Below are 115,343 nucleotides of genomic sequence, written 5' to 3'. Positions count from 1 at the left end.
ACCCGCACATCGTTAAGCGGTGCGATATTGTGGTCGAGGCGCAGATAGACCGTCTCACTGTCGAGATAGGAGAAGTCGGTCTTGGGATTGGTGGCGTCGAGCTGCGAGATCGACGGCGACAGATCGGCTTCGCCGGCCTGCACCATGGCGGCGCGAACGGCGGGATCGGCGCGGAACAGATAGGTCGCCTCCGTTACCTCGGGCTTGGCGCCCCAGTAATCGTCACGGCTGGTCAGCACGATCTGCTGGCCGGGCGTCCAGTTGGTCAGCTTGAAGGGGCCGGTGCCGACGGGCTCGCGGATGAATTCGAGGGGCGTCTCTTCCGGCACGATGGTCACGAGCGTCATCAGCAGCGGCAGGATCGGCTGTACCGGATCGGCCTTGAAGTCGATCGTGTAGTCGTCGACGATTTCAGGCGTCACGGTCATGCCGCCGAAATAGCGGCGGGATTCGCAGGCGTTCTTGTCGCTCATGATGCGGTCGAAGCTGTGCTTCACATCCTTGGCGTCGAAACCCGTGCCGTCGGAGAATGTCACGCCCTGGCGCAGGTGGAAGCGCCAGCTGCCATCGGCATTCTGCTCCCACTTTTCCGCCAGACGCGGCATGACGCCCTTGTCGGAGCGCACATCGAGTTCGGTCAGGGTCTCGCTGACATTCTCCATGATGATGCGGCCGATATTGGACCGGGTCGCCATGCAGGGCTCGAGCAGATCGGCCTCTTCGGCCAGCACGACCTTGATCGGGCCGGAACCCGCATGGGCCGGCATCACCGCCGACGTCAGGATCGTGCCGAGGGCAAGGGCACAGGAAAGGGCAGTCCGTCTCATCTTCGTTCTCCTCCCAGATGAAGTCCATACAGGACAGGCCTGAGCCTGCCAGGGCAGCCGCCGCCGCCAGATGCTGGATAAGGCCAAGGCGATACGGAACCTTTCCCGCGGAGCCTGCCCTCATCGACACGCCCTGAACATCCACTCACACCCTCATTTTGTCAATTGATTTCCGTGTGTAAAAATCAATCTCGAAAAATCATCAAATAAAATCGTTTATTATCAGTATTATAGAAAACGTAATCGAGAAAATTCCTAATCGCAAGAACATAAACAAACTTGACAACTTTGTGGAAATGGCAGATTTCCGGGGACGAGAGGAGTTGCCCATGACCCCAGACGAGATCGCCGGGCGGATGACCGGCGCGCTGACCGAGGCCGGTCGCGGCCGTATCGAGGCCTTTCTGCCGTCCCCCATGATCCAGAACCACGCTGCCTTCCTGCATCGTCAGGACAATGGCACGCTGATCTGTGCCTGGTTCGGCGGTTCGCTGGAGGGCAAGTCCGACATTTCCATCTATGCCGCCGTTCTTGCAGACGGCGCGGCCGGCTGGGGAGCCCCGCAGCCGCTGAGCTTCGATCCCGATCATTCCGAGCAGAATCCCGTGCTGTTTCAGGCGCCGGATGACCGGTTGCTCCTGTTTCACACCTCGCAGCCCTCGGGCAATCAGGATGAGTGCCGCATTCGCATGGCCGAAATTGCGATCGATCCCGCCGATCCGACCCGGCTCTCTGCCGCAGAAGGCGTCTATCTCGACCTGCCGCGCGGCTGTTTCGTCAGGGCACCACTGACGGTGCGCGAGGACGGCGCCTGGCTGCTTCCCATTTTCCGCTGCGTGCAGCGCCCCGGCCAGAAGTGGAACGGCAGCCACGACACCGCCGCCCTCGGCATCAGCGAAGACGGCGGCAAAAGCTGGCGTCTGGAAGAACTGGCGGCGTCGACCGGCTGCGTGCACATGTCGCCGGTCGCGATCGGCAAGGGCCGCTCCGCCGCCTTCTTCCGCCGTCGCCAGGCCGATTTCGTCTATCGCACCGAAAGTGCCGACGAGGGCCGAAGCTGGAGCGTGCCGGCGCCGACCGACCTGCCCAACAACAACTCGTCCATCGCCGCCATCACGCTGGCCGACGGGCGCGTGGCGGTGATCTGCAATCCCGTCAACCAGGATGTGTCGAGCGATCGCCGCGCCTCGCTGTATGACGAACTCGGCGAAGATGACGGCCGGCCGGACGCAGACCCCACCGGCGGCATCGTGCCCGTCTGGGGCGTGCCGCGCGCGCCGGTCAGCGTCTGCCTGTCGAGCGACGGCGGCAAGACGTTCCCGCAGCGCATCCTGATCGAGGATGGCCCGGGCACCTGCCTGTCGAACGACTCGACCGACGGGCGCAACCGCGAAATGTCCTATCCCTGGCTGCTGGCCGACCCGGATGGGAGCCTGCACATCGCCTACACCTATCACCGACGCGCGATCAAATATGTGCGCCTGCCCGCAGGCTGGGATCGCACCGACACTGGAGACTGACATGAGCGGCATCATCGGCATCACCATGGGCGACCCCTGCGGCGTCGGCCCCGAGATTTCCGTACGCGCCCTGGCGGACATGTCGGCCGAGGACCGTGCGGCAACCCGCATCTACGGCAATCTCGCCACGCTGGAAGCGGCCCGCGACGCGCTCGGCCTGACGATCGATCTCGCTCCCCATGTGGTGGACCTCGAGATCGAGGGCGCACCGTTGCCATTCGGTCAGCTGAGTTCCGTGGCCGGTGACGCCGCCTTCCGCTTCATCGAAAAGGCCGTGCGCGATGCCGAAAAGGGCGTGATCGGCTGCATCGTCACCGCTCCCATCAACAAGGAAGCGCTGAACGCCGCCGGCCACCACTATGACGGCCATACCGGCATGCTGCGCAGCCTGACCGGCTCCAAGGCCGCCTATATGTTGCTCGCTTCCGAGCGGCTGAAGGTCATCCACGTCTCGACCCACGTCTCGCTGCAGGAGGCCATCCGCCGTGCGACGACGGAGCGCGTGCTCGCCACCATCCGCGCCGGCAATGATCACCTGAAGCGCATCGGCTATGAAAGCCCGCGCATCGCGGTCGCCGGCATCAATCCCCATTGCGGCGAAAACGGCCTGTTCGGCACGGAAGACGATGACCAGATCGCGCCGGCCGTCGCCGCGGCGCGGGCCGAGGGCATCGACGTGCAGGGGCCGATCTCCGCCGACACGGTCTTTTACCGCGCCTATGCCGGCGCTTTCGATCTGGTGGTCGCGCAATATCACGATCAGGGCCACATCCCCATCAAGCTGGTCGCCTTCGACACCGCCGTCAATGTCTCGGTCGAACTGCCGATCGACCGCACCTCCGTGGACCACGGCACCGCCTTCGACATCGCCGGCAAGGGCATCGCCAACCACGGCAACATGAACGCCGCCATCGCCTATGCCCGCAAGCTGGTCGCCGGCAAGGCAAAGCGAGGATGACACCGATGACCGCATCCATCACCCTTCACCAGCCCCGCCGCCTGATCGTCGGGGCGGGCACGATCGCGCAGGTCGGCAGCCTCGTCGGCGAAGCCGTATCCGCACTGGTGATCGCAACGCCGATCACCGCCGGGTTTGTCGATCGGCTGCAGCTTCCGGGCAAGGTCGAAATCTTCGACGCCATTCCCGGCGAGCCCGATGTGGCGACGCTCGAAGCCGCCCTTGCCGCCGCCCGGCGGGCGAAGCCTCAAGTCGTGGTAGGCCTTGGCGGCGGCTCGGTGCTCGACGTCGCCAAGCTCGTCGCGGCGCTCTGGGACAGCGAGCAGACGCTTGCGGACGTCGCAGGCCCCAACCGGGTGGCCGGCCGCCGCACGCGGCTGATCCAGGTTGCGACGACGGCGGGAACCGGTTCGGAGGCGGGCATCCGCTCTCTGATCACCGATCCCGTCAAGGGCGCGAAGATTGCGGTCGAGAGCCCGCATATGATCGCCGACGTGGCCGTGCTCGATCCGCAGCTGACCTTTACCGTTCCCCCCGCCGTCACGGCGGCGACGGGCGTCGATGCCATGGCGCACTGCGTCGAGGCTTTCACGAACAAGCGCGCCCATCCGATGATCGACGGCTTTGCCCGCATGGGTTTCCGGCTCGTCGGCCAGTACCTCGCCCGCGCCGTCAGGGACGGATCCGACACGGAAGCGCGCGAAGGCATGATGCTCGCCTCCTATTATGGCGGCATCTGCCTTGGGCCGGTCAATACGGCCGCCGGCCACGCCATCGCCTATCCGCTCGGCACCCGTCTCGGCCTGCCGCATGGACTGGCCAATGCGATCGTCTTTCCGCATGTGCTCGCCTTCAACCAGCCGGTCGTGCGCGACAAGACGGCGGAGGTGGCGGAAGCCCTCGGCTTTGGAGCCAGCGCGCCGGAAGCGCTTCTGGAAAAAGCCTGCCGCTTCTGCACCGATCTCGACATCGAGATGCAGCTCTCCCGTCATGGCGCGACGGAGGAGGCGCTTGCGCATTATGCGGCGGAGGCCCATGCCAACCGCCGCCTGATGGACAACAATCCCGCTGATATGGCAGTCGAGGATGTGCTGGCGATCTATCGCGCCGCCTACTGAGCCTTCGTCGCAGCGACAGCGAAAAGGGGCCGCTCGGCCCCTTTTTCGTATCGGACAGGCGCAAGGCGCGGCCTGACCTTACACTTCCGGTACAGCCGAAAGCGAGGCACTTGCCTGGAAAAGACGGCTGCGCGAGCCGTTCAGATGCGTGTGCATGAGCTCCCTCGCCCGCGCGCCTTCGCCCGCCGCGATGGCCGTGGCTATTGCCTCATGCTCGGCAAAAACGCGCGACAGCCCGGTCGTATCGCGCTTGACCGAGACGCCGTGGAACCGCATGCCAACCGCAATGTGATCCTTGAGCGCCTCCATGGCGGTCGAGAAATAGGTGTTGTTGGCGGCCCTGGCGATGGCCAGATGAAACTCGAAATCGGCATCCTCCCGGTGCGCCTGCCGGTTGGTCGCATCCCGCATCAGTTCGAGGGCCCTGCGGATCGCAGCAAGCGTGTCGGGCGTGTGGCGCATGGCGGCGGCCTCCGCGGCAGCCGGCTCCAGCGTCAGGCGAAATTCGTAGCAGTTGAGGAGATCGGCGACGTTTTCGAGCTGGCCGAAACCGAGCGGCTGCTTCATCCCGACGGAGCGCACGAAGCTGCCGGCCCCGCGGCGGGAATAGATCAGCCCCTGCTCGCGCAGGCGGCGCAGCGCCTCCCGGATGATCGGCCGCGAAACCTCGAACTCGATGGCAAGGTCATGCTCGGTCGGCAGCCTTTCATCCGGCTGGTAGGATCCGGACTTGATGGCCCTGTGCATGCGCTCGAAGACGAGATCCGCCAGGCTCTTGCGCGCCGTTCCGCTTTGCAGTCCCATTCTCAGCCCCTGCCCCCGTGCAGCTTGCCAGCCAGCGTCGCCAATGTTTCCGGCCCCCCGAATCCGCCCGATTTCGCGATGATACATTGACCGTCGGCATAGGCCAGCCCAAGGCCCGGCAGGCACTCCCCTTCCAGGCGAAAGCACGTGATCCCCATCTTCGCAAGGACGGCCTCGGCCGTCGCGCCGCCACACAGCAAAAGGGTGCGCGCCTCGGCCGTCAAGCGTGGATGGACACTATCGGCCAGGTTTGCCGAGACCGCCTCGGACGACAGGGTCGACGCACCCTCCGTCGCCTGCACCAGACGCACGGCGGCTGGCGGCATCGGCCCTTCAGCCATTACGCCATTCGGGGCGGGACGATAGGCGACCGTGCCGGATTGCCTGAGTTGCTCGACCTGAGCGAGGGTGATCCCGTCGCGCGAGCCGATGACAAAAAGCCCCGGGCCTGCCGGTGGAGCGACAAGCCCGCCAACGGTCTTTCCCGTCATCTTGCGCGCCAGAACCTCGGCAAGACCCCGCGCGCCGACGAGCAGGTCTGCGCCGTCTCGTTCGGCCCGTTCCAGGGCGGCGTGGATCTCGTCCTCGGTCGCGGTATCGGGAATGATCGACCGGTCCGCATGATGTTTCAGCACGCCTGCGATGGAGAGCGGCTCTGCCACCCCGAAACCGTCGACATGCGCGTTGCGGACCACCCGGCCGAAAGCCGGAATCGCAGGAGCCACCAGGGCGCGTCCATAGGAAACAGCATCAAGCTCCGATGCGATGTGACCTTTGAGCCGCGAATCGACCTTCTTGAACATCCGAACCTGCGGAGGAAGACGCCCGACAAGCGTCCGCATCGCCTCAAAGGCGGCCTCCGGCGACCCCTCCCGTGACGCCAGATTGATCGACAGAACATCCGGTGACAGGGAAACAGCCTGGGCGACAGCATCCGCTTTGAGGACGACCTCGGTGTGAAGGCCCCGTGCCGCGAAAGGGGCCGCCGTATCCAGTGCGCCGGTAAGATCATCGGCAACGATGACGAGCACGCGTCTGATCCCTTGTTGTTATCTTTGTGTCCTGAATATGGTTTTATTTTCAGGTCAATGCAATCGAAAGATAACAACATCTTTCTTGAAGGATGCCCCGCCGCGCATCGCACCCCGGCCAGCGCGCGTGCCATCTCCTCGTCCCATTCAAGACCCCGGCCGCTTGCCCGGAAGACCGCGTCTCGATCCAGCCGCTCGTCATGCCACGCTCCGGCGACGGCTTCGCCGACCGCGGCGCCGGTTTTGCCGGCACCCCACCCGGATGCGGCGTCATCGCACGCGGCGAAGCGATTGAAAAAGAGGGAACTAGGCCGTCCAGTCTTCGACGCGCAGGCCGGGCACGCGGTCAAATTCGCGGCGATTGTTGGTGACCAGAATCAGTCCCCGCGAGCGCGCGTGTCCCGCAATCAATTGATCGTATGGACCGATCGGCGTTCCGTTCCGCGCCAGTTCGGCCCGCAATTGACCGGTATGGTTCGCGGCCAGCTCGTCGTAGGGCAAGACTTCGAGGCGCGCCGCGAAGCCCTCCACGACGGACAGGTTCTTCCCGGGGCTGGCCGACTTTTCTGCGCCGTAGATCAATTCCATCAGGGAAACGGAGCTGATGCACAACTGGTCATGGGCGCGATTGAACGCCTCCCGCACCGTCTGCGGTCGGTTCTTGATCGTGAAGATGCAGATATTGGTGTCCAGCATGTATTTCAGCATCACAATGCTTCGCGCTCCTGCGCGGCAGCCTGATCACGCTCAGCCATGAAGTCGGATGTCGCGTCCGCGCCTTCAAACCAGCTGTCCCAGATCTCTCCGGCGGGCGCAATGATGCGCGTGCGCCCCACCGCGACGATGTCGACACGCTTGACATCATCCGGCAAGGCCACCGCCTTTGGCAAACGAATGGCCTGGCTGCGATTGCTCTGGAAAACGGCGCCCTGCTCCATCTGCATCCCTCCGAATTGCGGTGAGGACACCTTGGCGTTCCGGCAGGGATATGTCAATGGGATATACATGCAGGATGGACCGAGGAAATGTGATCGGCGGCGCAAGCCCTCACCTTTGCCGTCACCAGAACAGGCGGCCTGACGGCCGCGAGCAGGCAAAAGCCGCTTTCACCGCTTGTCTTGACCCTAGTGTCCTGCGAGCGGCAAGCGGATCTCGAAACGAGCGCCGCGGACGGAAGGCACGCATCGCGCCGCCCCGCCATGGGCTTCGGCAATATCGGCGACGATGGCAAGCCCCAGGCCGCACCCGTCGTCAAAGTCGAGGCCGGCCCGGAAAAACCGGTCGAACACCCTTTCCCTGAGATCCGGATCAATGCCGGGCCCGTTGTCTTCCACAATGACAAGAACCACGTCCTCGGAGAAAGCCAGCCTGACGACAAGCTCTCCACCGCCCCGCAAACCGTAGCGCAAGGCGTTATCCAGCAGATTGGCCATCAGCTCGTCGATCATGACCGGATCGCAGAAGACGGACTTCGGCACGCCATCGACTTCGAAGCCGACCGAGATATTGTTCATCAGCTGGACTTCGGCGAAGGCGCGAATTTTCGCCGAGACGAGGTCCACGAGATCCGTGTCTTTGAACAAGGCACGCAGACTGCGCCCGCGCACGCGCTCAAGAGACAGCAGTTGATTGGTCAGCCGCCCGGTCGCGCGGGCGGACTGCGCTATCGATGCGACACGCTGGCGAAGGGTGCTTTCGTCAGGCGAAGACACCGCCGCCTCCGCCTGCGTCACGATCGAGGCGATCGGGTTCCGCAGCTGATGTGCGGCATCCGAGATGAATGCCGACCGAATTTCGAACGCCTTCGACAGGCGTTCGAACAGCGAGTTGGTCGTCTCGACGAGCGGACGAAGCTCCACCGGGATCCATCGGCGGATCGGTTTGAGGTCATCGGGCGTTCTGAGGCTGATCGCATTCTGGAGATCGAGCAGGGGCTTCAGTCCGAGCTTGATCCCAAACCAGAGGATGACCGCAGCCGACAAGATGACGGTCGTCAGGAGCGCTACGCTCTGCAATAGAAGCTCGCGGCTCAAGGCGGCGCGCTGCGAGACCGTCTGCCAGACCTCGACGGTCATCCATCCCTGCAGTCGCGGCTGGTTGAGAAACTCCCGCAGGACGACGGACCGAACCTGCCGTCCGAGATAGGTGCTGTCGAAGAAAAACGGCTTGCCGCTCTGGATGTCGGAACCGTCCGGCACGTCGGGCGGATCGGAATAGCCTGTGACGAAACCACCGCCCGGCCCGGTGATGCGATAGTAGACCGGATCGCCCAAAGCGGTCGTCAACTCCTCCAGAAGCTGTTCGGTCAGAACATCTCCCTCGGAGATCGCCACATCGCGTGAGATCGTCAGCGCCACGGCAAGAAGCGTGTTGTCGTAAAGGCTCCGGGATAGCCGTTCGGCTGCTTCGTAGCGCGCATAGGAAGCAATGCCCGCAATCACGACGAGAGGCAGGATCAGCAGCAGAAACAGTCTGGAGCGAAGCGAAAGCCGTCTCATGCCGATCCTGAATTCAACATGTACCCAAGACCGCGCGCCGTCTTGATTTCCACGTTCGTTCCATCGAGTTTGCGCCGGAGCCTCGAGACCAGAAGTTCGATCGCGTTGGCTTCCACTTCGGCTCCCGCTCCATAAAGCGACGAGAAAATCCTTTCCCGATCCAGGAGCTTGCCCTTGTGGTCGAGCAGCAGTTCAAAAAGCGCAAGTTCACGCCGGGGCAGATCGATCCGCTTGTCCTTGTGCATAATCACACGCTGCTGGCGGTCGTAAACGAGATCGCCGATCAGTTCCTGCTCCGGCATCAGCTGTGGTCTTCGACGCGTCAGGGCCCTCAGGCGGGCCATCAGTTCGGCCATTTCGAAGGGCTTGACCAGATAATCGTCGGCGCCGGCGTCAAGCCCAACGACCCGATCGGACGTCTTGCCCATGGCCGTCAGCATCAGCACCGGCGTTGTGTCACCACGACCGCGCATGCGCTTGGTCAGCTCAATGCCGGTCAGGCCGGGCAGATTGATGTCGATGATCGCGACATCGGCCGTCTCCGTTCGCAGGAAAGTGTCTGCGGCAAGACCGTCATCGAGATGATCCACCGCATGGCCTTGATCGCGCAAGGCATCTTCGATGCCCTTTGCCAGGCTCCTGTTGTCTTCGACCAGAATGATCCGCACGGTCGTCGAATTCCTTTACGGACAGCTTATCGACAGCAAAACGCACTATGAGAGCTAGAAGCAGATTTGGCGAGGAGAAATCAAGTCTGCGCAAGCCTGGAGGAAACCGGCGCAACTGACGGCCGGATTGGGAGGATTACAGTATGCTGAAGAACGCGTTGAGCCGCCGCACCACGTTGGGCCTGATGGCGGGACTATTGGCCGCCGGCCTGGCAGGTCCTGCTGCTGCGGAGGTCGATTTCGCAGGCAAGACGATCGAGTTCATCATTCCCTTTTCGGCCGGCGGCGGATCCGACACCTGGGGCCGCTTCAATGCGCAACTGCTCGGCAAATACCTGCCTGGCAACCCGGTTGTGGTGGTCGTCAACGAGCCGGGCGGCGGTTCGACCAAGGGAAGCAACCTGTTTGCCGCGCGCGCAAAGCCGGATGGCCTGATGATCCTCGGGACATCGGCGTCGACGCAGTTTCCCTATCTGCTCGGGGATCCGCGCGTCCGTTACGATTACAAGGACTGGAAGATCGCAATGGCAGGCCCGACAGGCGGGGTGGTCTACACAACGCCGACGCTCGGCCTGAAAAGCGTCGACGACATTGCCATGCTCAAGGGCAAGGATCTCGTCTATGCAAGCCAGGGCGCAACCTCGCTCGATCTGGTTCCGCTGCTGGGTTTCAAGGCGATGGACCTCAAGGTCCAGCACGTCTTCGGCTTCAAGGGTCGCGGCGATGGCCGCCTTGCTTTTGAGCGCGGCGAGGTCAACATCGACTTCCAGACGTCGTCCGCCTACATCAAGAACGTCCAGCCCCTGGTCGAGGCAGGCCAGGCTGTGCCCTTGTTCAGCCTTGGCGTGCTCGATGAAGCGGGCAATGTGGTGCGGGACCCGACCTTCCCCGACCTGCCGACCTATCCCGAAGCCTATGAAAAGCTGACGGGTGCGAAGCCCGCCGGCCCGGCTTACGATGCCTATATGGCCTTTTACGTTGCCGGCTTCCCGGCTCAGAAGATGGTGTTCCTGCCGAAGGACACACCGGACGAGATCGTCGCCGCCTACCAGAAGGCCTTCGAGGACATGAAGGCGGACCCCGCCTACAAGGACAGTGCAGAGGCCGTTCTCGGCACCTATGAACAGGTAACGGGCGGCCTTGCCCAGGCTCTCTTCGAAAAGGCCACCGACCTCTCGCCTGAACTGCGCAAGCAGGTCGCGACGATGCTGGCTTCGGACTACGGCGTAAAGCTCGGTCAGGATTGACCTGAGACCCGGCGGGTTTCCTGACGAAACCCGCCACCCCTTCCCCATCATCACATTTTTTCACTGCCGTCCTTCAAGCGGCAAACGCGGAGTCACGGCCGTGATCGATACCCTATTCACTGCACTTGGCGAATTGTTGAGCCTTCAGCACCTCGCCTACATGATCCTCGGCATCTTTGTCGGTCTCGTCATCGGCGTGCTCCCGGCACTTGGCGGTATCGCAGGCCTCTCGCTCCTCATCCCGTTCATCTACGGCATGGACCAGGTCTCCGCCCTCGCCATGCTGATCGGCCTCGTCGCGATCATGCCGACCGGCGATACGTTCTCATCCATCCTGCTCGGCATTCCCGGCGGCTCCTCGAGCCAGGCGACCGTCCTCGATGGCTTTCCGCTGGCGAAGAAGGGGGAAGCTGCGCGAGCCCTTTCGACCGCGTTCTTCTCATCCATGTTCGGTGGCGTCTTCGGTGCCCTCGTGCTGACGGGCTTCGTCTTCATTGCCCGCCCGGTCATTCTCGCCTTCGGTTCGGCCGAACTCTTCATGCTGGCGGTCCTCGGCCTGTCGATGGTCGCGGTCCTGTCCGGCCGCAGCCTGGTCAAGGGGCTGGCCTCCTGTTCGCTCGGGCTGGTCATCGGCACGATCGGTGCCGCACCGGCCACCGGCGAGTTCCGCCTCGTTTTCGATGTGACCTACCTCTATGACGGCCTGCCGCTGGTCGTTGTCGGGATGGGCATCTTCGCCATTCCGGAAATCATCGACCTGATGCGCTCCAACTCGGCCATTGCCGGCAACATGCCGCTCGGCAAGGGCTGGACACAAGGCATCCGTGACTGGGCGGCGAACTGGTTCCTGTCGCTGCGGTGTGCCGCAGTCGGCTGCATCGTCGGCGTCATTCCCGGCCTTGGCGGCTCGGTGGTCGACTGGATCGCCTATGGCCACGCCGTGCAGACCACGAAGGACAACTCCAATTTCGGCAAGGGCGAGATCCGCGGCGTCATTGCGCCCGAAAGCGCAAACAATGCGATGACCGGTGGCGCCATGCTGCCGACCGTCCTGTTCGGCATTCCCGGGTCGGGCGCGATGGCGGTCTTCCTGGGCTGCATGGTGCTGATCGGTATCGAGCCCGGTCCGTCGATGGTCACCACCGATCTCCACCTGACCTACACGATGATCTGGTCGCTGGCGCTCGCCAACATCATCGGCGCCGGGGCCTGCGTCATCCTTGCAAAACCGATCGCTGGCCTCACCAAGGTGCCGTTCCAGTACATGGCCCCCTTCATGATGGTCATGATCAGCTTTGCCGCGTTCCAATCCACACGGTCCGTGCAGGATCTCGTGGCTCTGCTGGCCCTGGGCGTCGTCGGCGTCCTGATGAAGCGGTTCGGCTGGTCGCGTCCTGCCCTGCTGATCGGCTTCGTTCTCGCCCCACAGGCAGAAACCTTCTTTTACCAGACCCTGCAGTTCAACGGTTGGTCGTTCCTGGAGCGGCCCGGCGTCATCATCATCGGGCTTCTCACGCTCGCCTCGGTCTTCTTCGGGCTCCGCAATCGCGTGGACGAGCACGGCGAGATCGTCGACGCCTCCGAGAAGGTTGCGGATGTGCCGCAGTTTCGCGCCCATCTTCCGCAGACTGCCTTCGCCGCGCTGATCCTTGCCATCATGGTCATGGCGATGATGGACTCCCTGCAGAGGGACTTCCTCGGCCAGGTGTTTCCGCTTTCCGTCTCCATCATCGGTCTTCTGATGCTCGGAATTCTGATCTGGCAACTCGGCTTTGCAGGAACGGGGCATCACTCGCATTTCGACTCCGAACTGACCGGCGCGCATGGCAGCAATGTCGCCGTCCACGGCGTGTGGGCCGGGCTTGCCTGGATCGCAGCGCTGGTCGGACTGGTTGCGCTCGTCGGCTTCGTTCTCGGCGTCGTGATCTTCTTCCTCGCCTTCATGCGCATGCGGGTCGGTGCCTCCTGGCCAAGAAGCCTGCATCTGACGGCCTGGGCCGTGGGTGGCTGCATTCTTGCGGCCTGGGCGCTGTCCCTCAACTTCCCCAGCGGCGTGCTTCAGGACTTCGCAGACCTGCCCTGGCCGCTGCGGTGACGCCATGACCGGCCGGCTCCGGAAGACCCGGGCCGGCCGGTTTTTCACGCATCCGATTCCTTGATGGAGACTTGCATGGCGCAGACTGCCATTCCCTTCCTGTTCATGCGCGGCGGCACATCCCGTGGCCCGTATTTCCGTCGCGAAGACTTGCCGAGCGAGCGTGACAGCCTTGAGCGTGTGCTGGTCGCGGCGCTTGGCTCCGGACATCCCCTCAACATCGACGGCATTGGCGGTGGCACGGCGGTGACGACCAAGGTGGCCATGCTCTCGCCTTCGAAGGAACCGGGCTGTGATGTCGACTATTTCTTCGCTCAGGTGAGCGTCGCGGACCGGAAGGTCGATTTCAAGCCGACCTGCGGCAACATCCTTTCGGGCGTCGGGCCGGCAGCCATTGAACTGGGCATCCTCCCGGCCACCGGGGATGTGACGCGGGTCCGGATCCATTCCGTCAATACCGCAGCGAAGGTGGAAGCCATCGTCCAGACCCCTGGTGGCACGGTAAGTTATGAAGGCGACGCGGCAATCGACGGCGTGCCTGGAACGGCGGCGCCTGTCTACCTGAACTTCATGGACGTGGTGGGATCGACAACGGGCGCCCTGCTGCCGACCGGGAACCTGACCGACGACATCGACGGCATCACCGTGACCTGCATGGACGTCGCCATGCCGATCGTCATCGCACGGGCCGAGGCATTCGGACTTTCGGGCTACGAGACGGTCGAGGAACTGGACTCGAACCGCGCATTCTATGCCCGGATGGAGCCGATCCGCCGCAAGGCCGGGCTGCTGATGGGCATGGGCGATGTGTCCAGCTCCGTCGTGCCAAAATTCGCGCTCCTGGCGCCGCCGCGCGCTGGCGGAACAATCGCCGCGCGCTACTTCATGCCGCTGAACTGCCATCCCACCATGGCCGTCACGGGCGCCCAATGCCTGGCGTCGTGTGTGCTGACACCCGGAACGGTGGCCGATCAGCTCGCCACGCTTCCCGAGGGCATTCCAGCACTCGTGAAGATCGAACATCCGGGCGGCATGATCGATGTGACCGTCGACTATGAGACCAGTGCGAAGGGTTTTACACTCAAATCTGCCGGACTTTTGAGGACTGCAAGACTGTTGGCCAGGGGCGAGGTGCTGGTTCCATCCATCGGACTGTGAAGCTAGGGCACGTCCAGCAAAAGTGCGTTAGCGGTTTTGCGTCCAGACTGCGTAAAAACAGATAGATAGAGCATTTCAGGTGCTCCCGTTTTCACCGGAAATGCTCTTGGACGTCCCGGTCTTGAGATGTGTTGTCCGGTCCGTGCCGCAACGGGCGGCCGGTCACGTCTCGCCGGAAGGCCGCAGGCCATAGCGCTTTATCTTCTCGTTCAACGTGCGCACGGGAATTCCAAGATCCCCCGCAGCCTGGGCGGTGTTCCCGTCGTTCCTCTCGAGAGCCGCGAGAATGATCCGCGACTCATACTGGGAGACCTGCTCCGGCAGGGCAGCCGCCTCCGTCCCGGACATGATGTCCTGCGGGTCTTTGTCCAGCGCCAAGGCAAAGCGCTCCGCTCGCGCTTTAAGCTCCCTGACATTGCCGCGCCACGCCTGCTGAACCAGCCAATGGACGAGCGGCGGGGGCACGTTTGGTTCCGGCTGCCCGTATCGCCGTGCCGCGAGGGATGCAAAATGCCGGAAAAGCTGCTCGATGTCCCCCGCTCGGTCCCGTAGCGGTGGAATGCGGATATCGGCGGAGGCCAGGCGATAGAACAGATCTTCACGGAACCGGCCGGATGCAATTTCGGCAGAGAGGTCAGTCTTGGCAGCGGCGACGATGCGGACATCCACCGGTCGAAGACGATTTTCCCCCAGTCTCTCGATGACCCGCTCCTGAAGAACCCGGAGGATCTTCGCCTGCATGCTCAAGGGCATCGCCTCGATCTCGTCCAGGAACAACGTGCCCCCGGTGGCATATTCAAACTTTCCTTGCCGGTCGGACAAGGCGCCCGTGAACGCGCCTTTGACATGCCCGAAGATTTCGCTCTCAAAGATGCTTTCCGGGATGGCGCCGCAGTTGATGGCCACAAAAGGTGCTTCCGCCCGGTGGCTCTGGCGATGCAGTGCTTGAGCGACCAGTTCCTTGCCGGTGCCCGTTTCGCCGATGATCAGAACATCGATCTCGACCTGCGCCAGCGCGGCAATCCGTTGCCTGAGCGCGCGCATGGCCGCGCTGTCACCCACAATCGCGCTGGCCTCGTTGTCCTTTTCGACGACCAGTTTCTGCAGGCGGCCAATCTCCTGGCTCATCCGCGACTTCTCGATCGCCTTGACGAGAATGGTCACGAGCCGCTCGGCATTGTAGGGCTTTTCGATGAAGTTCTCGGCGCCGCGCTTCAGCGCCTCTACCGCAAGAGAGACGTCGCCATGCGCCGTCAGAAGGATGACCGGCAGCCCGGGTTTCTTGCGCGCAATCGAACTCAACAACGTCATCCCGTCGATCCCCGGCATCCTCAGATCGGTGAGGACAAGGTCGACGGGGCCATCGGCGATGGCCTTGTAGGCCTCCTCGGCACGCTCGAAAGCAAGAACCTCGAAACCGTTCACCGTCAGCCAATCGGTGGCGGCGCGCAGGTGATCGCGGTCATCATCGACCAGGATGATCCGCCCGTTGCTCACTGCGCCGCCTCCAATACCATTTCGGCCCCGTCAGCAACCGGCAGTGAGATCGTCGCGCGCGTACCGCCTGCCTCCCCCTCTGCAAAGGTGATGGAACCGCCGCATTCCTTGATGATGGCGGTTGCGATGGACAGGCCCAGCCCAAGCCCTTCCCCGGTCAGTTTGGTCGTGAAGAAGGGTTCCAGCACCCGCTCACGCAGATCAGGCGCGATACCGCAGCCATTGTCGATGATTGCAATCTCGACCTTGGCCTGATCGTGCCGGTGCTCGATCCGGACCTCCGGATCCGAACGATCGGCGACCGCATCGACCGCATTCAACAGCAGGTTCAGCATGGCCTGCTCCAGCTTGACGGGAACTGCCACGACAACGGGCGCGGGCGTGTCGCCGGAAATCTGAACATGGATCCCCATGGATTTCAGGCGGGGATCGGCAAGTTCCACCACGTTGTCGATCACCGTCTCCACACAGACGCGCTCCATGTCCGATGCGTCCTTGCGCGAAAAGGTCTTCAGGTGCTTGACCGTCCTTTGCATGCGGCAAACAAGGCCACGGGCCTTCTCCAGCCGCGGGCCGACTTCCTCCTGATCATGTCGCGCAGCCAAGAGCCCCGCCGTGGCGAGGGTCGCATCCAGCGCCGCCAGCGGCTGGCTTACTTCGTGGACGATCGCCGCCGACATGCGCCCGAGCGCTGCCATCTTTTCGGAATGCACAAGCCCTTCGTGGGCGCGACGCAGCTCCTCTTCCGTATGCTTTCGGATACGCACCTCGGAGGCGAGATCGCTCGTTCGCTCCGCCACCATCTGTTCGAGGATTTCACCTTGTCTCAGGCGCATCGCAATCAGCTGGCGGCGCTGGCCGAGGACATAGAATCCGGTGCTGATCATCAGTCCGCAGGCAAGCGTCGCAAGAGCCCAGAGCGAGGCGCTGGCAGACGCCTGGCTTGCATCCGTCGCGGCAATGATCTTCCAGCCATCCGGCTCGATGGTCGAGAACCGGGTGACAAGCTTCTGATCATCATCCGACAGCATGAGCCCGTCGCCGCTTTCGTCGGGAAGAAGGCCTTCCGGCAAGGTGAAGATCGGCTGCGCGCTTGCAATGTCGACGCCGTCATAGGTCCGTTCCTGCTCAAGCTTGTTCAGGACCGCCGCGTCAAGCGCATAAAGCGGGCGGTATCTCCATTTCGGATCGCCCGCCAGGAACACCAGCCCGGCCTCGTCGGCGATGGCGGTTTTGACACCCGCGGCTTTCCACGCAGCCTCCAGCGGAGACAGATCGGCTTTCACGACCACGATGATCGGCGGCCGCTCTGGAACATCGATGCGGGAGGAAAGGAAATAGCCCGGCGTTCTCGTGGTCACGCCAATGGCGTAATAGCGTCCCTCCCCTTTCGAAAGCGCATCTCGGTAATAGGGCCTGAAGCTGTAGTCATGACCGACAAAGCTCTGCGGCATCGCATGGTTGCTGGCCGCAAGCGTCTTGCCGGTCTGATCGAGCACATAAAGATCGGACGGACCGACCTCTTTGACGATGGTTTCGAGATACTGATTGGCGCGCGCTATATTTTCGGCACGCGTGTCTTGCGAGAGGGCCCTGATGCGGGCGTCCTCGCCCAGGATGCGCGGCAAGGCACGGAAACGATCGACCTCGGTCAGGATCGCGCGGCTGGTCAGCGACAGGTTCTGCTGGAGTTGCGCCTGCTGGGCGTGCAGCAGCACATGGTTCGCGATGTGGTAGACGGCAACCGGCGCAACAAAGGCGAGGAGCAGGATCAGCGGCGTCAGGCGGTTGAAAACGGCACTCATCGTCAATCCGCGTCCTTCAGGCTTGCGGGCAGGCGGCAGGCTCAAGGTCAAAGGTGAACCATTCCCTGCACTTTATCCGATTTCGAGAGATATGCACGCGTCCCATGACGCGCTGCAATGGCACCGGACGATGCCGGCGGCCAGCCGCCGCCGATCCCCTGATGTCATGCCACGCGCGCGATGGCGCATGGCATGACGAGGTTTCCTTAAACGTTGGAAATCGGGGCAGCCGACGGATCATCATTGGCCGTCGGGCGGATGTCCGCATGGGGCTGCCCTTGCCGCGATTTGCGCCAGACGAGAAAGGCGAAGATCGCGGCGAGGCCGAAGCCGATTTCGTCCGTCAACGGAAGGGCGGCAAAGAGCGTGAACGCGGCCGCGGCCGCAATCATCCGTTGGACGACCGACAGCGGAATGGCAACGAAGCCGATGACGGCGGCTCCCCAGAGGCCGATTGCGAGGGTGGTTTTCAGGATGATGTAGACGACGGCAGGAACGTAGCCGTAGTCGAGAGCAAACTGGCCACCGTCCTGCAGCATCAGGGCTGGCGAATAGACAGCCATGAACGGGATCACAAACCCGGCCGCCGCCACCTTCACCGCCTGAAGGGAGATCTTCAACCCGCTTTCGCGGGCGATCGGCGCTGCTGCAAAGCAGGCCAGAGCCACCGGCGGTGTTAGATCGGCGAGGATGCCGAAATAGAAGACGAACATATGGCTGACGATCAGCGGCACACCCAGTTCCAGAAGGGCAGGACCCGCGATCGACGAGGTGATGATGTAGTTGGGGATCGTGGGAATGCCCATGCCGAGGACAAGGCAGGTGACCATGGTCAAAAGCAGGGAGAGGAAGAGACTCGTGCCCCCCACCGACACGATGAACTGGCCGAACGTGTTGGCTGCGCCGGTCAGCGTCATCGTGCCGATGATGACACCGACAAGCGCACAGGCGATGGCAACCGGCAGTGCCGTCTTGGCACCTTCAGCCAAGGCATCGCGGCAGTCGACAAGCGTCTTGCGCCCGCCAGCCAGAACCGCGTTCGCCAGCACCAGCAGAACGAGTGAGCCCAGAACGATCGTCATGCCGAACTGAAAGAAGGCCGCTGCAACCAGGCCGAGGCCGATCCAGAAGATCATCCGCACAACCGTCGACGGCATATGCATGGCAAGCGATGCGCCGAGAATGAGAAGCAGAATGAAGGCGAGACCGACCGTCCCGGCAAAAAGCGGCGTGTAGCCCGAGAAAAGCAGCCAGACGAGAGCGCCCAGCGGCAGGACGAGATGCCAGCCCTTCTTCAAGGCGGCGGTCGCCGACGGGAGTTCCGCGCGCGAAAGACCCAGCAGCCCCCGTTTGCCCGCTTCCAGATGCACCATCCAGAACGCGGAGGCAAAGTAGAGGATGGCAGGGATCAAGGCCGCCTTGACGATCTCGTGATATTCGACGCCCAGTGTTTCGGCCATGATGAAGGCGACGGCGCCCATGACCGGCGGCATGATCTGGCCACCCATCGAAGCCGTGGCTTCGACGCCGCCGGCAAATGCCGGACGATAACCGAACCGCTTCATCAGCGGGATGGTGAACTGGCCCGTGGTGACGACATTTGCGACGCCGGAACCGGAGATCGTGCCCATCAAGCCGGAGGAGATGATCGCCACCTTGGCTGCGCCGCCGCGGCGCCCGCCGACCAGGCTCAACGACACGTCGTTGAAAAGCTGGATCATGCCGGCCTTCTCCAGGAAGGCACCAAACAGGATGAAGAGGAAGATGTAGGAAGAGGAGACGAGGGTCGGGATGCCGTAGATCCCTTCCGTTCCATAGGCCATGTGATCGATGACCTGCGCGAAGGAATAACCGCGATGATTGAGCGGCGCAGGAAGGTATTCACCAAACAGGCAATAGAGAAGAAATACCCCGGAAATGATTGGCAAGGCTGGGCCCATCAGCACCCAGGAAGCCGCAAAGACGATCGACAGGGCGATGATGCCAAAGACGATGTCGCGCTCCAGCGGATCTCCAGCGCGCACGATCAGATCGGTATACTCATAGCACTGGTAGAAGGCGACCGAGGCAGCAATCGCAGAGCAGGTCCAGGCCGCGACTTTCGTGAGGCGGCCCTTGTTGAGCAGCGCCGCCAGCAACGGAAAGATCAACGCCGTGACGAAGCCGACATGGATCGCCCGCACCAATTGGCTCGGTGGATCGATCAGGTGGGCGGCGGTCGCCAGCTGAAAAGCAGAAAATGCCAGCGCGATGGTGAAGATGAGCCGGCCTTCCGTTGTCTTCGGGAAGGCGGCGGAAAGAGCGTCATGCGCGCTGAGTTCGGCAGCATGACCGTCTTTGGGTGGCAAAAGGGATGTCATGAGGTCCTCCAGACGAAAGCGAGAGGCGGTGATCCTCCATCACCGCCCAGCGTTTTAAACGACTTACAAAAGACCCTTTTCCTTGAAGTAGCGCTCGGCGCCGGGGTGCAGCGGTACGGGCATGCCGGTCAGGGCATTTTCCAGCTTGATGTCAGCAGCCGCCTTGTGGGCCGCCATCAGGGCCGGCAGGTTCTCGAAAAGCTGCTTGGTCATCTGGTAGGCGACCTCGTCCGAAACATCGGCATGCGTCATCAGGAAGTTGCCCACAGCGACCGTCGCGACGTCTGCCGTTTGCCCTTCATACGTTCCTGCGGGCACCGTCGCGGCGAGGTAAGGCGCGCCGAGTTTGCCGGCGATCTCGGCGGGGATGGAGACAAGCTGCACCGGCAGCGATGCCGCCAGATCGCGGAACGAGGAGACACCAAGCCCAGCCGATTGCAGGGTCGCGTCCAGTTGGCGGTTCTTCATCAGTTCGACCGATTCCGCAAAGGGCAGATATTCGGTTTTTCCGAGCTGCTCGTACGTCAGGCCGGCAGCCCCCAGAATGGCGCGTGCATTGAGTTCGGTACCGGACTTCGGCGCGCCGACGGAAAGGCTCTTGCCTTCGAGGTCAGCGAGCGTCGTGATCCCGGATTCGCGCGAGGCCATGATCTGGATATAGTTGGGATAGATCGCCGCGATACCCCGAAGTTTGTCGAGCGGCGCCTTGAAGCCCGCTTCCGCGTTTCCCTCCCAGGCGAGTTTGACCGCGTCGCCGAGCGCGAAGGCAATCTCTCCCCGGCCCTGCTGCAGGAGATTGAGGTTCTCGACCGAGCCCTTGGTGGCCTGGACCTGTGTGCGGGCTCCCTCGATCTTCTCCCCATAGATCTTCGACATGGCAACGCCAAGCGGATAATAGACACCCGCGGTACCGCCCGTCAGAACGTTGATGAACTGATCGGCCTTCGCCGGTACTGCGGTTGCGATCGCACCGAGCAGACCGAAGGCGATGACGGCTGATGTTCCGATATTGAGCTTCATTGGTTTCCCTCCCAAGGATAACAGCGGCTGTGTGTCCGCAGTTCTTAGGGAGCAAGGTCCGGGCCAAGAGCCAGAAAATTGATTTAAAAGAATTTTTCCGTGAGGCTGGAACACCCTCCGGCAAATTTCCGCCGCCCGCCCGGATGGGCCTGGCGGATTGTTGCCTGAACATCTCGACCGCGCGCCGGCGGCAGACACCACGACGTGTTGCTCGACCACTTGACCAACTGCGATGCCACACCCACGCAGCAGCAGCAGCAGCAGCAGCCGAGACGATGAGCGAGGAGACGTCCCCATGACTGTCACGGTCACGGTCGCCGAGGCCAAGACGCATCTGTCTGAACTGCTCGCTCGCGTCGAAGCCGGCGAGGACGTCATTATCGCCCGCGGCAATGATCCCGTTGCACGGCTCGTCGCCGTGGACGAGCGACGGCAGCGTCTGGCCGCTATCGAGGCCGTGCGGGCATTGCGGGCGCAGGCTCAGCCCGTCACCTCTGAGGAAATCGAGGAGTGGAGGCAGGAAGGCTGGCGCTGATGGCCTTCGTTGTCGATGCCTCGATCGCCGGCGCGTGGCTGTTGCCGGACGAAGAAAACATGGCCTCAGCGCTTATGACTCCGCCTACCTCGCCATCGCGCTGCTGGAACAACTCCCTCTGGCCACGCTCGATCGCCGACTGGCAGATGCGGCGCGTGCGGAAGGTGTCCCGGTGGTTGGCGACGCCGACGCCCGGCTGCCATGAGCCGGGCTGATCTGGCGTGCCGGGACTACACGCCGGACGGATGCTCCGGGGCGCTGTGCAGGAGCTGGAATTCCGGCGATTGAACGAGGTGCAGATAGCGCTCGAATTGGGCGAGCACATCACTGATCACCTGATCGCGGGACATGCCCATGACGTCATAACCCCGGTTCCCGCTCGAAAAATACGTGCGCGCCTCATAGCGGAATTCCGCCTCGCCGGCACGAATCGGCGTGAAACTGGCGATCCGGTGACGCACGAGGCTGACGCCATAGACAAAGTCGCGAACGCCTTCCGCCGGCGAGCGCAGGGCGATGGCGCCCTCCCCGTCTTCCTCGACCACGTCGGTATGGCGCCCACGCGACCGCAGCTCGGCAGCAACCTGCTCGAGAGCCGGCCGAACCTGCGTCTCGATAAAGCGGCGGACGTCCTTTTCCGTTGCCGTGTTGAGCATCAGCCCGAGCCGGCGCTGCCAGGTCTGCCCGGAGGCGGGCTGGGCGGCCGGGAGCGGGTTCTGTCCGTGGTGCGCCTCCCGCTGCGCGAGGTCCTCCCGCATGCCGAGATAAAGGGACAGGACCAGCGCCAGCATGACGACGGTGAATGGGAGGGCACTGATGACCGTTGCCGATTGAAGGGCGCTGAGGCCCCCCGCCATCAGCAGGGCGGCGGCGACGACGCCTTCAATGGAACACCAGAACACACGCTGGCCGGTGGTGGTCTGCGTTTCGCCGCCGGCCGCGATGGAATCGACAACCAGCGCGCCGGAATCGGCCGAGGTGATGAAGAAGATCGTCACCAGGAGCACGGCGAGCGTCGATGTCAGTCCCGACAGCGGCAGATATTCAAAGAAGCGGAACAGGCCGACCGAAACATCATTGGCAATGGCGGTCCCGAGCGCGCCGTTTGCGACGGTGGTGTCGATGAACATCGCCGTGTTGCCAAACACCGTCATCCAGAAAAAGGTGAAGCCGGCGGGGATGAAGAGCACGGCCATGACGAATTCGCGAACCGTGCGCCCGCGCGAAATGCGCGCGATGAACATGCCGACGAAGGGTGACCAGGATATCCACCAGGCCCAGTAGAACAGGGTCCAGCTATCGATCCAGGGCGTCGGCTGATAGGCGTAGATGTTGAAGGTTCTGAGCACCAGCGTGTCGAGGTAAAGGCCGAGATTCTGAACGAAATCGCGGAACAGCTGACTGGTCGGCCCAACGACGAGAACGAAGATCATCAGCAGGACGGCAACGACGAGGTTGGTCTCCGACAGGATGCGCACGCCCTTGTCGAGGCCGGTGACAACGGAGACCGTAGCCATGGCGGTGACGGCCACGATGAGGGTCAGCTGCACCTCGAGGCCGATGGGAACGCCGATCAGGTAATGGAGCCCGGCATTGATCTGCGACACGCCGACGCCGAGCGAGGTGGCAATGCCGAACATGGTGCCGACGATCGCGAAGATGTCGACCGCATGTCCAATGGGACCGTCGACGCGGTTTTTCAGCAGCGGATAAAGCCCGGAACGGATGGTCAGCGGCAGATTGTACCGGTAGCCGAAATAGGCCAGCGACAGGCCGACCACGGCGTAGATCGCCCAGGCGTGGATACCCCAGTGAAAGAAGGTGACGGTCATGGCTTCGCGCATCGCTTCGATCGAGCGCGGTTCGGCGGTTGGCGGCACCATGTAGTGGGTCATCGGCTCGCCAACGGCATAGAACATCAGCCCGATGCCCATGCCGGCGGCAAACAGCATCGCGATCCATGAGACGAAGCGGAAATCCGGGACGGAATCATCCGGCCCGAGCTTCAATTGTCCAAAGCGCCCGAAGCACAGCGCCAGCACCGCCAGCAGGAAGATGCCCACCGACAACAGGTAGAACCAGCCGAAGGCCCCGAGGATGAAGGTCTGGATCACTCCGAACAGCGCCCCGGCCTCACCGGGAACAATCACGCCGACCGCGAGGAAAAGCCCGATGAGGATGACCGCGCCATAAAAGACCGGCGGGTTGATGATGAAGGATTTCATGGGCGAAAACCGCTTTCTTCACTGGATGTAGCGCTCCCCGAAACGGGGGGGAGAGGTCTGGCCATGCCTCAAGGACGGCCGGCTGAAGGTTGTCTGGCGCGAGCGCTCCGATCGGGCGGGCACCGCGCCTGTCACGGCTGCAGAATAAGCTTCTCCTCGCCTTCCGGCCGTGGCGTTTCCGGCTTTGCGCGCTCCAGGCGGAGCGGCGGCGCCTTGCCGGCCTTGTCTTCGCCCATGTAGAGCGTGACGTGCGGGAACGGGATCTCGATGCCGCGTCGATCGAAGACCTGCTTGATGAATTCGTTATAGGCGCGCCCGGCCCCCCAATGTCCGCCGGCGACGGTCTTGATGCGCGCGCGCACCGTAATGGCGCTGTCGCCGAACGCCGTGATGCCCTGCATGTCGAGCGTGTCGATGATCTTTTCGCGCCACTCCGTCTCCATCAGCAGGTCGAAGGCTTCCTGCATGGCCGCCTTGACCTCGTCGATATCCTCGCGATAGGCGACGCCGATCTCGGCGACATGGTAGCCGAAGCCCTTGACCATGTTGGAGACCGTATCGACGGAGGAGAACGGGATCAGATGCAGCGTTCCATCCAGCGAGCGGATCGACACGGAGCGGATCGTCAGCTTTTCGACGACGCCGCTGACACTGCCGAGGCTGACGACGTCGCCTTCGTTCATGACATTCTCGAGCTGTATGAACACCCCGGTGATGATGTCCTGCACCAGCTTCTGGGCGCCGAAACCGATGGCCAGACCGAGCACGCCGGCACCCGCCAGAAGCGGCGCGATATTGACGCCGATCTGGGCCAGCGCCAGCATCGAGACGAGAACGATGAGCGCGATCGTGAAGGCGTTGCGGAAGAGCGAGAGCAGCGTCTTTTCACGGCTCGTCGGGATGGTCCCGAATTCCGGGTTGAGCCGGTATTCGACCCAGGACGAGACCGCCAGATAGGCAAGGAAGCCCATCGCGAGGACGATCAAGGCCGCAATGGCCGAACCGCTGATGCGCTGGCCGGCCTCCGATGACAGCCATCCGAGGAAGTCGATCAGGCCCCAGGACTGGGCAATGGCAATGACGACACCAATCGTCACCACCGTGCGGATGATCTGCATGACCCGCGGAACGAAGGCGCGCAACCGCCCCTCCAGCGCGGGCAGGCGGGCGCGAACGTCGGCCGGCAGGATGAGGTTTGCATTGGCAAAGCGCCCGATGAAGGCGATGACCAGACCACCGACGATAACGGCAACGACGGATTTGACCGTTGCAGTGATCATGAACGGGAGCGCGGCCTGCGGATTGACGAGCCAGACGACGAAGATCGCGATCAGATAGGCGATTGCGACGAGATGCCAGACCCCGGCGAGAAACGCGCCGCTGCGACTGATGAAGTCCGTGCGGCCGCCGGCTGCGCGTGACGACAGCACGTCTCGCACCCGGTCGCGGTTTTGCAGGATGACGACGATGGCGATGACCAGGGCGGTCAGCATCACGAGAACCCGCACGGCCTGCGCCGCCGATTCAGAGACGTTCGCGGCAAGGATCGGTGCGACGAACATGAAGGCGTAGCCGACAAGCGAGACGGCGCGCGCCAGCCAGAAATACCAGTAGGCGGCCGCGGTGTCGGAGACCGGCACGAGCCTGAGCGCCGGAAAGCGCGGCTGCAGGACGAACCGCATCGCAGCCTTCACCATTTCCACCATCAGGAAGGCGTTGAGAAGCAGGGTCTGGTTGATATCCATGCGGCCGGTGGCGCCGCCGATGACCTGCAGGGCCATCACGTAGCCGACGCCCCAGGCAAGGGCGACGCTGATAATGTCCGCGAGCGTGGCGATGGTCGTAAAGATCGCCCGGATCGACCAGTGACGCGACGCTGCGCGGCGGTCCAGGGTGCGTTGAACGATATGCGCCAGGATCCGCAGCACAAAAAATGCGGCAAACAGGCTTGCACCGACGAGGATGACGTTGAGGGCAAGCGTCTGGATCGCCCTGTAATCGAGCGTGCCCGCGCCGGTGACCATGCCGGCCAGCGCCGTCACCCCGCTCCAGACCGCCTCTCCCCCGGCCATCACCTGTTCAGCCGCCGCTCTCGTCTGTTCGGCGATCTGCCGGGCGATCGTCGGTTCCTGTTCGACGGGTTCCTGTCCCTGCTGTGCGGCCGCCTCGTTTTTCAATCGGGTGAGAAGTGCATTTCGCGCATCCTCATTCTCCAGAATTCGCACGAGATCGTCGACGCTGCTGGCCGGCGGCGGTGTCGACTGGGCGCTGTCTTGCGCATGGGAAGGCGTTAGCGGAACCAGAAGAACCAACAAAAACAGGAGACTGGCAGCGAAGCGGCGGAAGGGCATGGCATCCTTTCGAGGTTCGTAATGCAGGCGAAAGGATGGCGCCCGTCTGCGCATCGTCAACCCTTGACGGTCATAAATAGTTTTCGGGCACCGCAGAGGTTGCAGCGGGCACGCCGTCTTCAACGGCGCGCAAAGGGCGGATCGGACGCCGAAAATCAGACACAAAGCCCATCCGCGGGGCCGTGTCGGCGTGCCTCAGAGAGACGCCAGATAGGCGCGCCAGCCACCGAAGGCCGTGATGTCCTGCGAGCCCGCAAGGCCTGCGGTTTCGCAGAGGAACCCCTTGACGGTGGTGCCGTCCGCGAGCTTCACCGTGCCGATGGCGAGCGGCGCGGGAACGCCCTTCATGAAGGCGCCGAATTGGCCGTTCGGGATGGCCCAGAGTTCGAGCGCGATCGGATGGCCGTCCTCGACGCGCACCAGCCCCGGCCGGCGGGGCGGCCCTCCGGCCAGCGCATGCAGCCGGTACTCGGGCGCCGTGACGGCTTCGGCGAGGAAGCGGCCGCCAAGGCGGGTCACCTCGCCGTTGAGCGGCAGGCCGCGCATATGGGCGCCGACCAGCGCGATGGCGATTTCACCCGGACCGGCCGCGGGCGCCGGTGCCTCGGTCGGCTCGTATGCCCGGCCCGTCGCGCCAAGCGGAACGGCCGCATCGGCCTGCAGGCGGGCGGCGATGCCGGCGATGCGACCATCCTGCCCGGCCGGACCCAGCAGCGTGACACTGCCCGGCCTGTCGTCCGCACGCGCCGTGACCGGCACGGCAATGCCGCAGAGATCAAGGAGGTTGACGAAATTGGTGTAGGTGCCGAGCTTCGAATTCGGGCCGACCGGATCCTGTTCGAGATCCTCCACGCTGAAGAAGCAGGGAATGGTGGGGACGCAGAAGAGATCGGCGGCGGCGATCAGCGGCTCTGCGGCGCGCTTCAAGGCCGCCAGCCGATAGATGTCGCGGAAGGCATCGGCCGCGGTCAGGGTTTCGGCGCGTTCGATGATCTTGCGCGTGACCGGAAAAATCACCTCCGGCGTGGTACGGATCACCGTTTCGATGGCCGCATAGCGCTCCGCTACCCAGGCGCCCTCGTAGAGCAGGGCAGCGATCCGGTAGAGCGGTGAGAAATCGAGCGGAACGATGCGGTGCCCGAGACCTTCGAGCGTCGCCAGCGTCGCCTCGAACGAGGCCTCCTGGAAGACGTCACCGAAGAACAGGCGCGAGGCGGCATCGGGAATGCCGATGGCGAAGCCGGCTGCCGGCGTTTCGAGGACCGGGGCCGTGAGATCGCGGGAATAGGCGTCGCTGGCGTCATAACCGGCAGCGACGGAATAGGCGGCGAAGGCGTCTTCCACCGTCAGGGCAAAGATCGAGATCGTGTCGAGCGTGCGGCAGGCGGGCACCATGCCGCTGGCCGAGAGCGAGCCGAGCGTCGGCTTCAGCCCGACGATATTGTTGAGCGCCGCCGGCACGCGGCCGGAGCCGGCCGTATCCGTTCCGAGCGCGAAGGGCACGATGCCGCGCGCCACGGCCACGGCCGAGCCGCTGCTGGAGCCGCCGGGCACGATCGCCGGATCGATGGCGTTTTTCGGGATCGGATAGGGCGAGCGCACGCCGACGAGGCCTGTCGCGAACTGGTCGAGATTGGTCTTGCCGATCGGCAGGGCACCGGCCGCCTTCAGCTTCGCCACGACGAAGGCATCGGCCGTCGCGCCAAGTTCGAAGGCCGGGCAGGCGCAGGTGGTCGGCATATCCGAGACATCGATATTGTCCTTCACCGCGAAAGGAATGCCATAGAGCGGCTTTGCGGGATCGTAGGGGCCGAGCGCCTCGGCGGCGGCCAGCACGGTCTCGATCGGCGCGAGATGGATGAAGATGCCAGGATCGGCAGCCTCCGCGATGCGCCGGTAGACCTCTTCGATCACGGCTTTGGGGCTGAGGCCGGCGGCATAGGCGGCGCGAAACTGCGCCAGCGTAACGGGCATGGGGGTCATGACGGCACTTTCGGATATCAGAGAATTTCGACCGGTTTCGTCCACTGGATCAGCACGACGCAGCCCTCCTCGGACGAGACCGAATGCACCGTTCCCTCCGGATTGGCGACGAGCGAGCCGGCGCCGTAGTGGCCGTTCTCGTCGCTCTGCGAGCCTTCCAGCACGAGAATGGTTTCGAGCCCCGTATGCCGGTGCTGCGGCACGCTGGCGCCCGGCGCGTAGCGCAGCAACGCCACCTCGGGCTCGCCCGTGACGAGGCGGCAGATTTCGACGCCGTCGCGAAAATGTTCGAAGGGGGCTTCCTTCCAGCGGTTTGCCAGGAATTGCGCCATATGCAGGGTCTCACGCATCAAGGGCCTCCACGATCTCGTCCACGGTGGCCGCCCAGCCGACGATCGCGCCCTGCGCGGTTATCATGTCGATCGCGGCCTTCTTGAAGTCGGGGAAATAGCTTTCGGTGGCATCGGTCGCGAGCAGGCACTCGTAGCCCCGGTCGTTCGCCTCGCGCATGGTGGTCTGCACGCAGACCTCCGTCGTCACGCCGGCAAAGACGAGTTGCGCGATTCCCTTAGCCTTGAGGATGTCGCCAAGCGGGGTCGCATAGAAGGCGCCCTTCCCCGGCTTGTCGATCACCGTCTCGCCGGGCAGCGGATAAAGCGCCGCGACGATGTCGGCTCCCGCCTCGCCTGCGATCAGGATGCGTCCCATCGGGCCGGGATCGCCGATGCGCAGCGACGGCTTGCCGCGCGTGAGCTTGGCGGGCGGGCAGTCCGAAAGGTCGGGCGCATGGCATTCGCGCGTGTGAATGACGGGAAGACCGGCGCGGCGGAAGCCGTCGATGAGCCGCGCCGTCGCCGGAATGATCGCCTGCAGCAGCGTCACGTCATTGCCGAGCGTTGCGCCAAAACCGCCCGGCTCGATGAAATCGCGCTGCATGTCGATGACGACGAGCGCGGTCTTGTCCGGCACGAGCGTGACGTCGAAGGGTCGGGCCTTGATGATCCCCATCAGTGATGTCCTGCCATGTGTTTGCCGATCTCCCCGATATCCGCGCCAGCCGCCGGCGTCTCGAAGACGATGGCGCCGTCGGACATGACGAGGATGCGGTCGGAGAGTTCGAGAATTTCGTCGAGGTCCTCGCTGATCAAAAGCACGGCCGCGCCCTGATTGCGCGCCGCCATGATGCGGGCGCGGATTTCCGCGACGGCGGAGAAATCGAGGCCGAAACAGGGATTGGCGATCAGCAGCAGATCCACCTTGCCGCTGAGTTCGCGGGCCAGAACGGCGCGCTGCACATTGCCGCCGGAAAGGGCCGCGATCGGCGTATCGGGCGAAGCGGTCTTGACCTTGTATTCGCCGATCAGGCGCGCGGCAAGCGCGGCCATGCGGCGCCGATCCAGCCAGAATTTGCCCTTGCCCCCGGCAAAATCGAAATCGCGGAAGAAGATGTTTTCCGCAACGCTCATTTTCGGCGCGCAGGCATTGCGCAGCGGCTCCTCCGGCAGGGTACGCACGTTCAGCGCCCGCATCTCGCCGCGCGTGGCGCGGAACGGCGTGCCGCACACCTGAACGTCGCCCGCCGCCAGCGGCCGCTGGCCGGAGAGGATTTCCATCAGCTCCATCTGCCCGTTGCCGGAAATGCCGGCGATGCCGACCACTTCACCGGCACGCACATGGAGATCGTCGATGGCGATGGTCTTCAACCCCGAACGATCCGGCGCCTTTGCTGCCGTCACGGTCAGCACCGGCGCGCCGTTCATCGCCACGCGGGCGGCCGGGCGCACCAACTCCTTCTCGCCGATCATCATCGCCGCCATCTCGGCCGTCGAAAGATCCGCCACCTTCCCGCCACCGACATGCTCGCCGCGCCTGAGGACCGAGACAGCATCGGCAAAGGCGGTCACCTCGCGGAATTTGTGGGAGATCATCAGGCAGGTGAGTTCGCCGGCCGTGGTCAGGCCCCGCACCATGCCGAGCAGTTCGTCGGCTTCGGCCGGGGTCAGCACCGAGGTCGGTTCGTCGAGGATGAGGAAGCGGCGACCGAGATAGAGCTGCTTCAGGAGTTCCAGCTTCTGTTTCTCGCCGGCCGCGAGCCGGCCGACCGGCACGTCCAGCGGCACGGAAAAGGGCATCGTCTCCATGAAGGCGGCAAGCGCGGCGCGCTCGCTCTTCCAGTCGATGCGGGCCGGAACGTCGGCGCGGCTGATGACGAGGTTCTCCGCCGCCGTCAGAGAGGGCACCAGCGTGAAATGCTGATAGACCATGCCAAGCCCGAGATCATGCGCGGCGCGCGGGTCCGGCACCTCCACCTCGCGACCCTCCACCGCCATCTGGCCCGCGGTCGGGCGGTAAAAGCCCATCATGCATTTGACGAGCGTCGATTTGCCCGCACCGTTTTCGCCGAGCAGCACATGGAAGGCGCCGGCCTCGATCTTCAGCGACACGTCGTTCAGCGCCGTGAACGCGCCGAAGCGCATGGTCATGCCGATCGTTTCCACGCCGATGGCGCGCGGGGGGATCTGATGGTGCTCGGCCGGGACCCTCATGACAGGGCCTCGATGAACTTTGCGCTATCGGAGACCGAGCCGAAGACGCCGCCCTGCATCTTCACCATCTTGATCGCGGCGGCGTGGTTGCCGGGATCGGTCGCCGCGCAGCAATCTTCCAGGAGCAGGCATTCGAAGCCGCGGTCGTTGGCCTCGCGCATGGTGGTGTGGACGCAGACATCGGTGGTGATGCCGGAGAGCACGATGTTCTCGATGCCGCGGGTGCGCAGGAGGAGTTCGAGGTCCGTGGCGCAGAAGGAGCCCTTGCCGGGCTTGTCAATGATGGGTTCACCCGCGAGCGGCTTCAGCTCGTCGATGATCTCCCAGCCCGGCTCGCCGCGCACCAGAATGCGCCCGCAAGGACCGGCATCGCCGATACCCGCGCCGATCTGCTGCGAGCGCCAGCGCTTGTTGGGCGGCAGGTCGGACAGATCGGGACGGTGGCCCTCGCGGGTGTGGATGATGTGGTAGCCCTTGGCGCGCATGGCGCCGAGCACCGCCTTGATCGGCTCGATCGGCGCGCGGGTCAGCCCGATGTCGTAGCCCATCGTGTCGACATAGCCACCCGGCCCGCAGAAATCCGTCTGCATGTCGATGATGATGAGCGCCGTGTTCTCCGGCCTCAGGTCGCCATTATACGGCCAGAGATAGGGATCGGCCTGAACGGTGGTCATCGCGGGGTCTCCATTGCTTGCCGCTCGCGCGGCGCTGTTCACTTGACGATGCTGAGTTCGCCGGGAGCGGACGGCATGGCGCGGCTGCGCGAGCTCGTCGCCACCAGCAGCCCGAGGGTGAGGACGTATGGCGCGGCGTAGAAGAGGTAGTAGCCGCTGGTGACGCCAACCGACTGCAGCGCCGGGCCGAGGGCGCCCGCGCCGCCGAAGAGCAGCGAGGCATAGAGGCAGTTGACCGGGTTCCAGCGCGCGAAGATCACCAGCGCCACCGCCATCAGGCCCTGGCCGGAGGAAATGCCCTCGTTCCAGCTGCCGGGATAATAGAGGGAGAGATAGGCCCCGCCGACGCCGGCGAGCGCCCCGCCCGCCGCCGTGCTCCAGAGCCGGACGCGGTTGACGTCGATGCCGAGCGCGCGGGCCGCATCCGCGCTGTCGCCGGCGACCCGGATCGTCAGGCCGACGCGGGTGTTCTTCAGCATCCAGGCGGTGGCGAAGGCCAGCACGATGCCGGCGAGGAAAAGCACATTGACGTTAAGCGCTGCCTGCACCTGCGGCAGGCTGGACCAGAAGCCGAGCGGAATGGCCGGCAGGTCCGGCGCGACGGGCTGCACGTAGGGCTTGCCGAAGAAGAAGGCGAGCCCCGTGCCGAAGATCATCAGGGCGATGCCGATGGCGATGTCGTTGACGCGCGGCAGACGGCAGATCCAGCCATGCAGCAGGCCGAAGAGCAGGCCGGCAAACGCCGCCGCCAGCGTGCCGAGCCAGGGCGAGCCGGTGTGATAGGCCACCGCATAGCCGCTCATGGCGCCGAAAACCAGCGTGCCTTCCAGCCCGAGATTGATGCGGCCGGAGCGTTCCGTCAGGCATTCGCCGATGGAGACGAAGATGAAGGGGGTGGAGACGCGGATCGCACCGCCGAGGATGGCAAGGGGCACGCCCCACAGACCGATATCGTCGCTCATCTGAGTCTCCTCTCGAGGAATGCGAGGAACCGGATGCGGCCCTGCAGCGTGTCGGACAGGAGGATGGCGATGAACACCATGCCCTCCAGCACCAGCACCGTCGCATCCGGCAGGTCCATGCGCCGCTGCACCAGCCCGCTCGAGGCCTCGATGCCGGCAAAAAGGATGGCGGCGGGGATGATGGCGAGCCCGTTGTGGCGGGCAAGGAACGCGATGAGAATGCCCGTATAGCCATAGCCGGCGGCGAGCGAGGCATTGGCCGAGCCGTGGATCGCCGCGACCTCGACCATGCCGGCAAGGCCCGCAAAGGCCCCGCCGAGCGCCGTGAAGCCGATGGCGAGCGTGCCGGCCGGCAGCCCCTGGATCTCGGCGGCGCGCACATTGCCGCCGACGATTCGGGCCGCAAAGCCGACCGTGGTGCGTTCGATCAGAACGAAGGCGAGGATGCAGGCGAGAATGCCGAAGGCAAGGCCCCAGTGCACGCCGATCCCCGGCATCTCGCCGATGCGCCAGGCCTCGGGAAGGGGCGCGGTGGAGGGCTTGTTGAGGCTGGCGGGGTCGCGCAGTGGCCCTTCGATCAGGTGGTTCATCAGGGCAATGGCGATATAGGCCATCAGGAGGCTCGAAATCGTCTCGTTGACGCCGCGCAGGTGGCGCAGCGCCCCGACCGCGCCGATCCAGAAGCCGCCCACCGCCATGCCCGCGAGCGCCATCAAGGCAATGCCGACGCTCGCCGGAAGCCCCGGCATCAGCATGGCAACGGCCCCTGCCGCAACGCCGCCGAGCACGATTGCCCCCTCCCCGCCGATGATGACGAGGCCGAGCCGTGCCGGCAGTGCGACGCAGAGCGCCGCGAGCAGGAGGGGGGCCGCGCGCGTCAGCGTGTTCGTCCAGGAAAAGGCCGTGCCGAAGCCGGCCTTGAAGACGAGCGCGTAGAATTCGGCGGGCGACTTGCCGAGCAAGGCAAGGAAGAGTGCGAAGACGGCCATCCCCGCAACAAGGGCCGCCAGCGGCAGGAGCGCCGCCTCGATGCGGCGGGCACCGGCCTCGGTGAGGAAGCCGGTCCGCCCGGCAAGCCCGGTCATCTCATCGACATGCAGGCTCATGATCCCGCCTCCTTCTTCGCGCGCCCCTGTCAGGAGGTGGAGCCGACGACGCCTTCCACGAGGTAGTCCATGCTCTCCAGCGCCACGTCGGTTTCGACGAAGGACTGGCCCTCGGTCGCCACGACATTGCCCTTGTTGTCCTTGAGCGGCCCCTTGATGGCGGCAAAACCGCCCTTCATGATCTCGGCCTGCACGGCCTCGAAGCGGGTACGTGCCTCCGGCGTGACGGCGGGCCCGAGCGGGCTCATCTTGATGAACCCGTCGGCAAGACCGCCGCGCACGAAATTTTCGATGGTGCCGCCGGCAAGCGTGGTCTTGACCATGTCCGTATAGACCTTGGCCCAGTTCCACTCCGCGCCCGTCAGGTACTTTTCAGGCGCCAGCGCGCTCTGGTTGGCGTGGTAGCCGCACAGATACATGCCGCGGCCCGCACCCGTCTCCATCACCACCTTCGGCCCGTCCACATGGCAGGTGATGACGTCGACGCCCTGGTCGGCGAGCGCATTGGTGGCTTCCGCCTCCTTGACCGCCAGCGACCATTCGCCGGTGAAGATCACCTGGCAGGTGATGGTCGGATCGACGGCGCGGGCGCCGAGCAGGAAGGAGTTGATGTTGAGCAGCACCTGCGGAATGGGCTTGGCGGCGACGAAGCCGATCTTCTTCGACTTGGTGGCATAGCCGGCGGCGATTCCGTTCAGATACTGGCCCATGCCGATATAGCCGAAATAGGAGCCGACATTGGTCGGGTTGGCCGGCGTCCAGAGGCCGCCGCAATGCTCAAAGCGCACATTCGGGTTCTTGGGCGCGACGGCAAGGATATGGGGATCGAAGTAACCGAAGGACGTCGGGAAGAGCAGCGTCGCGCCATCGAAGCCGATCATGCTCTCCATGGTCTTCTGCACATCGACGGTCTCGGGAACCTGCTCCTCCTCGACGACCGTGACGCCTTCGATGGCCTTGACCGCCGCAGCCCCCTCGGCATGGGACTGGTTGTAGCCGAAATCGTCCTTCGGGCCGACATAGATGAAGCCGACCGTCAGGCCCGCCGCCCGCGCCGCACCGGCGGGCAGCAGGCCGGAGAGCGCCGCAGCGCCGGCAAGACCGGCCGAGTTCATCAGAAACTGGCGACGATTGGGCATCAGGATCTTCGACATGTGAACGTTCCCCGCTGTTCGTTGAACCGGGGCTGCCAAGGGTTCAGGCGGCAGCGCATCCGGCTTTCAGGCATTACTAATCCAGATGGACGCGCGTCTGTCTTGTGCTATGTTTCGACCAGCCCGCTGCAAAAAATGCAGCGGCGGACAAAGGCTTCCGATGCGCTATCTCGCCTCCATCCGTTACATCGATGCCGTGGTGAAGGCGGGCTCGATCCGAGCGGCCGCCGATACGCTCGCCATCACCTCGACGGCGCTCAACCGGCGCATTCTGGCGATGGAGGAGGAGCTGGGCGTGCCGATCTTCGAGCGGCTGGCGCATGGCGTTCGCCTCTCGGCGGCGGGCGAAATCTACATCCACCACATCCGTAACCAGCTCTCGGACATGGAGCGGGTGCGCTCGCAGATCGCCGATCTCTCGGGCGTGCGGCGCGGCCATGTGTCGATTGCCTGCAGCCAGGCGCTGTTGCCCTATTTCCTGCCGGAGCAGATCGCGCTCTATCGCAAGGAGCACCCGAACGTCACCTTCGGCGTGCACCTGCGCGACCGGGAGGCGGCCGAGCATGCCCTCGTCGATCACAGCGCCGATCTCGCCATCGTCTTCGAGCCGGTGCGCCTCACCGATTTCATGACGCTGATCCGGGTGCGCCAGCCGGTGCATGTGGTGATGGCGCCGGACCATCCTCTGGCGGCGAAAGCAACGGTGCGGCTGTCCGATTGCGTCGATTATCCGATTGCGCTGCCGACCACGCCCTACGGCGTGCGCCATCTGCTGGACATCGCCATGCGCATTGCCGGGGTGCGGCTCGACCCGGTCATCCAGTCCGACAATTTCGAGTTTCTGCGCAACCATGCGGTGGCGGAAAACATCGTCACCTTCCAGATCCCGATCGGCCTTTCCGACGAGACCTCGACGGGCCGCATGGTCTCGCGCCCGCTCGACGGACGCGACGTGCCCGCCGGCATTCTCTATCTTGGCCAGTTGAAGGGCCGGACGCTGCCGGTCGCCGCCGCGCGCTTCGCCTCGCAGCTGACCAGTGCGCTCGCCGGCCAGTTCGAGGTGTCCTGAGCCTCATGCAGGCGCTGGCCCTTCAGAAGATCCCCGTTTCCGTCGCCACGCGGCGATAGGCGGCGCCGGTGATGAAGCCGCCGTCGATGACGAAATCCTCGCCGGTGATGAAGGCGGCCGCATCGGAGGCGAGGAAAGCGACGAGCTCGGCAATCTCTTCCGGCGTACCGGAACGCTTCATCGGCTTCAGATACGGGCTCGCGGCTTTGAACCCGGTCACGACAAGGCCGGGGCAGACGGCGTTCACACGGATGTTGCGTCCCGCAAACTCCATGGCCGCACTGCGGATCAGGCCCCGCAGGCCCCATTTGCTGGCCGTATAAGCCGGGTCGTAATGGCCGGAAAAGCCGCTGTTGGAGGAGATGTCGACGATGGCCCCGCCGCCCGTTTCCGCCATCATGGGAACGATCGACTGGATGCCGAGGAAGGCGCCGGTGAGGTTCACCTTCATCACCCGCTCCCACGTTTCAAGCCCGGTATTGGCAACCGTCGAGCGGTTGATGATGCCGGCATTGTTGACAAGCACGTCGATGCGGCCCTTCCAGTCCCGGGCCAGCGCGACACCCCACCTCCCAGCTTTTCGGGTGGGACACGTCGAGAGAGATGAAACGGGCTCGCGGCCCTCCGCCTGCAAGGCCTCGGCCAGCGCCCGCCCCTCTTCCGCTATAGCTGACGAGATGGGCGACGCCGAAGATCATGGTGTTCGTATTGCCCGTCTGCCGGCGCACGCCGTCGACGTCGAGCCAGAGTGCGAGGCTTTGCGGGTCCGGCACCTCGTCGCGGATGTCATCGCAGGACCGATTTTGGAGCGCTGGATGACACGAGCCTATGGGCAAAATATGATCATGCAAGCATTTTGTTTAAGCTTCAATTATGTTCACTACACGCTCGGGAATCTCCATAAAATCCGGATGCTTGTGCAACAGCACGCTGCGCCCCACGCCTGCGGATCGCGACCCCTGCCCGACTCGAAACGCGCCGATATCTGCCAATGCACATATCGGCCGGCCCTCCCCATCCCAGAGCGTGCCGCCGATGCCGGCTGTCATCCGCATCAGGCCGAGCGGCGGCTGTCATCGCCGTTTGCCCGCAACAGGGCCATGATGACGGGGCCGAGCGAGAACTCGCCGCGTCCGGCCTTCGCGGTCAGATCGCGCAGATAGCCGCCGGCCGAATGGATCTGCCCTGCCCTTTCCAGGATACAGGCGATCGTCACCGCCGCATTTTCCGGCCCCATGATCTCGCAGGCCTCCTGATAGGCCGATGGGCTGACGCCCAGCATGGAGCGGACCACGACAGCCGCCGCCATCAACTCGCGCCAGCTCGAAATCGCGCCGCCCGGCCCATAATCGCCAATCTGCGGGCAGGCCTTCAGCACCAGTCCCAGCGGATAGGACTTGATCGGCTCGCTCTGCTGTCGCGATTTGACCGTGTCGGGTGCCGCCTGCTTCGTTTCGAAGCGTGGTTCAAGTTCATGGATGGAGTCGGTATTTGAATTCTGTATGTGGCGGTCATCCTGGCCGGGATTGCCGGACATAGTTTCAGATTTCATCTGAACTTCCAGCCTGTTGAGGATTTCGTCGCGCAGCATTTGCATCTCGTCGAGCACGGATTCGACGGTCTGGCGGTCCGGGGTTCGCGGAAGGCGTCCGACAAGCTCCAGATAGATCGCCTCGATCGCGAGCCAGTCGCCGGAAGCCCCCTCCTCCATCGCCGCCGTGATCAGCTTGCGCACGTCGCGCCGGCAGATGGTCAGGGCCTCGCGGGACCGCTTGAACAGCCTCGCTTCCGCCGCCACCAGCTGCGCCGTGCCTGCGAGCTCCGCCGCACGGGCGTAGAGCGGCGCCAGGCTAAAGCCGAAGGCAGCCTCGATATCGCCGTCGCTGTCACGATGGGCGTAGCGCTTGCCATTCGGGCTGTCATGGCGTTCGATCAGACCGGCCTCGACGAGCGCGGCAAGGCACCGGCGCAATGTGCGCCCTGAAATGCCGTGGGCGCGGACCGAAAGCTGCGCATTGGAAGGGAAGACGATCATCGACCGCTCCGCGGAAAGCTCGGTTTCCGGATAAAAGCTGAGGAGCGCGCTGAGCACGGCCAGCGCACGATCCTGCAGGCCGAGCAGCGTGCGCGCCTCGCAGGCATCGCGAAAGACCTTCCATTTGTCGATATCGGCATGCTGCGCGCTGTCGCGCGTTTCCATCTGCCGTTTCACCAGCGCAAGCTTCGCCGGCCGCCGCCCGAAGGGCGTCGTCACACTTCCGATCTGCATTTCTTTCACCTTTCAAATGGCAAAAGAAATCCGCTCACCAAAACGGTGCCAAAGACTCTTGACTATGATTCGGGGAAGTGCGATTCTCGGGTTGCTTAGATCTGAGAAGGGCTTCCACGACGGCGACGTTTGGGGGCCTTTTTCTTTTGCGCTCTACCTTTCCTCGGTTCTGCTGGCTGACAGGAACTCCTGGTGCAGGCGTTCCAGATTGTCCGTGATGAAGCGGCCGAACTTCGCAGCCTGATCCGACTTCAACGCAATCGAGTAGCTCTTGCCGGCGCCCTTGAATTCGGCCCGGACGGAGGCATCGCCTGCCCGCCACTCGCCGGTGTTTCGCGGCTGTTTCTGCGGCCGCTCGGCCTTGTTGATCTCGGCCACCAGTCGCTCGAACCGCGCGTCCGATTCCAGCCCATCGAAGCCATCGGCCTCCAGGCTGGCGAGGACGAGCGCCTTGACCGATGGCTTCTCGATCTTCTGGGCAAAGTCGATCCAGCGGTCGCGACCGATCGATCGGGCCGGACCGATGCGCTGGACCACGTCCTCCGGTACCCGACTCGAGACCGAGAACATCCGCGTCAGCATCGGCGCATCCACGGCCAGCGCAGCCTGGATCGTCGGCTTGTCGTAACCGAGATCGGCAAGGCGCTGGGCGAACATGGACCGCTCGATAAAGGAGAGGTTCTGCCGCGCGGAATTTTCCTGGCCCTGCGCAATCACGTGGTCGGCGTCGGAGATGTCCTTGATGACGGCGCGCACCGTGCGGCCAAGCTCGCGGGCCGCGCGGGCGCGGCGATGGCCGAAAACGATCTGGTAGCGCCCTTCCGCCGTGGGGTGAGGGCGCACCAGGATCGGCGAATCCTGCCCTCGCTCCCGGATCGCCGCAACCAGCTCGGCATAGGCGGCGTCATCCTCACCCATGCGGTCGGAGACGAACGACGTTTCGAGTTCCGCCGTATCGAGCTCCACGACGCGCTCGCCGGAAAGGGTCTCGGCGAGCGCCGCCTTTTCCGCGAGCTCGTTGAGAGAACTGATCATCGATCGGGATGCGCCCTTGGCCGCATAGCCGGCGCTTGCTTTCCGTTCCTTGGCCCCATCCTGCGGGGCGGTGATGTTGGCAAACACGTCGCGGCGCGCCATCAGACGATCCTCCAAATGGTGAACTGACTGAATTGATTGGAGAAATGAGCCGTCTGTACGGCTGACAATCGCTTATGCATGGCGCCGCCCCCAGGCCTTGTGCAGGAGATCGATGACCTCGGCATTCACGGCATCCATGGATTCGCGCGCCCGGTCATAGGTGGCGGGCGTGAACTGCGAGCGCTCGACCTCATAGAGGGTCTGCTTGGTGAGGCCCGCATCGGAAATCGCAGTCGATTTGACCATGTGATTGCGCATCATCTGCGCGGCGAACATGCTCTGCATGAAGCCGACCATCTGCTGCTGGGGAATGTCCATCGGCTCGTAACGCGTCACCAGATAGCGGAACCAGTCGAGCGAGACATTCACCCCGACCGCCTCGACGCTTTTCAGGATATTGCCGAGCATCAGCAGGAACTGGCTCATCGACATGATGTCGAGCATTTGCGGATGCACGGTGATCAGCACGGAGGTCGCCGCCGTCAGCGCCGTCAGCGTGAGATAACCGAGCTGGGGAGGGCAGTCGATGACGACGACGTCGTAGCGATCATCCACCTCGGCCAGCGCCTCGCCGATCCGGGTGTAAAAGAGCTTGCCGGCGGTCGAATCCTTGCGCTGCATGGCGATCGGCGTCTCGTATTCGTATTCCTGCAATTCGAGATTGGCGGGCACCACGTCGAGGTTTGGAAAGTTGGTGGGCTGGATGACCTCGGTGATCGAGCGGCGCTCCTCGTCATAGCGCAGTGCCTCGTAGAGCGAAGCCTTCTCGTCCAGCTCCGGCTGGATGCCGTAGAGCGCCGTCAGCGAGGCCTGCGGATCGAGGTCGACGGCCAGCACGCGATAACCGCGAAGCGCCAGATATTGGGCCAGATGCGCGGCCGTGGTCGTCTTGCCGGACCCACCCTTGAAGTTGACGACGGCCACCACCTGCAGACGCTCGCCGTTCTTTCGATGCGGCACGCGCTCGAGCAGGGCGCGCAGGTCGTTCACCTGCTCGGCCGTATAGTAGCGTCGCCCCGTGGTCGTCGTTGTCGGCTCGACGCCCTTGCCCTGCAGGTGCAGCTTCTTCAGATAGCTCTGGGACACGCCGACGAAATCGGCGACCTCCGCAAGCGAGAACTGGCGAAGTGTCTTCTGGGCGTTCGGCGGAAACTTTTCCTGTCGCAACATGTCGAGCTTCGACGAGATGTCGCCGCCTTGCTCAAGGATGATATCGGCAAAACCCGGGACTTTTTCAGGGCTGGCGATTTTCACGTTCATTTTGATTTCCGCTGTCAGTCACGATATTTTTGCCAAATTGCAGCCATTATCGTCACAGTGCGCCGATTCCTCGATTCTGGCAAGGAAAAGAGGGTTAATGAAACGTTAACCCCGCCTGGAGCGCATGGGGATGAACCGCGGCGCGATTTCGGCGACGCCTCGAATTTTTCGCTTTGATCTTCGGCCCTTGTGCAAGGCGCGTGATTTTTCGGCCGCAAGTTTTGTCCACCTGCCGCATGCCCTTCGCAGGGCGACAGGCTCGAGAACTTCGGAATAGCTGAGTCGCAGACGATCTGCGCAGCAAAACGCAGAGGGGAGGGGACACCGGGGAGCCGCCCCGATCACTGCAGGCGTTCCTTGCGAATTGGGGAAGGAAGGATTGGCAGGGACGCGCGCGCAGTCGCCGAGCCGTGTCTTGGGCTCGAGGCTGCAAGTCCCCCGGATTGCGGTGCAGCCGCTGAACCTTGGAGGGGAGGGGAGGGGTACGCGGATCCCCTTACCGCGCGCCGTGTCGTGCTGCTCTGGGCGGCGGGTTATCCGCGGCCTGCGATGGCGTGACGTCGCGGTGTCCGGCGCGTGCCGCCGCTGCGAAGACCGCGCCGATGCCGATCAGGACCGGTTCGTCGACGCCGATCTCGCCGATGGCAGCGGGCAGCGCGTCGAGCCGTCCCGTCCAGCGACGTTCGCGGGCGCGGCTGACCGCCGAGAGGACGGCAACCGGCGTGTCAGCCGGCATGCCCCTTGCGCACAGTTCGGCCGTGATGGCGCTCGCGGTGCGGCCGCCCATATAGAAGATGCTGGTTTGGCCGGGGGCCGCCAGCGAGGCCCAATCCAGCGTTGCCGGCAGCACGCCGTGGCGCGAATGGCCGGTGACGAAGCGCACCTGCTGGGCGTGATTGCGATGCGTGAGCGACGTCTTCAGCGATGCCGCCATGGCCGAGGCGGCCGTAATGCCCGGCACGACCTCGACCGGGATGCCCTCGGCCTCCAGCCGCTCGATCTCCTCGCCGGCGCGCCCGAAGATCATCGGGTCGCCGGATTTCAGCCGCACCACACGTTTGCCGTCCTTGGCAAAGCGCACCATCATGTCGTTGATATCGTCCTGCTTGCAGCTTTCGCGCCCGCCCCGCTTTCCCACGAGAAAGCGCTTCGCTTCCCGCCGCGCCAGTTCCAGCACCTCGGAGGAGACGAGATCATCAAACAGGATGACATCGGCCGCCTGCAGGGCACGCATGGCCTTCAGTGTCAGCAGTTCGGCGTCGCCAGGTCCCGCCCCGACCAAAGTGACGGAACCGATCGACGGCGCCTCGACAAGGCGGTCGGTCTCGGCGAGCAAGGTCGCCGCGTCGCCCGCCCCGGGTGCGGCATTGGTCGAGAGGCTGCGGTCCACGAAGCGCTCCCAGAAGCGGCGGCGCTCCGGGCCGGGCGCAAGGCGCGCATTGACCGTCCCGCGCAGGGCCTGGGCCAGCGCCGCCCATTGCTTGAGCGCTGGCGGCAGCAGGGTCTCGATGCGACGACGGATCGCCTGGCCGAGGATCGGAGCCGCTCCGTCCGTGGAGATGGAGACGATCACCGGCGAGCGATTGACGATCGACCCGAACTGGAACTGGCAATAGGCCGGCTTGTCGATCACGTTGACGGGCACGCCCGCGGCCCGCGCCGCGCAAAAGAAGGCCCGGGCCTCATCCTCCGTTTCGCAATCGGCCAGCGCCAGCGCCGCGCGCGCGAAGACGCCGCAATGCCAGGGATGGGGATGGTGGGTCACGCCGTCCTTCTCGACCAGCGCCGCCATGCTGTCGCCGACGTCTTCGCACGGGCAATAGAGATCGACCGTTGCGCCGCAGGCTATCAGCAGTTCGGCCTTCCACGCCGCGCCGTCCGATCCGCCGGCGAGCACGACGCGCTTGCCCGAAAGGTTCCAGAAGACCGGCAGCTTGGCGAGCGGGGCGATCCGCTCGGACGCGTCACTCGGCGGCAAGGAGATGGGTCGCATCGAGGATCCTCCTGATTTCGGGGCGGCAGGAGCCGCAATTGGTTCCGGCATTAAGGCACGCGCCGACCGCTTCCACCGACTGGCAGCCTGCCTGAACGGCGGCTGCGATCTCGTTGATGCCGACGGAAAAGCATGAGCAGACGATGGCGCCCTTGTCCGGACGATCCGGGGAGGGGCGGCCCGCAACGAGGCGGGTGCGGGCCTGCGGATCGGGGTGGTCTGCCGCGAGCTGGTCCGCCGCCCATTGGCGGGAGACCGCAACCGGCTCGCGTGACACGAAGAGCGCGGCCAGGAGACGCCCGTCCGCAAAGGCCAGCACACGATGCTCGCCTTCGCTGCGATCGACATAGCCTGACGTTGCAATGCCGTCAGAGAGCTTGAGGCTACCACGCAGCCACGCTTCCCAGCCTTCGGCGGGCATGGCCCCGGCCAGTTCCAGCCGGTAGCCGCCCTCCGTTTTTGCAATCGCCCAGTAGGGGAAGGGGAGGTCGGCAGGCTTTTCGGCACAGACGAGAAAACCATAGGCGGGCGCCGCATATCTCTCGACGGCGACGGCGGCCTGCTTGAGGGCTGGCTGTCCGGAGACGGGGTCGGTCCGTCCCGGCACCAGCACGTCGACACGCGCGCTCGGCGCCGTTTCGCCCGTCCAGTGCATCGGCACGAAGACGGAGCCGCGCGCCTGCCGCTCGGTCAGCAGGGCCCGCACGATGATGGCAGAGCCGCCCGGCCGCGCGACCGTGACAAGATCCGCGTCGGCAATGCCGCGAGCGCGCGCATCCGATGGGTGAATCTCGCAGAAGGGCTCGGCAATGTGGGCAGACAATCTCGCGGCCTTCGCTGTGCGGGTCATGGTGTGCCAGTGGTCGCGGATACGGCCGGTGTTGAGGATGAAGGGCGCGGCGGGATCGAAGGGCAGGGCAGGGGCGGGCGTGACGGCGATGAAGCGCGCTCTGCCGTCGCCGGTCTGGAAGACTCCCTGACCAAAAAGGCGCTTCTGCGGCCGCGCGCCCTTCGGCTGCGGCCACTGGAAGGGGGAGAGGGCCTCATAGCCGTCCACGTCGATGTCGGCATGGGCACCAATGTCGAAGCTGCGTTCTCCTTCATTCTCGAAAGCGGAAAGCCCGGCGTGCTCGGCAAAGATCACCGCCGGGCCGGCGTAAGTGAAGGCATCGGCAAAGCCCATGCGTCGGGCAACTTCGGCCAGATGCCACCAGTCCGGTCGCGCTTCGCCGGGCGCACCGAGGAAAGCGCGCTGGCGCGAGATGCGGCGCTCGGAATTGGTGACGGTCCCGGACTTCTCCCCCCAGCCGGCCGCCGGAAGCAGCACATGGGCCAGCCGCGCCGTGTCGGTGTCGCCCTGCATGTCGGAGACGACGACGAAGGGGCAGGCGAGAAGCGCAGAGCGCACCCTATCCGCATCCGGCATGGAGACGACAGGGTTGGTGGACATGATCCAGATCGCCTTGATGCGCCCGTCCGCCACGGCCTCGAACATCTCGACAGCCTTGAGGCCCGGTCTTTCAGCCATGACGGGCGACGCCCAGAAGCGCTGCACGCGCTCCCGGTGCACGGGGTTTTCGATTGCCATATGGGCAGCGAGCATGGTGGCGAGCCCGCCGACCTCGCGCCCGCCCATGGCATTGGGCTGACCGGTCAGCGAGAAGGGGCCCATGCCGGGGCGGCCGATGCGGCCGGTGGCGAGGTGGCAGTTGAGGATGGCATTGACCTTGTCCGTGCCGGCGGCCGACTGGTTGACGCCCTGGCTGTAGCAGGTCACCACTCGCTCGGTCTCGGCGAAGAGATGGAAGAACCGGCGCAGCAGCATGGCCGAAAGGCCGGTGGCCTCGGCAAGGGCCACCATGTCGAGCCGCCCGGCCGCCACCAGCGCAGCGCCAAAGCCGGACGTGTGTTCGCCGACGAAGCCCTGGTCGATGCGGTTTGCCTCGGTAAGGTGGGCCAACAGGCCGTTGAAGAGTGCAACGTCCCCATCCGGGCGAACCGGTAGATGCAGATCGGCGATATCAGAGGTCGCCGTGCGGCGCGGATCGATGACGACGACCTTCAGTTCCGGACGCGCTGCCTTGGCGGCGGCAAGGCGCTGGTAGAGCACCGGGTGGCACCAGGCCATATTCGAACCGGTGAGAACCACGAGATCGGCAAGCTCCAGATCCTCATAGCAGCCCGGCACCGTATCCGAGCCGAAGGCGCGCCTGTGACCGGCGACGGAAGATGCCATGCAAAGCCTTGAATTTGTATCGATATTAGCCGAGCCGATGAAGCCTTTTATCAGCTTGTTGGCGACGTAGTAATCCTCGGTCAGCAACTGGCCGGAGACGTAGAAGGCAACCGAATCCGGCCCGTGCTCGGCAATCGTCTCTTTGAAGCGCTGCGCCACGATATCGAGGGCAGCATCCCAGCTTGCGGTCCTGCCATGCACCTGCGGCGCCAGCACGCGCCCGTCGAGATCCAGCGTTTCGGCCAGCGCCGAGCCCTTGGAACAGAGACGGCCGAAATTGGCCGGATGGTCCGGATCGCCCTTGACGCTGACGGCGCCGTCGTCCTCGACGCGGGCAATGACCCCGCAGCCGACGCCGCAATAGGGGCAGGTGGTGCGGGTTTCAGTAGGCATGGGTGCGGCTCCCGATCTTCGCAGGACAGGAGGTGGAGAATGAACCAATTGACGCGGAACGGAGCGCAGCGTCCATCCGGTCGCAACCGGTTGTCGACAGGGCCGCGATGCAGCGACGCACCCACACCCTGCCCGTCATCCTCGGGCTTGATCCGAGGATCCACGCCCCCATCGCCGCCGCCCGCGACTGGATCCTCGGGTCAAGCCCGAGGATGACGGCGAAGAATGTGAGCATTCGGTTGCCTGCCGCGTTGTCAGCGAGGCGATCTCGGTTGTCCACGCGCCATGGGATGCCTTCCCCTGCCTGATCCAGGCGGAGCCCTGTCTCTTCTCCCCTTGGGGAGAAGGTGGCCAGAAGGGCCGGATGAGGGGTCTCCCTCCCTTTGCGGAAGTGGGAACCCCTCATCGCCTCACTCCGTTCGGCACTTCTCCCCAAGGGGAGAAGAGGGAAAGCCGCGCCCACCATCATCTCCCTCACTCCGCCGCCAAGAGTGCCGTAGCCTCGAGCGCAATCGACAGCTGACCGTCGATATTGCGCACCGGGATCGTGCGCACCGCGCCCTCATCCGCCCCGAGCGCCTTGCCGCTTTCCAGCGAGATCACCCAGTTGTGCAGGGGGCAGGTGACGGCATTGCCGTGGACGATGCCCTGGCTCAGCGGCCCCCCCTTGTGCGGGCACTGGTCCTCGATGGCGAAGACCTCGTTTTCGGCGGTGCGGAAGACGGCGATCTTGCCGTCCGGGGTCTTCACGCAGCGCGCGCCACGCAGCGGAATGTCGTCGATATGGCCGATGGCGATGAAGGTCGTGCTCATGATCTCACTCCGCTGCCTGAGGAAAGCCGACGGTAGCCATCGGTTTGAACTCGTGCTTGTCCTTGCCGGAGACGCGCTCCGACCAGGGATCGACCTGGGCAAACTTCTGGCTGAAGACGAAGCGCTCGTAATAGGCGCGGCGCTTGTCGCCATCCTCCATGATCTGCCGGCGGATCTCGTCATGGCCGATGCGTTTGGCCCATTTGTAGATGCGCTCGAGATAGCGACCCTGCTCGCGATACATCTGGGTGAGCGCCACGATATGCTCCAACGCCTCGTCCTCGGTCTTGACGAGACCCAGAACATCCGTGCCCTTGATGTCGAGGCCGGCCGCGCCTGCAAAATGGATCTCGAAGCCGGAATCCACGCAGATGACGCCGATATCCTTGCAGGTCGCCTCGGCGCAGTTGCGCGGACACCCGGAAACGGCAAGCTTCAGCTTGGCCGGGGTCCACGAACCCCACATGAATTTCTCGATGCGGATGCCGAGCCCGGTCGAATCCTGCGTGCCGAAGCGGCACCAGTCGGAGCCGACGCAGGTCTTCACGGTTCTCAGTCCTTTGGCATAGGCCTGACCCGAGATGAAGCCGGCCTTGCCGAGATCGGCCCAGACGGCGGGCAGGTCTTCCTTCTCGATGCCGAGCAGGTCGATCCGCTGACCGCCGGTGACCTTCACCATCGGGATTTCAAACTTGTCCACGACATCGGCGATGGCGCGCAGCTCCGCGGCATTCGTCACGCCGCCCCACATGCGCGGCACGACGGAATAGGTGCCATCCTTCTGGATATTGGCGTGCACACGCTCGTTGATGAACCGCGACTGGTAGTCGTCGGCGTACTCGTCCGGCCAGTCGCAGACGAGGTAATAGTTAAGCGCCGGACGGCACTTGGCGCAGCCGCAGGAGGTCTTCCATTCCAGCTCCTGCATGACGGCGGGAATGGACGTCAGCCCCTTGGCCTTGATCAGCCGGCGCACGTCGTCATGACCGAGCTCGGTGCAGGTGCACATGGGCGTGACGGCGGCGGGGTTATAGGCATCGCCCAGCGTCAGCGACATGAGCTGCTCGACAAGGCCGGTGCAGGAGCCGCAGGAGGCCGACGCCTTGGTGTGGGCGCGCACGCCGTCCAGCGTCGTCAGGCCCTTGGCCGTGATGGTCGAGGTGATCTTGCCCTTGCAAATGCCGTTGCAGCCGCAGATTTCCGCATCATCCGGCAAGGCTGCAACGGCCGCCATAGGGTCCAGGGGCGCACCCCCCTGGAACGACTGGCCGAAGATCAGCGTATCGCGCATAGCGGAAATGTCGGTGCCCTTCTTCTTGAGGTCGTTGAACCAGGCGCCGTCGGAGGTCTCGCCATAGAGAACGGTGCCTATGATGCGGTTGTCCTTGATGACGACGCGCTTGTAGATGCCCGCCGTCGCATCGCGCAGCACGATCTCCTCGCGGTCGTCGCCATCGGCGAAATCGCCGAGCGAGAAGAGGTTGATGCCCGTCACCTTCAGCTTGGTCGGCGTGTCGGAATGAACGAAGGCGGGCTTGTTGTCGCCGGCAAGATGGGCGGCGGCGACACGCGCCATTTCATAGAGCGGCGCGACGAGGCCATAGACCATGCCGTCCACCTCGGCGCATTCGCCAACCGCGAGGATGTCGCCATCGGAGGTCCGCATGCCGGCATCGACGACGATGCCGCGATTGACCGCAAGGCCGGCCTCCCTGGCAAGGCCCGCATTCGGCCGGATGCCGACGGCCATGACGACCAGCGTTGCCGGAATGATCGTGCCATTGTCGAGCTCGATGCCCTCGACCCGATCCGTGCCGAGGATGCGCCTGGTGTTGGCCTTGGTGATGACCTTGATGCCGCGTTCCTCGACCGCCTTCTGCAGCAGGTAGCCGGCGGCGGGATCGAGTTGGCGCTCCATCAGCGTCGGCATGACATGCAGCACGGTCACGTCCATGCCGCGCAGCGCAAGGCCGGCCGCGGCTTCGAGACCGAGCAGCCCGCCGCCGATGACGATGGCTTTTTCGCGCGATTGCGCGGCGAGCAGCATGGCGTCGACGTCGTCCAGATCGCGATAGGTGATGACGCCGGGCAGGTCCTTGCCCGGCACGGGGATGATGAAGGGCACCGAGCCGGTGGCGATGACCAGCTTGTCATAGCTCTCCGTCACGCCATGGTCGGAGGTGACCGTGCGGGCGTCGCGGTCGATGGCGACGATGCGATGGCCCTTGTAGAGGGTCACGTTGTTGTCGATGTACCAGCCGTCGCCATGGATGATGATGTCCTCGAAGGTCTTTTCGCCCGAGAGGACCGGCGAGAGCATGATGCGGTCATAGTTGACGCGCGGCTCGGCGTTGAAGATCGTGACGTCGTAAAGACCCGGCGCCTGTTCGAAGAGGTGTTCGAGCATGCGGCCGGGCGCCATGCCGTTGCCGATGATGACGAGTTTTTCGGCCATGGTCCTTACTCCGCGGCTTCGACGAAGCGGTGGCGTTCGTAGAGGAACTTCAGCACGGCTTCGCGGGATTTGAGGTAGGTGCGGTCGGCGGCGAGCGCGATGCGGTCGCGCGGCCGGGGGATCGGAACGTCCAGCACCTCGCCGATGCGGGCGGCAGGTCCGTTGGTCATCATCACGATACGGTCGGAGAGGAGAACAGCCTCGTCGACGTCATGGGTGATCATGATCATCGTGTTGCCGAGCCGCGCATGGATTTCCATCACGGCGTCCTGAAGATGGGCGCGGGTCAGCGCATCGAGCGCGCCGAAAGGCTCGTCGAGCAGCAGGATCTTCGGCTCCATGGCAAGCGCCCGGGCAATGCCGACACGCTGCTTCATGCCGCCGGAGATTTCGGAGGGACGCTTGTCCTTGGCATGGCCCATCTGCACGAGGTCGAGATTGCGCATGACCCAATCGTGCTTCTCGGCCTTGCTCTTGCGGCCGGCGAAGACCTTGGAAACGGCAAGGTTGACGTTTTCATAGACGGTCAGCCAGGGCAGCAGCGAATGGTTCTGGAAGACGACGGCGCGTTCGGGGCCGGGCGCGTTGACCTCCTGGTTTTCCAGAAGCACGGCGCCGGAAGACACCCGCGTCAGGCCGGCGATCAGGTTGAGCAGGGTGGATTTGCCGCAGCCGGAATGGCCGATGATGGAGACGAATTCGCCCTTGTCGATGGTGAGCGTCACGTCCTTCAGGACTTCCGTGCGGGTGCCGGCACGTTCGAAGGTTTTGTCGATATGGTCGATCTTGAGATAGGCGGTCATGACTGTCGTCTCCTCAGTTGCGGGCCGTGCCGCGGGTGACGACGCTGCCGAGGGCTGCGACCAGCTTGTCGAGGACAAAGCCGGTCACGCCGATATAGGCGAGCGCCACGATGATGTCAGAGAGGCGAGAGGAGTTCCAGGCGTCCCAGATGAAGAAGCCAATGCCGACGCCGCCCGTCAGCATCTCGGCGGCGACGATCGCCAGCCAGGAGAGGCCGACGCCGATACGAAGCCCGGTGAAGATGTAGGGAGCGGCGGCCGGCACCATGATGCGGATGAAGAATTCCATCGGATTGAGGCGCAGCACGCGGGCGATGTTGCGGTAGTCGTCCGGGATGTTGCGCACGCCGACGGCGGTGTTGATGATCACCGGCCAGATCGAGGTGATGAAGATCACGAAAATGGCGGAGGGATTGCTGTTCTGGAACGCGGCGAGCGACAGCGGCAGCCAGGCGAGCGGTGGCACGGTGCGCAGCACCTGGAAGATCGGATCGAGGCCGCGCATGGCCCAGACGGACTGGCCGACCACGGCGCCGAGCAGGACGCCGACGACGGCGGCGAGCCCGAAACCGATCGCCACGCGCTCCAGCGAGACCAGAACGCGCCAGGCAAGGCCGATATCCTGCGAGCCATAATCGAAGAAGGGATAGGCGATCAGGTCGTAGCTGTCGGTGAAGACCTGCGACGGCGGCGGCAGCGTTGCGCCCGGTCCGGAACAGAGGGCCTCCCACAGCGCCAGGAGCGCGATCAGCACCACCAGCGGCGGCACGACGGTGCGCAGCATGTGCTGGCCGAGCCGGGCAAGATTCAGCCGCGCCTGCGGGCGCTGGGCCAGGGTGAGGACAGTGCCGGCGGGCCGGGCGGCGATGGCTCCCGATGGCGGCGTCACGGGCGCCTCGGTGATGCTCTTTCGGGCTGTTGCGGTCATGGGCTGGTCCTTTTTCAAGCGGCACGGCGCCTGCGGTGTCGTTTCGGGCGGAGCCGCCCCTCATCGCTTCCGGGTGAGGGGCAGGCGCGCATCAAGCGCTGGCCTTGATGGTCAGGCTGTCGAGGTAGGCCTTCGGGTTTTCGGGATCGAAGACCTTGCCGTCGAAGAAGGTCTCGGGGCCGCGGGAGGTGGAAGCCGGGATATCGGCGGCGGCAACGCCAAGCTCCTTGGCGGCCTCCCGCCAGATGTCCTCACGGTTGACCTTGTCGACGAGGGCCTTGATGTCGGTGTCGGGCGCGAACTTGCCCCAGCGGATGTTCTCGGTCAGGAACCAGGCGTCGTGGCTTTTGAAGGGATAGGACGCATGGTCCTTCCAGAACTTCATCTCGAGGCCGGTATTTTCCGCCACGCGGCCATTGCCGTAGTTGATCGTGCCCTTGAGACGGCCGGCGACATCCTTCGGCGGCACGTTGAACCACTGGCGCTTGCCCAGAATGGTGGAAAGCTCTTCCTTGTTGTCCATGCTGTCGGCCCACATCTGGGCTTCCATCACGGCCATCATCAGCGCCTTGGTGGCGGCAGGGTTCTTCTCGATCCAGTCGCTGCGAAGGCCGAGCGCCTTTTCCGGATGGCCCTTCCACAGCTCGCCGGTGGTGCAGGCGGTGAAGCCGATGCCCTGGTTGACGAGCTGCTCGTTCCACGGCTCGCCGACGCAGAAGGCGTCCATGTTGCCGACCTTCATGTTGGCGACCATCTGCGGCGGCGGCACCACGATGGTGGAGACATCCTTGTCCGGGTCGATGCCGCCGGCGGCCAGCCAGTAGCGGATCCACAGGTCATGCGTGCCGCCGGGGAAGGTCATGGCGACCTTGATCTCGCCGCCCGCCGCCTTCTTGGCCGCGAACGCGTCCTTCAGTTTCGAGGCATCGAGCTGCACGCCGGTCTCGGCATATTCCTTCGCAACTGAAACGCCCTGGCTGTCGAGGTTGAGGCGGGCGATGATCGACATCGGCACGGGCACGTTGTTCTGCGTCACCTTGCCGGTGGAGATGAGGTACGGCATGGGGGTGAGGATATGGGCGCCGTCGATGCCGTTGGCCTCGCCGCCCAGCACGAGGTTGTCGCGCGTTGCGCCCCAGGACGCCTGCTTCAACACCTCGACATCCGGCAGCCCGTATTTTTCGAAGATACCCTTTTCCTTGGCGACGATCAGCGGCGCGGCGTCGGTGAGCGCGATATAGCCAAGCTTGACGCTGGCGACCTCAGGCCCGGCGCTGGCGGCGAAAGCGCCGGAGGGGAAGGCCATGCGCACCGCGCCGATGAGGGCAGCGGCGGAGCTGACCTTGAGGATCTGACGGCGGGTGATGTTCATTCCTGTAGTCTTCGTCATGGTTCGTGGTCCCTCTGGCGTTCGACGGAGATCCGGAAACAAAAAAAACGCCGCTTGCTCATCTGCTGGAGCCTGGCGGGAGGAGCCGGGCAGCAAAGAAGCCTGCGACGTCGGTGTCTGATGGTTATATGCGCCACCATGGGCGCTCATCCGTCCTGCGATCGCCGTTGACCGCGGACAGAAAAAACAAAGCAAGGGGCGTGCCAGTTTTGGGTCATCGCTTCATGACCCTGAAAAACAGGCGGTTTTTCTGACGCTGGACCGCTCGTCCCTGCGGCGGCAATCCGCACCCTGCATCTTCCGTGGCCTTGCCCTCTGCGCAGATGCCGCAGATTTGTGCAGCGCACGAATTCAGCCCTCGTCGGTTTCCGTGGCCATGGCGACCGGAGAGCGAACGGGAAAGCCGGCCACATAGGCCGCCAGATCGACGGGATCGAAGCGGCGGGCGTCCATGAACATCTCGAGCGCGGCCGCATCCTCCGGGCCCGGGAGCATCGCGTCGGGTCCAAGCGCCGCCGTGTAGAGATCGGGCCGGAAGGCGCTGGTCGCGCGGGCCATGTTCGCCTCGCTGAAGTCCACCTGCCCCCAGCGCATCATCTGGCTGTAGATCCACAGCGCCTGGTTCGGACGGGGATAGTTGGCGGCGCCGCGGTGGAAGAGGAAATAATCCGGGATCCGCCGTTTCGTGCCCCGCGCATCCAGCGAGAATTCGCCGTCGAGAACACGGCGGATGATGGTGCGGGGCGCGGCGATGTAGCGGGTATCGCTCAGGATCGCGGCGAGGTCGTCGCGATGGGCGGGATCGTCGCACCAGCGGGCCGCCCGGTCGAGCGCCACGATCAGCCGCGACACCGTGTCGGCATTGGCCTCGGCCCAGTCCGGGCGAAGGCCCAGCACCTTTTCGGGCGCGAGCGGCCAGATATCCTGCTTGGCGGCCACGATCCGCCCCGTGCCGCGCTCCGAGGCGATCATGTTCCAGGGCGCACCGACGCAGAAACCGTCGATGGCGCCGGCGGCCAGCGCATCGGAGGTGAGCGGCGGCGGCACGACCACGAGCTTCACGTCGCGGTCGGGATCGATGCCGCCCGCCGCCAGCCAGTAGCGGAATTCGTAGTTGTGCGAGGAGAAGGGGTAGGTCATGCCGAGCGTCGGCGGCGCCTCGCCGCGCGCCTTCATGTCGGCGAGAACGGCGGCCAGCGCCCTGGCATTGGCAAGCGCGCTCGCATCGTCGGCAAGGCCTGCCTGCGCCTTCATGCGCTCGTAAAGACGAACAGACAGCGTGATCGCATTGCCGCCGCGCCCGAGGGAGAATGGGGTCAGCGTCGGCGAGGGGTTCGAGCCAAGCCCCAGCATCGAGGCGACGGGCATGGGCGAGAGCATGTGGGCGATGTCGAACTGGCGGAAGGCCAGGCGATCGCGCACATTGGCCCAGGACACATCGCGCACGAGATCGAGCGTGAGGCCTTCGCGGTTTGCAAAGCCGATCTCCGCCGCCACGATCAGGATCGAGGCATCCATCAGCGGAATGAAGCCGGCGCGCAGCGTCTTGTGTTCGCGGCCCGTGGAAAGGACCGGTGCCTTCACGGCATTACCGCCGGTCTCAATGGAGAACATGTCACTCACCCGTTTTCTCCCGCGGCCCCTCGCGCATCACAGCAAAAGGCCCGCGGCCGTCACCACGCTCTGGGCGATGTCGGCCAGCTTCTTCTTCTCGTTCATGGCGGTCTGGCGCAGCAGGGCGAAGGCCTGCTCTTCGCTGAGACCCCGCATCTTCATGAGGATGCCCTTGGCGCGCTCGATCACCTTGCGCTCTTCGAGCGCCGTCTTCGCCTCCGCCAGTTCCCGCTGCAGGCGGCTGAAGGCGTTGAAGCGGCTGACGGCCATGTCGAGGATCGGCTTCACCCGCTCCTTCTTGAGGCCATCGACCACATAGGCCGAGACCCCGGCATCCACGGCCGCCTCGATCGCCGCCGTATCCGAGCGGTCCACGAACATGGCGATCGGCCGGGAAATGGTCCGCGTCAGCTGGAACATGTGCTCCATCATGTCGCGATTGGGGTTCTCGATATCGATGATGATGACGTCGGGCGAGAGGGTCTCGATCAGCCGCGCGACGCCCTGCACCTCGTGAATGACGGTGACATTGCAATGGCCGGCCTCGGTCAGCCCCGCCTCGATGATGGAGGCGCGAATGGCATTCTCGTCGATGACGAGGATGGTCAGGTCGGCGCTGATCCTTGAGGTGCTCAAAGCGGCGTCCCGATGAAATAACAGGCAAAGCTGGCGCTCGCGAGCGACAGCGAGAGCGGCGAGGAGAGCCGACGATGCGCCATGCCGGCAATCGCCAGGCTGATCGCCACAAGCAGGACCGCCGTCAGGGCATCTGTTCCCACCGATAGCAACGCCAGCGCGCTCAGGAACAGGCTCGACGCGACGGCCGCCTTCACCAGCATGGCCCGCGACCCGCTTTCCGGCGCCCGGTAGACCGGCCAGAAATCCGCCCAGCTCAGTCCGATCACAATGCACAAAAGGGGTAGGTACGCCACGCCGGTCTCCTGTCTCGCCGATGAGAAGAAGCAGGAAACATGCCAGCCGAGGCGATACGTCGCCGGCAAGCCCGGCCCGAAGATCGGGCCGGCGAGGCACGGGCGGCGGCCCGATCAGCCGTCAGTTGATCCGCCGGCCATCCGCGCCAAAGAGGTGGATCTTGTCCGCCTTCACCGACAGGTGGACCGTCTGCTCGGGCTTCAGCTCCACGCGGCGATGCAGTACGAGCGTTGCCGGCTGCGTGCCGATGCGCACCACCACGTGCGTTTCCGCACCGGTCGGCTCGACGGTCAGGACTTTCGCGGGAATGCCGGCCTCGGCAATGTCGAGGTCTTCCGGGCGGATGCCGTAGGTCCGGGCGCCGCCTGGGGCATGGCCGCCGGGGGAGGGGAGGGTGACCCCGCCGTCGATCACGAAGCCGCCGTCGCCGACGGCACCGTCGAAGAGGTTCATGGCGGGTGATCCGATGAAGGTGGCGACGAAGGTGTTGTCCGGGCGGTCGTAGAGATCGAGCGGCTTGCCGATCTGCTCGATCTTGCCGGCCCGCATGACGACGATCTTGTCGGCCATGGTCATGGCTTCGATCTGGTCGTGCGTGACGTAGACGATGGTCGTGCCAAGCCGCTGGTGCAGTTCCTTGATCTCGCTGCGCATGGTGACGCGCAGCTTGGCGTCGAGGTTCGAGAGCGGCTCGTCGAAGAGGAAGACCTTGGGGTGGCGCACGATGGCGCGGCCCATGGCGACGCGCTGGCGCTGGCCGCCGGAAAGCTGCTTCGGCAGGCGGTCGAGCAGCGGCTCGAGCGCGAGGATGCCGGCGGCCTCGTTGACGAGCTTTTCGATCGTCGCCTTGTCGCGCCCCTGGAGCTTCAGCGCAAAGCCCATGTTTTCGCGCACGGTCATGTGCGGGTAGAGCGCATAGGACTGGAAGACCATGGCGATGTCGCGCTCCTTGGGCGCGACATCGTTGACCACGCGGCCATCGATGCGGATTTCGCCGCCGCTGATCTCTTCCAGACCCGCCAGCATGCGCAGCAGCGTGGACTTGCCGCAGCCGGACGGCCCGACGAGGGTGACGAACTCCCCGTCTTCGATATCGACGGAGACGCCATGGATGACGGCGGCGGCGCCGTATTGCTTCAAAACGTGATCGATTGCGACCGAGGCCATGATTGTTCCTCCCTCAGAGCTTGAGCTGCCAGACGCGGGCGGCGGTGACGCTGCCGGTCAGGGTTGCCGAACGGGCCGCCGCGAAGGACGGAATGCGCTTGCTGCCGGTCCAGCGGCCATTGTCGGCGAAAACCTCGATGGAGCCGGCATCGATGAAGATGCGAACCTCCGAGGGCCGTGCGCCGCTGGCGATGTAGCGCGGCGTCGTCTTGCCGGTCCGGGCATCGAAGAGGATTTCCAGGCCCTCATCGCCGAGCCGGACGCCAAACGCGACGTCCGGATGGTCGATGGAGAGCGTGAAAGGCGCACCTTCCGCCGGCAGGGTCAGCAGGATTTCGACCGCGCCGTTGCCGAGATCCACCGTTTCGCCTGCCGCAAGGGCGGTCTCGTCGATCAGGTGATGGCGCAGCGTCTCGACGGCCGCGACCGGCGGGGTGAAGATCGCATCGCCCTCGATCAGGACGCGGCGCGGCAGCGTCATGGCCGTCTGGAAATCCTCCTTCTTGGAGACATCCGTCCAGTTGGCGAGCCAGGCGATCCCGACCGGCACATCCCCGTCGACAAAGGCCTGGAAGGCGTAGGCGTCCGAGCCGAAATCCAGCTCCTGCTCGAAGTCGGCGACAAAGCTGCGCCCGTCGAAGCGGCCGACCGTGACGGAGGTCAGGTTGCGCCGGCCGGTTTGCGGGTCCCGGCTGGTGAGCAGGCCGAAGATCAGCGCCCAGCGGGTGGCGGGATCGGATGCCGGGCCGCCGACCGGCACCATGCACGGGCATTCGGCCGCGGTCATGCCGAAACGGTCTTCCCGGTGGATGATGTCGATGAACGTCCAGCCCGAGGAGCCGGCCGCATCGCTGCTTTCATAGAGCAGCACCACGCCGCCCGCCTTGTCGCGGCTGCCGAGCAGCATCTTCCAGCGCCCGTCCGGCCCCTCGAAAACGTAGGGGTCCCGGAAATCGGTGGTGAGATTGAGCCCTTCCGGGCGCAGCGGCAGGATGATCTCGGAGGCGCCGGCGGCAAGCCCATCCTGGCTGACCGCCGTCAGCTGGATCTGCTCTTCCGGGGTCCGGTCGATGACATGCTCGGTGTAGAAGACCCGGATCGCATCGCCGGCCGCAATCGCCGAGCCGGAGAAGGCGCCGCCGCGGCCATCGTCCTTTTCCGACAGGTGATCGGCGGGAAAGAGGAACATGGGCAGGTGCGTCCAGCGCAGGAAGTCCGTTGAAACCGCGTGGCCCCAGTGCATCGTGTTCCAGCGCAGGCCGTGCGGATAATGCTGGTAGAAGAGATGCGCCGCACCGCCGAAACGACCGAAACCGTTCGGATCGTTCATCCAGCCGAAAGGCGGGCGGAAATGGTAGCTGTCGGGTGTCACGGGGGGCGCGTTGCGATCCTCGTGGTGCAGCACCGTGATGCCCTCGGCCATGACCTTGTCCGGGTGGAAGGCGTAGGCGACCGAAAGAGCCGTAACGGTCGGATCGTAGGACAGCGTCGTCAGGCCGCCCGTCGCAAGCGGCACGGCGGCAAAGGCGAACTCGCCTTTGCGGTCCGTTGCCGGGTTTGCCGTCGACTGGCCGTCGATGCTGATGGCAAGAGAGGCTTCGGCCTCCGTCAGGGCTTTCAGCCACAGATGCAGCACGCTGCCCGCCGGCAGGCTCGTCTCGATGACGACGCGCGGAGTTTTGAGGGAAGGGGCGGGAAGAGACATGATCAACCTTTCACGGCAGAGCCGACGAACGAACTGACAAACCAGCGCTGGAAGGCCAGGTAGAGAATGAGGACCGGGATCATCATCAGGACGGACGCCGCCATGGCGCGGTCCCAGAAGATGCTGTCCTGGCCGAAGAAGGTGGCGATGGCGACCGAGATGGGGCGGGCGTAATCGGTCTGGGTGACGAGCGTCGGCCAGAGATACTGGTTCCAGCTTTCGATCCCCATCAGGATCGACACGGTGGCGAGCGCCGGCAGGCTGAGCGGCATGAAGATCGAGCGATAGATGCGGAAGGTGGAGGCACCGTCCATTTCCGCCGCTTCGTAGAGTTCCTTCGGCAGTTGCGCGAAGAACTGGTAGAAGAGGAAGGTATAGAGCGGGCTCGCCACCCAGGGCAGGATCTGCACCGCGAAAGTGTCCGTCAGCCCGGCGCGCGACATCATGACGACAAGCGGCATGATGATGCTTTCCTGTGGGATGACGTAGAGCGCCACCACGATCGCCAGCAGCACCGCCTTGCCGCGCAGCGTGCCCCAGGCCAGCACGAAGCCGGCCATGGAATTGACGACGAGACCGGTGCCGACCGTCATGACGAGAATGATCAGCGAGTTGATGAGATAGCGGCCGTAGGCGAGTTCGCCGGAGAAGTTGGCGACTTCGCGGTAGTTGGACAAGGTCGGATCGGAGACCCAGAAGGCCCGGAAACTGCCCATGTCGGCAAGGATCTGGAAGCGGTCGTCCTTGAGGCTGGCGATGAGCAGCATGAAGAGCGGCGAGATCATCACCAGTGCGATCACGAAGATCGAGACGAACTGCACGATGCGCAGGCCGCGCTTGCCGCTGCCGATGGCGGCGGGCGCCGTGGTGGAGAGGGCGAGATCAGACATCGAAGCGCCTCAGAAGCTGGCGCTGCAGGAGCGCGATAACGAGAACGATGACGAAGAGGATGACGGAAACGGCCGATGCATAGCCGAGCTTCTGTTCCGCAAAGCCGGAGCGCACCATGTAGTGCACCACCGTCTCCGTGCTTTCGCGCGGGCCGCCCTGGGTGAGGATCGCCACCTGCGTATAGAGCTTGAAGGCCTGGATGGTGGTGATGACGAGCACGAAAACATGGGTGGGCCGAAGGCCGGGCATGGTGACGTGCCAGAAGCGGCGCAACGGCCCGGCGCCATCGATGCGCGCGGCATCATAGAGTTCGTCCGGAATGCCCTGCAGGCCGGCGAGGTAGATGATCATCTGGAAGCCATAGGCCTGCCAGGCCGAGAGCAGCACGATCGAGAACATCGCCCAGTTCGGATCGCCCAGCCAGTCGATCGGCTGGATCGTGCCGCCGGAGAGGAAGCCGACGATCTGGTTCAGCGGGCCGCTCGGATACTGGAACAGCGTGCCCCAGATGACGCAGACGACGACCATCGACGTGATGGCGGGCAGGAAGAACATGCCGCGCAGCAGGTTTCGCATCGGCAGCTTCTGGTGCAGCAGCAGTGCCGTCAGGAAGGCGAGGCCGCACTGCACCGGAATGACCCAGATGGTGAAGCGGGTGACGTTCCACAGCGACGTCCAGAATAGCGGATCGGAGAAGATGCGCTGGAAATTGAGCAGGCCGACGAAGCGCACCGGTGTCGGACGCGGCACCAGCGGCTGGTTGGTCATCGCCGTCCAGAAGGAAAGGAGAAACGGTGCGATGAGGAACACGGCCATGAGGACCACGGCCGGCCCGATCATGCCCAGTTCCTGCCAGAAGCGCTGCCTGTCGCGTCGCCGGCCGGGCCGTTTCGCCCCCGGCGCCGGCCGCGGCGCGGACATGTTTTCAACGGTCATGGTGGTCCTCCTCGTCCCGTCCTGATGGAAGAGGGCAGGGCCGGCGATGCACGGCCCCGCCCGTTGGCCTTACTGCTGCTCGTCGAAGGGCGGGTAGCCGGCATTGTCCTCGATGTCTTCATCGATCTTCTGGGCCGCCGTGGTCAGGGCTTCCTGCGCATCGGACCCGTTGAAGATCTTGTCGACCGCCTGCATGAAGGCCGAGGTCAGGGTCGGATAGGCCGGGTGCGGCGGACGCGCGACGGCCGTCTTGGAGGCCTGCTCGAAGGCAACCGCCAGCGGGCCGCCCTCAGCGTAAAGCGGGCTGTCGGCGGCAAAGCTCTTCAGGCCGGGGAAGGCGGACTGGCTCTTGGCGTAGTCGCGATATTCCTTGTCCTTCAGGAGGAAGCTCACGAACTTGCCGGCGATCTCCGGGTTCTTGGCGGTGGCGGAAATGCCCCAGATCCAGGTGCCGTTCGGGCTGACGCCCTTTTCGCCGATCTTCGGCAGCGGCATGACGACGATGTTGTCCTTCATGGCGGCGGACGCTTCGGCGTAGAACCAGTGACCACCCATGGCGAGAGCCGCCGGCTGGCCCTCGGCGTAGAATTGGTTGGTGCCCGAAGACGTCGGGACGACCCAGCCCTTCTTCACCCAGTCCTGCATCATCGTCATCGCCTTGACGCAGGTTTCGCTGTCGAGCGTGCCGCCGGCAACCCAGGTCTTGCGGTCGATCAGGTCGCAACCGGCGCTTTCCAGCAGCGGACCATAGGCATAGGTGATCCACTCGGTCTTGATGCCGTAGCCGCGGAAGGTGTCGATCGGCCACTTGACGCCGTCGAGCTTGGACAGCTTGTCGAGGTAGCCTTCGAATTCCTCGCGCGTCCAAGCGTCATCGACGCCCTTCGGGATGCGGGCGCCGATCGCTTCGAGATACTTCTTGTTGCCGTAGAGCACGACGGAGGAGTCCGTCAGGCCAATCGCATAAAGGTCCTTGTCGATCGGATAGGTGCCCTGGGCGATGTTGGATTCCGTCATGTCGTCAAGGAGGTCCTTGTCGACGAGCGGCTTGATCGGCTGCAGGTAGCCCGACCAGACGTAGTTGGCGAGGAAGGGCGCATCGAGTTCCATGATGTCGGGCAGTTGCTTCGACATGACGGCGGCGCTGAACTTCTCATTATAGGCGTCGTGCGGCGCGTAGATCAGTTCGATATCGACGTCGGGATTGGCCTCCTCGAACCGCTTGGCAACGTCGCCATAGGCCTTCACCCAGCCCGGATCGCCCTGGTGCATCATGGTGACCACGGTCTTTGCATCCGCGCTGCCGGCCATCAGGATGAGGGCGGTGGATGCCGAGAGGACAGAAAGTAAACGATTACCCATTGAAATACGCATGTCAGTCTCCTCCATTGAAGTTAGGTTAGGGGTCTTTCAGACGGATGCTCGCTCCACGAGGTGGAAAGGGAGCATCTGAACGCTTGGCGGCGCGGGGTCCTCGGCAAGGAGGATCTCCATCGCCTGCCGGCCCATGGCGCGGTGCGGCAGCGCCATGGTGGTCAGCGGCGGATCGAGCCGGGATGCCAGCTCGATCTGGTTGTCGAAACTTGCCACGGCAATGTCGTGGGGAATGCGAACGCCGGCGCGTGCAAGCGCCGCATAGGCCTCCATCGCCACGCGGTCATTGCCGCACAGGATCGCATCGGGCCTGTCGCCGCCAGTCAGCAGCGCCTCGACATGCGCGGCGACGAGACTGGGCGCGCGGTCGCTGTAAAGGGCGCGGCGCACGGCCGGCAGCACGGCAAGCGGGGCCATGCCGGCCTCCGCAAGGGCGCTGCGAAAACCCTTTTCGCGAAGCGTCCCGGCGAGAATGCCAGGCAAGTTGATGAAGGCGATCCGCCGGCGGCCGGCGGCCAGCAGGTAACGGACGATGTCCCGGGCCCCGCCTTCTTCGTCCGGCACAAGCGAGGTGACCCGGCCGGACAGATCCCGGCAATTGATCATCACGCCAACAGCGCCGGCCAGCTTTTCCGAAAGGTCGACCGTCTTGTGATACATGGCGGCATAGGCGATGGCGCGCGGGCGAAACTGCTGCACCTGGTCCAGTTCCACGCCCGTCGTGCTGCCGCTGTGGTTGACCGCAAAGATGGTCATGCCGGCGCTGCGGGCGGCCCCGTCCAGACCGCGCACGATCTCGGTGGCAAAGGGCGAGGTGATGAGGCCGTCGGAGACGACGCCGATCAGCGGCAGCCAGCCCTTGCGCACGCCCCGCGCCGCGAGATTGGTCACGTAGCCCAGCTCGTCGGCGATCGCCTTGATCCTCTGGCGCGTCTCGTCGGACATGCGCCCGGACCCGCCATGCAAGGCGCCCGACACCGTTTTCACGGAGACGCCGGCCTGCGCAGCAATGTCGGACAACGAGACGGACACGCCCATGACCTCCCTTGGGTTATCGTTTACCCATAGGGCGACGCAATGGAGATGTCAAGCACGCCCGCAGATGGTCCGTTTGACGCCGTCACCTGCCCTAAAGGGCGGTCTCCACGGCCAGCGCAGCGGCCAGCAGCGACTCATCCTGATGGGCAAGACCCGACAGCAGGAGCCCGACAGGCATGCCGGCGGCGCCGGTACCGATCGGCAGGGAAACGCCGCACCAGTCGAAGAAGTTGCCGATCAGCGTGTTGCGCAGCGTCTTCGCGTTCATCGCGACGAAGGCATCGTCATCCTCGAGCAAGGGCGCGACGGGGGGCGCCACATGCGGCAGCGTCGGGGAGAGAAAGAGTTCGCCGGGCGCCAAGGCCTGCTCGACCTCGGCGGTGAGGCGCCGGCGGGCGGCGAGCGTCGCGATGTAGTCGGGCATCGAGATTTTTTCTCCGAGCCGCGCCCGGGCGACGACGCGGCGGTCCATGCGCGCGGCCGCGTCACCCGTCAGCCGCGCCTCGTGCAGGGCATAGGCTTCCGCCGTGACCAGTGCGCCGCGCTCGGCCATCAGGGCAAACAGGGCGGAAAATTGCGGGAAGGTCTGACGGCGAACCTTGGCGCCAGCCTTTTCCAACGCGGCGACGGCGGCCTCGAAGCCCTCGATCACCTCCGGCTCCGCCCCGTCGAAGAACACGGTTTCCGGGATGACGAAACGAAGATCGCCGAGCGTGGCCACGGTCATCGCCGGCACTGTTCGGCCCCGCATGGCGGCATCGATCCAGATGGCGTCCTTGACGGTGCGGCAGAGCGGTCCAAGCGAATCGAGGCTCGTTGCCAGCGGGAAGACGCCCGCCATGCTGTAGCGGCCGCGGGTCGCCTTGTAGCCGACCACTCCGTTGAAGGCGGCGGGGATGCGGATCGAGCCGCCGGTATCGGTCCCGATCGCCACCGGCACGAGGCCCGCAGCCACCGCGACGCCCGATCCTGACGACGAGCCGCCCGGCAGGCGGTCGACATCCGTGCTTTTCGGGTTCTTCGGCGTGCCGTAATGCGGGTTGATGCCGAGGCCGGAGAAGGCGAATTCGCTCATGTTGAGACGGCCGACGGAGACCATTCCGGCCGCCGAAAGGGCCGCCACGACATCGGCGTCACGGGCCGCCGGCGGATCGCCCGCGAGCACGATGGAGCCGGCGGTCGTCACCGTCCCCTCCATGTCGAAGAGGTCCTTCCAGGCGATCGGAATGCCGTCGAGCAGGCCGAGCGAGCGGCCGGCCTTGATCCGCTTTGACGCAGCCTCGGCCTCACGATAGGCACGCGCCTCCGTCAGGGCTGTGAAGATCGCCGGATCGCCATGGGCCTCGATGGCAGCAAAGGTTTCTTTCGCGAGCGTGACGGCGTCGAGCGCGCCCGATTGCAGCAGCGCCGAGAGCGAGGCGACCGAACGGCCGCGAATATCGAGGGACATGGGGTCTCCTTCAGCTTCGCCCGACGAGCTGCATCCAGCGGCGGACGAGATAGTTGTGTTCATCCATGGTCGTGTTCCAGACCGCGATGTTGTTGGCCCGCTGCCAGTAGGAGCCGCCGGAGCGCACCGAACCGGTCTTGATGCGGATCGAGCCATCGGGGCCGGGCAGATCGGTGCGGGCCGGCAGGCCGCCATACCAGTAGTCCCACTCCTCGGCCGTCAGGTAGGCGCGGGAGCGTTCGGGGGTGGAGATGTAGTAGCCCTGGCGCGCGACGACGGCGCCCGGCCATCCCGATATCCACCAATTGAGATAATCATAGGCGACATCGAGCATGCGCCCGTCGAGATGGCGCGAGAGGCACAAGCCGCCATGCCAGGCGCGGTAGCCCTCGGCCGGCACGGCCTGCTCGACCGGAACGCCCTGGCCGGAGAGGATGTTGATGCCGGTGGACCACATGCTCTGGATGTCGGTCCTTCCATCCACCATCAGGCGCGCGGCATCTTCTGCCGTGCGCCAGAAGCTGCGGAAGAAGCCGGCCCGCTTGCGCTCCTCGAGGATTTCGATCAGCCGGTCGATCTCGTCCACCGTCATGTTGCCGATGTTGCGAAACGTCATCAGCCCGGCGGCCCGCGCCGCAAGCGCCGCGTCGAAAATGCCGATGGCGGGTTCGTCGACCAGCGCGGCCCTGCCGGACCACTTGTCATCGAGGAGGGCCGCCCAGCTCGCCGTCTCCGCGCCGTTGGTCACCGCATCGGTGCGGTAGGCGAAGCTGTCGAAATTATGCGTCGTCGGCAGCATCGAGATCAGCCCGGTCGGCTGGTCGCCGAGCGCCAGATTGGGCTGCACGAAGAGCTTCTTGACGGGCACGTCGCCCTGGCCAAGCCTTGGATTGGGGCCGATATGGCCGAGCTTCGTCAGCTCGTTCACCTCGTTCCAGAGCGTGATGCGCTTGAGGTCGATCGGCTGCACGGCGCGCCAGTACCAGACGATATCGAGATTGTGGAAGCACTGGTCGTAGATGTCGTAGGTCGCCGGCTCCTGCGCCGCCTTGTGCTGGGTGGTCAGGAAGTCGTTGTTGTCGAAGATCACGGTGATGCCGAGATCGGCTTCGGCCCGCATGCGCAGCTCTTCGAGCAGCGAGATGGCGGTGCCGAGCACGCGCAACGTGGGGCGTCCCCTGGTGTTCAGGGCCGGAGCGGCAAGATCGGGACGGGCATGCTTGTTCATCGCGCGGGGTGACCATCATCGTGGCGGTTGCAAAGTCCTGTCGCCGGCCGGACCCTCACGCGACGGCACTCATCCGGGGAACCATGGCGAAAGCCTCGAAGGAGCGTTTCAACAGATTGCCGTCGAGCCCGTCAACGATAAAGACGATGCGCGAGCGGCGGTCTTCGTCCGGCCAGGCCTGCATGTGGACCGGCGTGTGCACGAGATGCTGCACGCCGTGGATCGCCACCGGCCTCTCCTCGCCGTCAATGTTGAGGATGCCCTTGACGCGGATGACCCGGTCGCCGTGGCGGTTGAGCAGCATGGTCATCCAGAGACCGAAGGCCGTCCAGTCGACGGGCTGATCGACGCTGATCACGATGGAGCGGAAATCGGCACTATGGCCGCCGCCATCGGCATCGATGAGTTGCAGCGGCGCATCGCAATAGAAGCCGGAGGGCGACTGGAGAAGCGCGACGCGCGGCACGGCCTCATCCAGCACCAGACCGGCAAGATCGAGATCGGCATCCGTCGCATCGAAGACCGGAGCGTCGGGGTTGAGGCTCGCAAGACGCGCGGTCAGCGCGTCGAGCGCATCGTCGGCGCACAGATCCCGCTTGGTGATGACGATGCGGTCGGCGATGGCGGCCTGCCGGTTGGATTCCACATAGGTGTCGAGTTGGCGAAGCCCGTTCACCGCATCCACGGTGGTCACGACATTGCCGGGGCGGAAATGATGGCGCAGCACGGGATCGGCCTTGATGGTCGAGAGCACCGGGAAGGGATCGGCAAGGCCGGTGCTTTCCACGACGATGCGCCGGAAGGGCGGGATCTCGCCACGCTCGCGGCGGGCATGCAGGTCGCGGATCGCCTCGGCCAGTTCGCCGCGCACGGTGCAGCACAGGCAGCCGGACTGCAGCAGCACCATGTCCGTATCCAGCTGCTCGACGAGGTGATGATCGAGACCCGCCTCGCCGAACTCATTGATGAGCACGGCGGCGTCGTTGAGCGCCGGATCCTTCAGGAGGCGCGACAGAAGCGTCGTCTTGCCGGAGCCAAGAAAGCCCGTCAGCAGGTTGACGGGGGTGAAATCGGGAATGTCGCGGGCGTCAGCCATGCCGCTGGCGCTCCATGCGCTGAATGATCGCCTCGTCGAGCGGATCGCAGCCGCGCCCGATCATGGCTTCCGCCGCCGGCCAGAGATGGCCGAGATCCTCGACGACCTCCGTCTTGCCGGTACGGGACGAGAGCAGGAACGAGGCGCCCTGCCAGTCGGAGAGTTGCAGGGCAAAGGCGGAGAGAATGGTATTGGCGGCGCTGACGCGGCGCGCGCGTTCGCGGCGGCGATCGACGCGTTCATGGTTGCGCGTGAAGACGCCAGGCCGCGCCACCGCATCGGCCCAATGCTCGTTGCCGCCCAGAATGCCGCAGAGGGAACACATCGTCGGATCACGCCTTTCATGGGCTCGAACCGGGCGGCAGGGACTTGCCCGCCGCCCGGTTCGGTGAGGGGTTACGTGCGCGGGAAGCGCGCGTTGAAGTCGTCGGCGATCTCGTTCATCGTCACGAACTTCACGCCCGGATGCTTGATCATATAGGCATAGAGGCGTTCGAGCATCATCAGAACCTGCGGACGGCCGGCGACATCCGGGTGGATGGTGATCGGGAAGACGGCATAGTCCATTTCGCGATAGACCCAGTCGAACTGGTCGCGCCACATCTGCTCGATGTCGTGCGGATTGACGAAGCCGTGGCTGTTCGGCGCCTTCTTGATGAACATCATCGGCGGCAGGTCGTCGAGATACCAGGAGGCCGGAATTTCGATGAGGTCGGTTTCCGTGCCGCGCTTCAAAGGCACCATCCAGTCCGACGGCTTCTTGGAATAGTCGATCTTGGTCCAGCTGTCGCCGACGCGCACGCGGTAGGGCGTGAAGTCGTTGTGCATCAGCGAGTGATCGTACTTGATGCCGCGTTCGAGCAGCAGCTCGTTGGTGACGTTGGAGAACTCCCACCACGGCGCCACATAGCCGGTCGGGCGCTTGCCCGAGAGCTTGGTGACGAGGTCGATGCACTTGTCGAGGACTTCGGTCTCCTGCTCGCGCGTCATGGCGATCGGATTTTCATGGGTGTAGCCGTGAATGCCGATCTCGTGGCCAGCATCGGCGACCGCCTGCATCTGCTCCGGGAAGGTCTCGATCGAGTGGCCGGGGATGAACCAGGTCGTCTTGATGCCGAAGCGCTCGAAGAGCTTCAGGAGACGCGGGCTGCCGACTTCGCCGGCAAACAGGCCGCGCGAGATATCGTCGGGCGAATCTTCGCCGCCGTAGGAGCCGAGCCAGCCGGCGACGGCATCGACGTCGATGCCGAAACTGCAGAAGATTTCCTTAGCCATGGTGTAAGCCTCCGTTTTTTAAAAGAATGGTCAGGCGGTCGGGATGACCGTCGCTTCCGACGGGTTCCACGACAGCAGGATGTTGGACCCGACGGCGAAACGGCCGGGCTGGTACTTGTCGACATGCGCCTCCAGCGACACCTGCTGGCCGTCGTTCAGCGCCGCGCGCAGATGCGAGACATGGCCCACGACCTCGAAGCCGGTCAGCGTCGCGTCGATGAGATTGCCGTCATACTGGCGGGTGATCGCATCGCGCGCCGCATCCGTTCCGGCATGCACCTCGATCGCTTCGGCCGGCACGACCAGATTGGCCTTGCCACCGCGAACACTGCCGCTGCCCTTGCTGTTCCACAGGCCGGACAGCGTGCCGACGGAGGTTGCGATCCGCGCCACGTCGTCGGTCTGCGTTTCGACCGCGCCCTTGAAGATCGTGTTGCGGCCGATGAACTGCGCCACGAAGGGCGTGTCGGGCCGGGTGTAGAGCTGGTGCGGCGGGCTGATCTGCTCGACGCGGCCCTGGTTCATCACCACGATCCGGTCCGACAGGGCGAGTGCCTCCGACTGGGCGTGGGTGACGAAGATGAAGGTGACGCCGAGCGTCTTCTGCAACAGCTTCAGCTCGTTCTGGATCGCCTTGCGCAGATTGGCGTCGAGCGCGCCGAGCGGCTCGTCCAGCAGCAGGATATCGGGCTCCACGACAAGGCCGCGGGCAAGTGCGATGCGCTGACGCTGGCCGCCGGAGAGCTTTTCGGGCTTGCGCTCGGCGATGTCCTCGAGGCCGAGGGTGGCGATGATGCGGTCGACCTTGGCGTCGCGCTCGGCCTTGGGCATGCCCTTCACGTCGAGGCCGTAGCCGACATTGCGGCGCACTGTCATGTGCGGAAAGAGGGCGTAGTTCTGGAAGATGGTCGAGGTCGGACGATGCTCCGGGCGGATGTCGTTCATCCTGACGCCCTTGATCATCATGTCGCCGGAGGTGATGCTCTCGAAGCCCGCGATCATGCGAAGGGTCGTCGTCTTGCCGCAGCCCGAGGGCCCAAGGAAAGCGATGAACTCGCCCTTGTTGACGGCAAGATCGAAATTGCTGACGGCGGTGGCGCCGTTGTCGTAGACCTTGCCGACATTGATCAGTTCGAGGTCGTAAGTCATGGGAAACACGTCTCCAGGCGGGATGAATGTCCGGGCCAAGCAGGCCTGGCCCGGACAGGTCACGATCAGGCGTTCAGGAATTCGTCCCACTTCTGGATGAGGTGGTCGTATTCATCCGGCCACTGGTGCCAGTAGGCGACGTTCTTGGCGCGCTCTTCCAGCGAGCCGCCATCGCGCAGATCGCCTTCCTTGATGCCGCGCTCCTCGGCGCCGACCCAGGGCTTGCCCTCGTACCAGAAGGCATACTTTTCGGGCGCCATGACGTTCTTGATGTTGGTCGAGGGGGAGTAGTAGCCCTGCTCCGAGACCGTGATGCCCGGCTCGCCCGAGAGCCAGTAGTCGGCATAGGCGATGACGGCCGCCTGGTTCGCGGTCCCGGCGATCATGGCCGGGCCGATCGCCCAGCCGCGATAGCCTTCCTTCGGAACGGCGTATTTGCAGGGCTTGCCCTGCGCCTTGACCGCCATGACGGCCGGCTGCCAGGCGTCGCAGACCACCATTTCGCCGGAGGCCATGAGGTTGACGAGCTCGCCGAAATCGCCCCAGAGCGCCCGGAACTGGCCTTCCTTCTTCTTGGAGATGAGGAAGGCGGCGGCTTCGTCGATTTCCGCCGCCGTCGGATTGCCGGGGTTGGCGACGTTGGAGAGGCCGAGAGAGTTCATGGCCATGATGGCCTGACCGAAGGCGATCAGCGGGTCGGTGTTGAGGCCGGACTTGCCCTTCCACTTGGGATCGAAGATGGCGGCCCAGGTGTTGGCCTCTTCGGCGGTGACAACATCCGGGTTGTAGCCGATGGAATCGTAGTTGTAGACGGCCGGCACCATGTTCAGCATGGTCTTGGCATCGTCCGCCCAGATCTGCCCGGTGATCTGCGCCTTGGCGTCCCACTTGTCGGAGGGCGTCGTGAAGGTGTCGCGGATGTTGGCCCAGTTCTTCAGCGAAGCCGCCGGGATCGTCTCGACATTATTGGTCATGACGATGGCCGGCAGGCGCTCGGCGATAATCTCCCAGCAGTCGTAATCCTTGGAGCCCGACAGGATCTTGGTCTGCGCGTCCGGGAAGGTCGCGGCTGTGCCGGAAGTGGTGCCGACGCCGGAGGCCTTCTTGAACTGCTCGAGAATGCGTTCCTGCACGGTGACCGACAGGCCGATGGTGCGCAGCTGCTCAGCCGCGAGGTCGGCAGCCTGCGCATAGGCCTTGCGCGAGGACAGGAACGGCGTGCCGGCGCCCATGGCCAGCGCCATGACGCCCGCCGAACGCTTCAGAAGCGAGCGGCGATTGATTTCGAAAGTCGACATGATCTTCTCTCCGTTTCTTTGTGGTTCCCCGAAGCCGAAGGCGTCGCCTCGGCTCCATTCGTCGTCATGCATGCCGCCGCGAGCCCCAGCGCCGCGGCGGATATCGTGTTCAGTAGCGGCCCACGAGCAGGCCCCCGTCCACGACCAGCACCTGGCCGGTCATGTATCTCGCGCCGGTCGACGCCAGAAATGCGATGACATCCGCAATGTCCTCGGGCGTGCCGAGGCGACCCATCGGGATGAAGGCCGCGGCCTTTTCGGCGCCCTCCGGCCCCAGCGAGTTTTCCTCCGACAGGAGCTGCGCGGTGCGGATGTAGCCGGGCGCAACGCCGTTAACGCGCACGCCGTCCGCCGCCAGCTCCACGGCAAGGCCCCGAACGAGCCCGACCACGCCGGACTTGGCGGCCGAGTAATGCACATGCTCGTCCCAGCCATAGGCGACGCCCATGATGGAGGAGAGGGCGATGATCGATCCGCTCTTGCGGGCCCGCATGGAGGGCGCCGCGGCGCGCGCGAGGCGGAAGATGCCCTTAAGGTCGATGTCGAAGGTCAGGTCCCACTTCTCGTCGGTGAGGTCGGCAAGCCTGGTGCGGTGGGCGATGCCGGCATTGGCGACGATGACGTCGATCTTCCCGTGACGGGTAAGGATGTCGGCGACGAGCCGTTCGGTCGTTTCGGTCGAGCGCACGTCGTAGGGCTGGAACTCGGCCGACCCACCAGCGTCGACGATCGCGGCCGCGACGGCAGCGCCCTCCGCCTCGAGAACGTCGGTAACGACGACATGGTCGCCGGCTGCCGCGAAGGCCTTGGCGGTCGCGGCCCCGATGCCGATCCCGGCTCCGGTGACGATGACGACGCGCTGTTCGGCTGCACTCATGGTCTTCATCCTTCCTTACAGCATCACATCGCCGGAATTCGGCCCGAGGGTCTGTCCGACGAAAAGGGAGGCCTCGTCCGAGGCCAGGAACGCGACGGTGGCGGCGACTTCCGACGGCTCGCCGAAGCGGCCGAGCGGCAGCTCCGCCTTCTTGGCCGCGCGCCAGTCTTCCGACAGATCCATCACGAGCGGTGTGTTGATCGGTCCCGGCGCGACCGCATTGACGCGCACGCCGCGGGCCGAAACCTCGCGGGCGAGCGCCTTGGTCATGCCGATGATCGCCGCCTTGGCGCCGGAGTAGTGAACGAGTTCGACGCCGCCGATCTGGCCAAGCTGCGAGGCGACGTTGACGATGACGCCCTTGCCGGCAGCGAGCATGGCGGGCAGCACGGCTCGGCTCATCAGGAAGGTGCCGCGCACATGGACGCGGAACATCCGGTCGAAATCGGCGACCTCAAGGTTTTCGAACAGCGACTGGTGCGCGATCCCGGCATTGTTGACGAGAAGGGCAACCGCGCCGAAGGCAGCGACCGCCTCGGCGTGCAGACGCGCCGCATCTGCCTCATCCCCGACATCGCCGGCGCCGGAGGCAGCAACGCCACCGGCCGCGCGGATCTCCGAGGCGACCGTCTCGGCCCGCTCGGCCGAGAGATCGTTGACGAAGACGGCATAGCCATCGGCGGCGAGCCGGATCGCGATGGCGCGGCCGATGCCGGAGCCGGCACCCGTGACGAGAGCGCAAGGACCGGGCATTACGCGTCCTCCTGAACGAGCACACGGCGGGCTCGGCGCACCGAGAGCGACATGAGCACGGCATAGGTGCCGAGCAGCGCGAAGGAGAACAGCGTTGTCAGCACGCCGAAGGCAAAGACGTTCGGATGCACTTCCACCGAGAAGGTGCCGTAGATGGCGAGCGGCAGCGTCAGATCCCGGCCGGACGCAAAGAGCGTACGGGAAAACTCGTCATAGGAGAGCGTGAAGGCGAACAGCATGGCCGACAGCACCCCGGGGAAGATCAGCGGGAACGTGATCTTGCGGAAGGTGCGGGCCGGCGTGACGCCGAGCGACCAGGCGGCTTCCTCGACGGACGGGTCGAAGCGGTTGAAGATGGCAAGCATGACCAGGAAGGCGAAGGGATAGGTGTAGACCACGTGCAGGACGAAGGTCGTGCCCCACCAGTGCCGGTCGATGCCGAGCGTGTTGGCAACGAGCGCCATGCCGAGGCCGACGAGCACGCCGGGCACCATCATGCCGAGCACGATGAGATAGAAGACCACGCCCGAGCCCTTGAAGCGGGTGCGGAAGGCCTGGGCCGAGGTGACGCCGAGCACGGTGGAGACGATCATGGTCATCACCGCCAGCACGAGCGAGCGCACCAGACCCTCCTCGATCGGCAGCGGCGCGATGCGCGAGGGCGGCGTCAGGCCGAAGAGATGCTTGTACCAGTAGGTCGACCATTCGATGATCGGGAACTGCGGTCCGCCTTCCGGCCCCGTCTGGAAGGACAGGATGGCGAGCACGACGAGCGGGCCGTAGAGGAAGACGAGGAAAAGGGTCGTGTAGAAGGCGAGCCCGAGTTTGATGCCATTGGCGTTCATGGTTCAGAGCTCCTTCCTGAGATCGACGACACGCAGCAGGACGGCGACCACCGCGCCCATGAGAATGGTCAGCACCACGCCGGCGACCGCTGCGAAGGCCCATTTCAGCGAGCCCACCTGGGTGACGATGATGTTGCCGAGAAGATTGACCTTGCGGCCGGACAGCGCGGCGGAGGTGGCGAATTCGCCGAGCACCATGACGGAGACGAAGATGGCGCCGACCACCACGCCCGGCATGGAGAGCGGCAGGATGATGGTGCGGAAGATGCGCCAGAAGCCGGCGCCGAGATCCTGCGCCGCCTCGATGATCGAGGGATCGATACGGCCCAGCATGAAGGCGATGGGGCCGACCATGAAGACGCAATAGATCTGCGTCATGCCGATGATGACGGAGAGGTCGGAGAAGAGCAGCACCTCGATCGGCTGGCTGACGATGCCGAGCTTCATCAGGATGAGGTTGATCGCGCCTTCCTTGCCGAGCATCGGCCGCCAAGCCAGAACGCGGATGAGGAAGGAGGTCCAGAAGGGAATGACGCAGAGCACCAGAAGCACGGTCTGCAGCGTCTTGTTCTTGACGAAGAGACCGACGAAGAGCGCGGCGGGATAGCCAACGAGGAGGGTCGTGGCGAGCACGATCAGCCAGATGCGGATCGTCGTCCAGAGCGCGCCGAGATAGGTGTCGCTGGAGAAGAAGGTGATCCAGCTCTGCAGCGTCAGCGTCGGTTCGATCTTGAAGGTCGTCTGCGTCCAGAAGGAGACATAGACCATCATGGCGATGGGCAGCACGAGGAAGAGCGTCATCCACAGCACGCCGGGCGCGACCAGCCAGAGATTGCCGGCGCGGGCCTTGGGCAAGGTGACGGCGGCCGGCGCCGTATCGTCGACGAGGTGGGGCATGGTCATGGTGCGGATCTCCGGATGCGGATCGCCGGTCGGGCAGAAGAGGGGCGGAGGCGAAGGGCGGCGCGGCGGGCTGCGGGTGCGTCAGGCATAGACAAGCGCGTCCTCCTTCTTCCAGGCAAGGCGATAGGCCGCCTGCGGCTCGAAGGTGGATGGGGCCGCGTGGCTCAGATGCTGCTCGACCTCGAAGATGCTGCCATCGGCCAGGGTAAAGAAGGCATTGACGGCCGAGCCCGTGTATTCGCTGGCGATGAACGTGCCGTCGATGCCCGTTTCGCCGTCGGCAAGGGCTGCGTCCTTTGCCCGGATCGAGACGCGGTCGTAGCGGATCGCGTAGGTGGGGTTCGCCGCCGTCTGGCGCAGGCCGCCAAGCCCGAGTGTACCAACTGATGACACGAAGCTTTCGCCGGACACCTGACCCGGCAAGAGATTGTAGCAGTTGAGAAAGCGGGCGACGGCCGGCGAGGAGGGACGGTTATAGATCGTGTCGGCATCGCCCTGCTGGGCGATGCGGGCCCGGTCGAGCACGAGAACGGTGTCGCCCATGGCCAGCGCTTCCGTCTCGCTGCCGGTCACGTGCAGGAAGGTCACCCCGCAGCGCTCGCGAATGCTGCGCAGTTCGGACCGCATGCGGGTGCGCAGGTTCGCATCGAGCGCGCCGAGCGGCTCGTCGAGCAGCACCATCTTCGGCTCGGTGACCAGCGTGCGGGCGAGCGCCACGCGCTGCTTCTGACCGCCCGAGATCTGGCTGACGCCGCGGTCCTCGAGGCCGGTGAGGCCCACGAGCGCGATCATGTCCTTGACCTTGCGACGAACCACCTCGCCATCGGTTACCGGATCGATGGCACGATTGGTAAGACCGAAGGCAATGTTCTGCTCGACGGACAGATGCGGGAAGAGCGCGAAATTCTGGAAAACGAAGCCGATGCCGCGCTGGTGGGGCGGCAGCGCGTCGATGCGCGCGCCCTGGAACCGGATTTCACCGGCTTCCGGCTGCTCGAAACCGGCGATGACGCGCAGCAGCGTTGTCTTGCCGGAGCCGCTCGGGCCGAGCAGCGAAATGTAGGAATTGTCGGGCAAGGACAGGCTGACGCCGTCCAGCGCACGGCTATCACCGTACTGTTTCACGACGTTTCGGAGGTGGAGCACAGCCGTCACTGAAATCCCTGCCATCTTTCTTCGCGACGGCGGATTCCGGGCACGGCTCTCCCGCGACGGGCGATGGTGTCGCCCGACCTCGTGAATAGCCGGCATCGTTCACGCTGAAGGCTTCAGCGCGCCGGAAATGCCGTCCGAGATTGTCTCAAAAATGCTGTCTGTCTGTTCCCGCGCTTCTCAGTGGCGCTGAAATAACCATGGCATAAATGATTTTTGCATTCAATAGACTTTTTTATGAAATGCATTTTTGTGCGGAACGTCTGCCGATCAGGCGCTTGAGGGATGACACGCCGCGGTCCGCGACCCGACCGGCGCGCAGCACACAATGCGTCAAAATGGCCGTCTTCATGTTATTTTATAACAGTTGAACGTCCCTTTATGGTTGAAAGCCCTCACATTTACCGCTGATACCCGTCGGAAAAGTTGAAACATCGCTTGTGTCTGCCCATCAATAGCCCTCGACAAAAAACCAAAACTGACAGACTATTGTATGCAATAATCATTTTTAGATCGATCTAGGAGGCGCATGGCAAATTGTCTAAAAGAAGCACACCGCCACCTCCTTCCGCGGGGAAAGATCGCGCCCATGGCCGACAGCATGATCGAAAGCCAGACCGGACAGAACACGCGGCGACGTTATGAGATCGCCGAGGAGGTTCTGCGCCGGAACATTTTCGAAGGCGTGCTGCCGCCCGGCCTCGTGCTGCTGGAGGGGCCGATCGCCGATATTCTCCAGACCTCCCGGGCGCCCATACAGCGCGCGCTGCAAGCCCTGGAAGCCGACGGTCTCGTCCATCGCTTCAAGGGACGCGGTTATCTGGTCGGGCCGCCGGGCGCCGGGATCGAGCCTGACCGCACCGACATCAAGAGCCTCGGCCTCACTATTCCCGAGCACGCCGACGAGGCGTTGCAAAGCCGTTCCTCCTGGGAGCGCATCTACAATACGGTGGAGCGCGACGTGGCCGGCTGCGTCGTCTTCGGGCAATACCGCATCATCGAGATCGAACTTGCCAATCACTTCAAGGTCAGCCGCACCATCGTGCGCGATATCCTGACGCGCCTGCGCGAGCGGGGGCTGGTGCGCAAGAACCAGAGCTCGCACTGGATCGCAGGGCCCCTGACGGCGCAGACGATCAAGGAGCATTTCGTGCTGCGCCGCATGCTCGAACCGCAGGCCTTGCAGACCGGGGCGAACGATATCGATCGCGAGGCGCTGACTGCCCTCTTCGACCGGCTGGTGGCGCTGGAGGCCCGCGACGTCCCCGATTACCTCGACGACCTCGAGGACATCCAGGCCCGGTTCATCGAGACCTGCGTTCTCGCCACGCCGAACGAAAAGCTCCAGGACCTCATCCGCAACAATCTCCTGCCGATGACGGCCACGGACCGTCTGCTGCGCCGGCTCGGCCTTCCCGGCGACCCCATGGTCATCACCGAGTTGAGACTCGTCGTGGAACTCCTGATGCGCGGCGCCCCTTGCGCGGCCGCCGCCATGCTCGAAACCCATCTCGACGCCGCCGTGAACCGGACGATCGCCCAGATGAAGATCGTCGCGATCATTCCCGGCCCCGGAGAGACCGCCGACTACCTCACCCGCGTTCAGGAGTGAGCGGAAGCGGGGAGGGGAAATTCTGCTGGTCTGCATCACGATCTCCTTTCTCCCGCTCCGGTTTCCTGTCAGGCGAGCGACGCCCGCATGCGGTCGATCAGCGCCTTGCGCTCAGCCCGCGCGGCCAGCGCCTCGTCCATCGTCACCTTGACGAAGCGGGCCGGCTTGTGGGGCTGCAACTGGCCGATCAGGTCCATGTCGGCCGAGATCACCGTGCCGACCATGAAGTAGCCGCCGCCCGACACCGCATCGCGATGCAGGATGATCGGCTCCGTGCCGCCGGGAATCTGGATCGATCCGTAGGGGTAGCAGCTGTCCACGATGTTGGACGGGTCTGACCCGGCGCCGAAGGGCTGCTGGCGATCGACAAAGCTCATCTTGCGGCCGCCGCGGAAGCGGTAGCCCATGCGGTCCGCCTCCGGCGCCACCTTCCACTCATCGGCAAAGAAGCCGTCCTTGGCCTCCTCCGTCAGGCGGTCCCAGTAAAGGCCGGGCAGCACGCGCAGTTCCGCCGGGCTTCCGGGACCCCGCCGGAACTCCTCCGCCACGCTGCGACCCGCAACGGCGCCCGTGCTCGCGCCGACCGGCAATTCGTCCCCTGCCGCGAGCGGCCGGCCCTTGTAGCCGCCGAGCGCGCCGATAGCATAGGTCGAGCGGCTGCCGAGCGCTTCGGGCACATCGATGCCGCCGGAGACGGCGATGTAGATGCGCGCGCCCGACTTCAGGAAATCGAAGCTGAGTTCCTGGCCGGCCTTCACCTCAAAGGCGGTCCAGCCGGGCTGCACGACGCCGTCCACCTTGGGCGGCATGTCAGCGCCCGTGACGGCAACGACGGCGTCCTCGGTAAAGAGCAGTTTCGGCCCCATGAAGACGGCCTCGAGGCCGGCCGCGCCCTCGTCATTGCCGACGAGAAGATTTGCCGCGCGCAAGGCGAGCCGGTCCATGGCCCCGCCCATGGGAATGCCGAGGTGGAAATAGCCGGGGCGGCCGAGGTCCTGGACACTCGTCGCCAGACCGTGATGCAGGACTTTAATGGCCATTGATCATGCCCTCCAGCCTGGCGTTGTAGCCGTCGATATCCTTGCTGAATTCCCGAAGATCGAAATTGACCTCGCGGATCGGCGGTGCAAAGCGCCCCTTGTCCACATCCTCGACGGCCTGGTCATAGGCATCGCGGCCGATCGGCTTGAACTTGACGATGTCGCCGGGGCGGAAGAACACCATGAAGTCGCGCAAGTAGCTCGTGGTCTGGGTCGGATCGAAGATCGGCATGGGTGTGATGCCGAACATCTGGTAGCCGCCGGCGCCGCGCACCGAATAGATGCAGCCGAAGCACCCACCGTGACCGACCGTCAGCTTCGGCGTATCGGTGCGCGGGCGCAGATATTTCGGCACTTCGATCTGCCGCTGCCGCTCCACCATCTGGTACATGAAGGGCAGGCCGGCGACGAAGCCGACCATGGAGACGAACCAGGGCGAACCCGAATGGGCGGCCACGAAATCATCGACCGAACCGAAGTCGTTGATGCGGGCGGCGTAGTCGAGATCGGTGCCGGTCGGATCCTGATGCCGCTCGCGAAAACGCATCAGCGTCTCATGCGTCCAGGGATCGTTATAGTAGACGGGGATCTCGACGATGCGGGTCTTGATGACCGGTTCGGCCTTCTCGGCGGCGCCCTCGATGGAGCGGACCTCGGCCAGCACGTCGTCGGGCTTGATGATGTCGGGGTCGAACTTGATCTGGAACGAGGCGTTGGCCGGGCAGATCTCGGTCACGCCCTTGATGCCGCTTTCCCTGACGCCTTTCGCCATCGACAGACTCTTGAAGAAGGCATCGAGCGACATTTCATCGCTGCATTCCACGAAGAGGTGCTCGTCCCCTCCGAACGAATATCGGACACTCATGCGCTCTGTCCCTCCGTTTCAACGCCGCTCAGGGCGGCAATCCTGGCTTCGCCCTCCGCCGCAAGCCACGGCTCGAGGAAGCGGGTGTGAAAGTCTGCGCGCTGCACGGCGTCATCGCCGGCGAGCGCAAGGTGCAGGGGAATGGTGGTGCTGACGCCGCCGATCACCAGCGCGGTGAGCGCCTCTTCCAGCTTCGCGATGCAGACCGCCCGATCCCCCGCATGCACGATCAGCTTGCCGAGCAGCGAGTCGTAGAAGGGCGGGATGGTGTAGCCCTCGTAGAGCATCGTATCGAAGCGGATGCCAGCCGCTTCCGGCACGTCGAGCCTTGCCACCGTGCCCGGCGCCGGCTGGAAGCCGCGGGCCGGATCCTCGGCATTGATGCGGCACTCGATGGCGTGGCCGGTGATGCGGATATCCTCCTGCCGCACCGAAAGCGTTTCGCCGCCCGCCACCCGGATCATCTCCTGCACCAGATCGATGCCGGTGATCATCTCGGTCACGGGGTGCTCCACCTGGATGCGGGTGTTGACCTCGATGAAGTAGAAGGCCCCGGCCTCCTCGTCATAGAGATACTCGACCGTGCCGGCGCCGCGATACTTCACCTCCCGGGCGAGCGCCACGGCGCTGTCGCACAGGCGGGCGCGGATATCGGCGGGCAGGCCGACGGCCGGCGCCTCTTCCCAGACCTTCTGGCGGCGGCGCTGCAAAGAGCATTCCCGCTCGAAGCAGTGGACCACATTCTTGCCGTCGCCGAGGATCTGCACCTCGACATGGCGCGCCCTGGTGATGACCTTTTCCATGTAGAGGCCACCGTCGCCGAAGGCGGCTGCCGCTTCCGCCGAAGCTTGCGGGAACTGGCGATCCAGCTCTTCCATGCTCTCGACGATGCGGATGCCGCGCCCGCCGCCACCGGCCGCCGCCTTGATCATCACCGGAAAGCCGGTTTCGCCGGCGATCCGGCGTGCCTCGGCGATGTCGTCGATGCGGCCGGCGCTGCCCGGCACGGTCGGTACGCCGGCCTTGGCAGCAACCGCGCGGGCGGCGACCTTGTCGCCGAGAAGGCGGATCGCATCGCCGGAGGGGCCGATGAAGATCAGGCCGGCGGCTTCGACCGCATCGGCGAACTCACCGTTCTCAGACAGGAAGCCATAGCCCGGATGCACGGCATCGACCCCGGCGGCCTTTGCAGCAGCGATGACCGCCTCGATGTTGAGATAGCTTTTCTTCGCGGCCGGCGGGCCAATGTTGACCGCTTCGTCGGCGAGGCGCACCGCCAGCATGTCGGCATCGGCCGCGCTGTAGACCTGCACGGTGCGGATCCCCAGCGCCTTGGCGGCCCGGATGATGCGGACGGCGATCTCGCCCCTGTTCGCGACCAGCAGACTGCGGATGGTCATGCCTCGACCTCGGCAATCACCTGTCCCGCCATGACCGGCTCTTCATTGTCGACGAGGAAGCGGATCTTCGCGCCGGCAACGCCGGCCGGTACTTCCTGGAAGGTCTTCATCACCTCGATCAGGCCGATCGTGTCGGTTTCCGCAACGGCATCGCCATCGGCCTTGAAGGGCGGCGTCTCCGGCGAGGAGGCCCGGTAGAAGGTGCCCGGCAAAGGCGACTTGATCTCGATCGTGCTCATGATGGTCTCCGCTCTCTTTTGGTGTCGTCGCAAGCTATTGTCTGAGGGGTCAGGTCTTCAGGATCTTCGAAACCGGCGCGATGCGAATGCCTTCCGCGATCAGCGTCTCGCGCATGGTGCGGGCGATTTCGAAAGCGCCGAGCGTATCGGAATGGAAGCAGATCGACTCGAATTCGATCTCGATCTCCTTGCCGGTCACGGTCTTCACGCGTCCCTCCTTGCAGGCGCGCAGCACCTTGCGGGCAATGGCCGAGGGGTCCGGTCGTCCGGCATCGCGGGTGAACACGATGGAGCCGGTGTCGTCATAGTCGCGGTCGGCGTAGAACTCGCGCACCACCGGCTGCCCCGCCTCAAGCGCGGCGCGGTGCGTGGCCGACTTGCCCATGCAGAAGATGAAGGCGTCCGGGGCGGCGGCCCGCATGTAGGTCACGAAGATCTGCGCCAGTTCCGGATTGACCGCCATCTCCATGTAAAGCGCGCCATGCGGCTTCACATGCTGGAGCCGCACGCCATAACGGCGAGCGAATTCGCGCAGCGCACCCACCTGGTAGACGATGTCGTTGACGAGTTCCTTGGCCGTGCCGTTGATCCGGCGACGGCCAAAACCCTGCAGGTCGTTATAGCCGGGATGGGCACCCAGCTCGACGCCGTGGCGGACGGCAAGCTCCACCGTCTCGTTCATCAGGTTCGGGTCACCCGCATGAAAGCCGGTCGCCACGTTGGCCGAACTGATCAGCCCCATCAGGACGGCATCGTCCGCATCGCCGACCCGCCAGCGGCCGAAGGCCTCGCCCATATCGCAATTGATGTCGACAACGTCGCGCACGTCCATGTCCTCTCCGGCAGCGGTCCAGCGTCACGACGGAAACGCTAGGAGAAAATGTGTCTTTTGAGAAATTCTATTTTCTGCTATTCGTTATATGAAAATCAGAACGCTGCGACGCAGGCGTGGGCATTTAGAATGAGAGCCAGAGGAGGGCTTTGGCGCGATTTGCCTTCGAATTGCGCAGAAACATGCCCCGTAAAACGCCAGCAAATCTGGAAACCTGCGGAGCGTCTTCTGTTTTTCAGAAGGAGAGGGGACATGGCATTCAGTCTGCGGCAGGTCCGCTATTTCGTGGCAACGGCCGAACTCGGGCAGATTTCGCAGGCCGCGATCGCGCTGTCGATTTCGCAGTCGGCGATCACCACAGCCATCAAGGAACTGGAGCAGATCCTCGGCGTCGGCCTCTTCCTGCGCACCCCGCAGGGCATGAACCTGACGGAGGCAGGCCGGCAGTTTCTCTCCCATGCCTATGATATTCTCAACAAGGTCGATGAAGCGATGCGCCTCGATTTCGTGACAAGCGACATCGAAGGCGTCCTGACCATCGCGGCGACCTATACGGTTATCGGCTATTTCCTGCCCGTCCACGTGGAGCGCCTCAGGCGCCTGTTTCCCAAGCTCGAAATCCAGCTCTTCGAACAGAACCGCGAGTCGATCGAGGAGGGCCTGCTCACCAACCGCTACGACATTTCCCTGCTGCTCACCTCCAACATCCTCGATCCGCAGCTGGCGACGGAAACGCTGATGAGTTCGACACGACGGCTCTGGGTCCCGGCCCAGCATCCCCTGCTGCAGCGCGACGATGTCGGACTGAAGGAGATTGCCGCGGAGCCCTATATCATGCTGACGGTCGACGAGGCGGCCCATTCGGCGCTCAAATACTGGAATACCTCTCCTTACCAGCCGCGCGTCATTCTACGGACCTCGTCGATCGAAGCCGTGCGCTCGATGGTCGCCAACGGTCTGGGGGTCGCCATCCTCTCCGACATGGTGCACCGCCCCTGGTCGCTGGAAGGCCGAAGGATCGAGACGATCAACGTCAGCGACCCTGTTCCCTCCATGAACATCGGTCTGGCCTGGAGAAAGGGGGCAGACCTCTCCCCGGCCGCCAAGGCGATCCGGCTCTATTTCCGGAACCTGAACTATTTCGACGGCGCGACGATCGCGCGCTCCTGAGCGCGCGCTGCCGCAGAAAAATCGCCGTCATCCGCATTTCATGATTGCACATCCGCCGACCACTTAATATGTTGTTAAGTGAAGGGGTGACGGATGGACGGCGTCGGTCTTGCGGACAAGGATCAGGTGGTTATCGGCGAAAAGATCAAGGCTTTTCGCACGGCGCGGCGCATGTCGCTGCGGACCCTGGGTGATCTCACCGGAACGACCGCGAGCTTTCTCAGCCAGCTCGAGCGGGGCCTCAGCGGGGTCAATACCAGCACGCTGATGCGCATTGCCGGTGCGCTCGGTGTCAGCCTCACCGACCTTTTCGAGGACACCGCGCCGCCGATCGGGCGCGTGTTGCGAAAGCATGAACGTCCCGCCCTGCCGCCGGCGGAGGGCTATCGCAAAATGCTGCTGTCGCGGCGCCCGATCCGCGACATGGAAGTCTATATCGGCGAGTTCGATCCGAATGGCTCGACGGGTGACGAGCCCTACAGCCACGGGAATTCGCAGGAGCTGTTTCTCGTCCTGCGCGGCGAGGTGGAGCTGACGCTGGGCGAGGAACGCCACCGTCTCTCGGCCGGCGACAGCATCGAATATTTAAGTTCGGTTCCGCACAAGACCGTCAATATCGGCACGGAAACCGCTGAAGTCCTCTGGATGATCGCACCGCCCACCAGCGTTGCCGACGATCTCGACAAATACCTGCCCCGGCCCGGCTCGTAGCCCCGGCAGGAACAACGGAAGCGAGCGCTACTGGGAGTATCACAATGAAGAAATTTGCGAGGGCTTTTGCCCTGACGATGACGTGTGCCCTGGCGTTGCCGGCCTCTGCTCAGGACAAGCCGGTCGCCGGCGCGGTCAAGGAAGGCTCGCTGAAGGGCAAGACGCTGACCTTCGTTTCCTATGGCGGCATCTATCAGGACGGCCAGGTGGCGGCGCTGAAGGACTTTGTCGAGAAGTCCGGCGTAACGCTGCTGAACGACGGGCCGACCGAAACGGCGAAGATCAAGGCGCAGGTCGATTCCGGCAATGTCACCTGGGACGTCGTCGATACCTCCGACCTGCCGCCCTACGTGCATTGCGGCACGCTGTTCCAGAAGCTCGACTTCTCCAAGCTCGACATTTCCAAGATCCCGGAGGGTCAGGTCGGTGAATGCTCCGTGCCGGCGATGAACTATGGCGTCGTGCTGATGTACAAGAACGACACCTACAAGGACAATCCGCCGAAGAACTGGATCGACTTCTTCGACACCGAGAAATTTCCGGGCACGCGCGCCATCGACGGCTCCGGTGATCCGACCGGCGGCCTGATCGAACAGGCCTTCAAGGCGGCCGGCGGCGATCCGAAGGCGATGACGCCTGATGATATCGAAAAGGGCATCCAGAAGCTGCGCGACCTCGGTCCCGACACGATCTACTGGAAGACCGGCGCCGAAAGCCAGCAGCTTGCCGAATCCGGCGAGGCCGACATGATCATGATGTGGACGGGCCGCGCCATGGCCGCCAGCAAGAACGGCGCCGCCTATACGCCGGTCTGGCAGGACTGGCTGGTGGTGATGGACCAGCTGACCATTCCGGTCGGCGTCAAGGACCCGGATGCGGCCCATGCTCTGATCAATGCCTATCTCGGCGCCGAGGCCCAGGCGATCATGACCGAGACGACCTCCTACACGCCGATCAACTCGGATGCGAAGCCGAAGGTCGATGATGCCACGGCCGCCTTCCTCACCTCGACGCCCGAGCGCAACGCGCAGGGCTACCAGCAGAACATCGCCTTCTGGGTGAAGAACTTCGATCTCGCCGCCGAGAAGTGGAACGCGCTTCTGTCCGGTAACTGATCACCCTGCCCAGGCGGGTCCGGCCACCGGCCGGGCCTGCCGCTTGCAACGGGAGAGCGACCATGACTGCGACGCACGATGACGGCACGACGGCGCGCGCGCGCGGCGAAGGGCCCGGCACGCCCGGCTTCCTGTCCCGCCTGATGCCGCGCGGCGCGGTGTGGCTGGCAGCGCCGGCCGTGCTGGTGCTCGTCGCCGTTCTCGCCTATCCGCTCGCCATCGTGGTCTGGCGATCCGTCAGCGATCCGGCGCTCGGCGTCGACAATTACGTCTGGTTCTTCCGGTCGGCCGTCAACCGCACCGTCCTGCTGCGCACCTTCACGGTGTCGGCCTGGGTCACGCTCGCCTGTCTCGTCTGCGCCTATCCCTACGCCTACGCCATGACGATCGTCGGCCGGAACCTGCGGCTCGTTCTGATCCTGTGCGTGCTCGTGCCCTTCTGGCTGAGCGGCGTCGTGCGCACGCTCGCCTGGGTGATCCTGCTGCAGGATTCCGGGGTCATCAATTCCATCCTGCGCGGCATCGGCCTGCCGCCGGTCAAGCTGATCCGCACGCTGCCGGGCGTCGTCATCGGCATGACGCAGGTTCTGCTGCCCTTCATGATCCTGCCGATCTATGCGGTGATGAAGGGTATCGACAACCGTCTGTTGCAGGCGGCCCGCAGCCTCGGGGCCAAGCCGTGGAAGGCTTTCCTGCAGATCTACGTGCCGCTGTCGCTGCCCGGCGTCTATGCCGGCGCCATCATCGTCTTCATCCTCTCGCTCGGCTTCTACATCACGCCGGCGCTGCTCGGCGGTCCGCGCAGCATCCTCTTGTCCTCGCTGGTCCAGAACCAGGTGCTGAGCCTGCTAAACTGGGGCCGGGGAGGGGCCATGGGGGTGGTGCTCCTGGTCGCCACCTTCCTGCTCCTCGCCATCGCCGCCCCTCTGATGCGCCAGAAGCACAGCGCCGCGCGGCGGGAGGCCTGAGACCATGCCATCCTTTCCCCGCATCCTGCTCGGCCTTTTCTGCCTGCTCGTCGCGATCCTGCTGCTCGCGCCGACGCTGGTGGTCATCCCCATGTCCTTCAACGAGAACAAGTCGCTCGCCTTTCCGCCCGTCGGCTTCAGCTGGCAGTGGTACGAAAACTTCTTCAGCAATCCGGACTGGACGACGAGCTTCGTCAACTCGCTGATCGTCGCGACGATCGTCGCGGTGCTGGCGACCGTGCTCGGCACGCTCGCCGCCTTCGGCGTCACCCGCGCCGCAGCCCGCACCGGCGGCCTGTTGCGGGCGCTGCTGATCACGCCGATGGTGGTGCCGGGCGTGGTTCTGGCCATCGGAATCTACGCGGTCTATCTCGATGCACATCTGGTCGGCACCGTCACCGGCTTCGTGCTGGCCCACACGATGCTTGCCATTCCCTTCGTGCTGATCGCCGTTCAGGCGAGCCTTGAAGTCTTCGACCGCCGGCTGGAGACGGCCGCCGCAAGCCTCGGGGCCGGCAGGCTGACCGTGTTCCGTACCGTCACGCTGCCGCTCATTCTGCCGGGCCTCCTCTCCGGCGCGCTCTTTGCCTTCATCACCTCCTTCGACGAGGTGATCGTCGCCCTCTTCATCACCAGCCCCTACCTGAAGACGCTGCCCGTGCAGATCTATGCCTCCATCACCCGCGACGCCGACCCGACGGTGGCTGCGGTCGGCACGCTCCTCTTCCTCGCCACGTCCCTCATCATCATTGCCGGCCTGCTGATCGGCATGCGCCGCGGAAGGACCTGACCATGCATGACCCGAAGGCCGCGACCGGCGCCGCCATCGATATAAGCAAGGCCTGCAAGCGCTACGGCCGCTTCACGGCGCTCAAGGATATCGATCTCCATATCCGCCCCGGCGAGTTCATGACGCTGCTCGGCCCCTCCGGCTCCGGCAAGACGACGACGCTGAACCTCATCGCCGGCTTTACCGACATCACCTCCGGCACGCTGGAGATCGGCGGCAAGAGCGTCACGGGCCTGCCCTCCCACAAACGCAACATCGGCGTCGTCTTCCAGCACTATGCGCTGTTCCCCCACATGACGGTGGGCAAGAACGTCGCCTATCCGCTCACCCTGCGCGGCCTGAAGGGCGAAGAGCGCGACCGGCGCGTCAGGCGGGCCCTCGACATGGTGAAGATGGCCGATTTTGCCCATCGCTATCCGAGCGAACTCTCCGGCGGCCAGCAGCAGCGCGTGGCGCTCGCCCGCGCCCTGGTCTTTGATCCGCCGCTGCTTCTCATGGACGAGCCGCTCGGCGCACTCGACAAGAAGCTGCGCGAGTGGCTGCAGCTGGAGATCAAGCGCATCCACCGCGAACTCGGCACCACCTTCGTCTACGTGACGCACGACCAGGAAGAGGCGCTGGTGCTCTCCGATCGCATCGCCGTCTTCAATGGCGGGCGCATCGAGCAGATCGGCACGGGACGCGAGCTTTATGACAGGCCCGCCACGCTCTTCGTCGGCCGTTTCATCGGCGAATCCACCGTGTTGCGCGGCAAGACGCAGGTCTGCGGCGATCAGACAGTGATGACCCTTGGCGAAGAGACCATCACCGCCAACGCCCGCCTCGCGGGCGGCGCGCAGCCCGTCATGCTTGTGAGGCCGGAACGTGCGGTGCTGAAACGTCCGGGCGCCGAGGTTCTGGCCGGCGAAAACCGGCTGACGGGGAACGTTGTGGAAGCCATCTATCTCGGCTCCGGCTCGAAATACGAGGTGCGGCTGGCCGACGGAACGACCGCGATCGTGCGCAGCCCGCTCGGCGCCGCCGATTTTGCCATCGGCGACGCCGCCGAGGTCGCCTTCGCTTCCCAAGACATCATTCTCCTGCCTGACGATGCCAGCGCCGACGTGACGCTGACGTAACCGAAAGCAATGACCATGGACATCAAGACCAACGGCAACATCTCCTTCTGGTACGCCGATATCGGCGGCATTCCGGCCAAGCGCCCGCCGCTGCCGGGTGATCGCACGGCCGACATCTGCATCATCGGCGCGGGCTATACGGGGCTGTGGACCGCCTACTACCTGAAGAAGGCCAATCCGGCCCTCGACATCGCCATTGTTGAGCGCGAATTTGCCGGCTTCGGGGCCTCGGGCCGCAATGGCGGCTGGCTGTCGGGCGGGTTCGGCTGGTCGCGGGAAAAGTACCTGAAGACCTCGACCCGCGGCGCGGTGGTCGACATGCAGCGCGCCATGGCCGGCACGGTGGACGAGGTGATCCGCGTCGCGAACGCGGAAGGCATCGACGCCGATATCAGGCGCGCCGACAATATTACTGTTGCCACCAACCAGCCGCAGCTCGACCGGGCCCGCGAGGAATACAAGTTCTACCTCGACTGGGAAATGCCGCCGGAGCGCATCGCCATGCTGTCCGCCGAAGAAGCGGCCAAACGCATCCGCATCGCCAATCTGAAGGGCGCCTTCGTGATCCGCGACATGGCTCGTGTTCAGCCCGCAAAGCTGGTCCGCGGTCTGGCGCAGGTCGTCGAGGGGCTCGGCGTCGCCATCTACGAAGGCACCTCCGTCACGTCCTTCGAAAAGGGCAGCGTCACGACCGACCGCGGCGTGGTCAGCGCGCCCGTCATCATCCGCGCCACGGAAGGCTTTACCGCCGGCCTGCCGGGCCATGAGCGGACCTGGCTGCCGCTGAACAGCGCGCAGATCGTCACCGAACCTTTGCCGGAAGCCCTCTGGAAGGAGATCGGCTGGGAGGGCCACGAGCTTCTCGGCGATGCCGCCCACACCTATTGTTATGCGCAGCGCACCCGCGAGGGCCGCATCACCATGGGCGGGCGCGGCGTGCCCTATCGCTTCGGCTCGGCCACCGACGTCAACGGCAAGACGCAGCAGGCGACGATCGACGCCCTGCACCGCATGCTGACGCGCCTTCTGCCGCAGACGAAGGCGCTCAAGATCGACCACGCCTGGTGCGGGGTGCTCGGCGTGCCGCGCGACTGGTGCACGACGGCCGGTTTCGACCGGGCGAGCGGCATCGGCTGGGCCGGCGGCTATGTCGGCCTCGGCGTCTCCTCCTCCAACCTTGCGGGGCGCACGCTCGCCGATCTCGTGCTCGACCGCAAGACCGAGCTCACCGGCCTGCCCTGGGTGAACCGCACGGTGCGCAAATGGGAGCCGGAACCCTTCCGCTGGCTGGGCGTGCATTCCATGTACCAGCTCTACCGCATTGCCGACGACCGCGAATTCGCCGGCCTGCCGCGCACCTCGAAACTCGCAGCGCTCGCCGACGGGATCACCGGTCACTGACAAACGCCGCTGACGGCTCTTGCACCGGACATTCCCGATTTTTGCTTCCCGCCTCTGAGGGGCCGCAAGCGATCCGCTGCCGCCCCCGATGCTTTCACAGGATGACGACCATGTTGCATGTCGACAATTTCGGCGATCTTCTCGCCCTCGATCTCGGCGCCTTCGCGCCAAAGCCCACCTCGATCGAAGGCAACCAGGAGGAGGCCGCCGCCACCCTCTTCACCAGCGCCGACGGCAAGACGGAGATCGGTGTGTGGGAATGCACCCCCGGCCGCTTCACCGCCGACCGCTCGGCGGCCGCCGAAATCTGCCATCTGCTGTCCGGGCGCGTGACGCTGCATGAAGGCGACGGCACGGCCCGCGACATTGGTGCGGGTGAAATGTTCGTGCTGCCGCGCGGCTGGCGCGGCGAATGGACGATCCACGAGCAGACCCGCAAGATCTACACGATGGTCAGTGGCGCCTAACGGAGAGAGTGGAGGCCCTGATCCGTTGAAGGCAACGGCAGGGCCTTCCTTCAGAACCGATCGGGCGGGATGACGTAAGCCGCGATCTCAATGATCTCCTCAACACCAGCAGCCGCCAGCGGTCCGGCCACCGTCAGGCCGATACCATGTGCAGCCTGATGTCCGCATCGGTGGTCAGGGCGCTTTTCCCTTCCTCTCGCGAACGGCTTTCAAGGCAGGGTAGAGCGCCCGGTATTGCTGGTAGATGTCCTCGTAGAGAGCTGCCTCGCGCGGGCGCGGCTCGATGCGCTTTCCCGGTCTGACCATCGCCGCGATCCCTTCGTCGATGCTGGCGAAGTGACCGGCGCCGTGGGCGGCAAGCACGGCCGAGCCCACCGACGGCGCATCGCGCGACGCGGGCACGCAGACCGGGAGGCCCGCCGTATCGGCATGGATCTGCAGCCAGAGATCCGAGGCTCCCGCCCCGCCGCCGACCGTCATCTCCTGGCCACGATAGCCGGCCTCGGCCATGGCATCGAGGATGGCGCGGGTGCCGAACCCGATGCCTTCCATGATCGCCCTGAAGATGTGATGCGGCTCGTGCGCGAGTGTCAGACCGGTGATCGCGCCGCGCGACAGGGGATCGGTATAGGGCGTGCGATTTCCCTGGAAATGATCCTGCACGATCAGACCATCGCATCCAGGCTCCAGCGCTGCCGCCTTCCGGTTCAGCGCCTCCAGATCCATCGTGCCGTTCATCATGCGACCGAGCCAGGCGATGATCGATCCCGTGGAGGTCTGCCCGCCTTCGACGATGTAGCGTTTGGGGTAAACGCAGTCGAGATAGCTGCCCCATATCCCGCGCGCATTGAGCGGCGTCTGCGAAACGCCGAACTGCAGATGCGACGACCCGGTGATCAGGGCCAGTTGCCCCGGCCGCGCAACGCCCAGTCCGATCATGCCGATCAGCGCATCCGCCCCGCCCTGTACGAGCTTGACCGTCGCGGGAATCCCCAGTTCATCCGCGGCGCTCGCTTTCAGTGTGCCGATGACATCACCGGGCGCCACGACGCGCCGCGGCCACTTTTCCAACAGTTCCGGGATGCCCAGCGTTTCGACCAGCGATGTCGCCCATCCACCGCGATCCGTCTGATAGTGCCAGCGCAGGGTGACGTTGTTCAGGCTCGCCGCCCGTTCGCCGGTCAGCCGCAGCGTCATAAAGTCCTGATATTCGCAGATCGTATGCGCCGCCTTGAAGATCTCCGGCTCGTGGCGAGCGATCCACAGCGCCTTCGGAATCATCCATTCGGCTGAAACCGGCCCTTCGCCCCCGCCATTGGTGATCAGCGCTGGATCACCGGTGGCGAGCACCGCATCGGCTTCAGCATTTGCGCGCACATCCATCCAGATGATGGCGGGCCGAAGTGCGCGGCCGTCCCGGTCGAGCGCAACCACCGTGCAACTGGTCGTCGCAAGGCAGATGGCTTCGATCGCGGCGGGATCGACCCGGCTCTCGGTGATCGCCTGCCGGGATGCGGTCACGAAGGCGCTCCACCAGTCCTCCGGGTTCTGCTCGGCACGCGCGCCGCTCGAGAACGTCGTCTCGTAGGGAACGGCAACGCTGCCGAGGCATGCGCCGGATAGATCGTAGACACGGGCACGAAGGCTTTCGGTGCCGCCATCCGCCGTGAGAAAATACGCCATCGTTATCCTCCTTCCCGGCCGATCCCTCCAGAGCGGCCACCTTATCCGCTATTGGAATGACCGCATGATCTCCAGCGCCTTGGCGCCGTACATCACCGCCGGGCCACCCCCCATTTCAACAGCCACCTCGAGCGCTTCCACCAGTTCCGCCTCGCTTGCTCCATGTTTGATCGCAGCGTCGACGTGGTAGACGATGCAGTCCTCGCATCCCTTCGAGACGGCAATGGCGACGGCGATCAGTTCGCGCTGGGCCGACGAGAACGCGCCCGCCGTCGTCGCCACCTTGCTGATGCGTCCGAAGCCTCCGAAGAGCTCGGGGCTGCTTTTGGCGAAGATGCCGATCCGGCGCTGGGCATCTTTCAGTCTGTCGTTTGCATTGCTCATGGTTTGACCTCACGTTTTTCGGAAGGAGGATGTCGAAGACCTCCTCAGGCTGATCCAGCCGCGGCCTATGGCCAGGACGGGATAAATGTTGGATGGCGGCGTCCTTGCCGGTGGGTGCCGGTTCGGACGATCCGTAAATTCTGATATTTAAGTCAAATCAACCTCTCTTCGTGCCACTGGCATTATGGGCCGGGCGTATATTCGGCGATGCAGAGCCCGGCGTTGAAGTCGGTGAAGTAGACAAGGCCGTTGCGATCGACATGCACATCGGCGCTGTGCAGGACTGGTGCCCTGTTGGGTCGCGGATCGACCATCCGGCGCGGCGCCGGCGGAACGATCGCTCCGGCCTCGCGCGGGCGGAAGGGGTCGCGGATGTCGTAGGCCCTGACGCCGGCATTCTGGTAGGTGACGAAGATCAGCTCTTCGCTGATGAAAGTGCCCGGACGGTTTTCGTGAATGTTGTGCGGACCGAAATGCCCGCCGACTGCCAGATAATCACTGTCGTCGGGTGGTGGGCACGTGGCGATGCTGATGGGGTTTGCCTTGACAGCGTTGTTGAAAATCCAGACCGGTTTGAAACCGTCTTCCTGGTGATCGAGCACGGTTTCATCCACGACAACGAGAAGATCGCGGCCGGGCAGGGGAAGCGCATTGTGCGTGCCGCCGCCAAAGGGTGGTGACCAGACCTTCCGCGCGATCAGCCTGGGATCGTGCCTGTCGGAGACATCGACGATGGCAAGGCAGGCGTCGCGCCAGCTGCAATAGGCGATGTCGCCGTGCACGATCGGGTGATGAAGGCCAAAACGTCCGTTTGGCATCGGCCAGTCCGGCGTCTCTCCGGCCGCCGCATTCATGCCCGGCAACCAGAAGCGTCCGGCCAGAAGGGGCTTTTCCGGGTTCTGCATGTCGATGGTGATCAGCATGTAGTCGGTGAAGCCGTCGAGAAGCGCGGATGCATAGGCCCAGCGCCCGCCGACATACCAGATGCGATGCAGACCGGCCCCCTCGACCGGCATGAAACCGATCTGACGCGGCTTGTCCGGCACGGAAATGTCGTAGACCGCCATGCCGGCCGACCAGTCGCGCCCTGACGCATTCGCCGTCGCATGGCCGCTGACGGCACCCTTGTAATAGGCCTTCTCGTCGGCCATTTCGGGCTGGGCGAACATGTCCTTGTTGTGGATGACGAGCAGCAGGTCCTCGTGCGTCTGGAGATGCAGCGTCCAGGTATTCGGTGGCGCCGCGACATAGCCCGCTGGCCGGGGCCGGGTCGGATCCCTGACATCGATGATGCTGAAACCCTTCGAGAAGATATGGCCGACATAGGCGTAGCCGCGATGCACCATCAGTTGCACGCCGTCCGGCCGTCCGCCCTGGTCACTCCAGCCGATGAGGCGCATGTTCCGGGCGTGGGTGGGGATCAAGGCGGGGTCGGTCATGGCGTGACTTTCAGCGCGACTGCTCGAGGACGAAGACCCTGGGTATCCCCCCGCGAGGGGGCAGCTCTGCCACGTCGATCTCGACGCTGGAGCCCGAAACGCGCGTGACCGTTTCCGCCGGGACACGCGCCAGGAAGCTTTCCACCGGCTCGATCTTCAGCCGGCCGCGGGCGCTGAAATAATGCATGGGGATGACAGCGCGCGGACCGATCTGCGCGATGGCCCTGTCGAGGTCTGAAAGCGCGATCGTGGCATGATCGCCGGTCAGCGCCAGCAGCAGGTCGACCTTGCCTTTCAGCGCGTCGAGATGTCCTTGTGGCACGGCGGTACCGATATCGCCCATGTGCAGGACGTCGACGCCGCCAAGCCGGAACAGATAGAGCGCATTGGCGTCGGGATCGCGGCCATACTCCGACTGATAGTCGAAGGTCAGGCTTTCCGTGGCCGGGAAGGGCCGGACGGGAACACCCTTCACGGTCTTGCCCTCGGGTGGCAGGGCGAGCGTGTTGATGACGACGGGATCGCCTGCGACATGGCTCGGGTCGGAATGGAAATCATCCGTATCCGAGCTCATCAGCACGATGTCGGCCGGTTCGTTGATCGGATCGAAACCGGATTTTTCCGGCGAGAAGGGATCCGTGACGACGGCAATGCCATCGGCCTCGAGCCGGAAACTGGCGTGGGCATAAAAGGTGATCTTCATGGCGCTTCGACCTTTTCACCGACAAAGAGTTCCCAGCTTTCGGCAAGCTCGGCCTGCCGTGCGGCGAAGGCGGTGAGATGCGCCGTCTGCATATGCGCGTCCCAGTGCGTCCTGCTTTCCCAGATCTCGAAGAACTTGAAGGTACCGGGTTCCTCGATCGAGCGGTGCATGTCGTAGATCACACAACCCGCCTCGGCGCGGGTCGGGGGCAGCAGTGCCTTCAGAGCATCAAAAAGGCTTTGTTCGAGACCCTTTCTCGCGCGAAGTGTCGCAATGACCGTTAATGGCATGATACTGTCTCCTTGTCCCGATCTGCTGCGCACGGGAACGGCAGCCACTCTCCGTTGGCGATGCGCGTGGCCTATCCTCCGCCAGCATGGCGGAGGAGGATTGTTGCGGGTGACCGAAAAGGTCAGACGGCCGTTTCGGCGACGTGGGCCGGGTGGAAAAGGCGCATGCGGCCGGCAGCCTTGGCCTCATTGTCGAAGACCGTGCCCTTCGGCGCGGAGACGACTTCCAGCTGCATCCCCCAGGGGGCCATAAAGTAGCACCAGGTCAGGCCGAGATTCGGCCCCTCGGTGTAGGAGGTTGGTTCGCCCAGCACCTTCACGCCGTTGGCCTTCAGGAAGGCGATAGCCGCATCCATGTCGTCAACGTAGAAGGCAAGGTGGTGACCGCCGATGTCGCTGTTCTTCGGCGGCGTCTTGGCCTGGTCGGGTGCCTCGTACTGGAAGATCTCGAGATTGGTGCCGTTGCCGAGACGAACGTATCGGAACTCCTTGATCACGCAGCTCGGATCGACGTTCAGGTGATCATACATCCATGTGCCGTCGGCTCGGAAATCCTTGGCAGCCGTATAGAGAACCGTTGCGCCGAGAATCTTTTCGAAGAAGTCGCAGGCCTCGTCGATGTCAGGCACGGTGAAGCCGATGTGCTCCATGCCGCGAATACCCGGGATTGGCATTGTCGTGTCTCCTCTCTCACACGTGATTATTGGTATTTCTGCGAGAATTCGCTGAGCGCGGCATATTGGCCGGACTTGGCGATGGCCTCGTAGATGCCGCGGTAGATGGCGTGCTGCTCGCCATAAAGGGTCTGCAGTCCCATGTTAGGTTCGAAGGTGCTTTCCACCTGAACCATGGCGCCGACCGCCTCGTTGATGCTCGAAAAGGCGCCGGATCCATAGGCGCCGAGGATCGCGGCGCCGAGGGCGGTGCATTCCCGCTCTTTCGTGACGGTGCTCGGAACGCCGATCACGTCGGTCATGATCTGCGCGAAGCCGTTCGACTTCGTGCCGCCTCCGGTCAGGCGGAAATCCGTGATCCCGCCCTCGACGTCGGACTGGAAGGCGTCGAATACCATTTTCATTTCATGGGCGCAGCCTTCCAGCAGCGCGCGGATCAGGTCATGGCGTTCGTGGTAGAGGCCGAGGCCGAGGAAGCCGCCGCGCGCGACGGCGTCGTAATAGGGAGTCACCTGGCTCGCCATGAAAGAGTGGAACATGGCACCGTTCGCGCCGGGCTTGGAGCGCGTCGCCTGCTCGACCATGATCGAGTAGGGGCTTGTCCCGCGCTGCGAGCTCTCGTCCAACTCGTTACGGCCGAGCTTGTCGCGCCACCAGCGCAGGCTGGCGCCAAGCGAAAACGCGCCGCCCTCGATATCCCAGGCGCCAGGAACGCCGTGGCCGCCCCACCAAAGCTTGCGGCCCTTGATCTTGCTGACGTCATCAAGGTGCGCGACCATGACGCCGGACGTGCCGACCGTAAATTCGGCCATGCCCTGCTTGATCACGCCGGCACCGATGGCCGCGCATTGCTGGTCACCCGCGCCCCGGCAGAGGATCATGCCCTCCGGCAGTCCGGTCGCCTCCGCCGCAGCGCGAGAGAGGCGGCCGACGCGGGTTGCCGGCGTCGATACCGGCGGCAGGCGATCGCGGCCGATACCGCAAACGTCGAGGATCCGGTCGCTCCAGTCGAGCTTCGACACGTCCATCATGCCGTTCAGCGTCAGCGAAGCAGGGTCGGTCGCCCAGTCATCCGCGCCCATGCGGGCGAGGAAGAACTCTTGGCCATTGACGAACCACCGGGTCTTTTCAAACAGATCCGGCCGGTTTTCGCGCAGCCAGATAATCTTTGCCGATGCCCAGAGCGGACTGATCGCCATACCCGTATGGTCCTGATGCTCGTCCGCACCGAAGGCGGCGCTGATCGCTTCCACGCTCTTCAGCGCGCGACCGCAGTTCCATACGAGAGAATTCATCAGCGGCACGCGGTTGGCGTCCACGATCCCGAAGGTGCCGCGCTGGCTGGAAAGGCCGACCGAATGGTAGGCGTCTTTGGGCAGGTCTGCCTTCGCAACGGCTTGCCGTGTCGCTGCGCAAATGCCGTCCCACACCTCATCCAGATCCTGTTCGATCCAGCCGGGCTGCGGCGACGAACACGTATATTCCTGATAGCCCTGCCCGACAGCATTGCCCTTCTCATCGAAGATGATGACCATGCAACCGGTCGTTCCGGCGTCAATACCGACGAAAACCCTCTTTGCCGCAGACGACATGTTTTCCTTGCTCCTCCCTGGCGGTCTCCGGCCTCCCGCCGTGAACCGCATGTCACTGTTTTCGCAGTGCCCGGCAACTACCGGGCTAGTGCATGTCGACGCTTGCCAGCCATTCCGTCAGCAAACGCAGGAATTCCTTCCGCCGCGCGGTGGTGTCTTCATCGAGATACGAAAGCAGCCGCTCCTTTTCGGCCAGCACGTCCTCATCCTGCGAGCGTACGGTGACCTTCGGGATCGCCTGCGCCGTGTCGCCATCGCCCCACCAGTCCCGATCGACGGTAAAGCCGAAACGCACGAGCGCCGGCGGGAAGGTGGCATCGAGGTGACGCACGGAACCCGCCTGTGGATCGCCGAGCCGAACGCGGCAGTGCATGTCCGTTACCCCGCCCTCCCGGATCATTGCCTGAAGCGCCGGGCTCATGCTGTCATGCACCGGCAAGCCCGAGGCAAAATCCCCTTCCACGATCTCCACCACCGCCGTTTCGCCAATGGCACGCAGCACATCGCGTAGAACCATGTGCTTGGCCGTGCAGGCACCCTCCTTGTTGCGCAGTGCCGTCAGCGGCCGGCGGTCGGCAACCGACCGGTAGGGGAAGGCCTGCACCGCGCGGTATGCCTGGACGACGCCGAGGGTGCCGCGCGCGGGCACGTGGCAATCGACGAAGTCCCGGATTGCCGCGCGGTACGCGGCCTCGTGTGCTGCATCAGAAGTAGGCATGGCCATCCTTGGCATCGAAGACGTGCCACTTGCTGCGATTGACCGTGACGTAGCAGGTCTCGCCCGGCTTGCCGGCAAAGTCCGGCGTCGTCTTGACGCGGATGCGGCAGTCGTCAAGCGAGACATCGACCAGCATATCGCCGCCCAGCAGTTCGTTGACGAAGATCTGGCCGCGAATGGCCCTGTCCTCCGGCTTTTCCATGCTGATGGAAAGCGCGTCCGGCCGCACGCCCATGCGCGCCGCTCCACCCTTCGATGAACCGTTGAGCTGAGTGATCTGGCTGGACAGAAGCGGAAGGTCGAAGTTGGCGTGCCGCAGGCTGACATCGGAGCCGGCCGCGACGATGTCGCAGGTCAGGAAATTCATCGCCGGCTCCCCGACGAAACCGGCAACCCAGGCATTGACCGGGTTATTGAAGATCTCGGACGGTGTACCCCACTGCTGCAGTTCGCCGTCATGCATGACCGCGATGTAGTCGGCCATCGAAAGGGCTTCCAACTGGTCATGGGTCACGTAGATCATCGTCGTGCCCAGCGTGCGCTGGAGATGTTTGATTTCGCCACGCATATGCGCCCTGAGCTTGGCATCAAGGTGGGCGATCGGCTCGTCGAAGAGGAACAGCTTCGGTTCGCGCACGATGGCGCGGCCGATGGCAACGCGTTGCTTCTGGCCGCCGGACAGCTCATGCGGGCGGCGTTCCAGCAGGTGGGCGATCTCCAGCAGCTTGGCAGCGCCATTGACGCGTTCGCGGATCGTTGCATCGGTTGCACCGCGCAGGCGCAGCGGGTTTGCGATGTTCTCGTAAACCGACTTGTGCGGATAGAGCGCATAGTTCTCGAAGACCATCGCCACATCGCGATCCTTCGGCGCGAGATCATTGATCCGAAGGTCATCGAAGTGGATGTCGCCCGCGCTGATGTGCTCGAGGCCGGCAATCATGCGCATGGTCGAGGACTTGCCGCAGCCCGACGGGCCGAGAATGGAGACGAAGCTGCCGTCGGGGCAGGTGATGTTCAAGTTCTTCACCGCCGGCATGTCGCCGTAGTACTTCCAGACGTTTCGGATATTCACAGAAGCCATTTCAGTTCTCCCGATGGATGTGGCACGCCCGCTCTCCCGCGACAGGCGGCCGACATTTTCATTCCTTGACGGCGCCCATGGTGAGGCCGGTGACGAGGTATTTGCGGATGACGAGCCCGAGCGCCATCATGGGAAGCGTCGTGATCACGCCGGCGGCCATGATCGCGCCCCACTGGATGTTCTGCGGCTGCACCAGTTCGCGCGTTGCGACCGGCAGGGTCTTGGCACCGCCCGAGCCGATGATGGCGGCAAACAGGAAGTCGTTCCACGCAAACAGGATGCAGAGCACGATGAAGGCGCCGATACCCGGTGCCACCAGCGGCAAGATCGAGCGGAAGGCCTGGAAGCGAGTCGCGCCATCGACCATCTGCGCTTCCTCGATCGCGTAAGGCACGTTGTCGAAGAAGCCCTTGAGGATCCAGATGGCGAAGGGCAGGTTGAAGGTGGTGTAGGCGAGGATCAGGCCCGGCAGCGTGCCGACCAGATCCAGCGACCGGAAGATCGAGTAGAGCGGCACCATCACGGCGACCACAGGCGCCATGCGGGTCGAGATGATCCAGAAGAACAGGTCCGACTTGCCGCGGAAATTGACCCGCGACAGCGAGTAGGCCGCAAGCGAGCCGAAAATCACCGAGATCACGGCCGAACCGCCCGCCGCAATCAGGCTGTTCATGGTGTATGTGCCGAACGCATTGTCCTCGAAAAGGCTGCGATAATGCTTGAGCGTCGGGGTGAAGTCGAAGAACACCCCGATATCCGACCAGTCGCCGACCGCCGGAAGTTTGAAAGCCGCCAGAAGATCCTTGAACGAGGAGATGAACATGATGAAGAACGGCAGCAGCGTCCAGACAAGGTAAAGTGCCAGAAAGACAACAGAGAGGACGCGGATGAGCTTTGTCAGGGGCGTTTCGTAGGTGACGACGTCGCGAGATGCCATGATCGTTCAGCTCCGGCCGGCTTTGGGGTTTTCGAAGACGCGGACAAGGATCTTGCCCAGGATGATGGTGACGAGCAGCAGGGTGAGCGCGATGGCAGCGCCACGGCCAAGCTTGAAGAACTTGAAGGCCACCTCGAAGAGATAGACAGGCAGGATCTTCGTCGCGCTGCCCGGGCCGCCGCCTGTCAGCACCAGCAGGCTGTCGATGAAGCGGAAATTGTCCATGAAGCGCAGCAGCACGGCGATCAGGAGCACCGGATAAAGGTTCGGCAGCGTGATCGAGAAGAAATTGCGCATGGGCGAGGCGCCATCGACCATGTTGGCCTCCAACTGATCGCGCGGCACGCGCTTCAGCCCGGCAAGTGCGATCAGCGTGATCAGCGGCGTCCACTGCCAGACATCGACGATGATGACGGCCAGAAGGGCCGTGTCAGCCCGCGCCAGGATCGAGGCACTGTCAAGGATGCCGACGCTCTGCATCAGCCAGTGATACCAGCCGAAGGTGCCATTGTAGAGGAACAGCCAGAGCAGTCCCGCGACAGCCGGTGCCATCATCATGGGCATGAGGAGCGCGGTCACGAGGAAGCGCTCGTACCGCGAATTGTTGACCACGACGGCCAGCAGCACGCCGATCGACAGCTGCAGCGTCAGGCAGATCACGCTGTACTTCAACAGGAGCGTCCAGCCGTTGATAAAGCGCGAGTCGCTGAACAGCCGGATATAGTTGTCGAAGCCCACCCATTCGCCGCCGCCGATATCGACGTCTTGCAGCGATAGAAAGATCAGCCAGAAGAATGGATAGAGCGATATGAAAGCGAGAACCGCAATTGCCGGCGCCATCAGGTAAAAGTAGTAGCGTTTCGGTGCAGGCGGGTTGAACGTCAGCGGTTTCTCCAGGACTTCCGTGCGTGGTCTGGCTTCGACCTCGATGGAGTGGGAGCGCGCCCGGAAAAGCTTTGCCGCGACATCCTGCAGTGCGGGGGATTTCTCAGTTAGATCGGTCATGAAAACGCTCTCGCCGGCGCCATTTCGCGCATCACGCGCAAAAAGGCGTTGTTCGGATGGATGGGCCAGCGGTCGCGTCTGCCAACCGCTGGCTCCGGTCACGGAGATGGGGATCAGGCGCCGTTCAGCTCGTCGATCTGCGACTTCAGCGACTCCGCTGTCTCGGCCGGCGACATTTCACCGGTCAGCATGCGCTGGGTCTCGGACGCGACGAGCGAGTGATACTCGTTGGCTTCCGGGATTTTCGGACCGAGCACGAAGTTCGGGTCCTGGATCCCGATGCCGTAGGCAACGTCGAAGGTCAGGGCATTCGGCATCTTGCTTGGCCGCTTTTTGGCTTCGACAACTTCGGGCATTTCCAGCACGGACTTGCGGGTCGGCGTACCACCGAGACCCTTGAGAACGTCGAACTGGAGCTGCTTGGAGGTCGACCAGATCGCAAAGAGGTAGGCTGCGCGCTGCAACTGCTCGGACGCGTTCTTGTTGATGCCAATGCCGCCGATGCCGCAGTTCGTGCCGTTGACAGCCTCGCCGCCATTCTTGATCCAGCTTGCTTCGCCCTTCGGGCAATAGGCGTAAGCGGTTTTGCCGCCGGCCGCACGCGACGTCTTTTCGTCTTCAACGGAGGCAGCGAACTCGTGATACTGCACCTGCATGGCAATATTGCCGGACTGGTAGACCGTATTGAGTTCCAGAGTACCGTTGGCGAGGTTGTCGGGATGCGACACGTCCGCCAGGGCCTTGAACTGCTCCAGCATGAAAATGGACTGCTCGTCGCCCCAATTGGTCTTTCCGGGCGTCTTGCTGCCAAGTTTGTCGTCGACATTGAAGTCAGTCCAGCGGCCGTGCGAGAACATCAGGCGCTGAATGTCGAGCTGCGTTGTCCAGGCAAAGGATCCCTGGTGCTGCGCATAGCCGTAGGGAACGTCCGCGCCACCTTCTTTGAGCTTCTTGAAGAAGGTCGCGATTTCCAGGACATGCTTCCACGTCGTGTCGGGCGTGAATTCCAGGCGACGACCGTATTCGGCCTCGAATTCCTTTGTATGCTTTTCGAAAAGATCCTGACGGTAGAATGTGACGGGAATGGCCGCATCGTAGGGAAGGGCAATGACCTTTTCGGCACTGTAGAAGCGACCGCACGCATTCAGGAAGTTTTCAACCCACGACCCATCGCCGTAACCTTCGGGATCCTGCGGCAGTGTTTCGTCGCCGAACATGGGCGTCATATCGGCATAGAAATCAGCAAAGGGCGAACCGATCGGCTTGTCCTGGACATAGTTGAGGACGTAGTCCGCTTTCCCGGCACGCACGTCGATGCCGACCTTCTGCTGGACGACGGGAAGGTCGTCCGTCAGGACTTCGACCTCGATACCCGTCAGATCGTAAAACGCTTTGATGTTGTCACGTATGGCAAAAGACGGCGGCGTGTTCTCCGAAAGGAAGGTCAGCTTGGACCCCGCAAACTGCTTCCACTTTGCGTCTTCAGACGAGGCCGCCTGAACACGTGTCGCCATGATCGTGGAATTCATGCCGACGGCAAGCGATCCGACCCCGAGGGCGGCCGCACCATAGCCGCCCAGCTCCAGGAACCGGCGGCGACTGACAGTCTTGTACAACGCATTCTTTGGCTTGTGAAACATAGGGTCTCCTCCCAGTGGCTGCCTTGCAGCCTTCTCTTTCACGATCCGAGCGCCGTCTCCTCTACGTCCCCCAGATCCGTCGCCGTTAAGCAACGATGAAGAGCCTAGCCTTGAACATAGATCTTGTAAATTATTTTCTACATTCTTGATCATGATGGCTCCATCAAGAGAACCAGCCGAGAGCAGGTTTACAATCTTAACTATTTCAATATGATAGTATGTCTCTCTAAAATAAACGTCGGCCATTCCAAGAAAAAATTTTCACAACACGATCAATGGACTTGTTTCGGCAGCTCAGATTCAGCGGGGTAGCCGGACCTTCGGCGACGATAAGAAAATTTCCAAAATACTGTCGAGGATCAACCCACATACGCCCACCCTAGCGGCAGAAGTTCACGGCGCAGACCAATGCTGAGGGGGGCTATAAATTGCGGTTACATGCCAGCAAGAGCACATGCGGATGAACAGCGCCGCGCTCGCCGGAGACCAATTGCGTTCATCCCGAAGCGCAAAGTGCTGGCGGGCTTGGAGCGCACCGGCATATCTCGCCTGAGGAGCAGCGTGTTCCGGACGAGGTCTGCCGAGGTTCTGCGGGCGGAATACGTGTCGCAGAAACTGGCGGTCAGCCGAATACCGATCGCGATCCGGCCCGCGTCGGCAACCGCCCGGAGTGGGGCGGATCCCTTGAAAGATATTTTCACGCCTCCGTTGGCATTCGCAACGGTGCCTTGCTGCGTTCGCGATTATGGATCACAGGCGCCCGTGGCGCTCGACCAGCCGATCGGAGAGCCGCATTCCAACTTTGCAGAAACAGGACATTCTAACTTTGCGGGTACAACGACTTGCGGGGTAACCGGAATTATGGAACACATTGCAACCCGCCGTGATCTGAAGCATGTCGCGCGCGAAGGACATGCCGGCCATGTCAAGGCTCGGCGGACCGCCGCCCATGGCGACGACGGACAAGAGCCTGCTGTGCACCTCGGCATGCACCATGCTTTTCGGCTGGTTGAGGGCTGCCGGTTCAGCCGGCCGCGGAGCGTTTCGTCCGGTCGGTGTGAAAGCCGAGCTTCTCGGAAATCTCGCCGGCGGCGGTGCTGAGCGCCTGCAGATAGGTCTCGCGGTTGCGCAAGCCATCCTCCCGCGGCGCGACGAGGCACAGCGTTGCGATGCAGGCGCCGTCGGCCTGATGGATCGGCACGGCGAAACAGTGGGTGAAATTCTCGACTTCGCTGTTGAAGGTGAAATAGCCGTCGCGGCCGGCCTGGCGTACCTGCGCGATGAAATCGGCCGGCGGGAAAAGCGCGCCATTGGGGCGCACGAAGTCCTCTTCCGGAATGAGATCGAGGATTTCCTGGTCGGTGAGGTGCGAAACGAGCAGGCGGCCCGAGGCCGTCCATGGGATCGGCACGAGTTCGCCGACATTGGCGGAGATGCGGAACGGCCGGATGCCCTCGCGCATCATCGCCACGGTGTATTTGCGCCCTTCCAACAGGCACATCTGCGCGGTCTCGCGGGTCTCTTCCGCCAGCCGCACCAGCATGCGGTCGCATTCACGCATCAGGTCGAACTGTTCGGCATAGGCTGTGCCGAGGAAATAGAGGCGGCGGCCGAGAAACACCCGGCCGTCACCTCCCTGGTAGTCCAGCATGCCGTGGCTGATGAGCAGGTTGACGAGCTCGTAGACCGAGGAACGGGGCGCACCGATTTCCGACGCGATCTCGTTCGGCCGCATCGGCTGGCGTTTGACGCGCAGGAATTCGAGGATCTCGAAGGCGCGGTCCAGTCCCCGTGTGCGGCGCGCGACGCTGTCGCCTGACCCCTCGGCCATCCTCTTCTCCCGTTCCTTCAGGCGCGATCCGCGCGGTATGCGATGCAGTCCACTTCGACCTTGCAATCGACCATCATGCGCGACTGAACACAAGCACGGGCGGGCGGGTTCTGGCCGAAATACTCGGCATAGACGCCGTTGAAGCTCCAGAAGTCCCGGGGATCGTCCAGCCAAACGCCGACGCGGACCACGTCCTCGATGCCGTAACCGGCCTCATGCAGGATGGCAATCAGGTTCTCGATCGCCTTGCGGCTTTCCGAAACGATGCCGCCACGCACGATCTCGCCCTTCTCCATCGGCACCTGGCCGGAAACGTGCAGCCAGCCATTGGCTTCCACGGCGCGGGCAAAGGGCAAGGGCTGGCCGCCGGCACCGGTTTCACCGGCGCCATAACGCTTGATAGTCATTGCAGTCTCTCTTTTCTTCTCAGGTAAAGCTGGATGTCTTCAGAAATTCGGCAAGCCGTTCCGTCTTCGGGTTGACGAACATCTCCTTGGGGTCGCCCTCCTCGCAGATGACGCCCTGGTTCATGAAGATCACGCGGGTCGACACGTCATAGGCGAAGCGCATTTCGTGGGTGACGAGCAGCATGCTCATGCCGTCGGCCGCCGCCAGTCCCTTGATGACCTGCAGCACCTCGCCGACCAGTTCGGGATCGAGCGCCGAGGTCACCTCGTCGAACAGCATCAGCTGCGGCGCCATGGCAATGGCGCGGGCGATCGCCACGCGCTGCTGCTGGCCGCCCGAAAGCTGGCCGGGATAATGCCCGCCGCGACCGGCAAGACCGACGCGGTCAAGCCATTTTTCGGCGATCGCATGGGCCTCGTCGCGCGGCATCTTCTTCACCTTGAGAAGGCCGAGCATCACGTTCTGCAACGCGGTCATGTGCGGAAAGAGGTTGAACTGCTGGAAGGCCATGCCGGTCATGGCGCGCTGGCGGGCGATGTCCTTTTCGCTTTTACGCTTGCGGGTGGCGCCGGCATGATCATAGCCGATCTCCTCGCCGGCGAGCCTGATGTGCCCGCCCTGGAACTCTTCCAGCATGTTGATGCAGCGCAGCATGGTCGTCTTGCCGGAACCGGAGGAGCCGATGATCGAGATCACCTCCCCCTCGCGCATGGTGCAGTCGACGCCCTTCAGCACCTCCAGCGTGCCGTACTGCTTCCGCAATCCCTGGATTTCGAGAAGTATCTTGCTCATGAAAGGCAGCCTCAGGCGGGAACGGCAGTCTTGCGCTCGACATATTTGCCGAAGCGCTCGATGGCGTAATTGATGACGAAGTAGAGAAGGCCGGCGAAGAAATAGAATTGCAGGCTCATGAAGTTGCGGGAGATGATCTCCTGCGTGCGCAACAGCAGCTCGGCGACGCCGATCACCGACAGGAGCGTCGAGGCCTTGACCATTTCGGCGGCCGTATTGACCCAGGCCGGCAGGAACTGCCGCAGCGCCTGCGGCCACAGCACATAGGCAAAGGTCTGGCCAAAGGTGAGGCCGATCGCCTTGGCGGCCTCGGTCTGGCCATTGGGAATGGCCTGAAGCCCGCCGCGCACGATCTCGCCGACATGGGAGGAGCAGAACACCGCAAGCGCCAGGACGCCGGCCTGGAACGGCCCGAGCTCGATGCCGATGGTGGAGAGGACATAGTAGCTTGCCAGAACCAGCACGAGCACCGGCGTGCCGCGCACGAAATCGGTATAGGCGCGCACCACGAAGCGCAGCGCGCGATTGCCGTAGACCAGCGACAGGCCGACCACAACGCCGAGGACCGAGCCGAACAGGATCGCCAGCAGCGAGATCGACACGGTGACGCCGAGGCCCTTCAGGATGACGAGGCGGGCGAGCCAGAGCTGCTCGAGGAAAGCGGAAAGATCCATCATGACATCATCTCGGAACGGCAAGGCGGCGTTCGGCGAACCGCATCAGGGCCGCGATCAGGGAGCAGGTGGCCACGTAAAGACCGGAGGCGACAATCCACGTCTCGATGACGCGGAAGCTTTCGACATTGATCTTGCGGGCCTCGAAGGTCAGTTCCGGCACGGCGATCGCGGCGGCGAGCGAGGTATCCTTGAACAGGGAGATGATCGTCGAGGACAGCGACGGCAGCACGTTGCGAAACATCAGCGGTGCGATGATCGAGGTGCGGATCTGCATCGGCGTCAGGCCGATGGCAAGGCCCGCTTCGGTCAGGCCCCTCGGGATCGACAGGAGTCCGGCGCGAAAGACTTCCGCAAGGTAGGCGCCCGAATAGATCGCCAGCACGGCCACGAAACTTTCGATCTTGCCGAGCCGGACGCCCATCTGCGGCAGCGCGAAATAGGCGAAGAGCACAAGGACAAGGATCGGCAGATTGCGGATGACGGTGACGTAGGCGGCCGCCGGGCGACGCGCCCAGCCCGACCTGGCAATCAGCGCGAAGGCGACCAGCAGGCCGATCAGCGCGCCGATCAGGATTGCGACGACGGCAAGGCCGAGGCTGAGCATCAGACCTTCGAGAAGCTGGTCGAAGCTGCGCCAGACGGCGGCGAAATTGAGCGTGTAACCCACGTGGGTGTCCTGCCATGAAGGATGGAAGAGGTGACGAGGGGCTGGCCCTCGTCACGATGTCGGAGGCTTCGCCTTACTTGTACTCGACCGGGAAGCCGATCTGCGGCGGAGCAAGGTCCTTGCCGAACCATGTCTTGTAGGACTTTGCGTAGAAGTCGAACTCGACGCCGGTCATGGCTTCGTGAAGGGCGGTGTTGACGAAGTTCAGCCAGTCCTGGTCGCCGCGCTTGACGCCGCAGGCATAGGTCTGCGGATTCCAGCCATAGCCGGCGTCCTTGTAGCGTCCCTGGTTCTGGGTCATGTACCAGGCGAGCGACGACTGGTCGGTGGCCGCCGCGTCGGCACGGCCGGATTCCAGCGCCTGATAGATCATGTCGACGGATTCATATTGGTCGACCGTGGCTTCCGGCAAGGCGGCATGGACCATGTCTTCGGCGTAGACGTTCTGCAGAACCGAGATGGTGACGGACGAGCCGGCAGCCTTCAGCGCGGCATAGTCGGCATACTTGCCGTCCGCCTTCAGCATCAGGCCGACGCCTTCGCGATAGTAGGGAATGGTGAAGGCGATCTGCTGGGCGCGTTCACCGGTGACCGTCATGAACTGGCAGGTCAGATCGACCTTGTCGGTCGTGATGTTCGGGATGCGCGCATCCGAGGACTGGTTGACATATTCGATCTTGTCCGGATCGCCGAAAAGCGCCTTGGCGACGATGCGGCCCATGTCGACGTCAAAGCCCTGAAGCTTGTCGTCGGCGCTCTTGAAATGCCAGGGCGCGTTGGTGCTGCCGGTGCCCAGCACCAGATGGCCACGGGCGAGGACTTCATCGAGCTTGCTGCCATCGGCAAAGGCGGGGGCGGAGCAAAGGAAAGTGGCGGCGACCAGCGACATCGCACCGGCGCGGAAGGAAATGGTCATGACGTTCCCCTAGAACGAGCGTTTGTTAAATCCGATATACCGGACATTTGTCTGTTTTACCGGATTGACATATCAAGTCGGATGGCGGATGAGTTGTCAATAGGCTTCGCCGAGGAAATGTGCAGCCGCCCCCTCTGGCGCGTTATTCGGCAATGCAGCATCCGCCCCCTTCAAGAGGTTTTCATGCCCGACATTCCCAACGATCTCGCTGCGATCGACACACCCGCCGTCCTCGTCGATCTCGACATTGCCCAGCGGAATATCGAGCGATTCCAGTCCTATGCAGCGGAGCACGGATTGCGCGTCCGCCCGCATATCAAGACCCACAAGCTGCCGCTCCTTGCCGAGATGCAGCAGGCCGCAGGTGCGATCGGCATCACCTGCCAGAAGGTGTCGGAGGCCGAAGCGATGGTGCACGGCAGCGCTGCCATTACCGACGTGCTGATCACCTACAACATCGTCGGCGCGGAAAAGCTTGCGCGCCTCAAGGCCCTCGCCCTCAGGGTCCGCCTCTCGGTCGTCGCCGACAGCCGCGCGGTGGTGGATGGCCTTTCCGCCACCTTCCGGGACGCCGCCGAGCCGCTCGCCGTACTGGTGGAGTGCGATACGGGCGCCCACCGCTGCGGCGTCGCCGATCCGCGAGCCGCTGACGCCCTTGCCGCCTCTATCGATGCGGCGCCGGGCCTCGTCTTCGGTGGTCTGATGACCTATCCCCCGGCTGGCAGCGAGGCGGCCGTGCAGCGCTTCATGAGCGAGGCCAAGGCGCTGATCGAGGCGCGCGACATCGCCGTTCCCGTCATCACCTCGGGCGGCACGCCATCGATGATGCAGGCGGCGGATGCCCCCGTGGTCAGCGAATACCGGCCGGGCACCTATGTCTACAATGATCGCTCGCTCGTCTCGCGCGGCGTCTGCGGCTGGGATGATTGTGCGCTCACCGTGCTGGCGACCGTCGTTTCTGTGCCGGCGGAAAACCGCGCCATCATCGATGCCGGCTCCAAGGCCCTGACCTCGGACCTGCTCGGCCTTGAGGGCTACGGGCACGTGCTCGGCCGCGACGATATCGCCATCGACCAGCTGTCCGAAGAGCACGGGCGCCTGGTGAGTTCCGGATCCATCGGCCTTGCCGTTGGCGACAAGGTCCGCATCGTGCCGAACCATGCCTGCGTCGTCACCAATCTCGTCGACACCCTGCTGCTGGTCGGCGCCGGCCACAAGACCCCCGTCCCCACCCGCGTGGTCGCGCGCGGCCGGACCACGTGAGGCAGTGAGACCGAAGCCGCCCCATCACCGACACGGACACCGACACGGACACCGGCACCAGGCGATGACGGGCGACCGGCAGCGGCCTCATCGCAAGGACGGGAAGCCCCGGATCCGATCCTGCCATCGTCAGTCGGCCAGTTCGGTCGGCTGACCAGTGACGGCAGCGCCGAGATGCATTGCGGCCGGTTCCCGGACACAGCGCTTCAGGCCGGCCCGCCCGGACCGGACGTCACTCCGGCTCCGCCATGCGATAGCCCACGCCTGGTTCCGTGCGCACGATCCGGGGCTGGGTGGGATCGCGTTCGATCTTCTGGCGCAACTGGCCGATGAAGACGCGCAGGTAATGCAGGTCGTCGCCGTGAGCGGGTCCCCAGACGGATGTCAGCAGGGCGCGGTGGGTGACGACGCGGCCGGCGTGGCGGGCAAGCAGGAGCAGCAGATCGTATTCCTTCGGCGTCAGGTGAACCGTCTCGCCATCGCGCGAGACGAGCCGCTTGACGGGATCGATCGTCAGCCCCTCCACGTCCATGACGCTCGGGACGGCGTCGCGGCGACCGCGATGGCGAAGGGCGGTGCGGATACGGGCGGTCAACTCCCCGATGCCGAAGGGTTTTTCGACATAGTCGTCGGCGCCGAGGTCGAGGGCTGCGATCTTCTCGCTTTCGCGGTCGCGGGCCGAGAGGATGACGATCGGAATGTCCGACCAGCCGCGAAGGCTGGCGATGACCTCCTTGCCGTCCATGTCGGGAAGGCCGAGATCGAGGATCACGAGGTCAGGCGCCCGGGTGGCCACGGCCTTCAGCGCTTCGGCGCCCGTCTCTGCCTCAACGACCTCATAGCCCGCCGCCGTCAGCGACGGCTTCAGGAAGCGCTGGATCTGAGGCTCGTCATCGACCACGAGGATACGCGACTGGTTCATGAAAGATCGCCTCTTGCGTCATCGCTTCCGGGAAACCGCATGACGATGCGCGTTCCCCGCTTCTTGACGGCCGGGCTCTCCGCATGGATCCGCCCGCCCATCGCCTCGACAAAACCGCGGGCAATGGAAAGGCCAAGGCCGGTTCCCGGCGCCCGGCCGTCCGGCTTGCCCCTGCGATAGAATTTTTCGAAGATCCGGTCCAGATCCTCAGGCGGAATGCCCCGGCCGAGATCGGTCACCGAAATCAGCACATCCTTGCCGTCCCGGCGGGCATAGACGTTGATCGCTTCATCGCCGCCATACTTTGCCGCATTGTCCAGAAGGTTGAACAGTACCTGGCCGATCAGCACGCTGTCGCCCCGAATGAGCGGCAGGTCAGCGGCGATGCCGGTTTCGATCAGGCGCCCCGGCGCGTATTTGCGCGTGCGCTCGACCGCGGACTGCACGACGTCGGCGACATCCACCCAATCCTGCTTGGGTTTCAGCGTGCCGGCCTCGATGCGTGTCATGTCGAGCAGGTTGGCGACGAAGCGGCTCATGCGGCCGCTTTCCTCCTCGATCGACTGGAGAAGGTCGTCGCGCTCTGCCGCCGTCATGCGTTCGCCGAGTTGGCGCAGTCCTGTCACCGCGCCCGTGATCGTCGCGAGCGGTGTGCGCAGATCGTGGGAAATGGAGGAGAGCAGCGCTTCCCGATAGCGTTCGCCCTCCAGGCGCGCCGCCTGTTCGACGGTCTCCTCGGCAAGGCGCGCCCGGTCGAGCGCAATCGCCGTCTGGTCGAGGATGGCTGTCAGGGCACGCTCGGCATTGAGGTCGAGCCGGTCGCCCGCATGCTCGATGCCGCAGACGCCGACAATGCCGTGGGGACCGAGCAGCGGGCGGAACTCGAAACGGCTGTTGGGCAGCGTGCCCGTGCCGTGGCCGGCCGCCTCCCGCCTGTCATGCGTCCAGCGGGCCGCCGTCATGTCGGTCACGTCGAGTTCGGTGTCCGGCGGCCAGGCGGCAACCGTGTCGAGATCGCCCTTGCGCGGCACGAGCAGCACGATCTTGCGCCGGAGGCTTGCCTGCAACTGCGAGACGGCGAGCCAGATCGCGTCATCGCCCTTTTCCGTGCCCGCGAGCTTGCGGGAAAAATCATAGAGCGATTGCAACGCGGTCGCCCGGATGCGCGCGACCTTTGCCTGTTCGCGGATGCGCGAGGCGAGCCCCCCGGCAATAATGGCCACCGCGAGGAAGACGAAGAGCGCGAAGACCTCGTGGGGGGCGGCAATCGTAAAGGTGTGGCGGGGGTCGATAAAGAAGAAGTTGTAGGCGAGCGCCGAGAGGATGGCGGCCAGGAATGCGGCGGCATAGCCGCCGACCACGGAGGCACCGAGGACCGCGAGCAGAAAGAGCAGAGAGATGTTCGGCAACTGGACGAAGGCATCGATCGCCTTGCCGATGAGGGCGGTCAGGGCAACGAAACCCATCGCGGTGACGGCAGAGTGCCGGAGCGCGGCAGCCGCCGGCACCTCGAACCGCCTGTCCGCCCGCTCGGGCGAGGGGCTGTCCGGCGTGACGATGTAGATGCCGAGGCCCGATGCCTCGCGCGCCAGTGCATCAGGCAGAGACCGCGCGGCAAACCGCCACCAGGGCCTGGGCTTGCGGGCACCGATGATGATCTGGGTGACGTGCTCGCGCCGCGCGAGCTTCAGGATCTCCGAGACGAAATCATTGCCGATGATCCGGCGCGTTTCGGCGCCGAGCTGTTCGGCAAGGCGGAAGAGCGTCTCGATGCGTTGCAGACGCTCGGGCGTTTCGACCTCCCGGTCCGCTCGCTCGATCGACACCACCAGCAGGGGGGCATTGAGGCCGGAGGCCAGCCGGCTTGCGACGCGCACGACCTTTTCCGACAGCGGGTCCGAGCCGACGCAGACCAAAAGCCGCTCGCCCGTCGCCCAGGGGCCGTCAATGGCGTTCTGCTTGAGATAATCGACCATCTGGTCGTCGACACGGTCGGCGGTGCGGCGCAGCGCCAGTTCGCGAAGCGCCGTCAGATTGCCGAGGCGGAAGAAGCGGTCGACGGCGCGGCTGGCGCTTTCGGGCAGGTAGACCTTGCCCTCCTTTAGCCGCTCGATCAGCTCGGAGGGCGAGAGATCGACGAGCAGCACGTCGTCGGCGCGTTTGAGGACGATATCGGGCACCCGCTCGCGCACGGTGACGCCGGTGATCTGGGCGACGAGATCGGCCAGGCTTTCGAGATGCTGGATGTTGAGCGCCGTCCACACGTCGATGCCGGCCGCGATCAGTTCCTCAATGTCCTGGTAGCGCTTGGGATGGCGGCTGTCCTGCGGATTGGAATGGGCGAGTTCATCGACGATGACGATGCGCGGACGCCGCGCCAGCGCGGCGTCGAGGTCGAACTCCTCGAGCATGCGCCCGCGATGGGCAACCCTCCGGCGCGGCAGCAGTTCCAGCCCGTCGAGCAGGGCCGCCGTTTCGCTGCGGCCATGGGTTTCCACAAGCCCGATGACGAGATCCACCCCGTCCGCCCTCAAGCGCCGGGCGCGCGACAGCATCGCATAGGTCTTGCCGACGCCGGGCGCGGCGCCCAGGAAGACGGTCAGCTTGCCCCGGCGGTCCTTGTCCGCCAGGGCAAGCAGTGCATCGGGGTCGGGGCGAGCCTCGCCCCTGCGGTCGTCATCCGCCATCACGCTCTCACATCTTCAGCGCGTCGAGCGCCAGATTGAGCTCTAGCACATTGACCCTTGCCTCGCCGATAAGGCCGAAGGCGGGTTTGTGGACCGACCGGGCGACGAGATCGGCGACGACAGCGGGCGGTAGCCCCCTCGCCTTTGCGACGCGAATCACCTGCGCTTTTGCAAAGGCGGGCGAGATATGCGGGTCGAGGCCCGAGCCGGAGGTGGTGACGGCATCGGCCGGAACGGGTGCGGCGATCCCGGTCTGCTTCAGCCTCTCGACGTCGCCGACGACACGCTCCTTGAGCTTGGCCGATGTCGGGCCGAGGTTTGAGCCGGACGAGGCCGCAGCGTTGTAGGCCTGCGGCCCCGTCGCCGAGGGGCGCGGCCAGAAATAACGGTCGGAGGTGAAATTCTGGCCGATCAGGCTTGAGCCGACCACCATGCCGTCGCGTTCGATCCGGCTGCCATCCGCCTTGGAGGGCATGACAGCCTGGGCGATGCCGGTGATGCCGAGCGGGAAGGCGAGCCCTGTGAGGAGGGTGAGAAGAACGACCAGAGTAAGGGCGGGTCTGACGTGGTTGAGCATGATTACACCAGATGAAGAGCGCTGACGGCGATGTCGATGAGCTTGATGCCGGCAAAGGGCAGGATCAGGCCGCCGACGCCGTAGACGAGAAGGTTGCGGCGCAGCAGCGAGGCGGCGCCGGCAGGGCGATAGGCCACGCCCTTCAAGGCCAGCGGGATCAGGGCCACGATGATCAGCGCGTTGAAGATGACGGCCGAGAGAATGGCCGATTGGGGCGAGGCAAGACCCATGATGTTGAGCGCTTCAAGGGCCGGATAGGTCGCGACGAACAGGGCCGGGATGATGGCGAAGTATTTGGCGACATCGTTGGCGATCGAGAAGGTCGTCAGCGAGCCCCGCGTCATCAGGAGCTGCTTGCCGATTTCGACGATCTCGATGAGCTTGGTGGGGCTGGAATCGAGGTCCACCATGTTGGCGGCCTCGCGGGCGGCCTGGGTCCCGGTCTGCATGGCGACGCCGACATCGGCCTGGGCCAGCGCCGGCGCATCATTGGTGCCGTCACCGCACATGGCGATCAGGCGGCCGCCCTGCTGCTCGCGGCGGATATAGGCGAGCTTGTCTTCCGGGGTTGCCTGGGCGAGGAAATCATCCACGCCCGCCTCCGAGGCGATGGCGGCGGCCGTCACCGGATTGTCGCCGGTGACCATCACCGTGCGGATGCCCATGGCGCGCAGCGCCGCGAAGCGGTCCTTGATGCCGGGCTTGACGACGTCCTTGAGGTGAATGACGCCGAGCAGGCGGTCGCCATCGGCAACGCCGAGCGGCGTACCGCCGGTGCGGGCGACCTGGTCGACGGCGCGGCGGAATTCGGCCGGCGCATCCTGATCGTTGAGACCGGCGAACTTCAGGACCGCGTCGACGGCGCCCTTGCGCAGGCGGCGTTGGCCGATATCAACGCCAGAGAGGCGCGTTTCGGCGGTGAAGCTGATGACGGCATCGAAGGCGGCTTTCGGCATCGGCACACCGAATTCACCGGTCGCGAGCGCCACGACCGAACGGCCCTCCGGCGTTTCGTCCGACAGCGACGCGAGGAGCGCAGCTTCCGCCAGTTCCGCCGGGGTGACGCCGGGCGCGGCGAGGAAGTCACTGGCCATGCGGTTGCCGAAGGTGATGGTGCCCGTCTTGTCGAGCAGCAGCGTATCGACGTCGCCGGCCGCTTCGACCGCACGGCCGGAGGTGGCGATGACGTTGAAGCGCACCAGACGGTCCATGCCGGCGATGCCGATGGCCGAAAGCAGGCCGCCGATCGTCGTCGGAATCAGCGTGACGAGCAGGGCCGCCAGCACCGTCACCGAGAGCACCGTGCCGGAATAGCCGGCCAAGCCCCAGATGGCGACGCAGACGAAGAGGAAGATCAGCGTCAGGCCGGAGAGCAGGATCGACAGGGCGATCTCGTTCGGCGTCTTCTGCCGCTGTGCGCCTTCGATGAGGGCGATCATGCGGTCCACGAAGGAGGAGCCGGGCTGGACGGTGATCCTGATCCTGATCTCGTCGGAAAGCACCTGCGTGCCGCCCGTAACGGCCGAACGGTCGCCGCCGGATTCACGGATGACAGGCGCGGATTCGCCGGTGATCGCGCTTTCGTTCACCGAGGCGACACCCTCGATCACCTCGCCATCGCCGGGGATCAATTCGCCGGCCGCGACGAGAACGATGTCTCCCACCTTGAGGCTGGAGGCCGGGATGGTCTCCGTCTTGCCGTTGTACCCAAGCCGGCGGGCGACGAGTTCGGACTTGGTCTTCTTCAGGCTGTCGGCCTGCGCACGCCCCCGCCCCTCTGCCACGGCCTCGGCGAAGGTGGCGAAGAGCACGGTGAACCACAGCCAGGCGGCAATCTGACCGGAGAAACCGGCCGTGCCGGGATTGGAGACGAGGTCGCGGATGAAGAGGATCGTCACGACGATGGCCACGATCTCCGTCACGAAGATGACCGGGTTGCGCAACAGCTTTCGCGGATCGAGCTTGACGACGGCATCGCGCATCGCCGGAAACAGGATCGAAGGGTCGAGAAGACCGGATGCTTTTTGGTCTTTTGACATGGAAAGGTCCCTAAAAGGTCTGGCCGGCGAGCATGGCGAAGTGTTCGACGACGGGGCCGAGCACCAGCGCGGGCAGGAATTGAAGGCCGCCGAGAATGAGGATGATGCCGACGAGCAGGCCGACGAAGAGCGGGCCGTCGGTCGGGAAGGTGCCGGCAGAAGCCGGCGACTTCACCTTGGCGGCGAGCGATCCGGCAATCGCCATGACCGGCACGACATAGGCGAAGCGGCCGAGCAGCATGGCGATGCCGAGCGTGGTGTTGTACCAGACCGTGTTGCCGGAGAGCCCGCCAAAGGCCGAGCCGTTGTTGCCGGCCGCCGAGGTATAGGCATAGAGAATTTCCGACAGGCCATGCGGCCCGGCCGTGCCGATGCTTGCCACGGCAAAGGGCAGCGTGGCGGAGACGGCCGTGAAGCCGAGGATGACCAGCGGCAGGATGAGCACGGCGAGCATTGCAAACGCCATCTCGCGGCCCTCGATCCTCTTGCCGAGGAACTCCGGCGTGCGGCCCACCATGAGTCCGGCGACGAAGACGGCGAGGATCGCGAAGACCAGCATGCCGTAAAGGCCCGAACCGACACCACCCGGCAGCACTTCGCCGAGCTGGATCAGGAACATCGGCACGAGACCGCCAAGGCCCGTCAGCGAGCCATGCATGCCATTGACGCCGCCATCCGAAAGGCCGGTCGTGACGGCCGCATAGAGTGCCGTCATGGCCTGGCCGAAGCGGACCTCCTTGCCTTCCATATTGCCAAGGGCCGGGTCGACGCCGATCGCCGTGAGGATGGTATTGCCCTGGGCTTCCGCCCAGTAGGTAACGGCAACGCCCGAGATCAGCAGGACCGCCATGGCCGCAATCAGGGCCCAGCCCTGCCGGCGGTTTCCGACAATCTGGCCGAACGTATAGACGAGCGATGCCGAAATCGACAGCATGGCGAAGATGTTGAGGTAGTTCGACCAGGCCGTCGGATTTTCGAACGGGTGTGCCGCATTGACGTTGAAGAAGCCGCCACCATTGGTGCCGAGCTGCTTGATCGCTTCTTGGGATGCGACGGGCCCAAGCGCGATCACCTGTTTCGACCCTTCAAGGGTCGTTGCCGTGACCGAGGCGTCGAGCGTCTGCGGCAGGCCCATGGCGACGAAGGCAAGCGCCACGAGGATGGCAAGCGGCAGGAGCACGTAGAGCGTCGCCCGGGTCATATCAACCCAGAAATTGCCGAGCGTTGCGACCTTGGAACGGGCCAGCGCGCGGGTGACGGCGACGGCGAGTGCCATGCCGGTCGCGGCCGACAGGAAGTTCTGCACGGTCAGGCCCGCCATCTGGGAGAAATGGCTGAGGGTCGCTTCGCCGGCATAGTTCTGCCAGTTGGTGTTGGTGACGAAGGACACCGCCGTGTTGAAGGCAAGGTCCGGTGCCATCCCGGCAAAGCCCTGAGGGTTGAGCGGCAGAAAGGCCTGCAGCCGCAGCATGGCATACAGCGCGAGGAAGCCGGCAAGCGAAAAGGCGAGCATGGCGAGCGTATAGCCGAGCCAGCTCTGCTCCTTCTGGGGATTGATGCCGCTGACGCGGTAAAGATCCCGCTCGAGGCGCGCGAGCACGGGAGACAAGAAGGTCCGCTCGCCGGAAAACACCCGCGCCATGTAAAGGCCGAGGGGCTTGATGACGAGAAGCACGGCGAGGAAGAGAAGGCTGATCTGCAGCCATCCGACTGTTGTCATGAACCTGCTCCCGATCAGAAACGTTCGGGACGCAGCAGCGTCACGACGAGATAGACGCCGAGGGCAAGGGCGACGGCGAGGCCGAAAAGGGGTTCCAGCATGGGCGTTGCCCTCACAGCCGGTCGAGCGCGCGGGCATAAAGGGCGAGCACGAAAAGCGTGCCGGAGCCAAGCGCAATGAAAATGAGGTCGGACATATCCGTGTCTCCTGTTGGTAGAGGAGAAGGATTAGGACCAGACCGGATCAGGCTTCGATTGGGAAGGTCCGGGGCCGACGTAAAGAAAATATAAAGGCGCAGGCGGATGGCCAGGGATGACCGCCAGGCGAGCGGCCGCGCTGGCGGCCTTATCTCTGGCGCCGCTCGACAGGGGGACGGACAGGCCGGTGAGCGGGCAGGCGGGCGCGGGGTTTGATCCATCGCGCTGAGGGCGATCCGAATCAGGACTTTGACGGGCGCACGGGAGCGCAAGTTCTCCATGACCTTCGAAAGGATCGAACCGGGCCGATCCCGTGCAAGGCGCGCCATGGCTGGCCGGGCAGCGGTTACCCGTTGGCGGCGAGGCCGAAGCGCTTCAGGATGGCAGCGATCTTCTCATCCTGCTCGGGATCGGGAAGCAGGGCCGGCTGGCGGCTCGCACCCACGGAAGGGTCCTGCAGGAAGAGCGACCGCTTGACCATGGCGGGCGCAAAGCCCAGCGCGTAGAGATCCGTGCGGAAGGCGGTGAAGATGGCCTGCTGCCGCTCGGCTTCGGCAATGTCGCCGTCGTTGTAGCCCCTGAGAATGCCGGCCAGCACCTCCGGAAGGGCATTGCCGAGACCGGAAATGCAGCCGGCCGCGCCATTCTGCAAGGCCCACAACACGAGGTGGTCGGGGCCGGAATAGACGTCAAAACCGGGCATGTCACGGGAGACCGCGAGATAGGCCTCCAGCGTTTCCTTCGCGCCGCCGCTGTCCTTGATCCCGGCGATATTGCCATGGGCGGCCAGCTTGCGGGCCGTTTCCGGCTCGATATGGTTCTGGGTGCGGGCGGGGATATCGTAGAGATAGATCGGCGTCCTGACCGCATCGGCGACCGTCGAGAAATGCCGGATGAGACCATCCTGGGTGCAGGCGATGAAGAAGGGCGTGATGACGGCGATCGCCGTGACGCCGATGCGGTCGAATTCCTTCGCCAGCTTGATGGTCTCGAAGGTCGCAGGCATGCCGGCATTGACGATGACGTCGACCTTGCCGCCGACCTCTTCGACGACAACCTCGGCCAGCTTCACCTTTTCCTCGAAGGTGAGGGCGGTGAAATCGCCGTTGGTGCCGGCACACATGATGTTGTTGCCAGCGGCCACCTGGCGGCGGACCTGTGCGCGTGTGGCGTCGTAATTGATCGTCTCGTCCTCATGAAAGCACGTGACGAGGGCGACGAAGGCCTTTTTCGACATGGTCTGGTACTCCGGTAAAGCTGCGGGATCAGGGGGCGCGGGCCAGCCGCTCGGCGCGATGGCGCGCCTGCACGTCCGGGTCGGGATCGAGCCCGGCGGCGAGCAGCGCCTGCGTATAGGCTTGTTTCGGAGTCTCGAAGATCTCGCGCACCGTACCGAGCTCCACCACCTCGCCCCTTTGCATCACCATCACGTGGTCGGCAAAGTCGCGCACGACAGGCAGGTCGTGGGCGATGAAGATGAAGGCGATGCCCATCTCCTGCCTGAGCCTGTCGAGGAGAGCGATGACCTGCGCCTGTACGGAGACGTCAAGCGCGGAGACCGCCTCGTCGCAGATGATCAGCTTCGGCTCAAGCGCCAGAGCCCGGGCAATGGCGATGCGCTGGCGTTGTCCGCCCGAAAACTGGTGGGGATGGCGGCCCATATGCTCGGGCCCAAGGCCCACCTGCGTCAGGAGCTCGGCCACCCGCGCCCGCCACTTCGCCTTGGGCAGAATGTCGGGATGGATGACCCAGGCTTCCGAGATCAGCTGATAGACCGTCATGCGCGGATTGAGCGACTGGGTCGGGTCCTGAAACACCATCTGCAGATCGCGGCGCAGCTTGTAGAGATCCGCCGGCGAAAGGGTGAAGAGGTCCCTGCCCTTCCACAGCGCGGAACCGGAATCCGGCTCATCAAGGCGCAGCAGGATGCGGGCGAGCGTCGATTTGCCCGACCCGCTCTCGCCGACCACGGCCATGGTTTCCCCGGCCATGAGATCGAAGCTGATGCCCTTCAGCGCCTGGAAGGCACCATAGCTCTTGCGCACGTCGCGCACGCGCAGCACCGGCTCGGTGCCGGCAAGCGGCGCGTGCATCTCGCCCTTGCCGGGGGCGGCGGCAATCAGCTTCTTCGTATAGGGATGCTGCGGGTTCTTGTAGACCTCCCGCACCGTGCCCTGCTCGACCAGCACGCCCTTTTCCAT

Annotated in this window: 103 protein-coding genes and 1 pseudogene (1 of these 104 running past the window's edge); 19 read left to right on the top strand and 85 right to left on the bottom strand. The window is 64.3% G+C overall.

From position 1 onward, the window contains the following. Nucleotides 1–827: the 5' portion of an ABC transporter substrate-binding protein gene (locus F3H41_RS19410; RefSeq protein WP_149740339.1), read on the bottom strand. Its footprint begins 685 nt before the window's first position; only the first 827 of its 1,512 coding nucleotides appear in the window; its start codon is at nt 825–827; the stop codon falls past the left edge of the window. Nucleotides 828–1,156: 329 nt separating this feature from the next. On the opposite strand from F3H41_RS19410, the gene F3H41_RS19405 reads away from it, so the two are divergent. Genes F3H41_RS19405 through F3H41_RS19395 form a run of 3 tightly spaced genes read left to right on the top strand, consistent with a single transcriptional unit; the run spans nt 1,157 to nt 4,423 of the window. Then, a complete protein-coding gene (locus F3H41_RS19405) occupies nt 1,157–2,347 on the top strand; it encodes an exo-alpha-sialidase (RefSeq protein WP_149740338.1) in 1,191 nt (396 codons plus the stop codon). 1 nt (nt 2,348) lies between these two features. Continuing rightward, the gene (gene pdxA / locus F3H41_RS19400; RefSeq protein ID WP_149740337.1) at nt 2,349–3,305 is read left to right on the top strand and encodes a 4-hydroxythreonine-4-phosphate dehydrogenase PdxA; all 957 of its coding nucleotides are present in this window, start codon (nt 2,349–2,351) and stop codon (nt 3,303–3,305) included. A 5-nt stretch (nt 3,306–3,310) separates the two neighbouring features. Continuing rightward, nucleotides 3,311–4,423 (top strand): iron-containing alcohol dehydrogenase, encoded by a 1,113-nt coding sequence (locus F3H41_RS19395; protein ID WP_188129545.1) that lies wholly within the window; start codon nt 3,311–3,313, stop codon nt 4,421–4,423. A gap of 78 nt (nt 4,424–4,501) precedes the next feature. Here the strand turns inward: F3H41_RS19395 and F3H41_RS19390 are convergent, their stop codons facing one another. From F3H41_RS19390 to F3H41_RS19360, 6 genes are all read right to left on the bottom strand, one after another. Further along, nucleotides 4,502–5,227, bottom strand: coding sequence for a FadR/GntR family transcriptional regulator (locus tag F3H41_RS19390; protein WP_149740335.1), 726 nt, complete (start codon nt 5,225–5,227; stop codon nt 4,502–4,504). 2 nt (nt 5,228–5,229) lie between these two features. Next, nucleotides 5,230–6,258 carry a four-carbon acid sugar kinase family protein gene (locus F3H41_RS19385; protein ID WP_149740334.1) on the bottom strand — a complete coding sequence of 343 codons (1,029 nt, stop codon included), beginning with the start codon at nt 6,256–6,258 and terminating at the stop codon, nt 5,230–5,232. A 306-nt stretch (nt 6,259–6,564) separates the two neighbouring features. Beyond that, nucleotides 6,565–6,966, bottom strand: a complete 402-nt coding sequence (gene vapC, locus F3H41_RS19375; protein WP_149740332.1) for a tRNA(fMet)-specific endonuclease VapC — start codon at nt 6,964–6,966, stop codon at nt 6,565–6,567. Then, nucleotides 6,966–7,196 carry a type II toxin-antitoxin system VapB family antitoxin gene (gene vapB / locus F3H41_RS19370; protein WP_149740331.1) on the bottom strand — a complete coding sequence of 77 codons (231 nt, stop codon included), beginning with the start codon at nt 7,194–7,196 and terminating at the stop codon, nt 6,966–6,968. Before vapB ends, vapC begins: the two co-directional genes overlap by 1 nt. A gap of 186 nt (nt 7,197–7,382) precedes the next feature. After that, on the bottom strand, nt 7,383–8,756 hold the full coding sequence (locus F3H41_RS19365; RefSeq protein ID WP_149740330.1) for a sensor histidine kinase: 1,374 nt from the start codon (nt 8,754–8,756) through the stop codon (nt 7,383–7,385). After that, nucleotides 8,753–9,424 (bottom strand): response regulator transcription factor, encoded by a 672-nt coding sequence (locus F3H41_RS19360; RefSeq protein ID WP_149740329.1) that lies wholly within the window; start codon nt 9,422–9,424, stop codon nt 8,753–8,755. Before F3H41_RS19360 ends, F3H41_RS19365 begins: the two co-directional genes overlap by 4 nt. Before the next feature lie 143 nt (nt 9,425–9,567). Between F3H41_RS19360 and F3H41_RS19355 the strand changes: the two genes are divergently transcribed. The 3 genes from F3H41_RS19355 (at nt 9,568) to F3H41_RS19345 (ending at nt 13,924) form a co-directional block, all read left to right on the top strand. Continuing rightward, nucleotides 9,568–10,671 (top strand): tripartite tricarboxylate transporter substrate-binding protein, encoded by a 1,104-nt coding sequence (locus tag F3H41_RS19355; protein ID WP_149740328.1) that lies wholly within the window; start codon nt 9,568–9,570, stop codon nt 10,669–10,671. Between the two features lie 100 nt (nt 10,672–10,771). Beyond that, nucleotides 10,772–12,766 carry a tripartite tricarboxylate transporter permease gene (locus F3H41_RS19350; protein ID WP_244616280.1) on the top strand — a complete coding sequence of 665 codons (1,995 nt, stop codon included), beginning with the start codon at nt 10,772–10,774 and terminating at the stop codon, nt 12,764–12,766. A 75-nt stretch (nt 12,767–12,841) separates the two neighbouring features. After that, nucleotides 12,842–13,924, top strand: a complete 1,083-nt coding sequence (locus tag F3H41_RS19345; RefSeq protein WP_149740327.1) for a 4-oxalomesaconate tautomerase — start codon at nt 12,842–12,844, stop codon at nt 13,922–13,924. 162 nt (nt 13,925–14,086) lie between these two features. Here F3H41_RS19345 and F3H41_RS19340 read toward each other — a convergent pair whose 3' ends face one another. The 4 genes from F3H41_RS19340 to F3H41_RS19325 form a co-directional block, all read right to left on the bottom strand. Continuing rightward, on the bottom strand, nt 14,087–15,421 hold the full coding sequence (locus F3H41_RS19340; protein WP_149740326.1) for a sigma-54 dependent transcriptional regulator: 1,335 nt from the start codon (nt 15,419–15,421) through the stop codon (nt 14,087–14,089). Continuing rightward, nucleotides 15,418–17,226 carry an ATP-binding protein gene (locus F3H41_RS19335; RefSeq protein ID WP_149740325.1) on the bottom strand — a complete coding sequence of 603 codons (1,809 nt, stop codon included), beginning with the start codon at nt 17,224–17,226 and terminating at the stop codon, nt 15,418–15,420. Before F3H41_RS19335 ends, F3H41_RS19340 begins: the two co-directional genes overlap by 4 nt. Nucleotides 17,227–17,432: 206 nt before the next feature. Next, complete coding sequence (locus F3H41_RS19330; RefSeq protein ID WP_149740324.1) at nt 17,433–19,586, bottom strand: TRAP transporter permease; 2,154 nt, start codon at nt 19,584–19,586, stop codon at nt 17,433–17,435. A 63-nt stretch (nt 19,587–19,649) separates the two neighbouring features. Beyond that, complete coding sequence (locus F3H41_RS19325) at nt 19,650–20,606, bottom strand: TAXI family TRAP transporter solute-binding subunit (protein ID WP_149740323.1); 957 nt, start codon at nt 20,604–20,606, stop codon at nt 19,650–19,652. A gap of 295 nt (nt 20,607–20,901) precedes the next feature. Here F3H41_RS19325 and F3H41_RS19320 point away from each other — a divergent pair, with 295 nt between their 5' ends. Continuing rightward, nucleotides 20,902–21,141 carry a type II toxin-antitoxin system prevent-host-death family antitoxin gene (locus F3H41_RS19320; protein ID WP_149740322.1) on the top strand — a complete coding sequence of 80 codons (240 nt, stop codon included), beginning with the start codon at nt 20,902–20,904 and terminating at the stop codon, nt 21,139–21,141. After that, the gene (locus tag F3H41_RS19315) at nt 21,141–21,356 is read left to right on the top strand and encodes a hypothetical protein (RefSeq protein WP_188129544.1); all 216 of its coding nucleotides are present in this window, start codon (nt 21,141–21,143) and stop codon (nt 21,354–21,356) included. Before F3H41_RS19320 ends, F3H41_RS19315 begins: the two co-directional genes overlap by 1 nt. Nucleotides 21,357–21,371: 15 nt before the next feature. Here F3H41_RS19315 and F3H41_RS19310 read toward each other — a convergent pair whose 3' ends face one another. The 10 genes from F3H41_RS19310 to F3H41_RS19265 all read right to left on the bottom strand — a co-directional run bounded on the left by F3H41_RS19310 (nt 21,372) and on the right by F3H41_RS19265 (nt 34,142). After that, nucleotides 21,372–23,366, bottom strand: coding sequence for a BCCT family transporter (locus F3H41_RS19310; protein WP_149740321.1), 1,995 nt, complete (start codon nt 23,364–23,366; stop codon nt 21,372–21,374). A 131-nt stretch (nt 23,367–23,497) separates the two neighbouring features. Continuing rightward, the gene (locus tag F3H41_RS19305) at nt 23,498–25,717 is read right to left on the bottom strand and encodes a mechanosensitive ion channel domain-containing protein (protein WP_149740320.1); all 2,220 of its coding nucleotides are present in this window, start codon (nt 25,715–25,717) and stop codon (nt 23,498–23,500) included. Between the two features lie 195 nt (nt 25,718–25,912). Continuing rightward, entirely contained in the window at nt 25,913–27,700 is a 1,788-nt protein-coding gene (gene atzF, locus F3H41_RS19300) for an allophanate hydrolase (RefSeq protein ID WP_149740319.1), read from the bottom strand. Nucleotides 27,701–27,717: 17 nt separating this feature from the next. Continuing rightward, nucleotides 27,718–28,050, bottom strand: coding sequence for a cupin domain-containing protein (locus F3H41_RS19295; protein WP_188129543.1), 333 nt, complete (start codon nt 28,048–28,050; stop codon nt 27,718–27,720). After that, nucleotides 28,043–28,708: an isochorismatase family cysteine hydrolase gene (locus F3H41_RS19290; RefSeq protein ID WP_149740318.1), complete on the bottom strand. Its 666-nt coding sequence runs from the start codon at nt 28,706–28,708 to the stop codon at nt 28,043–28,045. Before F3H41_RS19290 ends, F3H41_RS19295 begins: the two co-directional genes overlap by 8 nt. Next, nucleotides 28,708–30,246 carry an ABC transporter ATP-binding protein gene (locus F3H41_RS19285; RefSeq protein ID WP_149740317.1) on the bottom strand — a complete coding sequence of 513 codons (1,539 nt, stop codon included), beginning with the start codon at nt 30,244–30,246 and terminating at the stop codon, nt 28,708–28,710. The genes F3H41_RS19290 and F3H41_RS19285 overlap by 1 nt, the downstream gene beginning before the upstream one ends. Then, a complete protein-coding gene (locus F3H41_RS19280; protein ID WP_149740316.1) occupies nt 30,243–30,920 on the bottom strand; it encodes an isochorismatase family cysteine hydrolase in 678 nt (225 codons plus the stop codon). Before F3H41_RS19280 ends, F3H41_RS19285 begins: the two co-directional genes overlap by 4 nt. A gap of 38 nt (nt 30,921–30,958) precedes the next feature. Continuing rightward, nucleotides 30,959–31,882, bottom strand: coding sequence for an ABC transporter permease (locus F3H41_RS19275; protein ID WP_149740315.1), 924 nt, complete (start codon nt 31,880–31,882; stop codon nt 30,959–30,961). Further along, the gene (locus F3H41_RS19270; protein WP_244616282.1) at nt 31,879–32,967 is read right to left on the bottom strand and encodes an ABC transporter permease; all 1,089 of its coding nucleotides are present in this window, start codon (nt 32,965–32,967) and stop codon (nt 31,879–31,881) included. The genes F3H41_RS19275 and F3H41_RS19270 overlap by 4 nt, the downstream gene beginning before the upstream one ends. A gap of 50 nt (nt 32,968–33,017) precedes the next feature. Further along, the gene (locus tag F3H41_RS19265) at nt 33,018–34,142 is read right to left on the bottom strand and encodes a BMP family ABC transporter substrate-binding protein (RefSeq protein ID WP_149740313.1); all 1,125 of its coding nucleotides are present in this window, start codon (nt 34,140–34,142) and stop codon (nt 33,018–33,020) included. 160 nt (nt 34,143–34,302) lie between these two features. On the opposite strand from F3H41_RS19265, the gene F3H41_RS19260 reads away from it, so the two are divergent. Further along, nucleotides 34,303–35,211: a LysR family transcriptional regulator gene (locus F3H41_RS19260; protein ID WP_149740312.1), complete on the top strand. Its 909-nt coding sequence runs from the start codon at nt 34,303–34,305 to the stop codon at nt 35,209–35,211. Between the two features lie 22 nt (nt 35,212–35,233). On the opposite strand, the gene F3H41_RS19255 is transcribed toward F3H41_RS19260, so the two are convergent. The 33 genes and pseudogenes from F3H41_RS19255 to F3H41_RS19095 all read right to left on the bottom strand — a co-directional run bounded on the left by F3H41_RS19255 (nt 35,234) and on the right by F3H41_RS19095 (nt 72,590). Next, nucleotides 35,234–35,857 (bottom strand): SDR family oxidoreductase, encoded by a 624-nt coding sequence (locus tag F3H41_RS19255; RefSeq protein ID WP_348532500.1) that lies wholly within the window; start codon nt 35,855–35,857, stop codon nt 35,234–35,236. A gap of 19 nt (nt 35,858–35,876) precedes the next feature. After that, nucleotides 35,877–35,993: pseudogene (locus tag F3H41_RS19250) on the bottom strand (fumarylacetoacetate hydrolase family protein); the annotation flags it as partial. Between the two features lie 272 nt (nt 35,994–36,265). Beyond that, complete coding sequence (repC, locus tag F3H41_RS19245) at nt 36,266–37,480, bottom strand: plasmid replication protein RepC (protein ID WP_149740311.1); 1,215 nt, start codon at nt 37,478–37,480, stop codon at nt 36,266–36,268. Nucleotides 37,481–37,633: 153 nt separating this feature from the next. Continuing rightward, the gene (repB, locus tag F3H41_RS19240; RefSeq protein WP_149740310.1) at nt 37,634–38,617 is read right to left on the bottom strand and encodes a plasmid partitioning protein RepB; all 984 of its coding nucleotides are present in this window, start codon (nt 38,615–38,617) and stop codon (nt 37,634–37,636) included. Between the two features lie 72 nt (nt 38,618–38,689). Further along, nucleotides 38,690–39,877, bottom strand: a complete 1,188-nt coding sequence (gene repA, locus F3H41_RS19235; RefSeq protein WP_149740309.1) for a plasmid partitioning protein RepA — start codon at nt 39,875–39,877, stop codon at nt 38,690–38,692. 496 nt (nt 39,878–40,373) lie between these two features. Further along, nucleotides 40,374–41,870, bottom strand: coding sequence for a siroheme synthase CysG (gene cysG / locus F3H41_RS19230; RefSeq protein ID WP_149740308.1), 1,497 nt, complete (start codon nt 41,868–41,870; stop codon nt 40,374–40,376). Beyond that, complete coding sequence (locus tag F3H41_RS19225) at nt 41,842–44,499, bottom strand: nitrate reductase (protein ID WP_149740307.1); 2,658 nt, start codon at nt 44,497–44,499, stop codon at nt 41,842–41,844. The genes cysG and F3H41_RS19225 overlap by 29 nt, the downstream gene beginning before the upstream one ends. A 474-nt stretch (nt 44,500–44,973) precedes the next feature. Then, entirely contained in the window at nt 44,974–45,312 is a 339-nt protein-coding gene (gene nirD, locus F3H41_RS19220; RefSeq protein ID WP_149740306.1) for a nitrite reductase small subunit NirD, read from the bottom strand. A 4-nt stretch (nt 45,313–45,316) separates the two neighbouring features. Then, on the bottom strand, nt 45,317–47,767 hold the full coding sequence (gene nirB / locus F3H41_RS19215; RefSeq protein ID WP_149740305.1) for a nitrite reductase large subunit NirB: 2,451 nt from the start codon (nt 47,765–47,767) through the stop codon (nt 45,317–45,319). A 5-nt stretch (nt 47,768–47,772) separates the two neighbouring features. Next, complete coding sequence (locus F3H41_RS19210) at nt 47,773–48,570, bottom strand: ABC transporter ATP-binding protein (protein WP_149740304.1); 798 nt, start codon at nt 48,568–48,570, stop codon at nt 47,773–47,775. Nucleotides 48,571–48,583: 13 nt separating this feature from the next. After that, nucleotides 48,584–49,498: a nitrate ABC transporter permease gene (ntrB, locus tag F3H41_RS19205; RefSeq protein ID WP_149740303.1), complete on the bottom strand. Its 915-nt coding sequence runs from the start codon at nt 49,496–49,498 to the stop codon at nt 48,584–48,586. Between the two features lie 91 nt (nt 49,499–49,589). Next, on the bottom strand, nt 49,590–50,888 hold the full coding sequence (locus F3H41_RS19200) for a CmpA/NrtA family ABC transporter substrate-binding protein (RefSeq protein WP_149740302.1): 1,299 nt from the start codon (nt 50,886–50,888) through the stop codon (nt 49,590–49,592). 351 nt (nt 50,889–51,239) lie between these two features. Beyond that, nucleotides 51,240–52,502, bottom strand: coding sequence for a CmpA/NrtA family ABC transporter substrate-binding protein (locus tag F3H41_RS19195; RefSeq protein ID WP_149740350.1), 1,263 nt, complete (start codon nt 52,500–52,502; stop codon nt 51,240–51,242). Between the two features lie 36 nt (nt 52,503–52,538). Further along, nucleotides 52,539–53,138 (bottom strand): ANTAR domain-containing response regulator, encoded by a 600-nt coding sequence (locus tag F3H41_RS19190; protein WP_149740301.1) that lies wholly within the window; start codon nt 53,136–53,138, stop codon nt 52,539–52,541. Next, a complete protein-coding gene (locus F3H41_RS19185; protein ID WP_149740300.1) occupies nt 53,135–53,434 on the bottom strand; it encodes a hypothetical protein in 300 nt (99 codons plus the stop codon). The genes F3H41_RS19190 and F3H41_RS19185 overlap by 4 nt, the downstream gene beginning before the upstream one ends. Before the next feature lie 121 nt (nt 53,435–53,555). Next, nucleotides 53,556–54,602 (bottom strand): sn-glycerol-3-phosphate ABC transporter ATP-binding protein UgpC, encoded by a 1,047-nt coding sequence (gene ugpC / locus F3H41_RS19180; protein WP_149740299.1) that lies wholly within the window; start codon nt 54,600–54,602, stop codon nt 53,556–53,558. Between the two features lie 13 nt (nt 54,603–54,615). Beyond that, the gene (locus F3H41_RS19175; RefSeq protein ID WP_149740298.1) at nt 54,616–56,307 is read right to left on the bottom strand and encodes a glycoside hydrolase family 32 protein; all 1,692 of its coding nucleotides are present in this window, start codon (nt 56,305–56,307) and stop codon (nt 54,616–54,618) included. Nucleotides 56,308–56,309: 2 nt separating this feature from the next. Further along, a complete protein-coding gene (locus tag F3H41_RS19170; protein ID WP_149740297.1) occupies nt 56,310–57,197 on the bottom strand; it encodes a carbohydrate ABC transporter permease in 888 nt (295 codons plus the stop codon). Further along, nucleotides 57,190–58,134, bottom strand: a complete 945-nt coding sequence (locus F3H41_RS19165) for a sugar ABC transporter permease (protein ID WP_149740296.1) — start codon at nt 58,132–58,134, stop codon at nt 57,190–57,192. The genes F3H41_RS19170 and F3H41_RS19165 overlap by 8 nt, the downstream gene beginning before the upstream one ends. A 69-nt stretch (nt 58,135–58,203) precedes the next feature. Further along, a complete protein-coding gene (locus F3H41_RS19160) occupies nt 58,204–59,496 on the bottom strand; it encodes a sugar ABC transporter substrate-binding protein (protein ID WP_149740349.1) in 1,293 nt (430 codons plus the stop codon). 48 nt (nt 59,497–59,544) lie between these two features. Continuing rightward, complete coding sequence (locus F3H41_RS19155; RefSeq protein ID WP_149740295.1) at nt 59,545–60,546, bottom strand: LacI family DNA-binding transcriptional regulator; 1,002 nt, start codon at nt 60,544–60,546, stop codon at nt 59,545–59,547. Between the two features lie 91 nt (nt 60,547–60,637). After that, nucleotides 60,638–61,996 carry an amidase gene (locus F3H41_RS19150; protein ID WP_149740294.1) on the bottom strand — a complete coding sequence of 453 codons (1,359 nt, stop codon included), beginning with the start codon at nt 61,994–61,996 and terminating at the stop codon, nt 60,638–60,640. A gap of 10 nt (nt 61,997–62,006) precedes the next feature. Further along, nucleotides 62,007–63,224: an extracellular solute-binding protein gene (locus F3H41_RS19145; protein ID WP_149740293.1), complete on the bottom strand. Its 1,218-nt coding sequence runs from the start codon at nt 63,222–63,224 to the stop codon at nt 62,007–62,009. A 55-nt stretch (nt 63,225–63,279) separates the two neighbouring features. Beyond that, entirely contained in the window at nt 63,280–64,320 is a 1,041-nt protein-coding gene (locus F3H41_RS19140) for a GTP-binding protein (protein ID WP_149740292.1), read from the bottom strand. Continuing rightward, entirely contained in the window at nt 64,313–64,645 is a 333-nt protein-coding gene (locus tag F3H41_RS19135; protein WP_149740291.1) for a hypothetical protein, read from the bottom strand. The genes F3H41_RS19140 and F3H41_RS19135 overlap by 8 nt, the downstream gene beginning before the upstream one ends. 71 nt (nt 64,646–64,716) lie before the next feature. Next, nucleotides 64,717–65,595, bottom strand: coding sequence for a polysaccharide deacetylase (locus F3H41_RS19130; protein WP_149740290.1), 879 nt, complete (start codon nt 65,593–65,595; stop codon nt 64,717–64,719). Between the two features lie 30 nt (nt 65,596–65,625). Next, nucleotides 65,626–66,744 carry an ABC transporter ATP-binding protein gene (locus F3H41_RS19125; RefSeq protein WP_149740289.1) on the bottom strand — a complete coding sequence of 373 codons (1,119 nt, stop codon included), beginning with the start codon at nt 66,742–66,744 and terminating at the stop codon, nt 65,626–65,628. Between the two features lie 65 nt (nt 66,745–66,809). Further along, entirely contained in the window at nt 66,810–68,042 is a 1,233-nt protein-coding gene (locus tag F3H41_RS19120) for an extracellular solute-binding protein (protein ID WP_149740288.1), read from the bottom strand. Between the two features lie 109 nt (nt 68,043–68,151). Next, on the bottom strand, nt 68,152–68,919 hold the full coding sequence (locus F3H41_RS19115; RefSeq protein WP_149740287.1) for an SDR family NAD(P)-dependent oxidoreductase: 768 nt from the start codon (nt 68,917–68,919) through the stop codon (nt 68,152–68,154). A gap of 15 nt (nt 68,920–68,934) precedes the next feature. Then, nucleotides 68,935–69,672, bottom strand: coding sequence for a glucose 1-dehydrogenase (locus F3H41_RS19110; protein ID WP_149740286.1), 738 nt, complete (start codon nt 69,670–69,672; stop codon nt 68,935–68,937). Then, the gene (locus tag F3H41_RS19105; RefSeq protein WP_149740285.1) at nt 69,672–70,517 is read right to left on the bottom strand and encodes an ABC transporter permease; all 846 of its coding nucleotides are present in this window, start codon (nt 70,515–70,517) and stop codon (nt 69,672–69,674) included. Before F3H41_RS19105 ends, F3H41_RS19110 begins: the two co-directional genes overlap by 1 nt. Nucleotides 70,518–70,520: 3 nt before the next feature. Beyond that, entirely contained in the window at nt 70,521–71,420 is a 900-nt protein-coding gene (locus tag F3H41_RS19100) for an ABC transporter permease (RefSeq protein ID WP_244616278.1), read from the bottom strand. An 81-nt stretch (nt 71,421–71,501) separates the two neighbouring features. Beyond that, nucleotides 71,502–72,590, bottom strand: coding sequence for an ABC transporter ATP-binding protein (locus F3H41_RS19095; protein WP_188129542.1), 1,089 nt, complete (start codon nt 72,588–72,590; stop codon nt 71,502–71,504). Between the two features lie 571 nt (nt 72,591–73,161). On the opposite strand from F3H41_RS19095, the gene F3H41_RS19090 reads away from it, so the two are divergent. Further along, a complete protein-coding gene (locus tag F3H41_RS19090; RefSeq protein WP_244616277.1) occupies nt 73,162–74,184 on the top strand; it encodes a GntR family transcriptional regulator in 1,023 nt (340 codons plus the stop codon). 68 nt (nt 74,185–74,252) lie between these two features. Here the strand turns inward: F3H41_RS19090 and F3H41_RS19085 are convergent, their stop codons facing one another. From F3H41_RS19085 to F3H41_RS19065, 5 genes are read right to left on the bottom strand one after another with little or no spacing between them, the layout of a single operon-like run. Further along, complete coding sequence (locus F3H41_RS19085; protein WP_149740284.1) at nt 74,253–75,224, bottom strand: biotin-dependent carboxyltransferase family protein; 972 nt, start codon at nt 75,222–75,224, stop codon at nt 74,253–74,255. Beyond that, on the bottom strand, nt 75,214–76,089 hold the full coding sequence (locus F3H41_RS19080; RefSeq protein WP_149740283.1) for an allophanate hydrolase subunit 1: 876 nt from the start codon (nt 76,087–76,089) through the stop codon (nt 75,214–75,216). The genes F3H41_RS19085 and F3H41_RS19080 overlap by 11 nt, the downstream gene beginning before the upstream one ends. After that, nucleotides 76,086–77,489 (bottom strand): acetyl-CoA carboxylase biotin carboxylase subunit, encoded by a 1,404-nt coding sequence (locus tag F3H41_RS19075; RefSeq protein WP_149740282.1) that lies wholly within the window; start codon nt 77,487–77,489, stop codon nt 76,086–76,088. Before F3H41_RS19075 ends, F3H41_RS19080 begins: the two co-directional genes overlap by 4 nt. Continuing rightward, entirely contained in the window at nt 77,486–77,728 is a 243-nt protein-coding gene (locus F3H41_RS19070) for an acetyl-CoA carboxylase (protein WP_149740281.1), read from the bottom strand. Before F3H41_RS19070 ends, F3H41_RS19075 begins: the two co-directional genes overlap by 4 nt. A 49-nt stretch (nt 77,729–77,777) precedes the next feature. Then, nucleotides 77,778–78,554: a 5-oxoprolinase subunit PxpA gene (locus F3H41_RS19065; protein WP_149740345.1), complete on the bottom strand. Its 777-nt coding sequence runs from the start codon at nt 78,552–78,554 to the stop codon at nt 77,778–77,780. A gap of 258 nt (nt 78,555–78,812) precedes the next feature. Between F3H41_RS19065 and F3H41_RS19060 the strand changes: the two genes are divergently transcribed. From F3H41_RS19060 to F3H41_RS19025, 8 genes are all read left to right on the top strand, one after another. Beyond that, on the top strand, nt 78,813–79,730 hold the full coding sequence (locus F3H41_RS19060; RefSeq protein ID WP_149740280.1) for a LysR family transcriptional regulator: 918 nt from the start codon (nt 78,813–78,815) through the stop codon (nt 79,728–79,730). A gap of 93 nt (nt 79,731–79,823) precedes the next feature. Beyond that, nucleotides 79,824–80,441: an XRE family transcriptional regulator gene (locus F3H41_RS19055; RefSeq protein WP_149740279.1), complete on the top strand. Its 618-nt coding sequence runs from the start codon at nt 79,824–79,826 to the stop codon at nt 80,439–80,441. Nucleotides 80,442–80,518: 77 nt separating this feature from the next. Continuing rightward, nucleotides 80,519–81,556 (top strand): extracellular solute-binding protein, encoded by a 1,038-nt coding sequence (locus F3H41_RS19050; protein WP_244616281.1) that lies wholly within the window; start codon nt 80,519–80,521, stop codon nt 81,554–81,556. A gap of 143 nt (nt 81,557–81,699) precedes the next feature. Beyond that, complete coding sequence (locus F3H41_RS19045) at nt 81,700–82,524, top strand: ABC transporter permease (protein ID WP_188129546.1); 825 nt, start codon at nt 81,700–81,702, stop codon at nt 82,522–82,524. Between the two features lie 4 nt (nt 82,525–82,528). Next, on the top strand, nt 82,529–83,314 hold the full coding sequence (locus F3H41_RS19040; protein ID WP_149740276.1) for an ABC transporter permease: 786 nt from the start codon (nt 82,529–82,531) through the stop codon (nt 83,312–83,314). Nucleotides 83,315–83,316: 2 nt separating this feature from the next. Continuing rightward, nucleotides 83,317–84,432, top strand: a complete 1,116-nt coding sequence (locus tag F3H41_RS19035) for an ABC transporter ATP-binding protein (RefSeq protein ID WP_149740275.1) — start codon at nt 83,317–83,319, stop codon at nt 84,430–84,432. 15 nt (nt 84,433–84,447) lie between these two features. After that, complete coding sequence (locus F3H41_RS19030; protein ID WP_149740274.1) at nt 84,448–85,833, top strand: FAD-binding oxidoreductase; 1,386 nt, start codon at nt 84,448–84,450, stop codon at nt 85,831–85,833. Between the two features lie 110 nt (nt 85,834–85,943). Beyond that, nucleotides 85,944–86,300, top strand: a complete 357-nt coding sequence (locus F3H41_RS19025; RefSeq protein WP_149740273.1) for a cupin domain-containing protein — start codon at nt 85,944–85,946, stop codon at nt 86,298–86,300. A 174-nt stretch (nt 86,301–86,474) separates the two neighbouring features. Here the strand turns inward: F3H41_RS19025 and F3H41_RS19020 are convergent, their stop codons facing one another. The 18 genes from F3H41_RS19020 to F3H41_RS18935 form a co-directional block, all read right to left on the bottom strand. Then, nucleotides 86,475–87,983, bottom strand: a complete 1,509-nt coding sequence (locus tag F3H41_RS19020; protein ID WP_149740272.1) for an FGGY-family carbohydrate kinase — start codon at nt 87,981–87,983, stop codon at nt 86,475–86,477. Nucleotides 87,984–88,031: 48 nt separating this feature from the next. Continuing rightward, nucleotides 88,032–88,367, bottom strand: a complete 336-nt coding sequence (locus F3H41_RS19015; RefSeq protein WP_149740271.1) for a carboxymuconolactone decarboxylase family protein — start codon at nt 88,365–88,367, stop codon at nt 88,032–88,034. Nucleotides 88,368–88,549: 182 nt separating this feature from the next. Then, on the bottom strand, nt 88,550–89,806 hold the full coding sequence (locus F3H41_RS19010; protein ID WP_149740270.1) for a hypothetical protein: 1,257 nt from the start codon (nt 89,804–89,806) through the stop codon (nt 88,550–88,552). A 10-nt stretch (nt 89,807–89,816) separates the two neighbouring features. Continuing rightward, nucleotides 89,817–90,509, bottom strand: coding sequence for an MBL fold metallo-hydrolase (locus tag F3H41_RS19005; protein ID WP_149740269.1), 693 nt, complete (start codon nt 90,507–90,509; stop codon nt 89,817–89,819). Next, complete coding sequence (locus F3H41_RS19000) at nt 90,506–90,799, bottom strand: putative quinol monooxygenase (RefSeq protein WP_149740268.1); 294 nt, start codon at nt 90,797–90,799, stop codon at nt 90,506–90,508. Before F3H41_RS19000 ends, F3H41_RS19005 begins: the two co-directional genes overlap by 4 nt. Nucleotides 90,800–90,921: 122 nt before the next feature. After that, the gene (locus F3H41_RS18995) at nt 90,922–91,473 is read right to left on the bottom strand and encodes a VOC family protein (protein ID WP_149740267.1); all 552 of its coding nucleotides are present in this window, start codon (nt 91,471–91,473) and stop codon (nt 90,922–90,924) included. Between the two features lie 26 nt (nt 91,474–91,499). Beyond that, on the bottom strand, nt 91,500–93,065 hold the full coding sequence (locus F3H41_RS18990; protein ID WP_188129541.1) for an FGGY family carbohydrate kinase: 1,566 nt from the start codon (nt 93,063–93,065) through the stop codon (nt 91,500–91,502). A gap of 85 nt (nt 93,066–93,150) precedes the next feature. Further along, complete coding sequence (locus tag F3H41_RS18985; protein ID WP_149740265.1) at nt 93,151–93,783, bottom strand: hypothetical protein; 633 nt, start codon at nt 93,781–93,783, stop codon at nt 93,151–93,153. Next, entirely contained in the window at nt 93,770–94,864 is a 1,095-nt protein-coding gene (locus F3H41_RS18980) for an ABC transporter ATP-binding protein (RefSeq protein WP_188129540.1), read from the bottom strand. Before F3H41_RS18980 ends, F3H41_RS18985 begins: the two co-directional genes overlap by 14 nt. A gap of 58 nt (nt 94,865–94,922) precedes the next feature. Then, nucleotides 94,923–95,801, bottom strand: coding sequence for a carbohydrate ABC transporter permease (locus tag F3H41_RS18975; protein WP_149740264.1), 879 nt, complete (start codon nt 95,799–95,801; stop codon nt 94,923–94,925). 6 nt (nt 95,802–95,807) lie between these two features. Beyond that, nucleotides 95,808–96,806: a sugar ABC transporter permease gene (locus F3H41_RS18970; protein ID WP_149740263.1), complete on the bottom strand. Its 999-nt coding sequence runs from the start codon at nt 96,804–96,806 to the stop codon at nt 95,808–95,810. A gap of 113 nt (nt 96,807–96,919) precedes the next feature. Continuing rightward, nucleotides 96,920–98,599, bottom strand: a complete 1,680-nt coding sequence (locus F3H41_RS18965) for an extracellular solute-binding protein (RefSeq protein ID WP_188129539.1) — start codon at nt 98,597–98,599, stop codon at nt 96,920–96,922. Nucleotides 98,600–99,470: 871 nt separating this feature from the next. Next, nucleotides 99,471–100,277: an IclR family transcriptional regulator gene (locus F3H41_RS18960; protein WP_149740261.1), complete on the bottom strand. Its 807-nt coding sequence runs from the start codon at nt 100,275–100,277 to the stop codon at nt 99,471–99,473. A gap of 17 nt (nt 100,278–100,294) precedes the next feature. Then, a complete protein-coding gene (locus tag F3H41_RS18955; RefSeq protein WP_149740260.1) occupies nt 100,295–100,684 on the bottom strand; it encodes a RidA family protein in 390 nt (129 codons plus the stop codon). A 19-nt stretch (nt 100,685–100,703) separates the two neighbouring features. Beyond that, entirely contained in the window at nt 100,704–101,477 is a 774-nt protein-coding gene (locus F3H41_RS18950) for an amino acid ABC transporter ATP-binding protein (protein WP_149740259.1), read from the bottom strand. Nucleotides 101,478–101,488: 11 nt separating this feature from the next. Further along, nucleotides 101,489–102,154 (bottom strand): amino acid ABC transporter permease, encoded by a 666-nt coding sequence (locus F3H41_RS18945; protein WP_188129538.1) that lies wholly within the window; start codon nt 102,152–102,154, stop codon nt 101,489–101,491. 4 nt (nt 102,155–102,158) lie between these two features. Further along, nucleotides 102,159–102,821, bottom strand: a complete 663-nt coding sequence (locus F3H41_RS18940; protein WP_149740258.1) for an amino acid ABC transporter permease — start codon at nt 102,819–102,821, stop codon at nt 102,159–102,161. 73 nt (nt 102,822–102,894) lie between these two features. After that, nucleotides 102,895–103,737 carry a transporter substrate-binding domain-containing protein gene (locus tag F3H41_RS18935; RefSeq protein ID WP_149740257.1) on the bottom strand — a complete coding sequence of 281 codons (843 nt, stop codon included), beginning with the start codon at nt 103,735–103,737 and terminating at the stop codon, nt 102,895–102,897. Nucleotides 103,738–103,920: 183 nt separating this feature from the next. Here F3H41_RS18935 and F3H41_RS18930 point away from each other — a divergent pair, with 183 nt between their 5' ends. Next, nucleotides 103,921–105,000: a D-TA family PLP-dependent enzyme gene (locus F3H41_RS18930; RefSeq protein ID WP_149740256.1), complete on the top strand. Its 1,080-nt coding sequence runs from the start codon at nt 103,921–103,923 to the stop codon at nt 104,998–105,000. Between the two features lie 232 nt (nt 105,001–105,232). Here F3H41_RS18930 and F3H41_RS18925 read toward each other — a convergent pair whose 3' ends face one another. From F3H41_RS18925 to F3H41_RS18890, 8 genes are all read right to left on the bottom strand, one after another. Further along, on the bottom strand, nt 105,233–105,922 hold the full coding sequence (locus F3H41_RS18925; protein WP_149740255.1) for a response regulator: 690 nt from the start codon (nt 105,920–105,922) through the stop codon (nt 105,233–105,235). Beyond that, nucleotides 105,919–108,609, bottom strand: a complete 2,691-nt coding sequence (locus F3H41_RS18920; protein ID WP_149740254.1) for a sensor histidine kinase KdpD — start codon at nt 108,607–108,609, stop codon at nt 105,919–105,921. The genes F3H41_RS18925 and F3H41_RS18920 overlap by 4 nt, the downstream gene beginning before the upstream one ends. Nucleotides 108,610–108,616: 7 nt before the next feature. Next, complete coding sequence (gene kdpC, locus F3H41_RS18915) at nt 108,617–109,186, bottom strand: potassium-transporting ATPase subunit KdpC (protein ID WP_149740253.1); 570 nt, start codon at nt 109,184–109,186, stop codon at nt 108,617–108,619. A gap of 2 nt (nt 109,187–109,188) precedes the next feature. Beyond that, on the bottom strand, nt 109,189–111,225 hold the full coding sequence (gene kdpB, locus F3H41_RS18910; protein WP_149740252.1) for a potassium-transporting ATPase subunit KdpB: 2,037 nt from the start codon (nt 111,223–111,225) through the stop codon (nt 109,189–109,191). Between the two features lie 10 nt (nt 111,226–111,235). Further along, nucleotides 111,236–112,945 (bottom strand): potassium-transporting ATPase subunit KdpA, encoded by a 1,710-nt coding sequence (gene kdpA / locus F3H41_RS18905; RefSeq protein ID WP_149740251.1) that lies wholly within the window; start codon nt 112,943–112,945, stop codon nt 111,236–111,238. Nucleotides 112,946–112,959: 14 nt separating this feature from the next. Beyond that, nucleotides 112,960–113,061 (bottom strand): K(+)-transporting ATPase subunit F, encoded by a 102-nt coding sequence (gene kdpF / locus F3H41_RS18900; protein ID WP_210246679.1) that lies wholly within the window; start codon nt 113,059–113,061, stop codon nt 112,960–112,962. Between the two features lie 427 nt (nt 113,062–113,488). Then, entirely contained in the window at nt 113,489–114,379 is an 891-nt protein-coding gene (locus F3H41_RS18895; RefSeq protein ID WP_149740250.1) for a dihydrodipicolinate synthase family protein, read from the bottom strand. Between the two features lie 28 nt (nt 114,380–114,407). Further along, nucleotides 114,408–115,343: ABC transporter ATP-binding protein (locus F3H41_RS18890; RefSeq protein WP_149740249.1), on the bottom strand; the 936-nt coding region annotated here is incomplete at its 5' end.

This window comes from Rhizobium sp. RU20A, from assembly GCF_900155885.1.
In the GTDB taxonomy this organism is placed as follows: domain Bacteria; phylum Pseudomonadota; class Alphaproteobacteria; order Rhizobiales; family Rhizobiaceae; genus RU20A.
Note: the sequence above shows the minus strand (reverse complement) of the source record. Positions and strands in the feature narration are given on the sequence as shown.

Coding starts and splice junctions, on each gene's coding strand:
- F3H41_RS19225 (WP_149740307.1), bottom strand. CDS start 44,499: ATGCCTACTGAAACCCGCACCACCTGCCCCTATTGCGGCGTCGGCTGC.
- F3H41_RS19335 (WP_149740325.1), bottom strand. CDS start 17,226: ATGAGTGCCGTTTTCAACCGCCTGACGCCGCTGATCCTGCTCCTCGCC.
- F3H41_RS19090 (WP_244616277.1), top strand. CDS start 73,162: ATGGCCGACAGCATGATCGAAAGCCAGACCGGACAGAACACGCGGCGA.
- pdxA (WP_149740337.1), top strand. CDS start 2,349: ATGAGCGGCATCATCGGCATCACCATGGGCGACCCCTGCGGCGTCGGC.
- F3H41_RS19265 (WP_149740313.1), bottom strand. CDS start 34,142: ATGTCGAAGATCCTGATGCCCAATCGTCGCCAGTTTCTGATGAACTCG.
- F3H41_RS19125 (WP_149740289.1), bottom strand. CDS start 66,744: ATGACTTACGACCTCGAACTGATCAATGTCGGCAAGGTCTACGACAAC.
- F3H41_RS19210 (WP_149740304.1), bottom strand. CDS start 48,570: ATGACCGCCTATCTCAAGATCGACCATATCGACAAAACCTTCGAACGT.
- F3H41_RS19280 (WP_149740316.1), bottom strand. CDS start 30,920: ATGACCACCGTTCAGGCCGATCCCTATCTCTGGCCGTATAATGGCGAC.
- F3H41_RS19320 (WP_149740322.1), top strand. CDS start 20,902: ATGACTGTCACGGTCACGGTCGCCGAGGCCAAGACGCATCTGTCTGAA.
- atzF (WP_149740319.1), bottom strand. CDS start 27,700: ATGACCCCCATGCCCGTTACGCTGGCGCAGTTTCGCGCCGCCTATGCC.
- F3H41_RS19005 (WP_149740269.1), bottom strand. CDS start 90,509: ATGAAGATCACCTTTTATGCCCACGCCAGTTTCCGGCTCGAGGCCGAT.
- F3H41_RS19080 (WP_149740283.1), bottom strand. CDS start 76,089: ATGAGTGTCCGATATTCGTTCGGAGGGGACGAGCACCTCTTCGTGGAA.
- ntrB (WP_149740303.1), bottom strand. CDS start 49,498: ATGACCGCAACAGCCCGAAAGAGCATCACCGAGGCGCCCGTGACGCCG.
- F3H41_RS19200 (WP_149740302.1), bottom strand. CDS start 50,888: ATGACGAAGACTACAGGAATGAACATCACCCGCCGTCAGATCCTCAAG.
- F3H41_RS19040 (WP_149740276.1), top strand. CDS start 82,529: ATGCCATCCTTTCCCCGCATCCTGCTCGGCCTTTTCTGCCTGCTCGTC.
- repA (WP_149740309.1), bottom strand. CDS start 39,877: ATGAACGTGAAAATCGCCAGCCCTGAAAAAGTCCCGGGTTTTGCCGAT.
- F3H41_RS19085 (WP_149740284.1), bottom strand. CDS start 75,224: ATGGCCATTAAAGTCCTGCATCACGGTCTGGCGACGAGTGTCCAGGAC.
- F3H41_RS19110 (WP_149740286.1), bottom strand. CDS start 69,672: ATGCCCGGTCCTTGCGCTCTCGTCACGGGTGCCGGCTCCGGCATCGGC.
- F3H41_RS18960 (WP_149740261.1), bottom strand. CDS start 100,277: ATGGCCGAGGGGTCAGGCGACAGCGTCGCGCGCCGCACACGGGGACTG.
- F3H41_RS19295 (WP_188129543.1), bottom strand. CDS start 28,050: ATGCGTGAGACCCTGCATATGGCGCAATTCCTGGCAAACCGCTGGAAG.
- F3H41_RS19290 (WP_149740318.1), bottom strand. CDS start 28,708: ATGGGGATCATCAAGGCCCGACCCTTCGACGTCACGCTCGTGCCGGAC.
- F3H41_RS19275 (WP_149740315.1), bottom strand. CDS start 31,882: ATGAGCGACGATATCGGTCTGTGGGGCGTGCCCCTTGCCATCCTCGGC.
- F3H41_RS19195 (WP_149740350.1), bottom strand. CDS start 52,502: ATGTTCTCCATTGAGACCGGCGGTAATGCCGTGAAGGCACCGGTCCTT.
- nirD (WP_149740306.1), bottom strand. CDS start 45,312: ATGAGCACGACCTTCATCGCCATCGGCCATATCGACGACATTCCGCTG.
- F3H41_RS18950 (WP_149740259.1), bottom strand. CDS start 101,477: ATGAGCAAGATACTTCTCGAAATCCAGGGATTGCGGAAGCAGTACGGC.
- F3H41_RS18985 (WP_149740265.1), bottom strand. CDS start 93,783: ATGCCTACTTCTGATGCAGCACACGAGGCCGCGTACCGCGCGGCAATC.
- F3H41_RS18980 (WP_188129540.1), bottom strand. CDS start 94,864: ATGGCTTCTGTGAATATCCGAAACGTCTGGAAGTACTACGGCGACATG.
- kdpA (WP_149740251.1), bottom strand. CDS start 112,945: ATGACAACAGTCGGATGGCTGCAGATCAGCCTTCTCTTCCTCGCCGTG.
- ugpC (WP_149740299.1), bottom strand. CDS start 54,602: ATGGCCTCGGTCGCAATCGATCACGTTTTGAAGCAATACGGCGCCGCC.
- F3H41_RS19285 (WP_149740317.1), bottom strand. CDS start 30,246: ATGAGGGTCCCGGCCGAGCACCATCAGATCCCCCCGCGCGCCATCGGC.
- F3H41_RS18955 (WP_149740260.1), bottom strand. CDS start 100,684: ATGACTATCAAGCGTTATGGCGCCGGTGAAACCGGTGCCGGCGGCCAG.
- F3H41_RS19170 (WP_149740297.1), bottom strand. CDS start 57,197: ATGTCTGATCTCGCCCTCTCCACCACGGCGCCCGCCGCCATCGGCAGC.
- F3H41_RS19355 (WP_149740328.1), top strand. CDS start 9,568: ATGCTGAAGAACGCGTTGAGCCGCCGCACCACGTTGGGCCTGATGGCG.
- F3H41_RS18930 (WP_149740256.1), top strand. CDS start 103,921: ATGCCCGACATTCCCAACGATCTCGCTGCGATCGACACACCCGCCGTC.
- F3H41_RS19035 (WP_149740275.1), top strand. CDS start 83,317: ATGCATGACCCGAAGGCCGCGACCGGCGCCGCCATCGATATAAGCAAG.
- F3H41_RS19010 (WP_149740270.1), bottom strand. CDS start 89,806: ATGACCGACCCCGCCTTGATCCCCACCCACGCCCGGAACATGCGCCTC.
- F3H41_RS18965 (WP_188129539.1), bottom strand. CDS start 98,599: ATGATCAAGAATGTAGAAAATAATTTACAAGATCTATGTTCAAGGCTA.
- F3H41_RS19305 (WP_149740320.1), bottom strand. CDS start 25,717: ATGCCCTTCCGCCGCTTCGCTGCCAGTCTCCTGTTTTTGTTGGTTCTT.
- F3H41_RS19130 (WP_149740290.1), bottom strand. CDS start 65,595: ATGGCTAAGGAAATCTTCTGCAGTTTCGGCATCGACGTCGATGCCGTC.
- F3H41_RS19025 (WP_149740273.1), top strand. CDS start 85,944: ATGTTGCATGTCGACAATTTCGGCGATCTTCTCGCCCTCGATCTCGGC.
- F3H41_RS18975 (WP_149740264.1), bottom strand. CDS start 95,801: ATGGCATCTCGCGACGTCGTCACCTACGAAACGCCCCTGACAAAGCTC.
- F3H41_RS19140 (WP_149740292.1), bottom strand. CDS start 64,320: ATGGCTGACGCCCGCGACATTCCCGATTTCACCCCCGTCAACCTGCTG.
- repC (WP_149740311.1), bottom strand. CDS start 37,480: ATGCAGATCGGAAGTGTGACGACGCCCTTCGGGCGGCGGCCGGCGAAG.
- F3H41_RS19310 (WP_149740321.1), bottom strand. CDS start 23,366: ATGAAATCCTTCATCATCAACCCGCCGGTCTTTTATGGCGCGGTCATC.
- F3H41_RS19260 (WP_149740312.1), top strand. CDS start 34,303: ATGCGCTATCTCGCCTCCATCCGTTACATCGATGCCGTGGTGAAGGCG.
- F3H41_RS18970 (WP_149740263.1), bottom strand. CDS start 96,806: ATGACCGATCTAACTGAGAAATCCCCCGCACTGCAGGATGTCGCGGCA.
- F3H41_RS19050 (WP_244616281.1), top strand. CDS start 80,519: ATGACGTGTGCCCTGGCGTTGCCGGCCTCTGCTCAGGACAAGCCGGTC.
- F3H41_RS19325 (WP_149740323.1), bottom strand. CDS start 20,606: ATGAAGCTCAATATCGGAACATCAGCCGTCATCGCCTTCGGTCTGCTC.
- kdpC (WP_149740253.1), bottom strand. CDS start 109,186: ATGCTCAACCACGTCAGACCCGCCCTTACTCTGGTCGTTCTTCTCACC.
- F3H41_RS19120 (WP_149740288.1), bottom strand. CDS start 68,042: ATGTCGACTTTCGAAATCAATCGCCGCTCGCTTCTGAAGCGTTCGGCG.
- nirB (WP_149740305.1), bottom strand. CDS start 47,767: ATGGCCGAAAAACTCGTCATCATCGGCAACGGCATGGCGCCCGGCCGC.
- F3H41_RS19405 (WP_149740338.1), top strand. CDS start 1,157: ATGACCCCAGACGAGATCGCCGGGCGGATGACCGGCGCGCTGACCGAG.
- F3H41_RS19395 (WP_188129545.1), top strand. CDS start 3,311: ATGACCGCATCCATCACCCTTCACCAGCCCCGCCGCCTGATCGTCGGG.
- F3H41_RS18925 (WP_149740255.1), bottom strand. CDS start 105,922: ATGAACCAGTCGCGTATCCTCGTGGTCGATGACGAGCCTCAGATCCAG.
- F3H41_RS19150 (WP_149740294.1), bottom strand. CDS start 61,996: ATGTCCCTCGATATTCGCGGCCGTTCGGTCGCCTCGCTCTCGGCGCTG.
- repB (WP_149740310.1), bottom strand. CDS start 38,617: ATGGCGCGCCGCGACGTGTTTGCCAACATCACCGCCCCGCAGGATGGG.
- F3H41_RS18990 (WP_188129541.1), bottom strand. CDS start 93,065: ATGTCGTCTGCGGCAAAGAGGGTTTTCGTCGGTATTGACGCCGGAACG.
- F3H41_RS19165 (WP_149740296.1), bottom strand. CDS start 58,134: ATGACCGTTGAAAACATGTCCGCGCCGCGGCCGGCGCCGGGGGCGAAA.
- F3H41_RS19020 (WP_149740272.1), bottom strand. CDS start 87,983: ATGGCGTATTTTCTCACGGCGGATGGCGGCACCGAAAGCCTTCGTGCC.
- F3H41_RS19000 (WP_149740268.1), bottom strand. CDS start 90,799: ATGCCATTAACGGTCATTGCGACACTTCGCGCGAGAAAGGGTCTCGAA.
- F3H41_RS18935 (WP_149740257.1), bottom strand. CDS start 103,737: ATGACCATTTCCTTCCGCGCCGGTGCGATGTCGCTGGTCGCCGCCACT.
- F3H41_RS19345 (WP_149740327.1), top strand. CDS start 12,842: ATGGCGCAGACTGCCATTCCCTTCCTGTTCATGCGCGGCGGCACATCC.
- F3H41_RS19055 (WP_149740279.1), top strand. CDS start 79,824: ATGGACGGCGTCGGTCTTGCGGACAAGGATCAGGTGGTTATCGGCGAA.
- F3H41_RS19270 (WP_244616282.1), bottom strand. CDS start 32,967: ATGACCGGGCTTGCCGGGCGGACCGGCTTCCTCACCGAGGCCGGTGCC.
- F3H41_RS19330 (WP_149740324.1), bottom strand. CDS start 19,586: ATGACATCCCTTTTGCCACCCAAAGACGGTCATGCTGCCGAACTCAGC.
- F3H41_RS18945 (WP_188129538.1), bottom strand. CDS start 102,154: ATGATGGATCTTTCCGCTTTCCTCGAGCAGCTCTGGCTCGCCCGCCTC.
- F3H41_RS19015 (WP_149740271.1), bottom strand. CDS start 88,367: ATGAGCAATGCAAACGACAGACTGAAAGATGCCCAGCGCCGGATCGGC.
- F3H41_RS18895 (WP_149740250.1), bottom strand. CDS start 114,379: ATGTCGAAAAAGGCCTTCGTCGCCCTCGTCACGTGCTTTCATGAGGAC.
- vapC (WP_149740332.1), bottom strand. CDS start 6,966: ATGCTGAAATACATGCTGGACACCAATATCTGCATCTTCACGATCAAG.
- F3H41_RS19030 (WP_149740274.1), top strand. CDS start 84,448: ATGGACATCAAGACCAACGGCAACATCTCCTTCTGGTACGCCGATATC.
- F3H41_RS18995 (WP_149740267.1), bottom strand. CDS start 91,473: ATGCCAATCCCGGGTATTCGCGGCATGGAGCACATCGGCTTCACCGTG.
- F3H41_RS19115 (WP_149740287.1), bottom strand. CDS start 68,919: ATGAGTGCAGCCGAACAGCGCGTCGTCATCGTCACCGGAGCCGGGATC.
- F3H41_RS19365 (WP_149740330.1), bottom strand. CDS start 8,756: ATGAGACGGCTTTCGCTTCGCTCCAGACTGTTTCTGCTGCTGATCCTG.
- F3H41_RS19315 (WP_188129544.1), top strand. CDS start 21,141: ATGGCCTTCGTTGTCGATGCCTCGATCGCCGGCGCGTGGCTGTTGCCG.
- F3H41_RS19155 (WP_149740295.1), bottom strand. CDS start 60,546: ATGGGCGTGTCCGTCTCGTTGTCCGACATTGCTGCGCAGGCCGGCGTC.
- F3H41_RS19075 (WP_149740282.1), bottom strand. CDS start 77,489: ATGACCATCCGCAGTCTGCTGGTCGCGAACAGGGGCGAGATCGCCGTC.
- F3H41_RS18920 (WP_149740254.1), bottom strand. CDS start 108,609: ATGGCGGATGACGACCGCAGGGGCGAGGCTCGCCCCGACCCCGATGCA.
- F3H41_RS19045 (WP_188129546.1), top strand. CDS start 81,700: ATGCCGCGCGGCGCGGTGTGGCTGGCAGCGCCGGCCGTGCTGGTGCTC.
- F3H41_RS19135 (WP_149740291.1), bottom strand. CDS start 64,645: ATGTGTTCCCTCTGCGGCATTCTGGGCGGCAACGAGCATTGGGCCGAT.
- F3H41_RS19100 (WP_244616278.1), bottom strand. CDS start 71,420: ATGACCATGCCCCACCTCGTCGACGATACGGCGCCGGCCGCCGTCACC.
- F3H41_RS19095 (WP_188129542.1), bottom strand. CDS start 72,590: ATGGCAGGGATTTCAGTGACGGCTGTGCTCCACCTCCGAAACGTCGTG.
- F3H41_RS19175 (WP_149740298.1), bottom strand. CDS start 56,307: ATGTCTCTTCCCGCCCCTTCCCTCAAAACTCCGCGCGTCGTCATCGAG.
- F3H41_RS19390 (WP_149740335.1), bottom strand. CDS start 5,227: ATGGGACTGCAAAGCGGAACGGCGCGCAAGAGCCTGGCGGATCTCGTC.
- F3H41_RS19145 (WP_149740293.1), bottom strand. CDS start 63,224: ATGAACAAGCATGCCCGTCCCGATCTTGCCGCTCCGGCCCTGAACACC.
- kdpB (WP_149740252.1), bottom strand. CDS start 111,225: ATGTCAAAAGACCAAAAAGCATCCGGTCTTCTCGACCCTTCGATCCTG.
- F3H41_RS19160 (WP_149740349.1), bottom strand. CDS start 59,496: ATGGGTAATCGTTTACTTTCTGTCCTCTCGGCATCCACCGCCCTCATC.
- vapB (WP_149740331.1), bottom strand. CDS start 7,196: ATGGAGCAGGGCGCCGTTTTCCAGAGCAATCGCAGCCAGGCCATTCGT.
- cysG (WP_149740308.1), bottom strand. CDS start 41,870: ATGCGACCCATCTCCTTGCCGCCGAGTGACGCGTCCGAGCGGATCGCC.
- F3H41_RS19105 (WP_149740285.1), bottom strand. CDS start 70,517: ATGAACGCCAATGGCATCAAACTCGGGCTCGCCTTCTACACGACCCTT.
- F3H41_RS19070 (WP_149740281.1), bottom strand. CDS start 77,728: ATGAGCACGATCGAGATCAAGTCGCCTTTGCCGGGCACCTTCTACCGG.
- F3H41_RS19060 (WP_149740280.1), top strand. CDS start 78,813: ATGGCATTCAGTCTGCGGCAGGTCCGCTATTTCGTGGCAACGGCCGAA.